At 45.6% G+C, this 115,343-nt stretch carries 73 protein-coding genes, 2 tRNA genes and 2 pseudogenes (2 of these 77 running past the window's edge); 21 read left to right on the top strand and 56 right to left on the bottom strand.

Going from position 1 to position 115,343, the window contains the following annotated elements:
- From rpsA to aroA, 3 genes are all read right to left on the bottom strand, one after another.
- Window positions 1-461 carry the start of a 30S ribosomal protein S1 gene (gene rpsA, locus SDEN_RS09140; protein ID WP_083759648.1) on the bottom strand. It extends 1,243 nt beyond the left edge of the window, so 461 of the gene's 1,704 nt are visible here — the first part of the coding sequence; its start codon is at window positions 459-461; its stop codon lies off the left edge, out of view.
- Between the two features lie 77 nt (window positions 462-538).
- Window positions 539-1,222, bottom strand: coding sequence for a (d)CMP kinase (gene cmk, locus SDEN_RS09135; RefSeq protein ID WP_011496193.1), 684 nt, complete (start codon window positions 1,220-1,222; stop codon window positions 539-541).
- Window positions 1,223-1,466: 244 nt separating this feature from the next.
- Window positions 1,467-2,753, bottom strand: a complete 1,287-nt coding sequence (gene aroA / locus SDEN_RS09130) for a 3-phosphoshikimate 1-carboxyvinyltransferase (protein WP_011496192.1) — start codon at window positions 2,751-2,753, stop codon at window positions 1,467-1,469.
- A gap of 380 nt (window positions 2,754-3,133) precedes the next feature.
- Between aroA and SDEN_RS09125 the strand changes: the two genes are divergently transcribed.
- Window positions 3,134-4,324: an amino acid aminotransferase gene (locus SDEN_RS09125; protein WP_011496191.1), complete on the top strand. Its 1,191-nt coding sequence runs from the start codon at window positions 3,134-3,136 to the stop codon at window positions 4,322-4,324.
- A gap of 142 nt (window positions 4,325-4,466) precedes the next feature.
- On the opposite strand, the gene SDEN_RS09120 is transcribed toward SDEN_RS09125, so the two are convergent.
- The 8 genes from SDEN_RS09120 to lrp form a co-directional block, all read right to left on the bottom strand.
- The gene (locus SDEN_RS09120) at window positions 4,467-5,051 is read right to left on the bottom strand and encodes a VF530 family DNA-binding protein (RefSeq protein ID WP_011496190.1); all 585 of its coding nucleotides are present in this window, start codon (window positions 5,049-5,051) and stop codon (window positions 4,467-4,469) included.
- A 133-nt stretch (window positions 5,052-5,184) separates the two neighbouring features.
- Window positions 5,185-6,114 (bottom strand): 23S rRNA pseudouridine(2604) synthase RluF, encoded by a 930-nt coding sequence (gene rluF, locus SDEN_RS09115; protein ID WP_011496189.1) that lies wholly within the window; start codon window positions 6,112-6,114, stop codon window positions 5,185-5,187.
- A gap of 686 nt (window positions 6,115-6,800) precedes the next feature.
- Complete coding sequence (gene serS / locus SDEN_RS09110; protein ID WP_011496188.1) at window positions 6,801-8,087, bottom strand: serine--tRNA ligase; 1,287 nt, start codon at window positions 8,085-8,087, stop codon at window positions 6,801-6,803.
- An 18-nt stretch (window positions 8,088-8,105) separates the two neighbouring features.
- Complete coding sequence (gene crcB / locus SDEN_RS09105; protein WP_011496187.1) at window positions 8,106-8,480, bottom strand: fluoride efflux transporter CrcB; 375 nt, start codon at window positions 8,478-8,480, stop codon at window positions 8,106-8,108.
- Window positions 8,473-9,750, bottom strand: a complete 1,278-nt coding sequence (locus SDEN_RS09100) for a replication-associated recombination protein A (RefSeq protein WP_408640239.1) — start codon at window positions 9,748-9,750, stop codon at window positions 8,473-8,475. The genes crcB and SDEN_RS09100 overlap by 8 nt, the downstream gene beginning before the upstream one ends.
- Window positions 9,751-9,831: 81 nt before the next feature.
- Entirely contained in the window at window positions 9,832-10,488 is a 657-nt protein-coding gene (lolA, locus tag SDEN_RS09095) for an outer membrane lipoprotein chaperone LolA (protein ID WP_011496185.1), read from the bottom strand.
- An 8-nt stretch (window positions 10,489-10,496) separates the two neighbouring features.
- Window positions 10,497-13,295, bottom strand: coding sequence for a DNA translocase FtsK (locus SDEN_RS09090; RefSeq protein ID WP_011496184.1), 2,799 nt, complete (start codon window positions 13,293-13,295; stop codon window positions 10,497-10,499).
- A 156-nt stretch (window positions 13,296-13,451) separates the two neighbouring features.
- Window positions 13,452-13,946, bottom strand: a complete 495-nt coding sequence (lrp, locus tag SDEN_RS09085; RefSeq protein ID WP_086022127.1) for a leucine-responsive transcriptional regulator Lrp — start codon at window positions 13,944-13,946, stop codon at window positions 13,452-13,454.
- Window positions 13,947-14,137: 191 nt separating this feature from the next.
- On the opposite strand from lrp, the gene ald reads away from it, so the two are divergent.
- On the top strand, window positions 14,138-15,253 hold the full coding sequence (gene ald, locus SDEN_RS09080) for an alanine dehydrogenase (RefSeq protein WP_011496182.1): 1,116 nt from the start codon (window positions 14,138-14,140) through the stop codon (window positions 15,251-15,253).
- Window positions 15,254-15,373: 120 nt separating this feature from the next.
- On the opposite strand, the gene SDEN_RS09075 is transcribed toward ald, so the two are convergent.
- The 6 genes from SDEN_RS09075 to dapA all read right to left on the bottom strand — a co-directional run bounded on the left by SDEN_RS09075 (window position 15,374) and on the right by dapA (window position 25,693).
- Window positions 15,374-17,632 (bottom strand): putative bifunctional diguanylate cyclase/phosphodiesterase, encoded by a 2,259-nt coding sequence (locus tag SDEN_RS09075; RefSeq protein ID WP_041406184.1) that lies wholly within the window; start codon window positions 17,630-17,632, stop codon window positions 15,374-15,376.
- A 241-nt stretch (window positions 17,633-17,873) separates the two neighbouring features.
- Complete coding sequence (locus SDEN_RS09070) at window positions 17,874-19,088, bottom strand: RsmB/NOP family class I SAM-dependent RNA methyltransferase (protein ID WP_011496180.1); 1,215 nt, start codon at window positions 19,086-19,088, stop codon at window positions 17,874-17,876.
- Window positions 19,089-19,296: 208 nt separating this feature from the next.
- Window positions 19,297-22,392, bottom strand: coding sequence for an efflux RND transporter permease subunit (locus SDEN_RS09065; RefSeq protein WP_011496179.1), 3,096 nt, complete (start codon window positions 22,390-22,392; stop codon window positions 19,297-19,299).
- Complete coding sequence (locus SDEN_RS09060; RefSeq protein WP_011496178.1) at window positions 22,389-23,471, bottom strand: efflux RND transporter periplasmic adaptor subunit; 1,083 nt, start codon at window positions 23,469-23,471, stop codon at window positions 22,389-22,391. Before SDEN_RS09060 ends, SDEN_RS09065 begins: the two co-directional genes overlap by 4 nt.
- A gap of 215 nt (window positions 23,472-23,686) precedes the next feature.
- Window positions 23,687-24,805, bottom strand: coding sequence for an outer membrane protein assembly factor BamC (gene bamC, locus SDEN_RS09055; protein ID WP_011496177.1), 1,119 nt, complete (start codon window positions 24,803-24,805; stop codon window positions 23,687-23,689).
- Between the two features lie 6 nt (window positions 24,806-24,811).
- On the bottom strand, window positions 24,812-25,693 hold the full coding sequence (gene dapA / locus SDEN_RS09050) for a 4-hydroxy-tetrahydrodipicolinate synthase (protein WP_011496176.1): 882 nt from the start codon (window positions 25,691-25,693) through the stop codon (window positions 24,812-24,814).
- Between the two features lie 158 nt (window positions 25,694-25,851).
- On the opposite strand from dapA, the gene SDEN_RS09045 reads away from it, so the two are divergent.
- Both SDEN_RS09045 and bcp read left to right on the top strand, forming a co-directional pair.
- Complete coding sequence (locus SDEN_RS09045; RefSeq protein WP_011496175.1) at window positions 25,852-26,388, top strand: glycine cleavage system protein R; 537 nt, start codon at window positions 25,852-25,854, stop codon at window positions 26,386-26,388.
- Window positions 26,389-26,396: 8 nt separating this feature from the next.
- Window positions 26,397-26,861 carry a thioredoxin-dependent thiol peroxidase gene (gene bcp / locus SDEN_RS09040; RefSeq protein ID WP_011496174.1) on the top strand — a complete coding sequence of 155 codons (465 nt, stop codon included), beginning with the start codon at window positions 26,397-26,399 and terminating at the stop codon, window positions 26,859-26,861.
- A 144-nt stretch (window positions 26,862-27,005) separates the two neighbouring features.
- Here bcp and SDEN_RS09035 read toward each other — a convergent pair whose 3' ends face one another.
- The 14 genes from SDEN_RS09035 to SDEN_RS08970 form a co-directional block, all read right to left on the bottom strand.
- Window positions 27,006-29,114, bottom strand: a complete 2,109-nt coding sequence (locus tag SDEN_RS09035; protein WP_011496173.1) for a sodium:proton antiporter — start codon at window positions 29,112-29,114, stop codon at window positions 27,006-27,008.
- A 684-nt stretch (window positions 29,115-29,798) separates the two neighbouring features.
- Window positions 29,799-30,332: a cell division protein ZapC gene (locus SDEN_RS09030; protein WP_011496172.1), complete on the bottom strand. Its 534-nt coding sequence runs from the start codon at window positions 30,330-30,332 to the stop codon at window positions 29,799-29,801.
- Between the two features lie 165 nt (window positions 30,333-30,497).
- Window positions 30,498-31,517, bottom strand: a complete 1,020-nt coding sequence (gene pyrD / locus SDEN_RS09025) for a quinone-dependent dihydroorotate dehydrogenase (protein ID WP_011496171.1) — start codon at window positions 31,515-31,517, stop codon at window positions 30,498-30,500.
- A 61-nt stretch (window positions 31,518-31,578) separates the two neighbouring features.
- On the bottom strand, window positions 31,579-36,423 hold the full coding sequence (locus SDEN_RS09020) for an NAD-glutamate dehydrogenase (RefSeq protein ID WP_011496170.1): 4,845 nt from the start codon (window positions 36,421-36,423) through the stop codon (window positions 31,579-31,581).
- Window positions 36,424-36,714: 291 nt separating this feature from the next.
- Window positions 36,715-39,024, bottom strand: coding sequence for an efflux RND transporter permease subunit (locus SDEN_RS09015; RefSeq protein WP_011496169.1), 2,310 nt, complete (start codon window positions 39,022-39,024; stop codon window positions 36,715-36,717).
- A gap of 48 nt (window positions 39,025-39,072) precedes the next feature.
- Window positions 39,073-40,080, bottom strand: coding sequence for a YCF48-related protein (locus SDEN_RS09010; protein WP_011496168.1), 1,008 nt, complete (start codon window positions 40,078-40,080; stop codon window positions 39,073-39,075).
- 57 nt (window positions 40,081-40,137) lie between these two features.
- On the bottom strand, window positions 40,138-41,502 hold the full coding sequence (locus SDEN_RS09005) for a DUF1329 domain-containing protein (protein ID WP_011496167.1): 1,365 nt from the start codon (window positions 41,500-41,502) through the stop codon (window positions 40,138-40,140).
- A gap of 11 nt (window positions 41,503-41,513) precedes the next feature.
- Entirely contained in the window at window positions 41,514-43,562 is a 2,049-nt protein-coding gene (locus tag SDEN_RS09000) for a DUF1302 domain-containing protein (RefSeq protein ID WP_011496166.1), read from the bottom strand.
- Window positions 43,563-43,892: 330 nt separating this feature from the next.
- On the bottom strand, window positions 43,893-44,108 hold the full coding sequence (locus tag SDEN_RS08995; RefSeq protein ID WP_011496165.1) for a DUF2835 domain-containing protein: 216 nt from the start codon (window positions 44,106-44,108) through the stop codon (window positions 43,893-43,895).
- A 164-nt stretch (window positions 44,109-44,272) separates the two neighbouring features.
- Window positions 44,273-46,831, bottom strand: coding sequence for an aminopeptidase N (pepN, locus tag SDEN_RS08990; RefSeq protein WP_011496164.1), 2,559 nt, complete (start codon window positions 46,829-46,831; stop codon window positions 44,273-44,275).
- A gap of 215 nt (window positions 46,832-47,046) precedes the next feature.
- Window positions 47,047-49,098 (bottom strand): carboxy terminal-processing peptidase, encoded by a 2,052-nt coding sequence (gene prc, locus SDEN_RS08985; protein ID WP_011496163.1) that lies wholly within the window; start codon window positions 49,096-49,098, stop codon window positions 47,047-47,049.
- A 24-nt stretch (window positions 49,099-49,122) separates the two neighbouring features.
- Window positions 49,123-49,749: an RNA chaperone ProQ gene (gene proQ / locus SDEN_RS08980; protein ID WP_041406182.1), complete on the bottom strand. Its 627-nt coding sequence runs from the start codon at window positions 49,747-49,749 to the stop codon at window positions 49,123-49,125.
- A gap of 265 nt (window positions 49,750-50,014) precedes the next feature.
- Window positions 50,015-50,473, bottom strand: a complete 459-nt coding sequence (locus SDEN_RS08975) for a GAF domain-containing protein (protein WP_011496161.1) — start codon at window positions 50,471-50,473, stop codon at window positions 50,015-50,017.
- Between the two features lie 39 nt (window positions 50,474-50,512).
- Window positions 50,513-50,812, bottom strand: coding sequence for a YebG family protein (locus SDEN_RS08970; RefSeq protein WP_011496160.1), 300 nt, complete (start codon window positions 50,810-50,812; stop codon window positions 50,513-50,515).
- Window positions 50,813-51,060: 248 nt separating this feature from the next.
- Here SDEN_RS08970 and SDEN_RS08965 point away from each other — a divergent pair, with 248 nt between their 5' ends.
- The 3 genes from SDEN_RS08965 to SDEN_RS08955 are packed head-to-tail and all read left to right on the top strand — an operon-like array spanning window position 51,061 to window position 54,959.
- Window positions 51,061-51,690 (top strand): paraquat-inducible protein A, encoded by a 630-nt coding sequence (locus tag SDEN_RS08965; protein WP_011496159.1) that lies wholly within the window; start codon window positions 51,061-51,063, stop codon window positions 51,688-51,690.
- Complete coding sequence (locus SDEN_RS08960; RefSeq protein WP_011496158.1) at window positions 51,680-52,321, top strand: paraquat-inducible protein A; 642 nt, start codon at window positions 51,680-51,682, stop codon at window positions 52,319-52,321. Before SDEN_RS08965 ends, SDEN_RS08960 begins: the two co-directional genes overlap by 11 nt.
- Complete coding sequence (locus SDEN_RS08955; protein WP_011496157.1) at window positions 52,308-54,959, top strand: MlaD family protein; 2,652 nt, start codon at window positions 52,308-52,310, stop codon at window positions 54,957-54,959. Before SDEN_RS08960 ends, SDEN_RS08955 begins: the two co-directional genes overlap by 14 nt.
- Window positions 54,960-55,041: 82 nt before the next feature.
- Here SDEN_RS08955 and SDEN_RS08950 read toward each other — a convergent pair whose 3' ends face one another.
- Window positions 55,042-56,211: an iron-containing alcohol dehydrogenase gene (locus SDEN_RS08950; RefSeq protein ID WP_011496156.1), complete on the bottom strand. Its 1,170-nt coding sequence runs from the start codon at window positions 56,209-56,211 to the stop codon at window positions 55,042-55,044.
- Window positions 56,212-56,442: 231 nt separating this feature from the next.
- Between SDEN_RS08950 and SDEN_RS08945 the strand changes: the two genes are divergently transcribed.
- A complete protein-coding gene (locus SDEN_RS08945; protein ID WP_011496155.1) occupies window positions 56,443-57,312 on the top strand; it encodes an AraC family transcriptional regulator in 870 nt (289 codons plus the stop codon).
- A 245-nt stretch (window positions 57,313-57,557) separates the two neighbouring features.
- On the top strand, window positions 57,558-58,511 hold the full coding sequence (gene trxB, locus SDEN_RS08940; RefSeq protein WP_011496154.1) for a thioredoxin-disulfide reductase: 954 nt from the start codon (window positions 57,558-57,560) through the stop codon (window positions 58,509-58,511).
- A 115-nt stretch (window positions 58,512-58,626) separates the two neighbouring features.
- Here trxB and SDEN_RS08935 read toward each other — a convergent pair whose 3' ends face one another.
- Window positions 58,627-59,190, bottom strand: coding sequence for a GNAT family N-acetyltransferase (locus tag SDEN_RS08935; RefSeq protein ID WP_011496153.1), 564 nt, complete (start codon window positions 59,188-59,190; stop codon window positions 58,627-58,629).
- 152 nt (window positions 59,191-59,342) lie between these two features.
- On the opposite strand from SDEN_RS08935, the gene SDEN_RS08930 reads away from it, so the two are divergent.
- Both SDEN_RS08930 and SDEN_RS08925 read left to right on the top strand, forming a co-directional pair.
- Complete coding sequence (locus SDEN_RS08930) at window positions 59,343-60,551, top strand: efflux RND transporter periplasmic adaptor subunit (RefSeq protein WP_011496152.1); 1,209 nt, start codon at window positions 59,343-59,345, stop codon at window positions 60,549-60,551.
- A gap of 2 nt (window positions 60,552-60,553) precedes the next feature.
- Window positions 60,554-63,736 carry an efflux RND transporter permease subunit gene (locus SDEN_RS08925; protein WP_011496151.1) on the top strand — a complete coding sequence of 1,061 codons (3,183 nt, stop codon included), beginning with the start codon at window positions 60,554-60,556 and terminating at the stop codon, window positions 63,734-63,736.
- A 156-nt stretch (window positions 63,737-63,892) separates the two neighbouring features.
- Here SDEN_RS08925 and SDEN_RS08920 read toward each other — a convergent pair whose 3' ends face one another.
- From SDEN_RS08920 to thrS, 5 genes are all read right to left on the bottom strand, one after another.
- The gene (locus SDEN_RS08920) at window positions 63,893-65,002 is read right to left on the bottom strand and encodes an NADH:flavin oxidoreductase/NADH oxidase (RefSeq protein ID WP_011496150.1); all 1,110 of its coding nucleotides are present in this window, start codon (window positions 65,000-65,002) and stop codon (window positions 63,893-63,895) included.
- 151 nt (window positions 65,003-65,153) lie between these two features.
- Complete coding sequence (gene rplT, locus SDEN_RS08915; protein WP_006081652.1) at window positions 65,154-65,510, bottom strand: 50S ribosomal protein L20; 357 nt, start codon at window positions 65,508-65,510, stop codon at window positions 65,154-65,156.
- Between the two features lie 18 nt (window positions 65,511-65,528).
- Window positions 65,529-65,723 carry a 50S ribosomal protein L35 gene (gene rpmI / locus SDEN_RS08910; protein ID WP_011496149.1) on the bottom strand — a complete coding sequence of 65 codons (195 nt, stop codon included), beginning with the start codon at window positions 65,721-65,723 and terminating at the stop codon, window positions 65,529-65,531.
- An 84-nt stretch (window positions 65,724-65,807) separates the two neighbouring features.
- Window positions 65,808-66,350 carry a translation initiation factor IF-3 gene (gene infC / locus SDEN_RS08905; RefSeq protein ID WP_041405741.1) on the bottom strand — a complete coding sequence of 181 codons (543 nt, stop codon included), beginning with the start codon at window positions 66,348-66,350 and terminating at the stop codon, window positions 65,808-65,810.
- A gap of 3 nt (window positions 66,351-66,353) precedes the next feature.
- Window positions 66,354-68,282: a threonine--tRNA ligase gene (thrS, locus tag SDEN_RS08900; RefSeq protein ID WP_011496147.1), complete on the bottom strand. Its 1,929-nt coding sequence runs from the start codon at window positions 68,280-68,282 to the stop codon at window positions 66,354-66,356.
- A gap of 308 nt (window positions 68,283-68,590) precedes the next feature.
- Here thrS and SDEN_RS08895 point away from each other — a divergent pair, with 308 nt between their 5' ends.
- Entirely contained in the window at window positions 68,591-68,791 is a 201-nt protein-coding gene (locus SDEN_RS08895) for a CPXCG motif-containing cysteine-rich protein (RefSeq protein WP_041405740.1), read from the top strand.
- Between the two features lie 79 nt (window positions 68,792-68,870).
- On the opposite strand, the gene SDEN_RS08890 is transcribed toward SDEN_RS08895, so the two are convergent.
- On the bottom strand, window positions 68,871-69,485 hold the full coding sequence (locus SDEN_RS08890; protein ID WP_011496145.1) for a riboflavin synthase: 615 nt from the start codon (window positions 69,483-69,485) through the stop codon (window positions 68,871-68,873).
- Between the two features lie 29 nt (window positions 69,486-69,514).
- Here SDEN_RS08890 and SDEN_RS08885 point away from each other — a divergent pair, with 29 nt between their 5' ends.
- The 6 genes from SDEN_RS08885 to SDEN_RS08860 all read left to right on the top strand — a co-directional run bounded on the left by SDEN_RS08885 (window position 69,515) and on the right by SDEN_RS08860 (window position 78,996).
- Window positions 69,515-70,876 (top strand): MATE family efflux transporter, encoded by a 1,362-nt coding sequence (locus SDEN_RS08885; protein ID WP_011496144.1) that lies wholly within the window; start codon window positions 69,515-69,517, stop codon window positions 70,874-70,876.
- Between the two features lie 436 nt (window positions 70,877-71,312).
- A tRNA-Val gene (locus tag SDEN_RS08880) sits at window positions 71,313-71,389 on the top strand.
- Window positions 71,390-71,760: 371 nt separating this feature from the next.
- Window positions 71,761-71,837: transfer RNA gene (locus SDEN_RS08875), tRNA-Val, on the top strand.
- Window positions 71,838-72,758: 921 nt separating this feature from the next.
- Window positions 72,759-74,396, top strand: a complete 1,638-nt coding sequence (locus tag SDEN_RS08870; protein ID WP_011496143.1) for a hypothetical protein — start codon at window positions 72,759-72,761, stop codon at window positions 74,394-74,396.
- Window positions 74,397-74,512: 116 nt separating this feature from the next.
- Complete coding sequence (locus SDEN_RS08865) at window positions 74,513-74,752, top strand: hypothetical protein (RefSeq protein ID WP_011496142.1); 240 nt, start codon at window positions 74,513-74,515, stop codon at window positions 74,750-74,752.
- Complete coding sequence (locus SDEN_RS08860; protein WP_041405739.1) at window positions 74,737-78,996, top strand: hybrid sensor histidine kinase/response regulator transcription factor; 4,260 nt, start codon at window positions 74,737-74,739, stop codon at window positions 78,994-78,996. Before SDEN_RS08865 ends, SDEN_RS08860 begins: the two co-directional genes overlap by 16 nt.
- A gap of 31 nt (window positions 78,997-79,027) precedes the next feature.
- On the opposite strand, the gene ftsZ is transcribed toward SDEN_RS08860, so the two are convergent.
- The 5 genes from ftsZ to SDEN_RS08835 all read right to left on the bottom strand — a co-directional run bounded on the left by ftsZ (window position 79,028) and on the right by SDEN_RS08835 (window position 84,812).
- A complete protein-coding gene (gene ftsZ, locus SDEN_RS08855; RefSeq protein ID WP_041406180.1) occupies window positions 79,028-80,347 on the bottom strand; it encodes a cell division protein FtsZ in 1,320 nt (439 codons plus the stop codon).
- 107 nt (window positions 80,348-80,454) lie between these two features.
- Entirely contained in the window at window positions 80,455-81,273 is an 819-nt protein-coding gene (locus SDEN_RS08850) for an N-acetylmuramoyl-L-alanine amidase (RefSeq protein WP_011496139.1), read from the bottom strand.
- Window positions 81,270-81,752 (bottom strand): 3TM-type holin, encoded by a 483-nt coding sequence (locus SDEN_RS08845; protein WP_011496138.1) that lies wholly within the window; start codon window positions 81,750-81,752, stop codon window positions 81,270-81,272. Before SDEN_RS08845 ends, SDEN_RS08850 begins: the two co-directional genes overlap by 4 nt.
- A gap of 149 nt (window positions 81,753-81,901) precedes the next feature.
- Window positions 81,902-83,098: a hypothetical protein gene (locus SDEN_RS08840; protein ID WP_011496137.1), complete on the bottom strand. Its 1,197-nt coding sequence runs from the start codon at window positions 83,096-83,098 to the stop codon at window positions 81,902-81,904.
- 160 nt (window positions 83,099-83,258) lie between these two features.
- The gene (locus SDEN_RS08835) at window positions 83,259-84,812 is read right to left on the bottom strand and encodes a hypothetical protein (protein ID WP_011496136.1); all 1,554 of its coding nucleotides are present in this window, start codon (window positions 84,810-84,812) and stop codon (window positions 83,259-83,261) included.
- A gap of 578 nt (window positions 84,813-85,390) precedes the next feature.
- Here SDEN_RS08835 and SDEN_RS21030 point away from each other — a divergent pair.
- A pseudogene (locus SDEN_RS21030) lies at window positions 85,391-85,474 on the top strand (transposase); the annotation flags it as partial.
- A pseudogene (locus SDEN_RS20830) lies at window positions 85,464-85,643 on the top strand (IS256 family transposase); the annotation flags it as partial. The pseudogenes SDEN_RS21030 and SDEN_RS20830, both read left to right, overlap by 11 nt.
- A gap of 9 nt (window positions 85,644-85,652) precedes the next feature.
- Here SDEN_RS20830 and SDEN_RS08830 read toward each other — a convergent pair.
- From SDEN_RS08830 to SDEN_RS08785, 10 genes are all read right to left on the bottom strand, one after another.
- A complete protein-coding gene (locus SDEN_RS08830) occupies window positions 85,653-87,395 on the bottom strand; it encodes a hypothetical protein (RefSeq protein ID WP_011496135.1) in 1,743 nt (580 codons plus the stop codon).
- The gene (locus SDEN_RS08825) at window positions 87,395-87,619 is read right to left on the bottom strand and encodes a hypothetical protein (RefSeq protein WP_041405738.1); all 225 of its coding nucleotides are present in this window, start codon (window positions 87,617-87,619) and stop codon (window positions 87,395-87,397) included. The genes SDEN_RS08830 and SDEN_RS08825 overlap by 1 nt, the downstream gene beginning before the upstream one ends.
- A 764-nt stretch (window positions 87,620-88,383) precedes the next feature.
- Window positions 88,384-90,048: a hypothetical protein gene (locus tag SDEN_RS08820; protein WP_011496134.1), complete on the bottom strand. Its 1,665-nt coding sequence runs from the start codon at window positions 90,046-90,048 to the stop codon at window positions 88,384-88,386.
- A 101-nt stretch (window positions 90,049-90,149) separates the two neighbouring features.
- Window positions 90,150-104,735 carry a hemopexin repeat-containing protein gene (locus tag SDEN_RS08815; protein ID WP_011496133.1) on the bottom strand — a complete coding sequence of 4,862 codons (14,586 nt, stop codon included), beginning with the start codon at window positions 104,733-104,735 and terminating at the stop codon, window positions 90,150-90,152.
- A gap of 153 nt (window positions 104,736-104,888) precedes the next feature.
- Window positions 104,889-105,329, bottom strand: coding sequence for a hypothetical protein (locus SDEN_RS08810; protein ID WP_011496132.1), 441 nt, complete (start codon window positions 105,327-105,329; stop codon window positions 104,889-104,891).
- Between the two features lie 179 nt (window positions 105,330-105,508).
- Window positions 105,509-106,009: a hypothetical protein gene (locus tag SDEN_RS08805; protein WP_011496131.1), complete on the bottom strand. Its 501-nt coding sequence runs from the start codon at window positions 106,007-106,009 to the stop codon at window positions 105,509-105,511.
- 198 nt (window positions 106,010-106,207) lie between these two features.
- On the bottom strand, window positions 106,208-106,762 hold the full coding sequence (locus SDEN_RS08800) for a hypothetical protein (protein WP_011496130.1): 555 nt from the start codon (window positions 106,760-106,762) through the stop codon (window positions 106,208-106,210).
- The gene (locus SDEN_RS08795) at window positions 106,759-107,139 is read right to left on the bottom strand and encodes a hypothetical protein (RefSeq protein ID WP_041405737.1); all 381 of its coding nucleotides are present in this window, start codon (window positions 107,137-107,139) and stop codon (window positions 106,759-106,761) included. Before SDEN_RS08795 ends, SDEN_RS08800 begins: the two co-directional genes overlap by 4 nt.
- Before the next feature lie 421 nt (window positions 107,140-107,560).
- Window positions 107,561-107,785: a helix-turn-helix domain-containing protein gene (locus SDEN_RS08790; RefSeq protein WP_011496129.1), complete on the bottom strand. Its 225-nt coding sequence runs from the start codon at window positions 107,783-107,785 to the stop codon at window positions 107,561-107,563.
- The gene (locus SDEN_RS08785; protein ID WP_011496128.1) at window positions 107,785-108,288 is read right to left on the bottom strand and encodes a DUF2975 domain-containing protein; all 504 of its coding nucleotides are present in this window, start codon (window positions 108,286-108,288) and stop codon (window positions 107,785-107,787) included. The genes SDEN_RS08790 and SDEN_RS08785 overlap by 1 nt, the downstream gene beginning before the upstream one ends.
- A gap of 146 nt (window positions 108,289-108,434) precedes the next feature.
- On the opposite strand from SDEN_RS08785, the gene SDEN_RS08780 reads away from it, so the two are divergent.
- Window positions 108,435-109,742, top strand: a complete 1,308-nt coding sequence (locus SDEN_RS08780) for an aspartyl protease family protein (RefSeq protein WP_011496127.1) — start codon at window positions 108,435-108,437, stop codon at window positions 109,740-109,742.
- A gap of 29 nt (window positions 109,743-109,771) precedes the next feature.
- On the opposite strand, the gene SDEN_RS08775 is transcribed toward SDEN_RS08780, so the two are convergent.
- Window positions 109,772-110,743, bottom strand: a complete 972-nt coding sequence (locus SDEN_RS08775; RefSeq protein ID WP_011496126.1) for a diguanylate cyclase — start codon at window positions 110,741-110,743, stop codon at window positions 109,772-109,774.
- Window positions 110,737-115,343 carry the 3' portion of a PAS domain S-box protein gene (locus tag SDEN_RS08770; RefSeq protein WP_011496125.1) on the bottom strand. The gene runs 373 nt beyond the window's last position, so the window shows 4,607 of its 4,980 coding nt (coding positions 374-4,980); its start codon lies beyond the right edge, outside the window; it ends in the stop codon at window positions 110,737-110,739. The genes SDEN_RS08775 and SDEN_RS08770 overlap by 7 nt, the downstream gene beginning before the upstream one ends.

The following is a 115,343-nucleotide window of genomic DNA, read 5'->3' as shown; positions in this document are numbered from 1 at the left end:
CGAACTGGGCGCACGTCAACTAGAGAACCTGGTAAGAAGGCACGGATACCGTTTAATTCAACAGTGAAACCGCCTTTAACTTTACCATTGATGATACCGATTACAGTTTCAGCATCTTCGTACGCTTTTTCTAGAACGATCCACGCTTCATGGCGCTTAGCTTTTTCGCGAGACAATTGAGTCTCACCGAAGCCATCTTCAACAGAGTCAAGCGCAACATCAACTTCATCACCAACTTGAATTTCTAAAACACCTTGAGCGTTTTTGAATTCGTCAGCAGAAATTGGGCTTTCTGACTTAAGACCAGCGTCAACAAGTACCATACCGTTTTCGATGGCAACAACAGTACCACGAACGATAGAACCTGGACGGAACTCCAGAGTTAGAAGGGATTGTTCAAATAGATCAGCAAAAGATTCAGTCATGTTTAGGTTACTTTCTTTTAATAAACCACCATCCATCCTAGATGTGGAGTCAGTAATTTGATTCATATCATCCTTAATATGAATGCCTATCCCGAGTGTTAACCATTAACACCCTAAGATATACTTGCCTTGACATGTTCAAGCACACGCTCAAACACTTCATTAATTCCGATCCCACTGGTGTCAATCACCAATGCATCATCTGCTGGCTTTAGTGGTGAGGCGGCGCGATTAGTATCACGTTCATCTCGCTCAATAATTTCAGCTAAAAGGCGGTCGATATTAACATCGAAGCCCTTGTCCTGCAACTGATTATAGCGTCTCTGGGCCCTTTCTTGGGCCGAAGCGATTAAAAAGATTTTAGCAGCTGCTTTGGGAAAAACCACTGTGCCCATATCACGGCCATCGGCAATTAAGCCTGGTGCGGTAGAAAATGCCCGTTGGCGACGCAATAATGCTTCTCGCACTCGCGGTAAAGCCGCCACTTTAGAGGCTGCATTTGAGCATTCTTGGCTGCGAATGCTGCTGGTAACATCTTCACCTTCAAGAATAACCTTAATGCCCTTGCCATCGGCGTCAGATAAAAACTGTACGTCTAAGTGCGCCGCTAACAAGGTGATGGCTTCTTCGTTTTCAAGCTCAACATCGTGATGAATCGCGGCCAAGGCCAACACACGGTAAATCGCGCCACTATCGAGTAAATGCCAACCTAAATGCTGAGCAAGTAATTGGCTGATTGTGCCTTTACCTACGCCGCTTGGGCCATCGATTGTAACTATTGGCGTCCGTTCAGACATAATTCCTCCGAAAATAACCTGCTTCCCTAATGGTTCTGGTCTTCATCAAAAATGAGCGGGCGGCATTATATAACAAATCTAAAATATAATCTGGAGTATTTTTTGTCGCGCCAATTGGTCACATTTTCACTGAGAACTTGGCCCCAGACGGCAGTGAATCAAAGGCAAAGAGATCCAAAAAACGCAATGGCTCTCAATGCCCATTTAGGGCGACAAACCTTAACTTCGAGATGTGTTCTACCAGTTAAGCCTCTTGAGTCAAGCGGGCGAACTCGGCGAAATAACTGGGAAAGGTTTTTGAGGTGCAGTCGGGATCATTAATTGTGATGCCGCAATCCGCAAACGCCAGTAGCGAAAAACACATGGCCATGCGATGGTCGTTATAGGTATCAATGGCAGCAGTATTCATCTTCACTGGCGGAGTAATGCGAATAAAGTCATGACCTTCTTCAACTACCGCACCTACTTTTCTAAGCTCTGTTGCCATGGCATGTAAGCGATCTGTTTCCTTGATACGCCAATTATAAATATTGCGAAGACAGGTCTCCCCCTCGGCAAATAATGCCGCAGTAGCGATAGTCATAGCCGCATCTGGGATATGGTTCATGTCCATATCAATGCCGGATAATTTAGCACTGCGGGCAATAATAAAATCATCACCCCATTCAATATCCGCGCCCATTTTCTCAAGGGCATCGGCAAATTTCACATCACCTTGAATGCTTAAACGGCCCACGCCTGTGACTTTGACACTACCACCTGCGATAGCGCCTGCCGCTAAAAAGTAAGAGGCCGATGAGGCATCCCCTTCCACCAATACTTTGCCCGGTGACAGGTATTGCTGCCCTGGGTTAATTTCAAAGCGAGCATAATCATGGTTTTGCACGTCAACGCCAAACTGCGCCATAAGGGCTAAGGTGATGTCGATATAAGGCTTTGACACTAGCTCACCTTTAATATTGATGTTCACTTTGCCCTTAGCTAGTGGCGCCACCATTAAGAGTGCAGTAAGAAACTGACTGGATAAGTCCCCCGCGATATCCACATCGCCGCCATTAAGACCCGTGGCATTAATGGTAAGTGGCGGGAAACCGTCATTTTTAAGGTAAGTCACGCTGGCGCCCAATTGGCGCAGCGCATCAACTAAATCGCCTATGGGACGCTCTTCCATTCTGGGCTCGCCAGTTAAGGTAAATTCCCCTTGGCCTAATGTTAATGCTGCACACAATGGCCGCATTGCCGTCCCTGCATTCCCTAAAAACAATGTTTGCGCAGTGGATGCTGAAACCGCGCCGCCCATGCCTTGCACTGTGCAGCGAGTTTTATCGTCGCTGAGTTCGAATTGAACCCCGAGTTGCTCAAGGGATGCCAGCATATAGCGGATATCGTCTGAGTCTAATAAATTGGTTAAGGTGGTGGTGCCTTTAGCTAAGGTTGCCAATAACAGCGCTCGATTGGAGATACTTTTCGAGCCAGGAATATTAATTTCGCCATCGATGCAGGCAATAGGTTCAAGATGCAGTTGCTTCATTTGCTTCTTCTTTTGCTAAAGAAATGGTTATCTTAATCTGGGTTAAGACACGAATTTTGTAATGGAGAGGCATTACAGCAGATTACGGCCACAGTGAACAGTATTTTTTCATTGTCAGCTTATCTTTCCAACTGAATTCTTCTCAAGATAAATATAAAGTGTCTAAAAATGAGTTTTTGTTTAAAAATCGCCTTAAAGCACGTTATTCTAAGGCGATACCAAGCTAAATAAATTGAAAAATTTCAAGTGGGTGGCATGAAGGCGTATTGATTTCACAATCTAAGCCCGACCTAATTAGGGTTTTCACATTGCTTGAGCATTAAAACCTAGCACACTCGCATTACTGTTAAATAATAGATCAAAAAATAAAGGTAAAAGCCATGTTCCATAGCCTAAGCGCCATGCCTGCAGATCCCATCTTGGGCCTGTTAACTCAATACCGTGCCGACTCGCACCCGAATAAAGTTGATTTGGGTGTCGGTGTCTATAAAGATCCCAGCGGTCACACCCCCATTTTGGATTGTGTGAAAATTGCTGAGAAACTGCGCTTTGAAACCGAAGACACCAAAGTCTACATAGGCCCAACAGGTTCTGCACCTTTTAACCAGTTGATGACAGAACTCGCGTTTGGTCATAGCCACCCAGCCCTGCTTGCTGACAGAATTAGAACCGTATCTACCCCAGGCGGTACTGGTGCGCTACGGGTCGCGGCAGATTTCATCAAACGCTGTAATCCTAATGCCGTCTTATGGGTGAGCGACCCAACCTGGGCTAATCACACGGGGTTATTCGAAGCGGCTGGCATTACCGTAAAAACCTATCCCTATTATGACTATGACAGCAAGACACTTAAATTTGATCAAATGATGGCTAAGCTTGCCACCATAGGCAAAGATGACGTGGTACTGCTGCATGCGTGCTGTCACAACCCAAGTGGCATGGATTTAACCCAAGCACAATGGGATGAAGTCATTGAAGTCACTGCTAAACAAGGCTTCACACCGCTTATCGACATGGCCTATCAAGGTTTTGGCGATGGTGTGGATGAAGATGCTTATGGCGTTCGTCAAATGGCCGCAAAAGTAGAAAACATGATCCTATGCAGTTCATGTTCTAAAAACTTTGGTCTATACCGTGAGCGCATTGGTGCCTGTACGTTAGTGGGCAAAGACAGTAACCAAGCCAATGTGGCAAATTCAGTCTTGTTATACGTGGTGCGCTGTATTTACTCTATGCCGCCCGCTCATGGCGCAGCGATTGTAGAAACTATCTTAGGTACCCCTGCCCTTAAGCAACAATGGCTTGATGAACTGAAAGTCATGCGCGATCGCATTAATGGTAACCGTGCCATGCTGGTTGAACAGCTAAAGATGAATGCTGTTGAGCGTGATTTCAGCTTTATCGCTCGTCAAAAAGGCATGTTCTCTTTCCTTGGGGTTAATCCCCAGCAAGTAGAGCGACTAAAGCAAGAGCACAGTATTTATATGGTGGGTTCGAGCCGTATAAGTATTGCGGGTATCAGCGAGGCTAATGTGGACTACTTGGCCAAGTCTATCGCTAAGGTACTGTAGCTTAAGCTGCTGTAAGCTTTATATAGTCCTCACGTAATGCCTCGAGGTAATAAGCGATGAGTCATACAGCATAAAAAAGGTCGTCAATTGACGACCTTTTTTATGCTGTATGACTCACCTAAGCTAACCCAAACTATTGAGCTTACTTACCCCAAGGATTATTGGGATCTGTGGATGGCTTAGGCTTGCTTGGATCTCTTTCGAAATCATCACGGCCACTGTCATACCTGTCTCTGGCTCTTGACTCACTGGTGCCATTATCAAAGCCAGAGTTTTTCCTGTTGCCTGAACCACTGCTTCTGGAGTTTGAATTTCTAGAGTCTGCACCTCTAGATTGATTAAATTTAGGTTTTGCGGCTCTGGCAGCCTCAAATTCCGCATGGGCCTGTTGTTGCATTTTCGCAATCGACTCAAAGGTCAGCACCATAGGCTTACGAGGCTGTATGCCTGCAGCAAATCCACGTTCTCTTGGTTTGAGTTCATATTGCTCGGCGTTAGCCTTAGGCATACGCTTAAAACGATACAGATAAAAGTTTTCTACTTTCTCTCTGGCCCATTCGGTTTTCTTGAGAAACTTCTGACAGCTTTCAATGGATGGATTAAGGTTTAAGCACTCAAGCTTAAGGGCGGCGTATAAAATCTTCCAGCCATAACAATCTACCAGCTCGGTAATCATAGTCTCAAGCTTAAGGCCATGTAATGGATTGTTTTGTTGCTCTTCTATCATATTGATCCTAACTAAATCTGCGGTCCTAAATGAACACGAATGGCTATGATAGCAATAATATGCCCAATTCAGGCTATTTATCTTATCAAATATACCTGCCTAATGAATGTATTCAGACGTCAACACAGGTTAACTAACGTGATGCTTTAGGTTTACGTCCGCCGCCGGGCTTGCCCTTACCTTGGCCTTTAGTTTGACCTTTAGGTTGGCCTTTGGCTTGCCCTTTATGTTTAGTGCTGCGGTTATGCTGCATAAAGTGCTCAGGTCCTTCAATTTTATCTCTAAGAGATGCAACTTTGGGCTTAGGTTTAGGCTTCTTTTTTGCTGCGGCATTTTTATCTTCTGAAGAGGAGTCTTTGATCATATCAAACAAGACATCCAACTCTTGCTTGTCTAAATCACGCCATTCCCCTATTGGCAGACCTTTAAGGCTGACATTCATAATTTGTTGGCGTTCAAGTTTGGTCACTTCAAAGCCAAAGTATTCACACATGCGGCGGATCTGACGGTTAAGCCCCTGCACTAGCACGATTTTAAACGCAAAGGGTGACACTTGTTCAACGACACACTTTTTGGTAACAACGCCAAGGATAGGCACGCCAGCTCCCATGCCTTTGATAAAGTCATCGGTAATGGGCTTATTCACAGTAACCACATATTCTTTATCGTGATTATTACCCGCACGAAGTATTTTGTTGACCAGATCGCCATTGTTGGTCAAAAAAATCAGCCCTTGAGAATCTTTATCTAAACGGCCAATGGGGAAGATACGACTTGAATGATTAACGAAATCCACAATGTTATCCCGCTCACTGCCTTCTGTGGTGCTGACGATGCCCACAGGCTTATTAAGCGCAATAAAAACTAGATTCTCAGCATCTCTGGGCTCAATATCTTGACCATTCACTTTGACTTTATCGCCGATAGAGACAAGATCGCCCACCTGAGCCCGCCTGCCGTTAATAAACACATTGCCTTGTTCAACATAACGATCGGCATCACGTCTTGAGCAAATGCCACTTTCACTGATGTATTTATTAAGACGAATAGCTGAGTCTGTCACGTTGGGATCCTTCAAAGAGAAATTTAACATCAAAAAATAAATCAAAAATATTCAACGAATTAACCCTAAGGCTCATTTTTGAGAGTTTATCAATTTTTACTGAATTGCATAAGCATCAGTGCATTCAATTCCAAAAAACCAGAATAGCTGATATACCTAACAACCAACATCGCTTCTAAGCGTTCTATTCTATCCAGAAGCGATGGGGACGACTAAAACTACCGAGTCTAAAAATGATATTGTCGTAATATCTATTCATAATTAAGTAAATTTGCATGCTTTTATTTCTAAAATAAAAACGGTGATACTGTATTTAACGCAGAACACAGCACTTTTTGGGATTATGATTTCACTTACTCTTGAGTTTTAGGGTACACAGAGCCGCTAAATATTTAGTTGTATATTTTCTATCACTATCCATATAGCTTGGCCTAGCATGCTAAGCAGTAAGCACATAAACGTGAAAATAACCGCACTTTTGGCCAACCAACGAAAATAACTCGAACTAGAACGCATGGCTTCCTTTCACTGTCGCTCAAATGGCGACTCAATTATATTATGATGAACACTATTTTTATTGCTTCTATGGTACTGATAAAACAGGAGTGCGGTAACCGTTAAACCTAATAGCAATTAAAAAAAGGCATTGAATGGGTATTCAATGCCTTACTCTCATGCCAGTATGATTAACCAATAAGGGTGGTGCCGCCCATGTATTTGTGTAGCACATCTGGCACTGTGATGCTGCCATCGGCATTTTGATAGTTTTCTAAAATTGCCACTAAGGTGCGACCCACAGCCAAGCCAGAACCGTTTAAGGTGTGTAGCAACGCAGGTTTATTGTCTTCCGGATTGCGATACCTTGCCTGCATACGACGGGCTTGGAAATCTTTCATGTTTGAACATGATGAAATTTCGCGGTAGGTATTTTGCGCCGGTAACCAGACTTCAAGATCATAAGTTTTGCTGGCGCCAAAGCCCATGTCACCGGTACAGAGCAACATGGTACGGTATGGCAGGCCCAATAGCTGCAGCACCTTTTCGGCGTGTAAGGTGAGTTCTTCTAGGGCTTGCATCGAATCTTCAGGTTTGACGATTTGCACAAGCTCTACTTTCTCAAACTGATGTTGACGAATAAGGCCACGGGTGTCACGGCCGTAAGAGCCCGCTTCACTTCTGAAACATGAGGTTTGCGCCGTGAACTTCAATGGCAAATCACTCACTTCAACGATAGTGTCGCGCACTAAGTTGGTTAATGGCACTTCCGCCGTCGGGATAAGGCTTAAGCCTTGGCCTTCTTCTGTGGCAGGCTTAGTGTGGAACAAGTCTTCGCCAAATTTTGGCAACTGACCTGTGCCTAGCAAGCTGTCTTCGTTAACCAATAAGGGCACATACGTTTCTGTGTAACCGTGCTCTTGGGTGTGTAAATCGAGCATGAATTGGCCTAGCGCACGGTTTAAACGTGCAAGCTGGCCTTTCATCACAATAAAACGTGAGCCAGTAATTTTAACCGCACTTTTAAAATCCAGCCCGCCTAAGGCTTCGCCAAGGTCTAAATGATCTTTAACCGGAAAATCAAAGCTTCTTGGTGTGCCCCAACGGCGCACTTCTAAGTTTTCGGTTTCATCTTTACCGCAAGGCACACTTTCATCTGGCAAGTTTGGCGTGCTCATGGCGATAAGGTTAATCGCGTGTAATAGCTCGGCAAGTTCCGCTTTCTTTGCATCTAACTTGCTGCCTAAGTCGCCCACTTGCGCCATGATGGCACTGACGTCTTCGCCGCGAGATTTGGCCTGACCTATGGATTTAGAAATCGCATTTCGGGATGCTTGCAATTCTTCTGTTTCCACTTGAAGTGACTTGCGGGTCTCTTCCAGTTGGCTCAAATGAGCGGTATCTAAGGCAAAACCACGGCTGGCTAAACGCTCAGCAGTGGCATCCAGTTCAGTACGCAAAAATTTAGGATCTAGCATGTTATATATTCTTTTAAGTTAAACGCGAGAAAAGACCAGTTGCTGACCCAGATACACCATAAAGATACACAGGGAGACATTCAACAACACATTTATCAGTGATTTAAACCAATAACCTTGTTGCATTAACAATAAGGTTTCATTGGAAAAGGTTGAAAAGGTGGTTAATGCGCCTAACAGACCAACGCCAACCAAGGCTTTCAACTCAGGGCTTACGTGACTCACTTGCCCTAGGGCATAAACGATACCCATAAAAAATGAACCTAGTACATTGACCAACAGTGTACCAAAAGGAAAACTGCTTCCAAATAGCTGGATCATAATAATTGACATAAGATAGCGCAAAACCGCGCCAATTGAACCGCCCAGGGCCACAAACAGTAAATTAGTCATAGCGTTTGACCCTGCTATGGCCATCAAGTTGATTTAACTGCGCAAGTTTCTCTTTAATGCGCTTCTCAAACCCCCGCTCCGTGGGTTGATAAAATTGCTGCCCTTCGAGTGATGGCGGTAAGTAGCATTCACCGGCGGCATAAGCGTTTGGCTCATCATGGGCGTAACGATAACCTTCACCCACGGCCAAGGTTTTCATTAATTTTGTCGGGGCATTGCGCAAATGGTTCGGTACCGCTTCATGACCTGTGGCGTGAGCAAGCTCCCTCGCAGCGCTAAAGGCGGTATACACAGCGTTGCTTTTGGGGGCACTGGCAAGATACAACACGGCTTGTGCGATGGCTCGCTCACCTTCTGCTGGACCCACTCGATGAAAACAATCCCAAGCATTTAAGGCCACCGTCATGGCCACAGGATCGGCGTTACCTATGTCCTCAGAGGCAATGGCCAGTAAGCGCCTGGCAACATACAAGGGATCGCCCCCGCCTTCTAAAATACGGCAAAACCAGTACAGGGCTGCATCGGGAGCCGAGCCGCGAATGGATTTATGCACCGCAGAAATTAAATCATAAAATTGATCGCCATTTTTATCATAACCCGCGGCCTTATGGCCCACCACTTGACTTAACATCTCAAGATTAACGGCATCACCATCGGCAACGAGATCGCTCATTAATTCGATTAAATTAAGCGCCTTTCTCGCGTCGCCATCGCTGACATGAGTAAGTTCTGCCATCACCTCAGGGGGAATGATCAGTTGCCGTTTACCTAGCCCCCGCTCTGTGTCTTCAAGGGCTTGAATGATAATTTCGGTTATTTCGGTTTCGGTTAACTTGTGAATTAAATACACACGCGCACGGGATAACAGGGCGTTATTAAGCTCAAATGAGGGGTTTTCAGTGGTTGCGCCCACAAAAATGACAGTGCCATCTTCGATATAAGGTAAGAAGGCATCTTGCTGGCTTTTATTGAAACGGTGGACTTCATCGACAAATAATAAGGTGCGTTGACCACGGCTTTGGGCCACGGCTTTGGCTTGCTCTATCGCGGCGCGAATGTCTTTTACCCCTGAGCTGACTGCTGAAATGCGCTCAACATGGGCATTAGCATAATGGGCAATCAGTTCAGCTAAGGTGGTCTTGCCGGTGCCGGGCGGCCCCCACAACAACATGGAATGGGCGCGATTGGCCTCTAGGGCGACTCGCAACGCCTTACCCTCACCTAACAGGTGCGACTGGCCTATGTATTCACTTAATACCCTTGGGCGCATTCTGGCGGCCAAGGGTCTGAAATCTGGCGAAAAATCGAAGCCTAGATTTGCCAAAATATCACCTTATTTACTTTAAGTACCTTAGTTACCTTGCTTAAGACGCTGATCGTCGATATCGACGTTCTCAGGTAAGGCAAACTTGAACAACTGGATTTCGTCAGACTTCACTTGCCGTTGAGCACTCAAGGCAAAACGGCTTAAATTACCTTGACTGTCGGTGAGATTAAAATCGGTTAATTGTTTACCCTTAAAGCAAACGGATACAGCAACGACATTGGCTTTTAACGTCTTAGGCAGAATGTTGAAACACGAGGTATCTCCTGTCGCGCTTGCCTGTTCGACATGATACAAAGACCAGGTTTCTTCATCCCGGTGCACCAACAAAGCAATGGGCGATGCCTCTACCGCTTGAGACACGTCCATAACCGTGACTTCTTCGGCAAAAGGATTGTAGACCCAAAGATCTGTGCCATCGGCAACGATAAGGGATTCATCGGGCTCGACTAAGTGCCAATAAAACTTACTGGGATAGGCCAAGGCGAAAACGCCCTGACCTTGCTGGATAAGCTTGTTGTTGATGTCTGTCACCTGCTGACTGAAGGCCGCATGCAGGGAGTCAACTTGCGCTAGTTTACCGCGAAGCTTTGCAGCATCATCGGCAACACATGCCGTTGAGGTTAACAGAGCGCTAGCGCCTAGGGCGGTTACGCACAGGGATGATAAAAAGCCTTTAAACATGAGTTATCCTAATCAAAAGAGTTTCTTGGTGGCGGCGGTGCTAGCACTTCACGGTTGCCATTGTGGCCCTGTGAGCTAACGATACCTTGGGACTCCATCATTTCGATGATCCGCGCCGCACGGTTATAACCAATTTTAAATTTACGTTGTACGCTAGAAATGGAGCCACGGCGTGTTTCGGTCACAAAGGCCACGGCTTCATCGTACAGAGCATCATGCTCGTCATCATTCTCGGCGGTTTCGCCCGGCAGCAATACTTGCTCGCCGTCACCGCCACCATTTAAAATTTCATCAATATATTGTGGCTTGCCACGAGCGTGCCAATCGGCGACCACGTTATGCACTTCATGATCGTCAATAAAGGCGCCATGGACACGAATAGGCACGCCAGTGCCTGGCGGTAAATACAACATATCCCCCATGCCAAGCAGGGTTTCCGCACCTTGTTGATCTAAGATGGTGCGAGAATCGATACGCGATGACACTTGGAACGCAATACGGGTTGGTATATTGGCTTTAATCAGACCCGTTATCACGTCCACAGACGGGCGCTGAGTGGCAAGAATTAAGTGAATACCCGCAGCACGCGCTTTCTGGGCGATACGGGCAATCAGCTCTTCCACTTTTTTGCCCACTATCATTATCATGTCGGCAAACTCATCCACCACAACCACGATGGAAGGCAGCTTTTCTAACGCTGGCGCTTGCTCATCCATGCTGTCAGAAGATTTCCACAAGGGATCTTGAATTGGGGCGCCGCGCTCTATAGCTTCTTTAATTTTAATGTTATAGCCTTTCAGGTTACGCACCCCGAGGGCTGACATCAATTTGTAACGCCGCTCCATCTCACCCACACACCAACGCAAGGCGTTCGCCGCCTCTTTCATATCGGTCACCACTTCACATAACAAGTGAGGTATGCCTTCATAGACGGACAATTCAAGCATCTTAGGGTCAATCATGATGAAGCGCACATCATCGGGCCCCGACTTGTACAAGAGACTGGTTATCATGGCGTTGACGCCCACTGATTTACCTGAACCTGTGGTGCCTGCCACCAACAAATGCGGCATCTTGCCCAAGTCAACCACTAGAGGGTCGCCAGCAATGTCTTGGCCTAACACCATAGAGAGGTTAGATTTGCTCTCGCTAAAGGCCGGGCAGTCGAGCACATCGCGCATGTAGACGGTTTCGCGAAATTTATTCGGTAATTCTAGCCCCACATAGGCTTTTCCAGGAATAACCTCCACCACACGAACACTTTCTGCCAGTAAGGATCGCGCCAAATCTTTTGATAAGTTGGTGATTTTAGAGGCTTTAACTCCTGGGGCTAACTCAAGTTCGAAGCGAGTGATCACAGGTCCTGGATACACACCCACCACGTTCGCTATGATATTAAAGTCTGCCAATTTAGTTTCCACCAAACGAGCCACTTGATCTAGCTCATCTTGGCTGATGGGATTCTTTTTGCGATCGGGCACATCAAGCAAGCTAATACTTGGCAGCGGCGTCATAGGTCTGGTTGGCTTTGGCTTATCTTCCCCAGGCAGTATCACTATGCCATCGACAATTTTGGCGGATTCAGTCTTGGTTTTAGTCGCAGCGATGGCTTGCTTGCGTTCAGCCGTTAATGCCCCTTGAGAATTTGTACGGTCAAAATCTATCTCGTTAGCATCAATATGACTCATAGTGTCACTTTCACTATCTATGTCATCATCGCTGTGATGATTAAAAATAATAACTTCGTCGTCATCTGCTTCAACTCTTGAACCGCTGACGCCAACATTGGGGTTATTATGATTTTGCGGCGCAGGCGCTAACTCATCATCTTGATTGGCGACCCAAGGGGCCATAGAGGCAAATGACTTAGGTTCAAGGCCTGACTCAAGCCCTGACTCTGCATCAAGATCCAGTACAGTACTCACCAGTGGCTCTTGCCTCTGCTTGCTTGGGCGCATTTTACGTTTTAGCTTGCCAAAGAATGAGTCATCTTCATCAACTAACGGCTGTTGCTCATCATTTTGGTCTGCTTCTGGTGTGATACTCAGGTCACGCTCTTGGGGTTTACCCGCTTGTTTTGCCGTATCTTTATCATCGGCGGCAAATTTAATCTCGTCGAACTCATGGGCCTCACGGCTTTGACGAAACTTTTCCACTAATGACATAAAGCCGCGGGTGTCTTCAGTCTCACTGCTGGGGGATAGGTAGCCTGGTAGGGTTTTTATCTTGTTATACAGCCAAATGGTGCCTAGGCCTGTCAGTTCAATCACGGTCAACATGCTCACACCGGTTGCTAAGGTGAAACCTGCAGCGATGAAGCACAATAATAATAAGGTGGTGCCTATGGTATTAAAATAAGGCAACATGGCTTGGCCAATCACATCCCCCGCCACGCCGCCGGCAGAAAACACATACATATCATCGGCATTCATGCTAACCAGCGCCGCCAATGACAATATCATCAACATAAAGCCGATGATCCTAAGTCCTACTGAAAAGAAGTCTATTTCCAGTAATTTATGAGCGCGATTAAAGATAAACCAGCCGGTGGCGGCGATAATCAATGGAATAAGGTAGGCGATAAAGCCAAAGAAATAATACAGCACGTCGGCAATCCATGCACCGACTGTGCCTGTGAGGTTGGCAACTTGGCCCTGGTATTGAGATTGACTCCAACCGGGATCGTTAGGATCAAAACTGCCCAGTGCCAACAGAATATAGGTGGCCATCATGCAAGATAAGATTAAGCCACCTTCCAATAGCCGTTGAATACCACTGAGTGTGGTTATATTTTTTCCCTGAGACACACGAATACATCCATAGCAAAGTGAAAGAGGTCAGTATAAAAGATGAAGTCCGACTGACCGAATGAAGTATGATTATGCCTTGAGTTTATCCCAAGCTCAATCTATTGTTGGCCGCGAGTCTTACTCTGAGATAAACAAGAATAAACTGGCTTAAAATCAATCCATTCCAAGATGATTTAGGCCAATGCGAGTACTTTGTTTAACCTCTTCCATCACCACGTAAGTGCGGGTATCTGACACTGAAGGTAACTTCATTAAGGTTTCCCCTAATAGGCGCCGATAGGCTGACATATCTGACACCCGTGTTTTAAGCAAATAATCAAAATCCCCTGACACCAAATAACACTCTTGGATATCATCGAGTAATTGCACCGCGCGGTTAAATCTGTCAAATAAATCAGGGACATCTCGATTAAGGGTTATTTCAACAAAAACCAGCAAGGATGCACCGAGAAAATTAGGGTTGACCAGCGCGGTATAACCCTTAATGAAGCCTTGTTTCTCTAAACGCTTAACCCGCTCTAGGCAAGGGGTTGGGCTTAGACCGACACGTTTTGATAGCTCAACATTAGACACCCTGCCGTCGAGCTGTAATTCATTGAGGATATTGCGATCGATACGGTCGAGATCTTTTTGCGGATTATTTTTCATACTCACAATATTTTTCACCACTTATAAATCTAAAAACAATATTATTTGCTGTTTCAACTGGAACTTCAGCAGCATAAACTGCTTGAGTGATACTATACTAGTTATACCTGAATGAACATCTCAGGCACCTTAATAATAACAATTTATGCCCACCTATTATGGTGGGTTTTATGTAAATCGAGGCTCAAAAAATGATTATTGGCGTTCCAAGTGAAATCAAAAATCACGAATATCGTGTAGGTATGGTCCCATCGAGTGTTCGTGAATTGACCATCAAGGGTCATCAAGTGTTTGTCCAGTCAGATGCGGGTGTAGGCATTGGCATGACAAACCAAGACTATATAGATGCAGGCGCCTCCATTTTAGATACGGCAGCAGAAGTGTTTGCTAAAGCCGATATGATAGTCAAAGTGAAGGAGCCACAGGCAATTGAACGCGCCATGCTCCGTGAAGACCAAATTCTATTCACTTACCTGCATTTAGCGCCAGATTTACCCCAGACACAAGAGTTAATTAAAAGCGGCGCTGTGTGTATCGCTTATGAAACTGTGACTGACGACCGCGGTGGTCTACCTTTGCTTGCCCCTATGTCAGAAGTCGCTGGTCGCATGTCAATTCAAGCCGGCGCACGCGCCCTTGAGAAATCCTTAGGTGGACGTGGCATGTTACTGGGCGGTGTCCCTGGTGTTGAACCTGCTAAAGTCGTTATTCTAGGCGGCGGTATGGTCGGCACAAACGCGGCGCAAATGGCTGTGGGCATGGGTGCTGACGTAGTAGTGTTAGATCGCAGCATAGATGCACTTCGCCGTTTGAACGTGCAATTTGGCTCATCAGTCAAAGCCATCTACTCCACTGCCGATGCTATTGAGCGTCACGTGTTAGAAGCCGATCTTGTGATTGGCGGCGTGTTAGTCCCAGGAGCTGCTGCACCTAAGCTCATCACTCGCAGCATGGTTTCTCGCATGAAGCCGGGTAGCGCCATCGTTGACGTCGCTATTGACCAAGGCGGCTGTGTTGAAACATCCCATGCAACCACTCACCAAGATCCGACTTACATCGTTGATGACGTAGTGCACTACTGCGTGGCCAACATGCCAGGTGCGGTTGCTCGCACTTCGACCTTCGCTCTAAACAATGCCACCTTGCCCTTTATTATTAGACTGGCAAACCTTGGCTACAAAGAGGCCCTGCTTCAAGATAAGCACTTACTCAATGGCTTAAATGTCATGCACGGTAAGCTTGTATGTAAAGAAGTGGCTGAAGCCTTAGCACTCGAATTCACTTGCCCTAAGAGCTTACTGGTTTAAGTCAGTGTTAACCCCCTAGTCAGTCAAGATAGGGTAAACAATAACAATGCCGTTCATCATGAACGGCATTTTTGTATGCAGCATTTCAGTAAATAGAGTCAACAGTAAGATGCGGTCAAACTAAAGTAAGCCATAACCTGCTTGTTCAAATAGCAAATTTAAAAACTCCCGCTTAGGCATAGGTCGATAAAAATAGTAACCTTGCACCATATCAATTTGATTACCACTGATAATCGCCAACTGTTCTTTGGTCTCCACCCCTTCGGCTGTGACGGTTAAATCCAAAGAGCGGCTCAGACTGGCAATGGCTTCAACGATGGCGATATGCCTGTGACCATCCGTGAGTTTTTGCACAAATGCCTTATCAATTTTAATCTGATCCACAGGGAAATTGACCAGATAGGAAAGCGAGGAATAACCGGTACCAAAATCATCCACAGACACTTTAATGCCACGTTTACGCAAAGTTTGCAGCAAGTTGGCTATATTTGTGTGCTGCTGCATCATCAATGACTCAGTGATCTCGAGTGTCAGCATATGGTAAGGAAAATAGTCTAAGCCTAATTCTCGTACCGTATCATCGAATGAAGCCAAAAATCTGGCTTGCAATTCAGGAGACCAGAATTCCATGGTGGACACATTGACAGATAAGTCCACAGACAGTTGATTCTGGCTAAATAAATCTATGGTTTTAAAGGCCTCTTTTCGCACCCATTCGCCAAGTTGCACGATAAATCCGGTTTGCTCGGCCACGGGAATAAATTCATCAGGAGAAATAAATTCCCCTTCATGGTGCCAACGCAATAATACTTCAGCCCTGTGAATAGTGGCGGTGCGGATATTCACTATGGGTTGATAATAAAGCTCAAATTCATTATTTTCGAGCCCCGCTTTTATGTGAGTGTGAATGTAAGCGGTGCGTTCTGCCTTGAGCTGCATTTGTTGATCGAAAAACTGGAAACCATTGCGGCCTTTTTCTTTGGCACTGTACATGGCTTGGCTAGCACAATTGAGTAGCGCGCTGACGCTGTTAGAATCTGCAGGGTAGCGAGCAATACCTATGCTTACCGTGGTATACAGCACTTGTTGATCAATAACGAAACGTTCGCTGATTAACTGATTGATACTCTGGGCTAACTCACTGAGTTCTTCGGCATTAAGCTTATTGGGCAGCAAGAGTGCAAATTCATCACCGTTTAACCGTGCTAACAAGGCCTTACTTGGACAGGCTTGAGATAGTCTATCAGCTACCGCGATTAACAACGCATCCCCATTATCATGGCCCAAGGTATCGTTTATCTGCTTAAAATTATCTAAATCTATCTGCAATAAACTAAAAGCTGGCAATGTCTGATTGTCTTCCTGCTTGCCATGGATATACTTTTTTATTTTTTCAAGTAGATGCTTGCGATTGCTCAGTCCTGTGAGTGCATCATTGTTAGCCTGATATTGAATAAGATGATTGGCTTTTTTACTGTCACTCACATCCATCATGATCCAGGCAAAACAGTTTTGCAGACCAAACACATCTCGGTATGGGGTTACCGATAGCGCCAGATAAATAAAACGGCCGTCTTCTCGCTCACAGCAGAGCTCGCCATCCCAAGCTAAGTTGTGACTCAAATTGTCCAATAAAGATTGCAATGTCACCGAGGGGGATGCGGCAAAAAACTTGTGAGGCTCAAAAACTCGGCTGGTGTCTTGCTCGACTAAATGCAATTTGGTTTGTGGATTCAGTTCTTCTCCCTCTATGATCCCATTAAACATTCTGTTTGAGAACAACATAGAGCCAGAGCCATTGGTGATCAATAGCGCCATCGGCAGATGATTAAAAATCATATGGGTGAGTTTTTGAAGATGGGTGCTCTTGTTGCGCTCGATGGCAAGACTTGCTAAACGGGCAGCTTGTTCGATTAACACAAGATCTTCAGCTCTTGGAGATTTGACCTCATCATAATACATGGCGAAGGTGCCCAGCACTTCCCCAAGGCTGTCAAAAATGGGTTCAGACCAGCAGGCTTTGAGTCCAAATCCCAGGGCAAGGTCCTTGTAATGAGCCCAATAGTGATGATGTTCAATATCATCAACAATCACACGCTCACGCAGGTAGGCCGCGGTGCCACAAGAACCTACCGCAGGGCCAATTTCCACACCATCAATGGCATCGTTGTACGCTTTGGGCAGATTAGGCGCCGCCCCTTTAAGCAGGCGTTTTCCATCATTGCTGAGTAATAACACCGAGGCTTTAGTGCCTGAGTTTTGCGCTTCAATTAATAATACTAATGCAGTGAGAACCTCGTGTAATGGAGCGCCAGCAAGCACCAGCGACAAAATATTGCTGTAGCCTTCTATATCGGGTTTACGACTTGAGCATTTCAATGCGGCTTCCTCTCCACTGCAATAACTGACCATTTTCAGTTGTTAAATAGACCTTTGTTAGTCTTGCTCACTGGCAACACTAACTGGTTTATCGTGACCCTCACTGGGTGTACAGAGCTCGTAACGCATTCAAGTATAATGCTTAATCCTCATAAATGGAGCTGTAGCGTTAAATATAGCCATATCACACTTAATCGCCACTCGCCTTTGAATGCAGACAAGTGGTTAACGCAAGGGATATTTATTCGCTCACTCGCTGCATTTTGGCTAAATAGAAGCCATCAAAGCCCGAATCGGCCACTGTGATGTTTTCATCCATTAACAGCACAAATTGTGGGTTTTCCGCTAGGAACGCGTCTACTTGTAAACGGTTTTCTGCCGGCATGATGGAACAAGTGGCATAAACCAATATGCCATCAACTTTTACCATCCGGCTGTAGCTTTGTAAAATCTGCTTCTGCAACGCCATTAAAATCGGCAAACGCTCTGGGGTATCACGCCATTTGGCATCCGGGTTTCGTTTGAGTACCCCAAGACCGGAACAAGGCACATCCAGCAGCACTCTGTCAGCGGTAAGTTTCATCCGCTTGATGGTCTTACTGCTGGCGATAATACGAGTTTCAACATTGTGGGCCCCAGCGCGGCGTGCCCGAATTTTTAGGTTATCCAGTTTCCACTGCTCGACATCCATAGCAAGTAAGCGCCCTTTTCCTTGCATTTGCGCCGCTATGTGTAAGGTTTTTCCGCCAGCGCCCGCACAGGCATCGACGACCCGCATACCAGGTTTGGCATCAAGGGCGGCTGCAACTAATTGTGAGCCCGCATCTTGCTGCTCAAACCAGCCTGCTTTGAAGGTTTCGGTTCTGAAAAGCGCCGAATCAGAGATAACTTCTAAGGCACTGTCGACGCCTTCAACCTCTATGGCTTCAACCGCCTCTTTCGCTAAGCGCTCAATCAGCTGCGCTTTAGTGCATTTAAGCTCATTGACCCGAATAAAGCGCTTAGGGGCTAGGGATAACGCGGCGCGCTCTAGAGGCCAAGCATCACCTAGCTGCTCGGAGCCCAATTCATCCAGCCATTGAGGGCAACCATCCCACAGTGGAGCCTGGGTTTTAGCGTGGGCCAGACGCGTTTCAAAATCTTCCAAATTCACTTGCAGGGCGTACTGCATGTTGGGTAATTCAAGGCCATGAAAGATATGCCAAGCATTGAGTAATTTAGAGCCTAAGCGCTCAAACTCTTCTGGCTGAATATCGGCTAAATAGCAGTACAGGTTTAATTTACGTAAAATATCGCCGACAACTTGGGTCACCCTTGCCTGCTCTGAAGGTGGCAGGGTTAGGCCGGAGAAATGCTGAGAATAGGCGCGATCCAGCGGCTTATGTTGGCTAAGCACCATGGAAAGAATATTGATAACAAGTTCGGATGAACTGCCAGATAGTGGGTAAGTCAGCATGGGGATACTCAATTAGGTTAAGTCAGAAAAAACGAAAGGATCATAGGAGGTAAGTATTGTCATAGCAAGTATTCATTTCCTATGCGTTGAGCTTATCCATTATCACAGGACAAGGCTCAGCCTCTGATGAAAAAGGCACATCTTTCGACATGCCTTTTTGTTATGCACATTGCTGTAGCGTTAATTCACGCTGCGATTCTTAATACGTCTAATCCTCAGACAGCTCTTTCTCTAGCTGTTTAGCCACAGTGTCGGGCGAATTAGTGTGACGGGCAAACAAGTTATAGGCCACAGGGATCACTACTAAGGTGAAGAATGTTGCCAACAGAATGCCGCTTATCACCACCACACCGATAACAAAACGTGTCTCTGCGCCCGCGCCACTGGCCATCACTAACGGAATAGCACCTGCCGCCGTGGTGATGCCCGTCATCAATATAGGTCTTAATCGCTGACTTGATGCTTGTAAAATAGCCTGTTGAAACTCAAGTCCACGGTCGCGCAATTGATTGGCAAATTCAACGATTAAAATGCCATTCTTTGCAGCAAGCCCCACTAACATTATGATGCCAATTTGACTGTAAATGTTAAGGCTTTGCCCTGTGAGCCACAGTCCCAACAATGCACCTAAGGTGGCCAAGGGCACAGTCAGCATGATGACCATAGGATGAATATAACTTTCAAACTGGGCCGCAAGCACCAAGAAAACGATCCCAAGTGCCAACACGAACACAAAATTCATCGAGCTACCTGAGCTTTGATAATCAAGGGAAGGCCCTTTATAGCTAATGACGGCCTCGGCTGGAAGATAAGCTGCGGCTATGCCATTAAGATAATCCAGTGCTTCCCCTAAGCTGTAGCCGTCCGCTAAGTTGGCTTCCAAGGTAATGGCTCGCATGCGGTTATAACGGTTTAATGAGCTCGCATCGGCAAACTCTTCCACTGTGACCAAATTCGATAATGGAATTAACACATCACTTCTGTCTGAGCGGACATGTATGTTACTCAGATCCCCTGCGGTATTGTGCTTATCGCGATCGCCTTCAATAACCACATCATACTCTTCACCATCACGCATGAAGGTGGTCACTAAGCGAGAACCTAACATGGACTCTAGCGTACGGCCAATGTGGGAAATGGAAACTCCAAGCGCTGCTGCCCTGTCCCTGTCTATGATGACCCTAAGCTGCGGTTTGGTTTCTTGATAATCATGATCTAGGCCCACCAAGTTTGGATTTTCCTTGGCTTTTTCAAGCATGGTGTCGCGCCACTGAGCAAGCTCTGGGTAACTTGGACCGCCCAATACAAATTGCACGGGTTTCCCTACCCCACGGCCAAAGGCTTGACGCATTATAGGGAAAGCACGAATGCCGGCTAAATCTTCTAAGCGGCTACGAATATCATTGATAATCACCCCAGCCGGCCTGCGACTACTCCAATCTTCAAGCACGATTATTGCCATGCCGTTGGAGAAGTCTGCGGCGCGGCCAAACCCACGCGGAGCACGAATAAGCAAACGCTTAATATCGCCACTGGCCACTAGTGGCATTAGGCGCCCTTCCACTTCATCCATGTATTTTTCTATGTATTCAAAGCTCGCGCCTTGAGGGCCATTCACCATTAAGAACATCGAACCTCTGTCTTCTTGAGGGGCAAATTCCTGCGGCACTTGTTTAAGCAAGAAGGCGCTCAACCCAAAGGCGGTGATAATGATCAGCGACACCAGAAACGGGCGTTTAAATGCCTGGGTTAAGGTACGCTCGTAAGCTTGACTTAAGCGCGTCATGCCCTTGTCCACTTGACGCACCAACCAAGGGTCTTCCCCAGCAGGCTTTAATAACTTAGAGCACATCATAGGGGTTAACGTCAGTGCCACTATGCTGGAAAACATCACTGCCGCACTCATGGTGACAGCAAATTCTTTAAATAATTTACCGATATCACCTTCAAGGAAGGTGATTGGCATAAATACAGCCACCAGCACTAAAGTCGTGGCAACCACGGCAAAGGCCACTTCTCTTGCGCCCAAGAACGCCGCTTTTAAAGGCGAATCTCCCTGTTCGATGCGGCGATGAATATTCTCCAGCATCACAATGGCATCATCCACCACCATGCCTATGGCTAAGATCATGGCCAATAGTGTCAACAAATTAATGGTGTAACCTAAGGCATACAGCACAATAAAAGTAGCAAGTAATGACACGGGTACGGTAATGGCGGGGATAAGCATGGCCCGCACGCTACCCAAAAACAGATAAATGACTATGATAACGAGAATTATTGCCAAGAATAGGGTTTGGTACACTTCATCGATAGAGGCTTCGATAAATACCGAGCTATCATAAGAGCGCTTGATTTCCATGCCCGCTGGCAATGTTGGGTTTATCTCATCAACAAGCTCATTCGCCGCTCTGGCAACATCTAAGGTATTCGCGGTAGATTGCTTGGTGATCCCTATCCCTATCATGGATTCTTTATTACCCCGAAAGATAATGCGCTCTTCTTCTGAGCCGATCTCTACCTTGGCCACATCCCCTAGGCGCACCAGGTAGCCGTCATCCCCATGGGCAATGACCAAGTTGGCAAAATCGGTTTCGGTTCTAAAGCTGCGCTCTACCCTTAAGGTAAAGTGACGCTCTTTTGATTCGATAGAGCCCGCTGGCAACTCGACGTTTTCTGAACGCAATGCGGCTTCCACGTCTGCAACGGTCAAATTACGTGAGGCTAAGGCTTCTCTGTCGACCCAAATGCGCATGGCGTATACTTTACCGCCGCCCACATGGATTTGCGCTACGCCATCGATAACCGAAAATCGGTCAACTAAGTAGCGGCTAGCGTAATCGGTAAGCTCTAAGGTGGACATCTGATCGGACACCAGATTAAGCCACATAATGACTTCGTCGCCGCCATTGGCCTTATAGATAGCAGGCGTGTCAGCCTCATCGGGCAATCTGTCTAATAACCCAGAGATTCGGTCGCGCACGTCGTTGGCTGCGGCTTCAATATCGCGGGTAATTTCAAATTCCAATGTCACAGAGGAGCGGCCATCGCTGCTGGATGAACTCACATGACGTATACCTTCTACGCCACTTAACCTGTCTTCGATAAGCTGGGTGATGCGGCTCTCGACCACTGAGGCACTGGCGCCGCGATAGCTGGTTTCTATGGACACTATGGGCGGATCGATATTGGGATACTCCCTTAACGGCAATTTATCGAATGCCACTAACCCAAGTACGATAAGTAAAATACTGATGACAGAGGCAAACACCGGCCGCTTTACAGATAAGTCGGTAAGGATCATAGCAGAGTATCCTCTGTGCTTTGGATGGCGAACTTAAATCTCTCTTGCAATTCTACCTGCACTTCATCCCCAGGGCGCACTTTTAAGATACCACGAATGATCACAGCTTGGTCGAGCTCGACTCCCTCGACAATCTCCACCCAACCTCGGGTGCGTGTTCCTAAGGTGACTTGTTGACGCACCACCTTGTTATCAGCATCTAAGGTGTAAATATAATGGGATGACTGGATAGGAATGATGGCTGATTCTGGCAATAATAAGGCTTCGCGGCTTTGTTTAATCAGTTTCACCTTCATTAACATACCAGGTAACAGGGCAAAATCCGTATTCGGAATGATAGCGCGAACCGTCAAGGCGCGCGTGGTGGGATTCACTCTGCTATCGATAGAGGTAACCTTGCCATTAAATAGTCTTCCGGGAAAAGCAACCGCCTTGGCTTCAACTTGTTTGCCCACTTGAATTTCATTGATAAAACGCTCAGGTACGGAAAAATCTAATTTGATTTGGCTCACATCATCTAAGGTGGTGATTTGCTGTCCTGGGGTTACAAGGCTACCAACACTGACTTGAATTAAGCCAAGGCGGCCTGAAAATGGCGCTGTGATTGCTCTGTCACCTAAGGCAGAACCCGCTTGAGCCAATTCGGCTTTAGTAGTGTCAATCAGGGTTTGCAATCTGTCTTGTTCATTTTCAGCAATGGTCTTATTGCTCACTAGGCTGCGGATCCTGGCAAACTCCCTCTGATGCTCCGCAAGCTTGACCTCGGCAACCCTGACTTTGGCCAACTGCTCAGTATTTTGCAATTGCACCAATAAGTCGCCCTTCTGTACATTCTGGCCGTCACGAATATTAACACTAGAAATCAACTCTGAGATTTTGGCTGTGATAGTCACAGAATCAAATGCCTTACTTGTGCCTATGGCTTCCACTTCATCACGCACGGTTTGCATGGCTGCTTTGGCCACCACCACATTGGCTAAAGGACGGGGTTTAGTGGCGGTAATTTCAGGACTTAGGCTGGCTTGATAACCAAACCAAGCCAATGCCAATAGGGCAATCAGGAGAAATATTTTTTTCATTATGACCTCGTACCCCAGCCATAAGCTGGATACACATCTACTGTAAGTTTACGCTAGTTTACTTAGCCAAACACTTGAGGCATAGGGGTTTTACTTTTACTTACAAAATAACAAATGCTTACATTTAATAAAAACGCCCAATAAAAAAGAGACCCTAAGATCTCTTCTGAAATAGCTGGCAATCAAATCACCCGCAGAACCTGCTGATTAAAGACTTAACGTACTTTACGATCCGTTTGCATCAGATCAGCAAAACTCTTGAATACTTGAGCCATGACTTCATCATCAACAGGCTCACCAGCCACGTCTTTCAGATAGATGTTAGTCTTATTAGTATCATCGCTGGCCGTTAACACCACTCGGTAGTTGCCTTTATCAAGCGCTAGGCTTTCATCGCCCCAGAGCGAGCTCCAGAAACCGCCACTTTCTTCTAGATTGACATAATACAGACCTTTGTTCATGTCCATATCCAGTACGTCAAACCCAAGCTCAGGTAACACGATACGCAATCTGTCCCACACTTGCTTAAACTTTCCATCGGCTAACCAGTACGCGCCTTCTTTACCCTGCGCAGCGATAAGCTGAAGGTCGATGCCGCGGCTTTGGCGTAAACGGTTTTCTTTGAGTAACTGCTCACGCTTAGCACTCATGTAAGCTACGCTGCTGTTCAGTCTGTCGATGGTGTAGCGGCGTTTATCTTCACCACTGAGCAACACGCCTTGGTTTTCACCGTTATAATGTTCTTCATGCTCAATCAGATTGATGGTGACATCAGCAGTGCGGCCATGGGGCTTAATGGCGATATCATAGCGATAACGCTGGCGTAACTGGTACACCTTATCGGCACTCCACCAATTAGACTCGATAACTTCTTCACTGGTTATCCAATCGGTTTCAATAAAGCCTTCATTGGTATTTTCAACCAAGACAGTAATGCCTGAGTCAATCAGTGAACCGCGAATGGTGTCAAAGATCTCTTGCTGCAGATCCATGCTGTTATCGATAGACTCAATAACCACGCGGATATTGTCACTATTCTCTTCAACTCGAGTGCCTTCTGCCATAGGCAAGACTTGCAGTGGCGCACGGATATCAAGTTTTTTACCCACAATAGCCGTATTTGCCTTAGTGCCTACAGGAGGGATTTCATACTCTTTAGTGTATGGCGGTGTAGTTAGGCTAGCTGGAATGTTAAGTCCAGGCGTCACTTCTGCATTAATGTATTCATCTGTGCCATTCACTTGACGGCGATCGATAGGTGAACTGCAGGCTGCTGAGACTGCCGCAACCAAAAGTATTGGGGTAATTTGTTTTAATTTTTCTTTTACTAACATGAATAATTAGACCTTAAGCTGTGCTTGCTTCATTGTTTCTAACAACAGACCATGAAACTGCTCTGAAAGTTCAGTTAAAGGCAAACGAATATAAGCATTAGTAATCAATCCTAGTTGATGACTCGCCCATTTTACAGGGATAGGATTGGCTTCACAAAAAAGAGAACCATACAGGCCTCTGAGGGTGTCGTCATGGATCTTGGCAAGCTCTGCATTACCACTTAAGGCAGCATCGCACATGACTTTAAATGCTTTGGGCACTATATTATTAGCGACAGAAATGACCCCATCACCACCCAGCAGTAAAAAGTCTTTGGCGCTGGCATCATCACCACTGTAAAGTAAAAAATCATCGCCGCATAATGCACGCAGTTTTGCCACGCGAGACACGTCACCGGTCGCCTCTTTTACCCCGATAATATTGCTGACCTTAGCAAGCTCAGCGATAACCTCTGGCTGCATATCAAGGCAAGTGCGACCCGGCACATTGTAAAGAATTTGCGCTATGTCTGTGCTATTAGCAATCGCAGTGTAATGAGCGATTATGCCTTTAGGCGATGGTTTATTGTAATAAGGGGTTACACCAAGCATGGCATCGACGCCCGTTTTGGCGAGCTTTTGAGTGAGCTCAACACCATGGGCCGTTGCATTAGCGCCATTGCCAGCAATAACAGCAATACGGCCTGCGGCAAAAGACACCACTTGTTCTACAACCGCTATGTGTTCTGACTGAGCCAGGGTCGACGATTCGCCAGTGGTGCCTACGGCAACAATGGCATCTGTGCCCTGATTTATATGAAACTCAACTAGCCTCTCAAGGCTAGCATTATCTACTGAGCCATCACGGTTCATTGGCGTGATTAAGGCTACGATACTTCCTTTTAACATCTGACTTCCCCAGAATTTCAGGATTCGCTATGTTACTTAGGCCTACCGCTAATGACAAGCCTTAACAGGGATCTCAAATTGAAATACTTATGTTAACATTAGCCTTATTGCGCAACACGCCCTTAAGTGATGCATTTTTAACCTAAAAAGGACACTGCATGACCCACTACTTGGTTGTAACCGCCATGGGCGCCGATCGCCCTGGACTCGTCAGCCGTTTAGCTCGCCTAGCAAGTGATTGTGAATGTGATATTGTCGATAGTCGCATGGCTATCTTTGGCAATGAATTCACCCTTATCATGATGATTTCAGGCGCCTGGAGTGCAATCACTAAGATTGAGAGTGTATTACCGAATCTCAGTGTAGAACTTGAGCTAATGACGATAATGAAGCGCACCTCTAAACACACACCTAAAAATTATGTTTCTCGTATTGAAGTGAGTTTCAATGGCGAAGATCAGCGCGGCACCATGCAAAAAATCACCGAGTTTTTGGCAGCACAATCACTGGATCTTGCCGCCGTCCGCTCTCACGCCGATGGCAGTGCCAACAGCCTGACTCAATCTGTGTACCTTGCGATTAACATCCCAGAACAAATTGATTTACAACAACTTGAACACAGCATTCATTCATTAGCTGCAAGCCTGTCACTAGAGTGCAGCATTAAGCGCATGCAAGGCATCGCAACCCCTTAGGAGAGCCAATGAACACATTACAAACCGGTCAATCTGCACCCGCATTCGAACTCAACAACCAAGATGGACAGCCAGTAGCATTAACGGCCTTATTAGCTCACGGGCCTGTTTTAGTGTACTTCTACCCTAAAGCCTCAACCCCAGGCTGCACGGTACAAGCACAAGGATTACGTGACAGTTTTGAAGCACTTGACGCCATGAAGGTCAGCGTGGTGGGAATAAGTCCAGATCCTGTTGCAAGGCTTAAAAAGTTTCATGATAAGCAAGAGCTTAACTTTGACTTACTCAGTGATGAAGATCACGCCATCGCCGATGCCTTTGGCGTATGGGGTGAAAAAAAATTTATGGGAAAAATTTATGATGGCATTCACAGATTAAGTTTTCTTATTGGCACAGATGGCAAAGTCGTTAAACTGTTCGATAAGTTTAAAACCAAAGATCATCATCAAGTGGTGCTCGATCATTTGTCGTAATTCAGTGAAGATACTGGATTAATTATTACCAATGCGCGCAAATAAAAAAGGCTTAACCTTAGGGTTAAGCCTTTTTTGTATTGATTGACTCTAGCGCCCCCTAAAGCTGATGCGCAAAAATCAAAGCGATACACTCATGCATGGTTAGGTTTTAGGTTTATCCGTCTCTTCAACTACAGCATCAATTGGCTCAGCTGCAGTTGTATCAATGATAGTGTCATCATTAGACGTTAGCGCCTCTGCTTCAGCTTGCTCAGCTATGGCTTGCTGCTGTTTATAGGCTTCTTCCTCTGCGAGTTGCTGGGCTTCGACGCGAGCTTGCTCTTTAGCAATTGCTCTTTGCTCAGCTTCTTCTGCTTCTTTTACTTTACGGGCTTCTGCAGCGGCTTTAGCCTCAATTTCAGCTTGCACTTTCGCCGCACGATCGGCTTCTTCCGCTAACGCTTTTTGCACTAGGGCTTGCTCTTGGGCATCGATAGGTAGCAGACTGATAAGTTCAATACCCACAGGGAAGTCAAAGGGTTCAGTACCTGAAACAATTTTCACCTTGGCATCTTTGGTTAGATACAAGAGCGGCATTGCCGTATCACCGTAGCGCTGACGGAAATGTTCGAAGGTGAAACTCTCTGTGATGTTAGTCACTTTCAGCACGGCGCCTTTGGCCATCAAACTGGCTATCTTGGCATAAGACACTGCCTCACCAAATAAGCACAAACGCTTTAAATAATTTTCCGATAATTGATGGCGAGCACTAACGCCTTCAGCATTGTTGAGGCCATAGACTTTCTCGGTACCAAATAAATCCTGGAAATGGAAACTCACCAAAGGATTTAATTGACGATATGGCGACATCACCAGCACACGGCCAATACCACTTAAGTCAAGATAGGTGGTGGCATGTTCTGATGCTGGATTACCAAAATACACAGGAATATTGTCCATACGCGCTTGGCGAATGTTATCCCAGTTATTATCGGCTAATACGACTTTTATTTGCTTAGTCTGCAGTAAACTTGCAAGCTCACGGGCAAACTTGGACGCACCAAAGATAAGTAAACCTTGAGATGAACCCGCCTTCACACCGAGAAATTTAGCCCAGCGTCCCGCAGTCAAACTCTGGATCACCACAGTGCCTATGATGATTAAGAACACCAGCGGCACGATAGTGCTGGCACCTTCAACCCCAAGGCTTTCAAGTTTAATCGCAAATAAAGATGAAATAGCTGCTGCAACAATACCGCGCGGAGCCATCCAACTTAAAAACCACTTGTCTGCCGAGGTTAATGAAGTCCCAAGGCCCGAAATCCATATACTCAATGGTCTGGCGATTACCATGACCACAACCAAGACGCCTAAGCCGCCCCAACCAAGATCTAACATGGCACTGGAATCTAGGCGCGCAGCAAGCAAAATAAAGAGCGCTGAAATGAGTAATACTGTTAGGGTTTCTTTAAACTCTAAGATTTCAGCTATGTCTACTCCGCGCATGTTGGCAAGCCAAATACCCATCACAGTCACAGTCAGTAAGCCTGATTCCTCCTGAATGATGTTTGAGCCGACAAATACCCCAAGCATAATGGTCAGCACAGCCGTGTTGCGCAAATAATGCGGGAACACGTTACTGCGAAGCGCCACACCGATAAAGTAACCCGCCAGCGCACCCAAGCCTAAACCGAGCAATAACGTCAGTCCCAGCGCATTAAGCACGTGGGTGGTAGGATCTGCGGTTACTGCGATATATTCATAGACCAATACCGCAAGTAACGCCCCTATGGGGTCAATCACTATGCCTTCCCAACGAAGAATACTGGACAAGTTAGACTTTGGCTGCACCGAGCGCAACATAGGCACGATCACAGTCGGACCTGTTACCACCACAAGAGCACCGAAAAGTAGTGCCAAAGACCACTCTAAACCCAATATGTAATGGGCTGCGGGAGCAATACAGGCCCAAGTGATTAGCGCACCTATGGTGACTAGGTTGGTCACCATACGGCCATGATCTTTAATTTCTTTAAAATTAAGTGTGAGTGCACCTTCAAAAAGAATGACGGCAACACCCAAAGAAATAATTGGGAAAAGCAAATCGCCGAAAATTTCATCGGGATCGAGAATACCTAGCCCAGGGCCAAGTAATAAACCACACAGTAACAAGGGCAAAATGGCAGGTAATCGTAATTTCCAACCAAGCCATTGACAGAGTAAAGACAGCACACCAATTCCAGCAAGCATGCCTGTGATGTGTTCAACCATAGGTAATTTCCTTTCTATAACGCTACAAGCCGTTAGGCTTAAGGTTGCTACAGCGCATGTTCAAAACGCCGTAATATGCCACGTTTAGCGTGGCGAATTTTTTGACCGTGTTTTTGTTATTTATCTTAATGAACCAGGTTTTTTCTCCCTCTTAAGCTGTTCGGCTTAGCTTGTCCATAAACACGGGACAGTCATATAAGTTCATTCGCTGTTTTTATGGCATAAGTCGGCCGTTTGTTTCTTTATTAACATGCCGTGTCCCCAATAAACTCAGGCTCATAAAATACTAAAATCCACTTAGGATCAAGCATTTTTTTGAGTAATATCACAGAAATCAATATAATCAAAACTCAAGCTAACACACTGTAATTGTTTACTTAAATTCTTTTATTAACTTGGATTGCTAGCAGAAGTCATTTTCTGTTTAGTCAAAAAACCATCAAAGCACTGAGCTAGTTTAGGCTATAGCGCGCAAGTATTATACCAATCACAATAATTATCTGAACAATGAGAGTCGCTCAAGCTTTTCAATTTTAGGCGTATTAATGCAATAAGGGGATTCCCTTTCAAAAACGCGACACAAGAGTGCAACCCAGAAGTGGATGGCGTGACTATTACCTATGGGGTATTAGCAAGATAGAATTAACTATGTGGAATTAGCTATCGGACAAATAAAACTCGCGCTTAGGCAGCGACGATTTGTTTGGCTCTGCTCAGAGGATGCAATCTATCGTGCATGACCTTAATAGTATCAAATTGGCCGAGGGACTTGTTATCTGACAATTGGCAGGCAGCAGATAAGTTCATTACTAATACTGATTGCAGACCCACTTCGACGACCAGAACAAGCATGGACTGCTGATTGTTTTTTAACTGGAAAACCTTACCCAAATCGAAATACACACATTCATCGCTCACATCAAAAAACCAAGATTTTGGCATCTGAGGCTTAAGTAGAAAATGCGCTGCGGTGGCATTAAGTGCTGTCTGTACTATCATCGCATCTGAAAGTGTTAATAATTGAGGTAAACGTTCGAGCATGCGAATATAAAACTTAGCGTGTTCAACACTAAATTTCATTCCTTTTAAAGCATCTGGGATCAGCATTTTTGTTTTATATGCAGTCAGAAATGACATTTGAGTATCTAAAGATAGCGCCAATTGGCCGTATTCTTCATTAAACTCCCAGCGCCAGTCCTTGGTTGGCATTAATAACATAGCCCGCACCTAAATAATAACAACACTTGAATATAATAGATGATATTTCGCGCAATATCAAAAAAAGATTAAATATTGTTATTTAGGATCAATCTCTTAGATAGATCGCGCGATCAAAATTTTGATCGCACTCATAAATAAGATCTAACGCTCATTCAAGATCACTTATTTCATCTTAACGGCATTGACAATTTCTTTAATTATTTTGGGCCCTTGATAGATAAAGCCTGAATATATCTGCACTAAATTAGCGCCAGCATCAAATTTATCTAGTGCATCTTGCGCGCTATTAATACCACCCACACCTATGATCGGGATCTTTTTATTTAAGAAACTGGCCAATTGCTTTATTACCATAGTGGAAGCTGCTGTTAACGGCGCACCACTTAAGCCACCCATTTCAGTGCCATGAGTCATTCCCTCTACGCCATCGCGGCTCAAAGTGGTATTCGTGGCTATGACGGCATCGAATTGATTGCTGATTAAGCTCATGGCTATGCTCTCAATTTCATCTGCCGTTAAATCTGGTGCAATTTTTAGCGCAACCGGCACATAGCGATGATATTTTTCAGCGAGTTCTGCCTGCTTAGCTTTAATTGATGCCAGCAATTCATCCAGTAATGCCCCATATTGCATAGTTCGAAGACCTGGGGTATTAGGCGATGAAATATTAACCGTGATATAGGCTGCATAAGGGTACACTTTGTCCATGCAAATTAAATAATCATCCTTACCCTGCTCTACCGGCGTGTCTTTATTTTTACCTATATTAACCCCGACCAAAATATCGGTTTTCTTAGCTTGTAAATTTCTAACCAGATTATCCACGCCTTTATTATTAAATCCCATTCGATTAATAATGGCTTTCGCCTTAGTTAACCGAAATAATCTAGGTTTATCATTTCCTGCCTGTGGCTTAGGCGTGACTGTACCCACTTCCACAAAACCAAAACCCATGGCGTGAAATGCATCTATCGCTTCACCGTCTTTATCTAGGCCCGCAGCCAAACCCACGGGATTGGGAAATGTAATTCCCATGCAGTTAACAGGGCTTGACTGTAGCGCCTGGCTGTAACCGCAAGCCAAGGGAGAATTGGCGGTAAATTTCAAACTTTTAATTGCAAGATCATGAGCTTGCTCTGCATCCATTTGAAACATAAATTTTTGTGCTAACGAGTACAACATCGAATTTCCTCAGGCTAAAAAAAGCCCCGGCATTGGCCAGGGCTTATATAGGATGATTAAACTACTTCACAGCTTCGCAATGAAGGATAAGCAGGTTAAGTTCTCGAAGTGCCACTGAGAACTTCGCAAACTCATGGCTTTGAGACACCTTGAAGTCTGCCAGCATGTGGAACCAGCGAGCCAATAATGGCTGGTTGGCCCCAATCCATTGCTTGATCACGCTATCGGCATCACAGGTATCGGTACAAGTCCGTAATACCACAGAGCTTAACGCTCGTTGCTGCCAATCTAGCTCTTCGCGGAACGCCGCTCGAGCCAGTGCTTGCCAATGGTTTGCCACAGGTTGAGCACTGATCTGTGCTAGGAACCAATGCAGCTCCACTTTCGCACCTAATTTAAAGTAAGTCTCAGACACAAGTTCTAACGGCTTATTTTCAAGCTGGGCGATTTGCGCGATATCTAAGGCTGAGAACAAGGTGCTCATTTTAGCAATCACTTGAGCGACAGGCTTAGGCACATTCTCTTTCGTTAACGAGTTGATTTCAGCAGAGATGGCTTTCACTTCCGCTTCAATCATGTACTTATCAACATCAAGCTTGAGCTGTTCAAACACAGGTCTAAAGAAGGCCACTGTCTGTTCAATGTTTTGCGAACGGTTACGATGACGAATAAACCAGCGACAAGCACGACGCATATTACGGCGTAACTGGTGCAACATCTCACCTTGAACCACAGCAGGGACAATGCCATTGAGATCTGTGATTGATTTAGTTAACTCAGCAAGACCAAAGACTTCACGGGCCATAGTGTAGCAAATCGCCGCTTCAGCAACCGTCGCGCCAGTTTCATCTTTCATGCGCTGCACGAAATTAAAGCCCATGTCGTTAACCAATTCATTGGCTAAAGAAGTCGCAATAATTTCACCGCGAAGTGGATGATGAGTCATCTTAGACGCATAACGCTTTTGCAATTTCTGCGGGAAATACGCCACAAGTAGCTTACTCAAGAAAGTGTCTTCAGTAATTTCTGGGGTCACTAACTGCTCTTTTAGCACCATCTTGGCATAAGCCACTAACACGGACAATTCAGGACGTGTTAATGGGCGGCCATTGGCTAAGCGTTCAGTTAAGTCTTCTTCTGTAGGCAAGAACTCCAGTGCTCTATCTAGCTTACCTTCTTTTTCAAGATGATGAATAAACTGAATATGCTCTTTGAGTTGTGATGCACCGTGAACTTGAGTTACCGAGATAGTACGGGTCTGATCTTTACAATCTTGCAGTACAATCTCACCGACTTCATCAGTCATTTCTTCAAGCAAGGTATTGCGCTGCTTAACCGTCAGTTCACCTTCGGCGACTAAGGTATTTAAGAAAATCTTAATGTTGACTTCGTTGTCCGAGCAATCCACACCACCTACGTTATCCACGAAGTCAGTATTCATGCGTCCGCCGTTAGCCGCGTATTCAATACGGCCTAACTGGGTACAACCTAAGTTACCGCCTTCACCAATAATCTTAGCCCTAAGCTCATTACCATTAACTCGCAGTGCATCGTTAGCGCGATCGCCCACTTCAGCATGAGTTTCACGAGTCGCTTTAACATAAGTACCAATACCGCCGTTCCAAATAAGATCCACTGGCATTTTCAGCAGGGCTTTCATCAGTTCAGTGGGGTTCATGGCTTCTTTGTCAGTTTCAAGCATCTGCTGCATTTCTGCAGTGAGCTTAATCGACTTAGCTGAACGCAAGAAAATGCCGCCGCCTTTAGAAATCAACTTGCTGTTGTAGTCTTCCCAGCTTGAGCGAGGTAATGCAAACAAGCGTTGACGTTCTGCAAAACTGGCTGGGACATCTGGCGTTGGGTCAATGAAGATGTGCATATGGTTAAAGGCAGCTACAAGCTTAATGTGTTCAGATAACAGCATACCGTTACCAAATACATCGCCCGCCATGTCACCTATGCCAACACAAGTAAAGTCTGTGGTTTGGCAATCTGTGCCGATTTCACGGAAGTGACGTTTAACTGACTCCCACGCACCTTTGGCTGTGATGCCCATCTTCTTATGATCGTAACCATTACTGCCACCTGAGGCGAACGCATCGCCTAACCAGAAGTTAAACTCGATGGCGATAGCGTTAGCGATATCAGAGAATGTCGCTGTGCCTTTATCGGCGGCAACCACTAGATAAGGGTCATCCTCATCGTGGCGAACCACATCTACTGGAGGCACCACTTGACCGTTAACGATATTGTCTGTGATATCCAATAAGGCGCGAATAAAGATACGGTAACAGTTTTGACCTTCAGCGAAGATGGCTTCGCGACTGCCATCAATTGGCATCTGCTTACAAACGAAACCGCCCTTGGCACCCACAGGTACGATTACGGTATTCTTAACTTGCTGCGCCTTAACCAGACCTAAGACTTCTGTACGGAAATCTTCGCGTCTGTCAGACCAACGTAAACCACCGCGGGCCACTTTACCGCCACGAAGATGCACACCTTCTACTCTTGGTGAGTAGACAAAAATCTCAAACTTAGGCAATGGCTTAGGCATTTCCGGAATAAGATGAGGTGAGAACTTAAACGAAATAGAGGCTTTAAAATCACCGGTTTCCGTAGTCTGATAGAAGTTGGTTCTTAAGGTCGCGTTAATCAGATCCAGATAGCGACGAATGATCCTGTCGTCATCTAAACTTGATACATCATCTAACTGCTTATTAATCTGCTCTAAAAACTTGCTTAAGGTGCGCGTTTTCAGCTTTGGATTAAATTTACGGATAAACATCTTCACCAATAGCTCGGCAAGCTTTGGATAGCGGCTAAAGGTTTCTTCTATGTATGACTGACTAAATGTCGCGTCGATTTGACGCATATATTTAGCATAGGCACGTAAGATGGAAACTTCACGGCCACTTAAGCCAGTAGACAAGACCATACGGTTAAAGCCGTCGTCTTCAAGCTTCTTTTGCCACACTTGGGATAAAGACGTTTGGAATCTGTCTTGGCTGTCTGAAATATTTTGCGTCGCCGCGCCTTGGACTGTCATTAAGAAGTCCAAAATCCAGAACGTGGCACCGTCAGTGGTTTTTACTTCATAAGGGCGTTCGTTAATTACCCGCAGGCCAAAGTTTTCCAGCATAGGTAACACATCAGACAGATGAATAGGCTCATCCTTGTGGAACAGTTTTAAACGCACCTTGTTGTCGTTTAATGCCGTTTCCTGCGGTTGATAAAACAACATGCCAAGCTTGTGTTCATCATCTAGCGCTTCAAGGTGTTCAAGATCCACAACCGCAGAGCTTGGCAGTACATCTTCCTTGTAGCTTGGAGAGAAAGAGTGAAGATAACGCTTAGTTAAGGCCGTGCCTTTTTGTTCACCTAAACGAGTATTTAACGAAGTATTGAGTTTATCTTCCCAAGAGCGGGCTGCTTCGAATAGATTTTTCTCGATTGAGGCCACATCGACATCCATATTGTTATTATCAACTTTGATAATGTAATGAGTACGAGCCAAGGTTGACTCGGAGAAATAGGTAGTAAATTCTACTTCTTCGATACTCTTAAAATGCTGCGCCAGGATACGTTGAGTATCTTGACGAAGCTTAGTGTTGTAACGCTCTTTGGAGACATACACTAAACAGGACAGGAAGCGGCCAAAGCCGTCTTTTCTGACAAACAATTTAAGTTTGTCTCTGTCTTGCATCTCTAATACGCCGTGGGCGATTTTTGCCAACTCTTTATCTTTTGCCTGAATTAACTCATCTCGGGGTAAGTTTTCCAAGATGTTCATTAAGGCTTTGTAATCGTGAGAGCGCGGTGCTAAACCTGAGCTGTCCAAGATACGCTGAACTTTTTCAGCCAACAATGGGATTTCACGTGGTGAACGGTTGTATAGATTGGATGCGTATAGACCGATAAATCTGTCTTCGCCGATCACATTGCCTTTTTTATCGAAACGCTTGATACCTATATAGTCCACATAGGCAGGGCGATGCACGCGGCTCTTAGCCGAGCTCTTAGTCAAGATCAATAAGGTTTCATCTAAGGCTTGCTTGCGGGCAGACTCAGAGAAGCTAGACAACATCAAGACTTTCTCAACCTGCGATGTTTTATTCTTATTCATCAAGCCTAGGCTAGTGCTTAAGTCAGGTACTAACTCAACATCACCTTCGACGCGATTAAGTTCATAATAGCGATAACCCAGTAAGGTAAAGTGATGATTATTAAGATACGTTAAGAAGCTCACCGCCTCATCCACTTCCGCTTTTTGACCCGGGAAAGGACGTTTGGGTAGCTGCTTTATGGTGTCAGTGAGCGTATCCGTCATTTTTTGCCAGTCATTCACTGAAGCTGCGACATCTGCCAACACTGAAGCCAGTTCTTTTTCGATGGCTTTGATGTCAGCATCACTGCTGCGTCTATCAATTTCGACCAGGAACACTGCGACTGTGTCGGCACCTTTGGGGGCATCATTGACGAAACCCACTTGAGTGACGGTATCTTTTTTCCTCACAACAGCCAGTGGCGTATGCAACATCACATGGGCTGTTACGCCCAAACGCTTCAGCGCCATAGTCACAGAATCGACAAGGAAAGGCATATCCGGCTGGATAATTTCGATAATACTGTGAGTAGATTGCCAACCGTGCTTGGCCTGGCTTGGGTTAAACACACGGATATGGGTATCATGTTCTGCCGTTTGGTTTAGGGCATTCCATAAACTCACCACAGCGCCATATAAATCGCTGTCATTACGCGCGTTTAAATCATCTTTGGACATGTGAGCGTAGAGGCAATTAGCGAACTGCTCCACTTGAGTTACTTGTGAATTAGGGATTTTGGTATGAATTAATTGCACTACATTTTCGAGTAGTACTGAAGGCATTGCATCTTTCAAGGCCATGTTGCAGATTCCTTAAGCGTCTATGGCAGCGCTTTTATCATTATTTGGATGCTTCGGCTTGTTGGCTCAGAAGGTTAAGTCTGAGAACTGTGGCAAAGTCTATTACTAATTTGGCGCCATTTCGAGGAAAATTTTAGTGGTACATCCTCTCTAAATCCAGTATTTAGCGCTTTTAAATGTCTAGGATGATAATAAACGCGTAAAAAGAGCCTAACTATGCAAAAAAAGAGGGAGCCTAAGCTCCCTTTTTGGTTTAGTCATTCCCAGTTGCAGCTTGGGTTACAAGCCGATTTATTTGGGATTTCGCCAGAAAATGGCAGAGAGTGCTGGCAGGATAATTATCGCGCCCAACATATTCACTAAAAACATAAATGTTAATAAAATTCCCATATCCATCTGGAACTTAAGCGCCGAGAAAAACCAAGTACTGACCCCTATCGCCAAAGTAAGCCCAGTGAAAATAACCGCGCTGCCCCGTTCAACTAAGGCTTCAAAATACGCCTGCTGCACCGCCATGCCATTACTGAGCTTATTAGACATGGTAGATAGAATATAAATACCGTAATCCACACCTATACCCACACCTAAGGCAATAACAGGTAAGGTACTGACAGCAAGGCCAATATCCAGCAATGTCATCAAGGCTTGGGCTAAGGTTGAGACCACATAAAGTGGAATTATCACAGCCACCGTCGCTTTTAAGGACTTAAAGCTGATTAAACATAAAATAAATACCGCGCCATAGACATAAATCATCATCGGCAGTTGTGCTTCACTGACCGCTTCATTGGTTGCTGCCATCACCCCAACAGGGCCAGAAGCTAACCTGAAACTAAGATCATCGTTATTAAGCTCTGCAGCCACAGCTTTAACTTTAGCCACCACAGTGTTGATTGTGTCTGCTTTGTGATCTTTAAGGAAAAGGTACACAGGCATCACAGAGCAATTACCGTTTAATAGGCCAGAGGTAGTCGGCACCTGTCCCACCGCTTGCACTAAACTTGCAGTGGTGCGCGGCAGTATTTGCCACTTTGGATTGCCTTCGTTAAAGCCTGCATTCACTTGCTTTGCAATTGACGCCAAACTCGCCGTAGACTCAACCCCTGGAGTGTTGGCCACCATCCATTCGAACTGATCGATTTGGTTAAGTAGCGAATGATAGGTACAAGCTTCAGGCTTAGCTTCGACAATGACAGTCATGACGTCTGTGGTGATAGAGAAATGATCGGTAATAAAGAAGGTATCTAAGTTGTAACGGGAGTCTTGATGCAGCGCCGGCGCTCCGCCTTGTAAATCACCGATTTGCATTTTAGTTGACTGCATATAACCCGCACCATACAAGAGCACTGTCACACTCAGCACGACAACGGCGTATTTAGGCGTAGCAAAACAAGAAAGTTTGCGCCAAAGCTGCTCAATTTTCTCACTGGTTTGCGGGTTATCTTTTACTAAGGTCAAATTGGTATAAGAAATCACCAAAGGCAGCAAAATAAGGTTGGTTAAAATGATCACCGCCACACCTAAGGAGGCTGAAATTGCCAGCTCACGAATGATGCCAATATCAATCGCCAATAGCGTTAAAAAACCCACAGTATCGGACAAGAGTGCCACGCCGCCAGGCACCAATAAACTTCTAAACGCGCTGGCACTGGCCGCTTTTGTGGTTTGGCCATCTAACACACGGCGACGAACCGCGTTGATCATCTGTACGCCGTGACTCACGCCAATGGCAAACACTAAAAACGGCACCAAAATGGACATGGGGTCAAGGCCAAAGCCCACGACAGTTAACAAGCCTAATTGCCAAATTACCGCTACGATACTGCAAACCAAAGGCAATACTGTGAGCATTAAGGATTTAGAAAACAGGTATACCATAACCGCTGTGATAGCGATTGCGATAAGGAAAAACACCAACACGCCTTTCGCGCCTTCGGCAACATCGCCTGCCATTTTGGCAAAACCTATGATGTGAACCTTGATGGTGTCAGTTTCAAACTTAACTCTGAGTTCTTGCTCTAATTGATTGGCAAACGCTATGGTATCCAGAGGTTTACCTGTATCTGGATCGAAATCCATCAACTGTGCCGACACCATAGCCGCCGAGTAATCATTGGCAATTAAGCGGCCAACAATACCCGCTTTCTCTATATTGTCTCGCACTAAATTTAGGCTGGCTTGAGAGTTATTGTAATCGGCAGGAATGACCGGGCCGCCGGCAAAACCGTCTTCCACGACTTCAGTGAAACGGGTCGAAGGCGAAAACAAAGATTTAACCTGTGAACGCTCAACACCCGGAATAAAAAATAACTGATCATGGACATTTTTCAGTGCATCGAAAAACACAGGGTTAAAAATATTACCACTGGTATCCTCTACTGCCACCATGATGCTATTGGCGCCACCAAAATCTTTCTGATGCTTTTGATACACCTTCATGTATTCATGATTGAGTGGAATATTTTTACTGAACGCCGCGTCCATTTTCAGTTGGCTGGCTTGGTAACCTAAAAAGAATGTCATTAAAATAAATGACACTATTACCCACATGCGGTTACGAAATAAGTGAGTTTCAAATCCATTGACCAGTTTTTCTAACATCGCTTAGGCCCTGTTATTGTTTTGTATTAAAATGTCTGCCTAAAAGCATTATTTAAGCTGAAAAAGACCGTTAGAACCGGCAAACCATAATTGTTTATCGGCGCTTTCTGCAACAGCGACAATATTTTCGCCTTGACGGCGTGCCACTATCTCAGCGTGACCTTTGCCATCTAAGCGCAGCACAACACCCGCATTACCGACTATGTAGAGCTCTCCTTTGTGTACTAAAGCGCCGTTAATAGAAGACTTGACGGGTAATTCAACTTGTTGCCAATCAGATAAACTCAAATCTGTTTTAAACACATGGCCGCGCAGGCCCATCACATAGATTTGCTCGCCCACTTGGATAGCATTAAACATAGAGCCATCATAATCAAAGTCTGTGCGAGTAAAATGCTTGCCATTATCCTTAGACTCAGCCACCAATCCTAGTTCACCAACCAATAATAGTCGTGAATCATTAAGACGAATAATACGATTGAAATGCGGTAAAAGTGCAGCTCGTTCAGACAAGTACAAGGCCTCGTCTTCCGCTTTTAACTCCGCAAGGTAAGAGACATCTTCTTCAAACAGTAATTCTTCATGGAACTCAGGCTCCCAAGTTTTCCCGCCATCCAGTGTGCGGTAAAACAAGCCATAAGCCCCTATGGCAATGCCTTCATTGGCATTAAAGAAACGAATATCGAGGAAAGGCTTTTCAATTTCGCGAGATTGCATCTGTAGCTGCCAAGTCTGGCCGCCATCTTGGGTGTGAATAATGCTGGCATCATGGCCTACGGCCCAGCCCAGTTTTGCATCCAAGAAAAATACCTTGGTTAGCTGACTCAGCACTGGGGTTGGCACTTGAATCCAGCTCTTGTCATAAACCAGCACATGGCCTCTTTGGCCAACCGCGATGAGTTGATCCCCCGCGTTAGCTAGGTCTAATAATAATTTGGATTGAGCTAAGGGTTGGATTTGAACGGTAAGCGGATTTAACTTGGCATTAACTTGTGGGCTAAACGCACAGCCAATAGAGCCTAACACCAATGCAGCACGAAGCATGCTAAACGACATACAAACTTCCTTACAAGATTAAGGGGGCAAATATTTTTGCCCCCTCAGGTTTGACTATTAACGAATACCTGCACGTCTTAGGGCATCTGGAGTAAAGTTAGATTCAGTCAAGTTCGCTTTGAAATTGTACATGCGACCTTCGTTATCTAGACCCATTGCCAAGTAACGGCGTGATTGCAAATCATGGAACACTTCTAAGGTAGTCCATAATGTCGGCACTTCATAATAGTTAATACTATGGGCGTTTGCCACACGGTAGAGTTCATCACGGTTATCGTACATATCCGTTAATGATACCTGCCATGAATCTTCGTCGATATAGAAAACGCGCGTCTTATAAATGTGACGCATGCCTGCTTTAAGGGTTGCTTTCACTTCCCAAACACGGTGTTTTTCCCAACGAACGAGATCTGGATTTATGTGACCAGGCTTTAAGATTTGATCGTACTTAAGGCTGTCACTGTGCAGTTTGTAATCATTGTACGGTATGTACATTTCTTTCTTGCCAACAAGTTCCCAATTGTAACGCACAGGGGATCCGTTAAACATATCGAAATCATCTGTGGTACGCAGACCATCGGCAACAGTACCTGGAGTATCGAAGGCAATGTTAGGCGCTTTACGTACGCGGCGCTGGCCCGTGTTATAGGTCCAAGCTTGACGAGGCAAGGCTTCTTGATCCATGGTTTCTTTAACCAATAATGCCGTACCCGCCAAACGCGCAGGCTGAGTTACAACTTGCTTAAAGAAGAACAAGGTATTGGTTTCTTTAAGCTTATCGAGAGTAATTTCTGGACGGCTATACTCGAAACGCAGCTCTTCCGCCGTTTCAACTAAGGTATATGAACCATCTGCAGTCGGTGATGCTTGACTGCGGTTAGTTTCAAGATCGACACCACGAAAACGCAATACATGGTTCCAAATCACTTCTAACCCATTAGCAGGTATTGGGAAAGGAACGCCGATCGTCGCGCCTGAAATACCGTTACCTTGAGCAATCAACTCAGCACGTGTGGCGTTTGCTTTAGTGGCATCGTACACATATTGAGGCACAGAGGCTGTGCGGCGAGTTTCATAGACATTCATCTTGTAGGTTTCAGGATAAAGTTCAAACAACTTCACCTGCCCTGGATTCAAAAAGTCTTTGTATTGTGCCTTGTTAGCGTTGGTAATGGTAAACAGTATCTTATCCGTAGGGAAAGGATCTGGATGATGCATACCTTGGCTATAACCAGCAACGGCTGTAGTTATACCGCCGTCCCATGCCGGGATAGAACCATCAGCATTACCCGCTTTCACTGCGCCTTGAGGCGTGAGCTCTGCGCCTAATTTAGCCGCTTCAGCTTCAGATACTTTCGCCATCGCAACAGGGGCACCGAGCGCCATTAACACTGCTGCCGATAATATCGTCATTTTCTTCATTATTGTTATCCTTATATCGAATACTTGACGTTGAAAGAAACGTAGTCTCTGTCTTCCATTGCGTTAGTGGTACCCACCCCGCCAAAGAAGCTATTATAGGAGACTTCTGCGCCCCAACGGCTTTGATAATCAAAGCTGAGTGACATCGCCATCGACTTACGTCCTTCTGTGAATAGGAACATAGGATCAGGTGTAATACCATTCACGTCATGGGCAAACGTGATTTTTGGCGACATGTTTATACCGGCAAACACGTTGTTGTAATCAGCCTTAACGACCACACGATACCCCCAAGCAAAATCTGTAGGGAACGGATTGGTTTCAGGACCGTTATGCAACGCCATGATAATGCCGGGCATATTTGGATTGCCGCCAGAACGTGCAGTACCAGGACCATTTAAGCGCAGTTCGTCAAACCCTGGCATATCATGGATCCATACACCGCCGATCTCAGTCGCCATGACCAAGTTATCTGTGCCAAAACGCGGGCCAAACAAATGACTGAAGGTCACCTGTGCTTGGGTGGTGTCTAACCGTACAAAACCATCGACACTAGCTCCAGGGGCCGCCCTCTTCATTTGGGATAAACCATCAAGTTCAGGTCTTAGGTTCGCATTAGCTAACTGCTGCGGCATTGCTTCAAACAAAAGTTCAACATCATCGATCTGCAGTGGTTCATCTTGACGATGGGCTATTTCACCCGCAACTGAAGTGTCACCCACTAAGGTATTGAAACTAAATCCATAAAGCTTAATATCTTCAGGGAAGACCAATTGAGCCTTAGTGAAAGTTTCCATGCTCAAGAGTAGTTCGCGGTTAATCTCACCACCACTAGCCGCTAAACGGCCATAATCACGACCAATTGCATCAGCATTAAAGTTTGATGCTGTACCGGCAATCAATGGGCGACGACTATGATAATTCATGAAGTACAAGCCAAATTCACTGTCATTGAGTTCAGGAGAGTAATAACCTAATTTCACGCCATATTGGCCACCGTCTTCGGCTGGAGCATCATTTTTGAGCAAAGCAACTCTGGCAGCATATGGCACCATCAAAGGAGCCGCCGCAGGTGAGAAACCCGTCCCTAGTGCAAATTTGTATAAACGCTGATACTCAGAGATTAAAAAATCAAGGTTGATATCTGGGTTGGCAGTAAAACCAAGCTGAGCGTTTTGCTCATAACCACCAAACCCAACAAAGTCATTAGAGGCTAAGTTAGAGCCTGGAGTTGGCGCCCAAAGCGACTGGAATTCATATTGGTAGAATGCAGCCACGGATAAGTTTTCAGCTAAGCCTAACGAAGCCCATAACATACCTTGCGGAATGAAGGCTTCTTTTAACTCAGAACCAGGCGCGTTAAGGATATTCAAGTCAACGGCGTTGATTTCAGAGATACCATGAGAGATAAGTGAACTTTCACCCCAAGAAATTACCTGGTCGCCAAGACGGACTGATAGTGGATTCGCACCACCATTTAAATCCCAATCGGCATAAACAAATGCATCTAACAAACGTATGTCTTTACATTGTGCTTCAGAGGCTCGTTTATCCTTACAAGGATCGAATTCTTTTCCGGTTAACGGGTCATTGAATCCAAAGTCTCCGTCACTGAGTTTGCGATCATAAAAGTACATGCCACGGACAAACAACCCGTAGTTTTGATATTTTAATGATAATTCATGTAAACCCTTTACAACTTCAGAAGTAGTATCCCCCTGAGAGTAAAGTAAGTTACTAATATCGTTATTACTCGAGTAAGAACCATCTTGGCTCCAAATCTGAGCTTTATCATATTTTAATGCACCAAATGTGCCTTCAAATGCCGAATATCCTGACCAATCAAACTGAGGGTGATTCACTTTACCTATCTGGCCATTGTAATTTCGCTCAGATACGCGCCAACTTGCGCCAGCCGACCAAGTGGAGTCGAATGTTCCTTGAACATCGCCCCAATCGAATGAAATCGCAGAAGCACTGCCACTCATCCCTAAATACAGTGCCGACACCACCCCCAAAGCAAGTGCCGACTTGTTAAAGCTTTTTTTAACAATTTTCATTTTTCCATCTCTCCGTAACCTGCTGGATCCGTTATTATAGGAATGTGAACCAACATCTTGTTAGCCTATAGGCAACACCATTGTTACAGCATTTACCCTAGTTGAGCAAGGCGTAAGCGGAGAAAATTTATTATAAAATTAAGGCGCTTGCGAAATTATATTCAATTAAATTAACCCCTATATTTGAATCTTGTCTAAGACAATTGAATAGATAGCAGTGAAAAAGTGAAAACTACAATAAAATCATTAACCTTTATATAGATATCGCCAATTCCCCCTCCGTGTTTAAATCAATCGAGTGTTTGGAGCTATTACTCTAAATTAGAAAATTTAAACTAGTTCTAATAAGACGAAATTTCCTTGGCCATCTAAGCTCAGCTTGAAATTTCCATTGACCCCTAAAGAATTGACAAAAGGTCTGAAATAACGCCCATTGATAAGCAGCTCCCTCCCCTGTGCATCTTTGACTAACACCTTGGAGACTGTGCCTTGATAATAGGGCAAGAAATCATCATAACTAACCCTAAGAGAGAAATAGAACTCCACACCGACTCCTGTTACTTAACTCATCGCCTTGAATAGGGAATTTGGGCAGCCCTAGGGCCAACTCAAATAATGTTTCAATGAAATGCATCACTCACTGTCATTTGTTTTAGGGTTTAAGCAATACCTAAGAAACTACTGGTATTGCTTAACACTCACAAAGAAGATTAAGCCAATGCCTTTGACACCTTCTCATACACATCTTTTGATAAATTGGGTAAGGCTAACAATTCGCTCAAACAAGCGCGAATGTGTGCCTGTCTTTGAACGTCAAATTTAGCAAATTGAATTAATGGCGTCACCATACGAGAAGCAAGTTGCGGGTTAATGTCATTCAACTTAATCAGTATTTGGGTTAAATACTGATACCCACTGCCATCTATTTTATTGAACTGATAAGTATTTCCCATGGCGAATGTGCCAATCAGAGAACGAACTCGATTGGGGTTATTGAAGCTAAAGCTCGAATGTTGGCTGAGTCTTTTTATGGTCTCAATCACTTCCGGGCTGTCATCCATGGCTTGCAGCGCAAACCATTTGTCCATCACCAAAGGAGTATGACGCCACTTGCGTTCAAAATCCGCCAGCAAGGCCTCTTTGTTAGAAAATTGGCCTTTTACTGCAGCATGAAGCGCCCCTAAGCTATCGGTCATATTCATCGCTGAGTCATACTGCTGCTGTACTGTTGCCTCATAGCTATCACTCACTTGGCAGAGTAATAGCAAACACGCATTCTTATAAGCGCGGCTTCCTGCATCATCTTTGGAAATTAAGCTTTGATAACGAGCGGCAAGTTCATCTTCACAGCTCACTGCGAGCTGGGCCAAGATAAACTCCCGTGCCTGAGCCAAGAAATCCAGCTCAACATGATCCACTTGCTCAATCAAGGCTGCGGCCGTTGGCAAGGTGAGCATCTCGGCGACCAATGCTGGATCTAAGTCTTCATGTAAAATAACACCTCTGAACGCATCAATAATTTCTGCTGATAGGGTCATTACTGTCTGAGATTGTCGCTGCTTAACGCAATGCCAAATTCCGTGACTAATTAAGGCAACACTCGCCTCCCAGCGAGCAACCTCACTGCTGGCAAAAGCCATTAAATGCACTAATTCTTCTATGCTGTATTGATAATCTAGCCTGACGGGTGCAGAGAAGTCTTGCAGCAATGACATAACTGGCGGCTGCATTATTCCATCAAAATGGAAAATTTGTGAGCTTGCGGTGAGTTCTAACACTTTATTCGCAAGACTATTACCGTCTCTATCCAGTAGTTCGATACTAAACGGAATATGCAGCGGTTCACCCAATTGACCATCAACGCCTTTCACTGATTGACTCAAAGTGAGGCTAAATCTGTTGAGTGCTTGATTAAAATCGGCGGCAACGGTAACCACAGGGGTGCCAGCTTGGGCGTACCAACGCCTAAATTGGCTAAGATCTTTACTGCTGGCATCTTCCATTGCGTTAACAAAATCATCGCAGGTGACAGCCTGGCCGTCATGACGCTCAACATAGGTTTTCATCCCCGCTTGGAATCCTTGCTCACCCAAGAGCGTGTGCAACATGCGAATGACTTCTGCGCCCTTATTGTAGACAGTCACTGTATAAAAGTTATTCATCTCAATCACAGATTCTGGGCGTATTGGATGCGCCATTGGGCCTGAATCTTCGGCGAACTGCTGATTTTTCATCACTTTAATGGCATGAATACGATTGACGGCGCGAGAGCCCAGATCTGAGCTAAACTCTTGATCCCTAAATACGGTTAAGCCTTCCTTTAAACTCAACTGGAACCAATCGCGGCAAGTGATGCGGTTACCAGTCCAGTTATGGAAATACTCATGCCCCACCACAGATTCAATGCCGTGATAATCATCATCAGTGGCGCTGGCCGTATCCGCCAGCACATACTTGGTATTGAAGATATTAAGGCCCTTGTTTTCCATGGCCCCCATATTGAAGAAGTCCACTGCCACTATCATATAAATATCAAGGTCATATTCTAAACCAAAGCGTTCTTCATCCCACTTCATGGATTTTTTAAGAGACGCCATGGCATGGGAAGCCTTATGCAGATTCCCCTTATCCACAAACACCTGTAATTTAACCGTGCGTTTGCTCATGGTGACAAATTGATCTTCGAGTAAATCGAAATCCCCCGCCACTAAGGCAAACAAATAGCTAGGCTTTGGGAAAGGATCTTCCCAGCACACAAAGTGACGGCCATTATCAGCCTCTCCTTGGTCAATCAAGTTGCCATTACTGAGTAAGAAGGGAAATGCACTTTTATCGGCTTCGATGCGCACTGTGTATTTTGCTAACACGTCGGGGCGATCTAGGAAGTAGCTAATACGTCTAAATCCTTCCGCTTCGCACTGGGTACAATAGGCACCATCTGACATGTACAAGCCCTCAAGGCTTGAATTCGCTTGTGGATCCAGTGCAGTGACTATTTCAAGTTCGAACGCTTGCGCTTGAGTCTCAATTCTTAGCTCACCCTCGGTTTCTTGATACTCAACCGGCTCACCATCTAAGGTGACGCTGAGCATCTTCAGCTGCTCGCCCACAAGCACCAGAGGCTCGCCCACTGGACCTAAACGCACCACTTTGCTCTTAGCCCTCACCTGAGTGCGGCTTTCATCTAAATGAAATGCCAAATCGACATGGGTAATGGTAAAGGCCGGGGTTTGATAATCTTTAAGGTATTTGGCTTCTGACTGAGACATATGAAATCCTTACTAGGTTGAATACTAAACTGGCCTTAACTTATTAGAAGCACAGTACTGTGCTCTTGATGCTCTGAAATTGATAACAGCTTAAGGCGCGTGTGTTTGCTTAAGATTGTAGTTTTTCTTTATCGTTAACCTAATGCGATGCTTAAGCCGCAATAGTGAGAAAATAAAAAACGCGCTAATTAGCGCGTTTTTATTGGCAGAATAGCTTATTTCACGTTGTTATTAGCGACTTTTGCTGAATCCACCATGTCTAACGTAATGTAGACAGTTTCATCTAAAAACGCATCTGGAGCGACTATGTCATCTTCGATGTCATCCATAGAGGCAACGGCTTTTTTACCTAACTTGACGCGACGTTCATTGGTTCTGTCTAACAAGCGTTTATCATCTTCGGCACGTGAAGCTAAACGCTCACTTTCAACCAAAGAAATGGTGGTGTCTTCATGATGTTTTTTATATTCAGCAATATCTTGATAAATATAACCAAACTCAACATTTTTACTGACACGGCCTTGATGTTTAGTATGCAGTACATTCACCAACTCTGAATTCACCTGATCTAACGTCGAGTACTTAGCGACCGGTACTTTATCCCAAGGTAAGGCATACTTCTGCTCAGACTCACCGTATTCACCGGCATTTAAGGCACTAGGGAAGGCGAGATCTGGCGTTACCCCTTTAAGCTGTGTACTGCCGCCATTGATGCGGTAAAACTTGGCTATGGTGTATTGCACGTGGCCTATTGGCTTGTCGTACATGTCATAAATACGGCCAAGACTCTTATGCTGCTGTACTGTGCCTTTACCGAAGGTAGACTCACCGACAACCAAGGCACGCTTGTAATCTTGTAATGCTGCGGCAAAAATCTCAGATGCTGAGGCACTGTATCTATCAACCATCACGGTCAGCGGACCATCGTAGACAGTCACGCCGTCGTTATCACCATTGGGATTAATACGCCCATTGGCATCACGAATTTGCACCACTGGACCTTGGTCGATAAACAAGCCGGTTAATAACGAGGCTTCGGTTAATGCACCGCCGCCATTGCCCCGTAAGTCGACGACTACACCTTCAACTTTAGCTTCGTTGAGCTTAGCCAATTCTTTGGTCACATCCTGAGACAGGTTCATGTAAAAACCTGGGATCTGAATAACACCCACTTTACGATTGGCGTATTCACCCTCAGTAGGTTCAATAATCTTAGAGGTTGCCGCCCTGTCTTCAAGGCGAATTTTGTCGCGGGTTATCATGACTTCAAAGGTTTTAGCGTTAGCGCCGCCTTTATTAGGCAAAATTTGCAGCACTACTTCGCTGCCCTTAGGGCCCTTGATGAGTTCCACCACGTCATCTAATCGCCAACCAATAACATCGACAATTTCTTTGCCTTTTTGGCCGACACCTATGATTTTATCTTCAGGTGACAGTTTTTCACTTAAGGCCGCAGGTCCGCCAGCCACCAAACTTTTAATGACGGTATAATCATCATCCATTTGCAATACTGCGCCTATGCCCTCAAGGCTTAGATTCATTTCCATTTGGAAGCGTTCTGCATTACGTGGCGATAAATAGCTAGTGTGTGGCTCAACGCTACGAGCGAAGGCATTCATTACCGCTTGAAATACATCTTCGCTATGAGTTTGACTTAAACGCTTGATAGCATTGTTATATCGTTTCTGCAATACGTCGACAATATCGGGCCATTCTTTACCGGTAAGTTTAAGGTTAAGCGCATCGTATTTCACCCGTTGCCGCCAAAGCTCATTTAACTCAGCGTCATTTTTAGCCCATGGCGCATCTTCACGATCAAATTGATATTTGTCGTCAGCCAAGGTGAAATCAAAAGGCTTGTCTTTATCTAGCAAACTCAATGCATAGGCAAAACGTTCATAGCGGCGTTTTTGCAACATATCGAACATCTTAAACGCTGGTGCTAGCTCGCCACTGGTCACCATGTCATCAAATTCATGTCGGTATTGGGAGAAACTGTCCACATCAGCTTGAGTCATCACATTGCGACGATAGTCGAGCTGCTCTATATACAAGTCAAAGATATGTTCAGAAAACGCATCATCGAGGGAAAATCTATGATAATGCGAACGAGTAAATAAGCCGGCTACGCGCTTGCTCGCCACTTTATGCTGTGGCTCCTGAGACAGGCTGGGTAACTCGCTGATTTGAATCGCTGGTTCAAATGCCCACGCTGGTAATCCAGCAAACAAAGCGGCAATCGACACGGCTAAGGTAAGTTTTCCCATCAACAAGTTACTCCTTTTAGAACATTATAATAATATGTGCTCAACACGTACCTTGACAGTTAAGCCAGTGTCTAGCTGAACATGCACATCTTCTTTATTAATATCAGTAATCACACCTGAAACTGGGTTTTGACCTAATTTTATATTAACGCGCTGCTTTTGCTTAAGTTCTTCAAGTTTAGCAGGAACCAGCTCAACCACTGGCGCCACTTTTGCGGGCGCTCGCTCTTTCTTAACCTGTGGTTTAGCGGCGGCTTTTTTAGCCGGTCTGGCAGGCTTTTTAGCTGGGTTTTTAGCAGCTACAGCTAAACGCTTTGCCTTGGCTTTTTCTTGGCTTTCTTTGAGTGTCGCTTGAGCATGATCTATATGCTCTTGCTCTAACTCACCACACTCAACACCATTTAAATCAATACGTTGAGCGCCAGGCTTAACGCCTTTAAGGTAACGCCAGCTGCTAGTATAACGACGCAGTGCAACCCTAAGTTGTGTCTTACTGACTTTAGAATCATCAGCCAACTTTTCAGCTAAGTCTTGAAACAAACCGATTTTTAATGGTTTAGTCTCGCCCTCTGCAATAAAGCATAAAGGAAATGTTTCGTATAAATACGCTAAAATTGCGTTGGTGTCGGTCAACTTGTCTGTTGATTCCATTTTTACTTCCACGTTAAATAAGGGGACCTTAGGCAAAACTTGCTGCCTGCAGTCGTTCATCTTCGCCAAGCTTGTGCTCAACGTACAAATTAGCACTTAGTGCGCGATAGCTAAAGTCTCTGAAACAAACCTTAACAAATTATCCTAAGTGACTCATTAGCTTATTCATAGCCAATCAAGAAATCCAGCTCAAATATCTATCGCGACATATTATAAGGTTCATGGCAGCGAAAGCGACCTAGATTTAGCCAATATTGCTCGCTTATTAAGCAAATAAGCAAGATTCTAAGCTTTTAACCAGCTTTTCGAGGCCAAGTTGATCTTCACTGTCAAATCGGTCGAACGAAGGGCTATCAATATCAAGTACGGCGATCACCTCATTTCCACGGCGAACTGGGATAACAATTTCCGAATTGCTAGCACTGTCACAGGCGATATGACCCTCAAATTGATGAACATCCGCCACCCTTAAGGTGATATTTTGCGCTGCGGCATTACCACAGACCCCTTTGCCTAATTGAATACGGGTGCAGGCCACTTTGCCTTGAAATGGCCCTAGCACTAGTTGGTCCTCACGTTTGATATAAAAGCCAACCCAATTTAAATCCTCAAGAGACTCATTGAGCAAGGCTGAAAAATTTGCCATCGCTGCAATAACATCGTCTTCTCCTGCTAATAACGCACTGGCTTGACGATCTAAGGTATCGTAAAAATCAGCTTTCATCGCTCGCTCTACTCCTAAACTGTGGCATTGACGCCAACATTATGATTCTTTATCGGCCACTTTTTTAGCGGGCTTTTTAGCGGTTACACTTTTACTCTGCGCCACCGCAGGACTTGCCCCTTTAAGTAGACCGGATAACGCGTCTTTTTGCTCCGCCATATAAAAGGCCAATTGTTCGCATTGGGCTTCATCTAGCGTTAATGGGGATTCTAACAGGAATGGGATCAGGTTATCAGCGATATCTAACATCTTATCGTAGGCATCAGCCTCCTTTTTCGATGTGAATGTCATCTTCTCTACCCCTTCTCTGACCACGACAAATTGTGTAACGACAGCCATGCCTCACCTCTTACTGTTTTTATATACAGTGCGTAGAGTGTCACATCCTTAAGTTAATATGCAAGTGTTTCATATATTCTGATATCATTTATCACCTATAAGTATTCTTTAGTAAAATCAGGCTGTAGGAAATAAATATCTTTATCGAGTTACGCGCGCTTTTAACCCATTACTGGTGAAAAGGCATTCATCTATGCTATCAGAGCTATCGTGCTCCGATATCAACTGCGGATAATTGATCAGTACTTATGCAAGAAACTCGTGAACCTAATGGTGTAGTCCTGTGCCGCTCTTGCGACTTAGCGGTTCGCAAGCGTGCATTACCCTCTAGCGTAAGGGCCCTGTGCCCTCGCTGTCATACCGTGCTGTATGATGCCCCCTATTGTTCACTCAATGGCATGCTAGCCCTTTGCATTACCGCGCTAGTTTTTTATATTCCTGCCAATTTATTGCCTGTACTTGAAATACAATTTTTAGGTAGTGTGCGCACAACGACTGTGCTGCAAGCCGCGCTTTCGGTTTGGGCGCAAGGTTATTGGGTGGTGGGTCTTGCGGTATTGGCCGCGGCAGTGGTGGCCCCTGGCCTGCTCATTTTATCCATATTAAGCCAAATTCTTATTATCAAGTTCAACTTTACAGGGCAATTTTGGCAAGGAGTCTACAAGCTACTATTAAGGCACCATGGCATGATTTCTCAGATGACCATGCTGGAGATTTATGTGATAAGTTTTTTAGTCTCTGCTTTTCAGCTGTCAGATTTTGCCGATATCTTTTTCGGTTTCGGCACCTTTTGCTTCACTATGCTGTTCTTGGTTGCCTTGTTTTTGCAACGTGAATACAGCCTAGAACATATGTGGAGTCTCACTCATGGACAATGATCTACCCGCGACAAAATCGACCTTAGGCTTGACCTTGGGCTTGTGTATTTGCACTGTGTGTAGAAAGCTTAACAAAACCAGTCAGACTCACTGCCCCCGCTGCGATAGTCCCATCGTTGCCCGCAATAAGGCTAGTTTGCAACAAAGTTGGGCACTGCTGATCACCGCCGCCATTTTATTGATCCCTGCCAATATTTACCCTATTACCACCTTAACCAATCAGGGTAAGGTGACCCACGACACTATTTTGAGCGGAATAACACATTTAGTGCACCTTGAGCTTTACCCCATAGCCGTCATCGTCTTTACCGCCAGTATTTTAGTGCCCTGGCTTAAAATTTTTGGCTTAGGCGCTTACCTTTGCGCCATTAGCTACAATATTCCCATTTCCAAACGCAAAATGATGGTGGGGTTCCACATTATCGAATGGATTGGTCGCTGGTCCATGCTAGATTTATTTGTAATTTCGCTCACGGTTGCTTTAGTCAATATGGGACAACTCTTGGATGCCAAGCCTGCCCCTGCTGCCACCGCCTTTGCACTGGTTATTTTACTCACGCAGCTTGCTGCAAAAGTGTTAGACACTCGTTTACTCTGGGATCGCTTGGAAACTCATAATGACACACATTGAATCACCCAAAGTTGTTAAGAAGAAACTGTTTTCGCCGATTTGGTTACTGCCTATCGTGGCCCTTATTCTCGGGGGCTGGCTTGGCGTTAAGAGCATTCGCGAGTCTGGGATTGAAATCCAAATTCATTTCCCTAGTGCCACTGGCATAGACGTAGGAAAAACCTTAGTAAAATATCAAGGTCTTACTGTGGGTAAAGTGAGTGACATCAGCATAGATGACGATCTCAAAGGGGTGAATGTCAAAGTGTTGATGGATTATCGCGCCGATCCCTTTCTGCGTAAAGACACCCTATTTTGGCTGGTGACACCCAAAGCCAGTATCACAGGGGTTGAAGGCCTAGATGCTCTGTTCTCTGGTAATTATATTGCCCTGCAACCAGGCAGTGGTCGCTCTGCCACTCAGTTTGAAGCCGAACGTGAAACCCCGAGCATTCTCCCCAGCAGTGAAGGTTTAGTGATTGAGTTAACCAGTAAGAAGCTTGGCTCTGTCGATGTGGGCTCCCAAGTGTTTTACCATCAAATTCCGGTTGGCAGTGTGGTGAGTTATCGCCTCGAGAACAGTCAGCTCATCGTTATCAGCGTGTTTATTCAGGAGCAATATGCACAGCTTGTCAAAAAGAACTCACGCTTTTGGAACGTCTCAGGGCTTTCTATCGACGCCTCCCTTTCTGGCATAAAAATCAACACTGAGAGCCTTGCCTCCCTGCTGGCAGGTGGAATAAGTTTTGACTCAGAAGAAGATCAAGATATAGCCGAGAATGGTGACAGTTTCTTGCTATTTGCCGATGAAGCCCAAGCATTAACCGGTCATAGATTCACTCTTACCGCCAAGGATGCGGAAAATGTTGGCAAAGGGGCCGCCATTATTTATCGCGGCATCACAGTCGGCACTGTAATAGATAAAAAACTCAGCGATACTGGGGTGATTTTAACCGCTGAACTCAATGCTGAGCATCAAGCCCTGCTTAGCAGTGATAGCCGTTTCTGGCTTTCTGGAGCTGAAATTTCTTTGTCAGGAGTTAAGCATGCGGCACGTTTAATCACAGGTAATGTGGTCAATATTCTCCCCGGCGCCTCACAAGACCGCACTAAAAACAGCTTCGCACTTGAAACCAATGCGCCTGATTTACTCTGGGCAAAAAAGCGTTTTATTACCGTGACAGCTAAAGAAAATAATGGCGTAAAAGCCGGCTCTCAAATTCGTTTTAGGCAGTTGCCCATAGGACAAGTCAACCAAGTGTCTCTGAGTAAAAACTTTGAGCAAGTCGAGTATCAAGTTGAAATTTTACCTGAATTTTCTTCATTGTTAACCCAAGGCAGTTATTTCATCCCCGAGTCAGCCGTTAAAATCAGTGCCTCTTTAGAGGGTATTGAAGTGCAAACCCGAGATTTAGCCACCTTAGTAGAAGGCGCCATCAGCCTTATTCCGGGGAAAAGCAAACAGCTAACAAAACAGAGTCAATTTCACTTGTTTGCATCCCAAGCTGCGGCGCAGCAAGAACAAGATAAAGCCAATAAAGTCCACCTAACCCTCTTAAGTCACGATGGCGCTGACTTAAGTGCTGGCGCGCCCGTTTACTATAAGAAAATGGCCATAGGCGAAGTGGAAAGCATCACTTGGCAAGCCGCCAGCGACACCTTTGCGGTAAAACTGGCTATCGACAAACAATTTAATGCCTTACTTAAACCCAATCGGGTATTTTGGCGCAATCAAGCCGTGTCTGTGGATGCAAGCCTTGCGGGAGTTGAGTTTGATATTGCGCCACTGGCTGGCGCCATCAAGGGCAGCATTAGTTTAGGCTTTGTGGCTAATCAAGAGGCTCTACCTCAGGCCGAAATAGCCCAAGCTGAAATCTTATATGAAGACCGCCATCTGGCATTAGTGCAAGCCAAAGCCATCAGCCTAACCTTGTCCGCCACGGCTAACATCAATGCTAAAGCCGCCATTCGCTTTCAAGGACATCAAATCGGTCAAGTGCAGAGTGTTAAACTCAGTCCAAGTCTCAATGAGTTAACGGCTAAGGCCTATTTATACGGTGAATACGCGCAACATTTTAGTCGCAGCGACAGCGAGTACTATATTGTCGATGCGCAAATTTCCTTAGTGGGGATCAAGGCACCACAAACCCTCATTACCGGGGCCTACCTTGCCGTATCACCCGGTATTAACACAGATGAAGCCCAACACTTCAAGGTGCACAATCAAGCCAGTCACTATGCAAATCTTGCCGAGGATGCGCTGACCTTCACCTTAGAAGACACTAAATTAGGTTCGTTAAAGGCGGGGACTCAAATTTTCTATCGCGGCATCCCTATTGGTCAAATAGATGGTTATCAGCTCAATGAAACCGGTAATAAGGTACAACTGTTTGCTCACATTCAGGGGCAGTACGCACACCTTGTCAATCAAACGAGTCTGTTTTGGAATACCTCTGGTATTAAGATAGACGTGGGTTTATTTTCAGGCGCGCAAATTGAAACGGGATCATTAGAGTCCATACTGGCTGGGGGGATAGGCGTCGTGACTCAAGAAGTGACTCAGGAAAGCAATACCCTTATCTCGGGCAGCACCCTGCCAATTCAACAAGATTTCGATCCACAATGGCTCACTTGGGAGCCGGCGCAACAAGCCCGTTAATCTCCCATCGCCCCCAATTTGACGCAACAAAAAGCCGCATTATGCTATTGCACAATGCGGCTTTTTTAGAACTTGGACATGATTACCACGCCATCTCTAAAATTTGACGGCTAGCGGCTAAGTCTACCTTGCCGGTTTCAGACAAGGCTGTCATGCCATGGGCTGCTAATGCATCAATCACAGCATCAATTTGCGCTACCGTCACTCCATGATCACGAAGGCGTGTAGGCAAGCCAACTTGCTGGAAGAAAGCTTCTGTTTTCGCTATGGCCTGCTCAACACGATAGGCTTCATCTCCCTCATCGGCAGTAATGTCCCACACACGCTCAGCGAATTGCAGCAATTTAGCCTGCTTTTGCGTGGCTAACACTCGCCATACCGAGGGCAACACAGCGGCTAAGGTTTGAGCATGATCAATATTAAATAAGGCCGTCAGCTCGTGTCCTATCATGTGAGTGGTCCAATCCATGGGCACGCCTGTGCCTATCATGCCGTTTAGGGCCGATGTCGCGCTCCACATTAAGTTTGCGCGGGCATCATAGTTGGTTGGTTCTGCAACCGTGATGGGACCAATTTCGATAAGGGTACGCATAATGCCTTCGGCCATGCGATCTTGCACCCGAGCATCCACAGGATAAGTGGCATACTGCTCGAGCACATGGACAAACGCATCCACAACCCCATTGGCCACTTGAATTTTTGGCAAGCTAAAGGTTAACTCAGGGTCAAGCATAGCAAATGTTGGGTACACATTGGGGTGATTCATGGGGTACTTACCCCCTTGATAGCTCACTACCGCAAAGGCATTCATTTCTGATCCTGTTGCCGGCAGCGTGGCGATAACCCCAAGTGGAATAACCTTATCATTGGCCACTGGCACTGGATTGAATCCATGGTGTAATAGGCTTGCTGTGTCACCGGTAAACGTTATTGCCAAGGCGATAAATTTAGTCCCATCCATCACAGAGCCGCCGCCTACTGCCAATAAAAAGTCTATTTTTTCAGCCCGTGCGACTTCAACGGCTTTCATCAAAGTATCGTATTTAGGATTAGCTTCAATACCGCCAAATTCAAATACGGTTCGATTACCTAATGCAGCTTTGACTTTATCTAAGGTGCCAAAACGTTGCACACTGCCGCCGCCGTAGGTGATTAATACCCTCGCATTTTCAGGCACTAATTGATCGAGTTCTGCCATTCGGTCTTTACCGAAAACAACATGGGTAGGATTGCGATAATTAAAATTAAGCATAAATAGCGGCCTTCTTAGCTAAGATTCAAAAAGTGTGCAGGTTTCCATAAGGGCCTGCAATAGTTCATGGCACTATCATAGCCTTTTGCTGCAAAACCAACAGACACATAACTATTGCAAGCATGCCTATTCCTACCTATTTTGTCTATTTTGATAAATTAATAAGCATAATTAGTGCACTTTACTGCTTTATGGATACAATGGTATCAAATAAAGCATCTAGGCGAAGGTATGAGTGAAATAGCACGGTTAATGGCTCAATTAGCGCCCCATGAAGGCGTGAATAAAACCCACTTAGCAGGAGTGAATATCTTTAAAAGCGCTAAATATGGCTCCCGTGGACCCATGTGTTATTCACAGGGAGTATTGTTTGTGGGTCAAGGCAAGAAGCGCGTTTATCTTGATAATCAAAGCTTTGATTATGACAGGCAGCATTCATTGGTGATGACAGTGCCCCTGCCCGTCGAGTGTGAAACCTTTGCCAGTGAAGCTGAGCCGGTATTGGTCTTGATGCTGGATATTGATTTAGTGCAACTCAATTACATTATACGTTTAATGGATGAGCACAATAAAATCCCCAAAGATATCAATGAGTCACGCCAGAGCGGCTTTTTTGTGGCTGAAAACACAGCAGACATGGATTGCAGCCTGTTAAGGCTGTTACAAGCTCTGCAATCCCCACTGGAAGCCAGTATTATGGGCAGCGCCCTAGTACTTGAACTCTTGTATCGATTGTTAGATGCCCCCAATGCGAGTCCTTTATATGCCCTTTCATTAAGCCATACCCGACTTTCACGAGTTGAAAAGGCACTGAGCTACATACATAAACATTATGGTGAGTCCGTTGAAGTCGACACCCTAGCAGGACTTGTGAACATGAGCCCATCAGCCTTTCATCGCTGCTTTAAAGAAGTCACCGCATCATCGCCAATACAATATTTAAAAAAAATTCGCCTAAACAAAGCCAAAGAATTACTGCAATTGCAACAACTGAAAGTGAAACAGGTTTCAACTCAAGTCGGCTATGAAAGCACAGCCCAATTTAGCCGAGAGTTTAAGCGCTATTTCAACCAAAGCCCAGGCGAATGTGCACGCCAATAAATTGAAAATGACATATTCGCTATTGCATAATTAATGTCCTTATTGACATTGTTATGCTCAATGTATTTCAAATATACGTTAAGACGCAACTAGCCATATTCTATAAAAGACGACCTTTGGTGTGCTTAATTGACAGTTCAGATTATTTCAATCGTTTTTGTTATCTGTGCTGGTCTTTACCCAAGGCGGTAAATTCCCTACAATCCCATGCAAATTGCTTAAGGCATGCCCATGGAGAATAAAAAATGAGTGAAGCTCGTCATAGTAACCTTCTAATCTTAGGTTCAGGCCCTGCTGGTTACACCGCTGCGGTTTACGCTGCACGCGCAAATTTAAAGCCTGTGATGATCACAGGGATGCAGCAAGGTGGTCAATTGACAACCACCACCGAAGTCGAAAACTGGCCAGGTGATGCCGATGACTTAACAGGTCCTGCATTAATGGAGCGCATGCAAAAGCACGCCGAAAAATTTGATACCGAAATCCTGTTCGATCACATCAATGAAGTCACACTGACTGAGCGCCCGTTTCGCCTAAAAGGTGACAACGGTGAATACACTTGTGATGCTTTAATCATTGCAACGGGGGCATCTGCTAAATACCTAGGCTTGCCTTCGGAAGAAGCCTTCATGGGCCGCGGTGTTTCAGCTTGTGCAACCTGTGATGGTTTTTTCTATCGCAACCAGAAGGTTGCTGTAGTAGGCGGTGGCAACACTGCCGTTGAAGAAGCCTTGTATTTGAGCAATATCGCTTCAGAAGTGCATTTAATTCACCGCCGCGACAGCTTTCGCTCTGAAAAAATATTAATCGACCGCTTAATGGATAAAGTGGCGAACGGTAATATTATTCTTCATTTAGACAGTACTCTAGAAGAAGTGACTGGTGATGCCATGGGCGTTACAGGTCTTAGAAAGAAAAGCACTAAAGATGGCGTAGTCACAGACTTAGCGGTTGCCGGTGTATTCATTGCTATCGGTCACAGTCCAAATACAGGCATATTTGCAGGCCAGCTAGAGATGAAGCACGGTTACTTACAAGTCAACAGCGGTCTTCAAGGCAATGCCACTCAAACCAGCATAGAAGGTGTTTACGCTTGTGGTGACGTGATGGATCAACATTATCGTCAAGCCATCACTTCTGCAGGTACAGGCTGCATGGCCGCATTAGATGCTGAGCGTTATTTGGACGCTAAAAAGTAGCCCTAAGTTCATACATCTGCTGTATAAACGATAAAATCACAATAAAGCCAGTCGTAATTGACTGGCTTTTTTATTACTGCAAGAGGGGGTTATATTTCCCAGAACACTGGGAGTATCAAAGCGCACGTTGATAAAACACCACTTCAGTATCTGTGTGTCCTTCAGGTTCTGGGGCTTTTTTCACGAAAGTCATACCTAACTTTTTCATCACCTTGATGGAACCTAGGTTTTCTTCCACCGCAATAGCAGAAACAGAGTTAACCTGATCCTGAGTCGTTAAATAGTTTACCACGGCACTGGCTGCTTCTGTGGCCACGCCCTTGCCCCATGATACTTGCTTAAAGCGCCAACCCAGCTCTATATCATCAAAACGCGGACTGTCGGTGAAAAATCCCATCGGCCGCACTAAAATCCAGCCTAGAAACACTCCGGCTAAACTATTACCTTGATTCTCTATGCAGTCTTTTCCTACTACCTTCCACAGGCCCCAGCCTTTATCGGGGTTTATGTAGCATGCGAGCCGTGGAATAAACTTTTCTTCTATATCCACCATAGACGTTGGCTTACCACCATTAATGAATTCCATCACGGCGGGGTCTTGATCTAATTCAAACAACAGGGCTTTCTCTTCCAGGGTCATTAATGTCAATTCGAATCGAGTTGTAGATAATTTACGCATCTTGATGTTTTTCTCCCTAAATAGGACATACACATTTACATATTGGCAGCACACAATAACAAAATTTCCTTTATCATACTGACATTACGCTGGTCTACATGGCTTTGCAGAACTAACAACAAAAACACATAAGCTTAACAAGAGGACGTGTTGTGGCGACTAAAAAACAAATTATATTGCCTATTGCAGTGATAGCTGTAGGCATCGCAGGACTTATCGGGATTTCAGCATTAAAAGAACCTCCTGCGGAAAAACCTAAAGTGGACAATACGCCGTTAGTGTCGATTGAAGCCATAGACTACCAATCCATGACATTCTCCGTCAGTTCTTATGGTGTGGTCAGCGCTAAATATCAAACCGAATTAATTTCTCAAGTCACGGGTGAAATCCTTTATCTATCAGAGAGCTTTGTGAAAGGTGGCTTCGTTAAGAAGGGGGATATTTTAGCGAAAATCGATCCCAGTGATTATGAATCAAATTTATTGGATGCAGAGGCAACTTTAGCATCCAGTAAAGCCGCACTAGTGCAAGAAAAAGCCAACGCTAAAGTCGCTGAGAAAGAATGGGCACTGATCACCAACGGTACCCCTACCGCGTTAAGTCTACGTAAACCTCAACTTGCTCAAGAAATAGCTCGCCAAAAAAGTGCCGAAGCGGGTCTTAATCGCGCTCAACGCAACCTTGAGCGGACCGTTATTCGTGCCCCCTATGATGCCTTGATAGCTAGCCGTGAAATTGGTTTAGGCTCATACGTGAGTACAGGTTCATTAATTGGCTCCATTCTGAGTACAGATAAAGCCGAGGTACGCTTACCATTAGCAGATAAAGAGCTGCAATATCTTCAAAATAAAGGCTTAAACGCTAGAGTCACTCTCTCGGGTAACTTAGCCGGCAGTGCCCAATTATGGCAAGGCAAGATAGTGCGAAGCGAAGGGGTTGTTGACAGTAAGAGCCGTATGACTTACTTAATCGCAGAAATTGTCGACCCCTATGGTTTACAGGGAAAGACTCAATCCCAGCACAACAATGAACTCAGATATGGCACCTATGTCACCGCACAAATCGAAGGCAGCCAAGCGGGTAATGTTGCCGTAGTACCCCGCCACCTTGTCGTAAATGGCCAAATCGCCACCTTAGATGCAGAACAAACCTTACGCTATAAACCCGTTAACATTATCCGCCAACAAGGCGCCAATGTTGTCATCGCTGAGGGCATTGAAGATGGCGCGAGCCTTATTACCTCGGCGCTGGATTATCCGGTAGAAGGCATGAAGCTTGCTATCCCTGCTGATAAGATACTGCAAAAAGAGCCTGTTACAGAGGCTAGCGCCACAGATTTAGCCATGAGCCACGAGGAGTAAACATGGAAGACACTCACAAAGGGCTCATTGCCTGGTTTGCTCGCAATCCAGTGGCTGCCAATTTATTGATGTTTATCATCTTAGTCGGCGGTTTATTAACCGCCAATACCATACGTAAGCAGTTTTTCCCCGCCGTTGAAATCAACTGGATAGAATTTAGCGCAGGCTACCCAGGTACGGCGCCACAAGAAGTGGAAGAAGGCATCACCATTAAGATAGAGCAGGCCCTAGAAAGCGTGCAAGGCCTTAAGCGAATAATAAGCTATTCAGACCGCAATATGGCCAGTGGCTATTTTCAGATAGAAGACTCATACGATCCGCAAGAAGTGTTAGAAGAAGTTAAGTCTGAAATCAATGCTATCTCCACCTTCCCTGCCACCATGGAAAGTCCAAAAATAGAACGCATTAAAATAAGACAAGAAGTCATGTACTTAAGTCTTTATGGTGATTTATCTCAACGACAGCTTAAGGAGTTGGGCGAGCGAGTGCACGATGAAATAATGCAACTGCCTGGGGTCAATATCTCAGATTTTTATGGCGGCTTGGGTTATGAGATTTCCATCGAGGTCAGTAAAGACAAGTTACGTGAATATGGCCTGACCTTTAATGATGTGGCAGAAGCTGTGCGCGGTTATTCACGCAATATGTCAGCCGGGCAAATCAAGGCTGAAAATGGCTACATTAACTTGCGCGTTCAGAACCAAGCTTATGTTGGCTATGAGTTTGAAGACTTACCATTAGTAACCTTAGAGGATGGGACTAACGTACTCTTAGGTGATGTTGCCAAGGTCAATGATGGCTTTGAAGACGGCATTCAGTATTCTAAATTTAATGGTAAAAATTCGGTCACTTTCTTCATCGGCGCCGCGAAAAATCAAAGCATCACCACAGTGGCGGCCACCATACGCGACTATGTCGCTGAGAAACAAAAAGTGCTTCCGCAAGGGGTTAAGTTTGAGCCTTGGGTCGACATGACTTACTACCTCGATGGTCGCTTAGAATTAATGCTCGACAGCATGAAAACGGGTGCCGTATTAGTGTTTTTAATGCTGGCGTTATTCTTGCGAGTACGCTTGGCGTTCTGGGTAATGATGGGTTTACCTGTGTGTTTCCTTGGCACCTTATTGTTTATGCCGATGGGATTTATCGACGTCACCATTAACGTCATTAGCTTGTTTGCCTTTATTCTGGTGCTGGGTATCGTGGTGGATGATGCCATCGTCATGGGGGAAAGTGCCCATACCGAGTGTGAAGAGAATGGCCAGAATATCGACTCTGTAATAAGAGGTGTAAAACGGGTTGCCATGCCAGCGACGTTTGGCGTACTGACCACCATCGCCGCCTTCTTACCTATCACCTTGGATGATGGACCTTCCTCCGCTTTCGGCCAAGCCATTGGCTTTGTGGTTGTATTGTGTCTGCTTTTTTCACTTGTGGAATCTAAGCTGATTTTGCCAGCTCACTTGGCTCACATGAAAAAACCAAAAATCGTTAAACCTGGCTCTAAAAATCCACTGGATTGGCTCAGAAACGGGGTTAACTTTGTTCAAAGTAAAATTGAAGTTAACTTAAGCCACTTTATCACCCATGTATATCGTCCGAGCTTAGTCAAAGCAGTGCATTACCGTTACACGGTTATCATGGTGTTTATCAGCTTAATTTTAATCTGTGCCGGCTTGTATACCGGTGGTCTAGTGCGCTTTATCGGTCAACCTAAGATCCCCCACGATTTCCCGCGGGTGAAACTTGAAATGAATGTCGATGCATCGGAAAAATCAACCCTTGCCGCGGCGCTTACCATCGAAAGTGCCTTGTATAAGGTCGATGAAGATCTTAAGCAGCAATACGGTCAAAGCATGATTTCAGATATGCAAATTGATCTCCGTGGACGCACCAGCGCTGAAGTCATGACTAAACTGGTTGATCCCGAACTTAGACCACTTAATACCTTTGAAGTAGCTGAGCTTTGGCGTCAAGCCATACCCAAAATACCTGGTGTTAAATCATTCACCATTCAAGACAGTCTCTTTGGTGGTGGCCGTGAAGACGGTGACATTAGCTTTAGATTGGAAGGCAAAGATGAGGGTCAACTCGTTGCCGCTTCATTGGCGTTAAAAGAAAAGCTCAACTCGCTCAAAGGGGTGAGCGATGTTAATGACAGTCGTCAATCCAGCGCAAAAGAAGTGCAGTTTAAGCTAAAACCCTTAGCCAGCAGCCTAGGGCTTACCTTAGCCAATGTCGCAGGCCAAGTCGGTGACAGTTTCTACGGCCTTGAAGCCCAGCGTATCTTACGTAACGGCGAAGAAGTCAAAGTCATGCTGCGCTACCCTGAAGAGCAAAGAAACTCCATCGCCTTAGTGCAAGAAGTGCGCATTCGCACCTCTCAGGGGGCCGAGTTACCTTTATCTGAAGTAGCAGAAATCGCTGTGGTTCAGGGCGTTAACAGCATTCGCCGTGAAAATGGCAATCGCACTATTAATGTTTGGGCCTCGGTAGATGCTGATCAGGCAGAGCCCTTTAAGCTTGCCAAAGACATACGCGATAACTTTATGCCTGAGCTGTTAGCTAAGTATCCTAGGGTACACACAGAGGTATCTGGCAGCATACAAGAGCAGCTCGACAGTGCCGATACTCAGATGCGAGACTTTATTATCTCCCTACTGGTGATCTACAGCTTGCTGGCTATTCCGCTCAAGTCTTATCTACAACCTGTGATGATAATGGCAGTGATCCCGTTTGGCGTGATAGGCTCGGTCTTGGGTCATATCATACTGGGCATAGATTTGAGTGCACTGTCTGTGTTTGGGATAATAGCGGCCGCAGGTGTGGTGGTTAATGACTCCTTGGTGATGGTGGATTATGTCAATCACTCTCGCCGAGCTGGCGTACCACTCAAACAAGCGGTTATCGATGCGGGGTGTCGTCGTTTTAGGGCCATTATGCTCACCTCTTTGACCACTTTCATTGGACTCGTGCCCATCATGGCGGAAACCAGCATGCAAGCGCAGATGGTGATCCCCATGGCGGTATCTTTAGCCTTTGGGGTGTTATTTGCAACCGTCGTGACCTTATGTTTGATCCCGTGTTTGTACATAGCTATCGAAGACAGCAAGGCCATGATGCGTAAACTTATTGGGATTTATTCACCAGAAGCTGAAACGTCAGCCAATACCCAGAATAACTAATCGATTAGACCTTTATTCAATACGCGAATAAAGGCTACTTGATTAGCCGACACTGGGTTAATAGTCACAGAGTTAATAGTCACAGAGTTAATAGTCACCCAATAAAAATGCCAGCATCAGCTGGCATTTTTTATCGCTTTTTAAGACTCATACTACTCAGTCGACATTCATAGGAATGAACTGCGCCTGACTGCCATGGGGGGCTGAACGCAAATATTGCGCCGGCACATTCACTGTCGCTTTCAATTGCTCCGCCGCATGCCATACCCAATGAGGGTTATAGAGAATACCTCTTGCAAGGGCTACCGCATCTGCGGCATGAGTATTAATGATAGCTTCTGCTTGTGTTGCCTCAGTAATAAGCCCCACAGCAATGACAGGCATGCTGACCTGTGCCTTGATGGCTTCAGAAAAAGACACTTGATAACCGGCTTCAATTGGAATGACTTGCTGTGAAGATAAGCCGCCACTGCTCACATGTAAAAAATCGCAACCAAGCTGTTGCAGCGCCTTGGCAAGCACGATACTTTGCTCAAGAGTCCAGCCGCCTTCTACCCAATCTGTCGCCGATATTCTCACCCCAAGAGCCATAGTGGCCGGCACTACAGCGCGCATGGCACTAAAGACTTCAAGCATCAAACGCATTCTATTTTCTAAACTGCCACCGTAACTGTCATCACGGTGATTCGAGAGTGGTGACAGGAATTGATGCAATAAATAGCCATGGGCCCCATGCAACTCTATGGCATCTAACCCTAAGCTTACCGCCCGCTTAGCTGAAGCGACAAAGTCTGCAATGATAGTTTGAATATCTTCAAGGGTCGCCGCTAACGGCATAGGCCGAGACTCATCAAAGGTGATGGCACTGGGTGCTATGGTTTGCCATCCATTTGGATTATCGGCTGTTAACGCCCCTCCGCCATGCCAAGGCTTGTCACCAGAGGCTTTTCGGCCAGCATGTGCCAATTGAATAGCCAATAAGGTGTTTGTATAAGGCCTGATAGTCGCCAGTGTCTGGGCTAATGCCGCTTGGGTGTTATCATCCCAAAGGCCTAAATCCGCATAACTTATTCGGCCCTGAGGCGTCACTGCGGTGGCTTCAAGAATCACTAATGCAGCACCCGACAGTGCCAGCCGACCTAAGTGTAAACTGTGCCAAGGGGTGGCTTGCCCATCGATGGCCGAATACTGACACATGGGAGCTATGACAATCCGGTTAGCAAGTTTAAGCGGCCCAAACATTATTGGACTAAACAATTGACTCATCGAGGTTTCCTTAAATTTTTGGGCGTAAACATGTGCTAGATTTTACCCTTTAAGATACATAAATAACGACATACTGTGAAGCTTGATACCATCAAATTTCAGGCATTAAAAAAGGAACCCTGAGGTTCCTTTTTTGAGCTTAACTAATAAATTAGTTTAATGCTTCTTTTGCTTTTTCAACTAACGTTGCAAATACAACTTTGTCGAAAACAGCGATGTCAGCCAAAATCTTACGATCGATTTCGATAGACGCTTTCTTCAGACCGTTGATGAAACGGCTGTAAGACAGACCATTTTGACGAGCCGCTGCATTGATACGTGCAATCCACAGTTGACGGAATTGACGTTTCTTCTGACGACGGTCACGGTAAGCATATTGACCAGCTTTAGTTACTGCTTGAACAGCAACACGGTAAGTACGGCTACGTGCGCCATAATAACCTTTAGCTAGTTTAAGTACTTTCTTGTGACGAGCACGAGCGGTTACACCACGCTTAACTCTAGGCATTGTTCATCTCTCCTTTAATTAAGCGTATGGTAGTTGACGTGCAATTGCTGGCACATCAGACTTAGCAACTAAACATTTAGCACGTAAGTGACGCTTACGCTTAGTGCTCTTCTTGGTCAAAATGTGACGTAAGTGTGCTTGTTTACGTTTGAAACCATTAGCGGTTTTCTTAAAACGCTTCGCTACACCCTTGTCTGTTTTCATTTTAGGCATTTCTAAAACTCCGCATTGGGATATTAATAAACGTAAGGCGAGCAAAAGCCTCAAGAGACTTTTGCTACTTTAAAGGTTGCCCTACTATTTCTTTTTAGGTGCTAGCACCATAATTGCTTGTCTACCTTCCATTTTTGGGAAAGATTCAACAACCGCATATACTTCCAAGTCAGCCTTGATACGGTTCAAAAGATCCATACCTAGGTTTTGGTGTGCCATTTCGCGACCACGGAAACGCAGCGTAATTTTCGCTTTGTCCCCATCTTCCAGAAAACGAATCAGGTTGCGTAGTTTTACCTGATAGTCGTTTTCATCAGTGCCAGGACGGAATTTTATTTCCTTAACCTGGACCTGTTTTTGCTTCTTCTTCTGTTCTTTCTGGGCTTTCGCCTTATCAAAAAGGAACTTACCGTAGTCCATTATGCGACAAACAGGCGGCTCAGCATTTGGGCTGATTTCAACAAGGTCCACCCCTGCTTCATCTGCAAAATTCTGTGCTTCCTTGATGCTTACTACACCAATTGGCTCGCCCTCAATGTCTGACAGACGTACTTCTGCTACACCTGTGATTTCGTCATTGATTCTATTTGGGGCTGGTTGTCGCCCTGTTGCTCTTTTGATCTTTATGACCTATTCCTCCAACAATTTTAGACTACGGCTCGAAATATCTTTGTGGATCTTTTTAGCAAAATCTTCAATGCTCATTTTGCCTAAATCGATGCCATCACGAGTACGAACCGCCACTTCCTTATTTTCCATTTCTTGATCACCAACGACCAATAAATAAGGTACACGTCTGAGTGTGTGTTCCCGTATTTTAAAGCCTATTTTCTCATTCCTCAAGTCAAAAGATGCACGAATGCCTTGTTCTTTGAAGATTTTTACAACATCTTGAACATAATCAGCCTGTTTGTCGGTAATATTCATTACAACAACTTGCATTGGAGCGAGCCAAGTTGGGAATTTACCTGCGTATTCTTCGATTAATATCCCTAAGAAACGCTCTAACGAGCCTAAAATCGCTCTATGGATCATCACAGGCGTCTGACGGGTATTGTCTTCGGCCACATAAGTTGCCCCTAAACGGCTTGGCAATGCATAGTCTAATTGCACTGTGCCGCACTGCCATGCTCTGTCTAAACAGTCATGTAGGGTGAACTCAATTTTAGGGCCATAGAAGGCACCTTCGCCGGGTAATATTTCAAATTCAATCTCATTAGCAATAAGTGCTTGCTTCAAGGCTTCTTCGGCTCTGTCCCACATGTCATCATCACCGATACGTTTTTCAGGACGGGTCGATAACTTAACCACTATGTTTTCAAAACCGAACGTCGCATAGGTGTCATACACCATTTGAATACAATCGCTGACTTCTTTTTGAACTTGGTCATCGGTACAGAAAATATGCGCATCATCTTGGGTAAAGCCGCGCACGCGCATCAGACCATGCAATGAACCCGATGGCTCATTACGATGACAACAACCAAACTCGGCCATACGTAGCGGTAAGTCACGGTATGATTTAAGGCCTTGGTTGAATATCTGCACATGGCCTGGACAGTTCATTGGTTTAATGGCGTATTCGCGATTTTCACTATTTGTAGTGAACATGGCATCTGAGTATTTATCCCAGTGGCCAGAACGTTCCCACAAAGCGCGGTCCATCATCAATGGGCCTTTCACTTCTTGGTAAGTGTACTGACCTAACTTTTGGCGGATAAACTTTTCAAGCTCCAGGAACAAGCTCCAACCATCGTTATGCCAGAACACCATGCCAGGCGCTTCTTCTTGCATATGGTAAAGGTCCAGCTGCTTGCCAATTTTACGGTGATCGCGCTTTGCCGCTTCTTCAAGACGGGTTAAATGCGTCTTTAACGCTTTTTTATCAGCCCAAGCTGTGCCGTAAACACGTTGCAGCATCTTGTTGTCTGAATTACCACGCCAGTAAGCGCCGGCGACACTCATCAACTTAAAATTCTGACAAAAACGCATATTAGGCACGTGAGGGCCACGGCACATGTCTGTGTATTCTTCATGATGATAAAGTGCTGGAGTCGCATCTTTACTGATATTTTCATCAAGAATAGCAATTTTGTAAACTTCACCGCGCTCACTAAAGGCATCGCGAGCTTCATGCCAAGATACGACGCGCTTTACTACGTCATAGTTGGTCTTAGCTAAATCCATCATGCGCTTCTCCAGCGCTTCTATGTCTTCTGCTGTCAGCTTGTGGTCTAAATCGATATCGTAGTAGAAACCATTATCGATAACAGGACCAATAGCCATCTTGGCTTCTGGCCACATTTGCTTAACGGCGTGACCTAGCAGATGCGCGCAAGAGTGACGAAGGATTTCAACACCTTCTTGATCTTTTGCCGTGATGATAGATAAATCCGAATCTGTGCTGATAAGGTCGCAAGCATCTTTAAGCTCGCCATTTACGCGACCGGCTATACAAGCTTTGGCAAGACCTGGGCCAATATCGGCAGCGACATCTAAGGTAGAAACTGGATTTACAAACTCGCGTTTGCTGCCATCAGGCAAGGTAATAATAGGCATGAAGTGTCCCTTTCCAGTGGTGACCCACACGTAGGGCCACTTGGTTTATGTAAAGTTAATATGAAATTTGATTATCTTGAGTGTGCTGACTGTGTTCTAGCCTCACTCATGGATATTTGCCCCATTGAAATCAAGACAGTACAAGAGTCTTAGTTACCCAATTAGGCCTCCAATAAAGGAGGAAGTTATTCTAGTAGATTTGTCACACCACAAGCAAGGGCGTAACTTGGCTAAAACTGCGCGGCTTTAGTATTTGTTCCACTATAATTACTCCACGAACCTAAGTTGGTTTGTTAGGAGTTGGGTTGATGAAACTATTAAGCCGTGCCATTAGCTGCCCTCACTGCGGCCATAATCAACATGTTGATATAGACCCCAGTAGTGGCGACCAAGACTATTACCATGACTGCCGCATTTGCTGTAATCCTATACACATGAGGCTGCATTTAGATGAATCGCGTAAATGCGTTCAGCTGTATATCGATGCTGATGATGAACAATACTATTGATTTTGCAGCCATGGGGTGACGTTGAACACAGGATTAAAGATGGATAACCGCCAGTAAGCGTCCTCAGTATTCTTAGGGTTTAGCTTATGCCTCGCTGGGCTAGCACTCGCTCAACCGTGTCGACAATGACTTGTGTCTGACTGTCTATTTCTATATTGACGAAGTCGCCTACCGCTAGCTCACTTAAATTGGTTAACGCCAAGGTTTCCGGAATAAGGTGCAAAATAAAACCCGTTTTATTCACTTTACCCACAGTTAAACTGCAGCCATTGACTCCCACAAAGCCCTTATAGAAAATGTAATTCATCCATTGGGGTGCGAGTTCGACTTCTATATTGTAATGACTGTCAGTGCGGCTAATTGCGCTCACTCTAGCCTGGCAATGCACATGCCCAGATAAAATGTGACCGCCAATTTCACTGCCAAAGGTTAATGAACGTTCAATGTTGATGCTATCACTGAGGCTTAAGTTGGCTAAATTGGTTAAGGCTAATGTTTCTTCCATTACATCAAAGAACACCTTATCATTTAACACCTTGGTGACTGTCAGGCACACGCCATTATTGGCAACACTCGCCCCAGGAATTAATCCTTTCACTAGCGTCTGGGTCATGGCGACTTCAAAGGTTTTGAGTCCTGGGCTTTCCTCTATGTTAAGCAGCTCACATTTGGCCTGCACTATACCGGTAAACATAGTTTCTCCACGGGTTAAGGTTATTTTCGATGAATGATACAGGTTTTCAGGTTAAACGCTTAATTCAATTAGCCCTGCCGGTGCTTATCGCACAAGTGACTCAAACCATGATGGGCTTTATCGATACCGTCATGGCAGGCCGTGTCGGTGCTGTGGATATGGCGGCCGTAGCAGTGGCGACTAGCCTGTGGTTACCCGCTATTTTATTTGTTCAAGGGCTGTTGATGGCCTTTACCCCCGTGTTCTCTCAGCATCATGGTGCTGATAATCAGCAAGCCATACCTAAATTAATGTTTCAAGCGGGTTACATAGGCCTGATTGGCGCTGTGGGGGTGATGGTATTTCTCGCCTTTTCTGGTTATCTGTTACATTTTATGAAATTAGAGCCTAACTTACATGACCTTACTGTCGGTTACTTAGATGCAATCCTCTGGGGCGCCCCGGCATTTATCTTGTATCAAGTCCTAAGAGGCTGCAGCGAAGGTATTTCCTATACCATGCCTACCATGGTGATAGGTTTTATTGGACTCGGGGTTAACATTCCTGCCAATTATATCTTCATCTACGGTAAGTTAGGTATGCCAGCCATGGGCGGGGCCGGTTGCGGTGTCGCTACCGCGCTGGTTTTTTGGGCCATGTTTATAGCCATGGTGATTTACATGCTAATTGATAAAAAATTCATTCAACTTGCTCCCTTTAAAAGATTTTATGGCCCTAAATTAAGCAGCATGTGGTCAATGACTAAACTGGGTTTTCCTATTGCCATGGCGCTGTTCTTTGAAGTCAGCTTATTTGCCATCATTGCCCTATTGTTGGCCCCCCTTGGTGCCAATGTGGTGGCAAGCCATCAAATCGCGCTTAATTTCTCATCTATCGTGTTTATGCTGCCTTTATCCATAGGCATTGCCGTGTCAATTCGTATCGGCTATTACCTTGGCCGAGAGCAGACTGACATCGCCGCCTTGGTCGCCAAAGTAGGTCTAGTGTTAGCCTTGGGATTATCCTTTGTGACAGCTTTTCTTACCGTCAGTTTCAGGCAAGAAATCGCCCTCCTGTATAACGACAATCCAGAAGTGGTCGCCTTAGCAGGCAGTTTGATGTTCCTCGCCGCCGTCTATCAGGTGTCTGATTCTATTCAGGTGGTCGCAGCAGGCGCGCTTCGAGGCTATAAAGACACTCGCAGTGCATTTTATATCACCTTGTTCTCTTACTGGTTTATCGGTATGGCCCTAGGGTATGCGCTGGCCTACACAGACTTAATAGTACCCTCCATGGGGGCTCACGGGTTCTGGATAGGGTTAATCGCCGGACTCACTGTGGCAGCAATACTGTTTGCGATACGCTTAAGGTACATTCAAAAGAAAGGCATCATCTTTGTTGAAATAGACTGATGCTAATTCACATGAGCAATATCAGTCACAATAATCATCTTACCTTAGTAAGCATAAAGGTGAATAACGTTCGCATTTTAGATAAGAGAGATCGATTAAAATGACTTTTCTATCAAAGAGAAAGATAAAAGAGAAATGTCATATTTGCTCATCCTTAATGCGATTTGCGCACCAAATCGCCATTTAGTCATAAAAAGCATTTTTTTACTTGCAACAGGCAGGCTATCGCCCTTACTATAGCGACCGCTTTGAAGCAAACTTAGTTTATTAAAAACAATACACCCGTAGCTCAGCTGCTAAATTAGTAAGTAATAAAGAGTAGCACTACCTACTCATTTGAAAGCTGGCGATAGCGGTCGGTATTCTCTAAACAAAGAGAAGTCCACTCGGGTGTACCACTCTTCTCAAAGAGTCTAAATATTGAAACGTTAACAATACACCCGTAGCTCAGTTGGTTAGAGCACTACCTTGACATGGTAGGGGTCGGTGGTTCGAGTCCACTCGGGTGTACCACTCTTTCACTGAGTATAAAAAGTGAAGTTTTAATAGAGATAACTGTATACACCCGTAGCTCAGCTGCATTTCACAAGAGCAAAAGAGTAGCACTACCTACTCATTTGAAAGCTGGCGGTAGGGGTCGGTATTCTCTAAACAAAGAGAAGTCCACTCGGGTTTACCACTCTTCTCAAAGAGTCTAAATATTGAAACGTTAACAATACACCCGTAGCTCAGTTGCTGATTTTGTAAGTAATAAAGAGTGGCACTACCTACTCATTTGTAAGCTGGCGATAGAGGTCGGTATTCTCTAACAAAGAGAAGTCCACTCGGGTGTACCACTCTTTCACTGAGTATAAAAAGTGAAGTTTTAATAGAGATAACTGTATACACCCGTAGCTCAGTTGGTTAGAGCACTACCTTGACATGGTAGGGGTCGGTGGTTCGAGTCCACTCGGGTGTACCATTTCTATTGAGATATATAATCTGAAAGAACATAGGCCAGCATAAGCTGGTTTTTTTGTGCCTGAAATTTACAGTTGCGTATCGTTAAGAAAATAAAGCTGAGCACTACCCTCTCTTTATTCACGGCGGCGGTAGGGGCCGAAGGCTCGAGTCCACTCGGGTGTACCATTTCTATTGAGATATATAATCTGAAAGAACATAGGCCAGCATAAGCTGGTTTTTTTGTGCCTGAAATTTACAGTTGCGTATCGTTAAGAAAATAAAGCTGAGCACTACCCTCTCTTTATTCACGGCGGCGGTAGGGGTCTGAGGTTCGAGTCCACTCGGGTGTACCATTTCTCTATAGATATATGATGTGAAGAATTACTGGCCAACGAAAGTTGGTTTTTTTGTACCTACAATTCACTGATGCCTAAAGTTAAAAGAATAAAGCAGAGCACTACCCTCTCTTTATTCACGGCGGCGGTAGGGGTCAAAGGCTCGAGTCCACTCGGGTGTACCATTTCTATTGAGATATATAATCTGAAAGAACATAGGCCAGCATAAGCTGGTTTTTTTTGTGCCTGAAATTTACAGTTGCGTATCGTTAAGAAAATAAAGCAGAGCACTACCCTCTCTTCGTTAACGGCGGCGGTAGAGTTCGAAGGTTCGAGTCCACTCGGGTGTACCATTTCTCATGCTAGTAAATGATTGAATGACTAATTGAGGCCAACTAAAGTTGGTTTTTTTGTAAATGTTATCCCGCCACAGCATTAATGAGAATTATTAACATTTAAGATGTTGCATTATTGTTTCTTAACAGTTAGTGTAGCAAGCCATTTAATTATCTTATAATTGAATGGGTTATTGCCATAGATTATAACCATAAGGTATTAGCCTAGGTTTGCCCTTTATCACCCTGAGTAGAAGTTGACGATCCAGTATGAACATTTCCTCCCTTTTTTGGCCTGCCCTTGTCCTTGGGCTGGTATTCAATCCCGCTCATTCGGCCACCACAGCGTTTATCTATAGTCAGAATGAGCATTGTCCAGCTGGCTTTCGCCTTGGCACGCTGCCAAGCCAAGCTATTCAACGCCAAGCCATGTGCGATCAAATGTCACCCTGGGATATCGCCAAGTTGGCCCATCAAGGCTCTATTAGTGGCTCAGGTTATGGGTGCACGGTAAAGCAGCACGATACTCGAAGCTTAGGCCATGCCATTTGCACCCCGGTCGATATCATAATCTCTCAAGATGACACTTGCCCTGTGAACTACAACCTTATCACCCCTGCTGAGGTGGCGGATAATACCAGCAAGTATTGTGACATGTTGGCCCCTACCTCGGCGGTGCGCCTTGGGGACAATACCAGTTTAAGTGGTATTGCAGGGCATTGTGAGATGCACGACCTTACGATAAATGCCGATGAAACTCATGAACTTGGCGCCTCTTTGTGTGGTTTAGCAAGCCGGATTAAAACCTGGTCCGATTGCCCCAATGGCACTGAGCTTTTACAAGGCAGCAACACCCCTAATTACTGTATCCCCCTTGACGCGGTAGCCAGCAATAGCCGCTGGGATCATCTAGGCACAGACATGTGCCAAAATGCGGGCAAAGGCGACTTTGTTGAACTAAGGCGGGTGTTTACTGACCGCCAGCAAAGGATTAACCCGCAAGTGCTTGATAAAAATGCTCAGCCTGTGACCTTAGCTGCAGGTATCCCCACACTTATCTGTGATGAAAAACCCTTGCCAACCTATTCCTCAAGCGGGCACATCGCCGCTTGCCCATTAGGTACAGAGCTGGTTAAAGGCCAAAGCGCACCTGAACACTGTGCCTATATTTGGGGCGAAGCTGGCTTAGACAATCTCGACAATGAAGTTTGCGCAGCCTTTGGTGGTTTTGATACTTACATTTACCGTGTGCCCAGAGCGCCTAAACCACTTGCGTATCAGGTTTATAGCAATCCTCTTATCGCCGAAGGTGAAGTTGGACATACCGCAACAGTCTATCCCGACGGGCAACGGCTCGCGCTGTGCCAGCAAGAAACACCGCCCGAAACCGATGCAAACGGCACTGTTATCAAATGCCCTAGCTATAGCGAGTTAATCTTAAGTGCCAGCGCAGGTAACCACTGTGCCTTGCTCGGTGGCGATCCCGGTTACGACATCAATAACGACCAAGACGTTTGCCGAAAAGCCGGTAAAGGTGACTTTGTTCGTTACCTGACTAACACTCAGGGGCAAAAAATTCTGGTCTGTGAAAATGAAACACAAGCCATTGCCGAGGCAATCAAGCTAGTGCAAACCCTGAACTGCCCCACAGGAGAAGAGTTTATTAAATCTTCCAGCATTCAGCCCAATGTTTATGACCATTGCGCCATAATAGGCGAAGATGCAGGCTTAGACAGTCAAGGTAAAGATGTCTGCCTAGCCTCAGGTATGGCGGGCTTCAAAGATTATGGCTACCCCGGCGGGGTGAAAACCTTGTATTGTCAGTGCCCCGCCGATAACTCCGGCTGTAATGACAGTGGTGATGCAACTCGTGCAACCAGTTCCGGGGGGGATGTGAGTATTCATTAAGCACCAGATAATGATGCACAAGCAACGACAAGCTAAAACGCAGGCCTAACCGCTGGACTAACCACTGGCTTCACATGGCCCCTTAACAGGCTTTTAAACAAATAAGGCAATATATAATGACAATTCATCGACAAACCCTGCCCCTTAAGCGCCTCATGGGCCTGCTGCTTATCAGCCAGCTCGCCATGCTGCCTCACACTGCCAACGCCGGCTTTGATGTCAGCGCCTGGCTTGATGAGATAATAGTGGAGGCATTGGGTGGGGGGCCCCGGGCACAGGGAGGGGGGGGAATGTCAGTATTCATTAAGCACCAGATAATGATGCACAAGCGACTCCAACCTTGCCTTGGCTGCTAACACTGGCTGTTAGTCTGGCCTTTGCGTTAGCCCCCCTGGCGGCGCTAGCGCAAATGGCGCCTAACCAAGGCCTTAGACTGCAAGCACACTTTAGTCATTTAAGGGTTAGTGATGGCCTGTCACAAAACACCATCACCGCCATAGTGCAAGATAAGCAAGGTTACCTCTGGCTGGGCACTGAGGATGGCCTAAACCGCTTCGATGGCTATGAAGTCAAACGCTTGGCGCAGCATGGCGCTCAGGGTGTCAGCGACAGCAGCGTTAACGTTAACGCTTCGTCCCCTGCTGTAAATCATTCATTAGCCAATAACGCCATTCGCAGCTTGTTTGTCGATAGCGATGATTGGCTGTGGATAGGCACTAAGGGCGGCTTACATCGCTATGATCCCGTCAGCGAACAACTGAGCTTGATAGCCAACAGCGCGGATTTAAATATTATTTCCATCATGGCCCTAGATACCCACACCTTAGTGATTGGCAGTCGCAATCACGGGTTATTTTATTTACAGCCTAATTCAACCCGCTTATCCCCCGTGCCCTTATTAGGCAGCGCCGCCGCTGCCTTTCAGCAAACCACACTTCGCGTGGTTAAAGCGGCGCCAGACGGCCGCCTATGGCTTGGCACCAACGAGGGGCTGTTTACACTCGATACTCACCATAACCTGACTGAGATTAGCTGGCCTACATCAGCGGGTTCAGACTCATCAAAAATCAATGATATCTTATTGCTGGAGCCGCATTCATCCCGCAGTCATCTCCCTAGCCGTGATATCCCTAGTCGTGACACGGCGGCGTTAATCGCCACAAGCCATGGCTTGTATCACGTGACGAGCACAGGACAGATTTTACGGCACTGGCGACAAGATAACCTTGACCCTAAGGCCCTGCCCCATAATATCGTCAATCGGCTTATTCGCGACAGCCGCGGGCACATTTGGCTTGCCAGCCAAGGGGGGCTGAGCCGCTTTGATATTGCCCGCAGCCAGTTCGAAACCTTCAGGCAGCAGGCGGATTATAATACTAGCCTAGGCGCCAATGATGTACTCAGCCTGTATGAGGACAATCAGGCCAACCTTTGGATCGGCACGGTAACCTCAGGGGTCGACAGAGTGCATTTGTCCAGCCTGAACTTTGGTTTGTATTATGCCACTAAGGATAATGCCCAATGCCTAAGTAACAATAACCTATACGATGTATTAATGTCATCTAACGGGGAGTTATGGCTTTCGGCATACGGCAAAGGGCTGCATAAAATAACCTGGCCTGATGGGCCGTGTAGCTGGTATCAGGCGGACACTAACAACCAAAACCGCATCAGCAGTAATAACATTTCGGGCAACTCTCTGTTTGAGGATAACCAAAGTCAGATTTGGTTTGGTAGTAATCGCAGTGCGCTAAACCAAATCACGCCAACCAGCCAAACCATAAAACACTTTTACCCAGGACAAAGCCCTGCTGGCTTGAGTTCGAGCTCGGTTCGAAAAATAGTTGCCGAAGCTAATGGTGACCTATGGATGGCAACCGATGGCGGTGGTTTGAATCAGTATCGGTCAGATAGCCAAACATTTAGCCAGTTAAGTCATGATAAATATAAAAATCAGACACTTAGCAGTCATTATCTGTATGATTTAGTTTTAGATAGTCGGTATTTGTGGATAGCCACCGAAACCGCTGGGCTGGACCGACTGGATTTAAAGACAAAAACCGTTCAAAACTTTGGCCGAGCAACCCGAGGCGAAATTGGCACCCCGAAAAAAATATACAGCCTAATAGATGATAACGACGGACATTTATGGCTAGGCACGTTAGGTGAAGGCCTGGTTAAGTTTAACAAAGAGGATTTTACCAGCGAGTATTACACCACTGAGCATGGGCTTGCCAATAATACCATTTACGCCCTTGAGCAAGACAGTGCCGGCATGCTGTGGCTTGCCAGTAACCGCGGCATCAGTAAATTTAACCCCAAAACAAAAGCCATTGAAAATTACCGCGCCGCAGATGGGCTACAAGGGGATGAATTTAATGTGGGCAGCCACTATAGCAAGGGGCTTGATTTACTGTTTTTTGTTGGCTCCAATGGCTTTAATGCCTTTACCCCCGGCGATATTAAGCCCGATGCTAAGGCGCCTCAGGTGGTACTCAATGATTTTTTATTGTTTAACCGCCCAGCGCCGCACCTCTTTGATCGCAGCAGCGCCCATGTGAGCTTAACCCAAGCGCAAAACCTGATAAGTTTCGAGTTTGCTGGGATCCATTTTGTGGATCCCAGCCGCCATCAATACCAATATCAGCTTGAAGGTTTTGATAGCCAATGGCGCACCACCAGTAATCAACGTCGCTTTGCCACTTATACCAATTTGGATGCGGGGGAATATACCTTTAAGGTCAAGGCCAGTAATCACCATGGGGTGTGGAGCGAGCCGACCGCCATCACTGTCACAGTATTGCCGCCGCTGTGGTTAACCTGGTGGGCTAAACTTGGCTATCTGCTGGCAAGCTTGCTGCTTGCCATGGGGCTTTATCAATACCGCACCGCAAGCTTACGGGTTCGCAATCTGCAGCTGGAGCGCGGCGTTGCCCAAAGAACCTTGGAAATCATTGATCAAAAACAAAAAATTGAACAGCTGCTGGCCAGCAAAACCCGCGAGTTTGACAATATCTCCCACGAGTTTAGAACCCCACTGGCGGTCATTTTAGGCCGAGTTGAACAGCGCTTAGGCCAAAACCAGACCCTCACTAATCAACGCGCCTTTGAGGCCATTGACACTGTGGCTAAACGCTTGGCTATCATGGTGGATGATGTGATTGAAATGGGCCGCACCTTTGACAGTGCTCAAGCCAGTGAAAAGAGCCGTTTATGCTTGTCTCATTTATGTGTGGAGGTGGGCACACATATGCACGAATACGCCGCACTGAAAAAGCAGCGGTTGCACACAGACATCACCGCTGGGCTTTATGTCGACGGTTTATCCAAAGCCATAGAGAAAATGCTCAATAACTTAGTCGCCAATGCCATTAAATACACCCAAGAAGAAGGTGACATCCACCTCAGCCTGCGACCATTACAGAGCCACTATGTGGAACTCATTGTGAAGGACAATGGCCCAGGGATAGCCCTTGAGTATCAGCAAAGAGTATTTGAGCGTTTTTATCGCATTGCTGAAAGTGCAGATCAGCCTGGCTCTGGGATTGGCCTTGCCTTAGTGCAAGAGGTGGTCAAGGCCCACAGGGGCCAAATAAGCCTTGAGAGTGCCCCCAAGCAAGGGTGCCGTTTTCGAGTCTTGCTGCCTTTATCGGCAGGCTTTGATGGGGACACTGATGCTGCCACTAATATGGACACTGGATCAGCCACAGCAAGGCAAACTGCGCCACACACAAAAGGGACAAGATCCCCTGAAACGGTACAAGAGACTCACCAACAACACAGTCAGTACCCGCCGCTTGAGCACATCGAAGCACCAATGCTCAGCCGCGAGCCAACACTGAGCACTGAGAAAGCCTGTATTTTAGTGGTGGAAGATAATCCTGAACTTAGCGCGCTGCTCATTGATCAATTATCACTGCATTACCAGGTTGTCGCCGCGAAAAATGGCCGCCAAGGCTTGCAGCTGGCGGAAATGCAAGTGCCGAGTTTAATCCTGTCTGATATTAATATGCCCTACATGAATGGCTATCAATTGGTGAGTCACGTTAAGCAGCTGAGTGCCACCAGCCATATTCCTGTGGTATTGCTGACGGCGAAGAATGATGTCAGCTCACGAATTCAAGGTTATGAGCACCAGGCCGACAGCTACCTTGGCAAGCCTTACTTGCTGGCAGAATTACTTGCCGTGATTGAGGCGCAGCTTAATAACCGCAAACGCTTACAGCAGTATTATAAACACAGCGATCCCACCGCCCTGTTGCCCCCCCCAAGTGGCATGGACTCCCACTCGATTAAAGCCATAGACAAGTGCAAAACCTTAGTGATGCAAGCCTATCAAGACCCCAATCTTAGTGTGCAAGATCTCGTGGCAGCAGCGCACTTAAGCGAGCGACAATTAGCCCGTAAATTTCAGGCGATTTTAGGCATAACCCCGCTTGATTTTATTACTCAATACCGACTGGCCAAGGCAAAAACCATGTTACAACAAGGCCATAGAATAAGCCAAGTCTCCCTGGATGTGGGGTTTAGCTCGGCCAATTATTTTTCGCGCCAATACAAGAAAAAATACGGAGTTTCCCCTTCGCAGGACAAGCCTTAGCTCAAGCTCGCCTCTATTAACTCGCGATCGATTAATCCTCTAAGAGCTCTGTATTGCGGCGCAAGAAAGTCGGTACCTCAAAGTCACAGGGGTCGAGGTAGCTTGGCCCTGAAGGGCGAGTCGTTGCCGCAACGTCGCTCGTTTGATGTGCCAATGCTGCAGGCGCTGGGGCTGCTGACTCTTGCGCTCCTGGTGCTGATACTAACTGCGCGGGATCTGCTGCCTTCTGTGAATACACCGGCTGCTGTGGCACTCGCTCAAACTGCGCTAGCTGTGACTGAAGTGGCTGTGACTGTACAAAATGTGACTGAAGGGGGTGGTTCTGCATCAGGCCCGGCCCCTGTGGGGCGGGACTTGTTGACTGCAGCTTCGAGGCTGGTGCAAAAAAGGGCGGCTGCTGATTAACCCCTGTCGCCACTAATGTGACGCTTATCTCATCGGATAATGCGGGATCTATCACAGTGCCGACCACTATCATGGCGCTGTCGGCGGCAAATTGCTCTACCGCTTCGCCAACGGCAATAAATTCACCTAAGCTGAAATCAAGCCCAGCAGTGATATTAACCAAGATGCTTTTAGCGCCCTGTAAATCACTGTCTTGCATTAAGGGGCTGCGAATGGCGCGCTCGGTCGCCTCATAAGCGCGATTATCGCCCTTAGCACGGGCACTGCCCATGATTGCAGCGCCGCGATTAGCCATGACGGCGCGCACATCGGCAAAGTCGACATTGATGATCCCAGGGCAAGTGATTAAGTCGGCTATGCCTTTCACCGCGCTGAGTAGTACGTCATTGGCAGCATTGAACGCATCCAGCAGGCGGGTGTTTTTCCCCAATACTGCGAGTAACTTATCATTGGGGATGACAATTAATGAGTCCACCTGTTGCCCCAAGGCTTGCACGCCTTTGTCGGCGATGCTTAAGCGCTTTTTGCCCTCAAAGGGAAACGGTTTAGTCACCACAGCAACCGTAAGTATGCCCATTTCCCGCGCTAAGGCGGCAATAATGGGCGAGGCCCCAGTCCCTGTGCCGCCGCCCATGCCTGCCATGATAAACACCAGATCTGTGCCCGTTAATATATCCATAAGGCGCTGCTTATCCTCGAGGGCGGCTTGACGGCCAACATCGGGGTTAGCCCCCGCCCCTAAGCCCCGAGTCAACTGCCCCCCCAATTGCAACCTAGACTCGGTCTTAACATTGGCTAATGCCTGGGCATCGGTATTTATCGCGATAAATTCAATGCCCTCAAGCTGGCTGGTTAGCATGTGATCCACGGCATTGCCGCCACAGCCCCCGACTCCCAACACCTTGATAACCGCTGTGTCTGTAAACCTGTTAGCAAAATCACCCATGTTACTTTTACCTTTTTCATCGACCCTAGGGGATGGCAGCGCCATTCACCCTAGGAGTCAGTGCAACTGAACTTGATGTTGAGACTGCTTCGGGATGACCGCCCAATTTAAGCCTCAAACTCTTTGAGAATAACGAATTCTTTTTTGACCCAACCTATGTCCTGCAACGCCACCTTGTACCAACCGGCGCGCTCTTCGAGCACAGTAAGTCGTTGACCTTGCACTAGGGGTGCACCCTTTAACGCCCCCTCAATACTGGTGCGAAAATTCAATCGTGTAGCGACAACCTCACCAGTCATTTGCGGCATGCTTTGCTGTTCAAGACAGTGGCTGTGCCTGTCGATATCGAGCACAGTACGCCTTAGGGGCGCCATCGGAAATGCAGGCCCAGGATCGCGCTTTCGCCCAGGTGAAATCTCATCATGGCCCACCAATAAATTAATCGGATAATACTCTTTAAGCATCAGTAACAAACGTTTGACCGCAATGATTTGCGCTTGGGTATAAGCACACCACACCGCCTCTTGAATGCTATCTTTTTGGGGGATTTTCACTACCCGCTCTTGGGGATAAGGATCGCCAAACCAGGCGCAGTGCTGCTGACCCACTAAGGTCAATTGCCCAGGATTGACCAGTTCTATGCCGATGGAGAAACGATTAAAATTACTGCGACCTTGATAATGGCTCTTACCCGCATGCCAGGCCACCTGATTAAACGGCACCAACTGCACGATATCACCCGCCTCACCTATCACCACATGGGCCGAAGCCTTGGCTTGGGGATTTATGAGCCACTCCACTGCCCCGGCGAGTGTGCTGCCACCTGTGTAGTGGATAACCACAGCCGATGGCGGGGCGATCATCACCTCACCGACATTGGGTGATGCATAAAAAGGAATATCTTTAAGTTTATGCCCTTCTATCATCCCACCACCTCGGTGGCTTTTTTGCCTGTCACTAAGCGGGTGACCCTATTAGTGCCGACAATCTTCTCGGCGGAGCGACCGATGCACCATGTCGCCACTATGCCAGACCAGCCGGCCCAAAATTCCATGGGCAGATCCGGTAACGGGCTAGTATCCACAGAGAAAAAACGCGATAAAATCGGGAAAAACATATAGTTGGTCGCTATCATCAGTAAACCGAAATACACCAACATAGGCCTTGCCCGCTTGGTAAACTTGTCATCTTGATTTAACTCGGCGCTCAATATCGCCTGTTTGGCTCTCTGCTCGGAGCGAATGGTCAACTCAATTTCTGATTCACGTTGTTGAACCAAACTGGCCATTTGCATTTTGAAGGTATTGCGCTCTTCATCCGTGGTAATAAACTGATCCGCCACTTGGGCTAGACTTGTGATGAGATTGCCTGTGCCGGTCGCGAAGATATCGGTCAATAAGCCCATAATGAGCCTCCTTAATAACAGTGTTTGCAATGAGCTTTGTGAATGGAATTAGCTCTATACTTGGAATTTACCCTGCGCTGGGAATTAGCGTCATGCTTGGACTTAGCCCAGTGAGAGGAATGAGTCTTTGGGGACAATAACGGTGAATTTCACTGGGATAACATGGCGCTCAGCCATTGGCTAACTAGCGCCATTTGGCCCATGATGGCGGCGCCGTTAGCATACAACACAGCCGCTGTCGCTAGGCTTAGCAGTACGGCAGACACTGGCTGACTGAATACCTTTAATTTTGCCCCCCAAGGGAAGCGGCCTTGTTTATTGGCGTAGGCTTCATAGGCCAGATAAAAGTCGGTTTGTTTTTGCTGCTGCGCCTGCGAGCACGTCCCCGATACACTGAACACAGGCACTCTGGCCACCTCTTGGCAGTAACACTGCCACAGGTATGCTTGATCTGTGCGGCTAACATGATGGTGGCCGAGCAAGGCAATTAATTCTCTAAATACTGGTAAATCAATTACTTGCTCTAACTTAAACCACTTTCTCCAGTGGCTTGTCAAAAAACCTACATGCAAGCGGCGACGGTCAAGCTGGGTTTTGTTTGGCTGTTGCCATTGCACTAACAAGGTATCGGCGCCGTCAACGCTGAGACGGTTGCGAATAAGCGCCTGGCCTAGTAATTGCCAATAGGGGGCCACATGGGTGCCGATTTGATACGCCACTTGGCTGGCAATCTTGGCAGGGGACGCCTGCTGGATCATCTCATTGCTGAGTGAAACCCTGATCTTAAGCCGTTTAGGCCAGCCAGAGAGCAGTAAGCTTTGCATCTGCGCACTATCATCGGCCTTACCAAGCGTTAGCCACTGTGGCGTGACATTGCACACATCAGCACTTAGCAGCACTTGCACCTCACTCAAGGTTTGTGACGGCGTGTCAGCAGGCACTGGCGTAAGCTCAATAACTGGATAGGGTAAGTCGCTCATCCAGCCCAAGCGGCGGCTATTACGAAGTGCAGCAGTGAACTTGTGCAACACCCCTTGGATTTTTTCGCCATCGACCTGTTGGTAATAGGCCGCCAACTGCAGCGTTAACTGAGTGTGGGTCTCGGCCTTTGGTTGTGGCTCAGGCGGCTGTTGGCCAGTATCTACGCGCGCCTTGGCATCTTGCTGTTTCCTGCCCTCTTGCACCTGTTCAGCGTTGAGCTTTACTGGGGTTTGCGGCTTTAAAGACGCAGCCACACCGCCAGGCTGCATGACCAGATCCAAGTCGTTAGGGACAGTCCAGTTCCCCAGCGCTGTCATGGACAGCAGATCCGGTGGCGGAGTCGTGGATACATGATTTTTTTTCATAATTTCACCTTGGTTGCCAGCTACATTTCTCCCACGGCAAAGCCTAAGCATATGGTGCTGAGCCTATTTGCCTATGACAGAAACGCTGTTTGTGTGCTGAGTGTGTTGTTAGCGTGAGTTGTGCGGGTTTTCTACATGGATTGTGAATGACGTTAGCATGTCACTGAATACAGCAACGCTTGTGTTTCTTTTTTACCTGACTTTGACGACTATCGCCAAATGCCTGCCTTGGTGCAGGCGGATTTGTTACAGAAGCGCCTTGTTGACTAGCCTGTGTATTGCTCACTGCACTCATATACTGTTGACGTAAAGAGGCTACTTCTGGCGTGTTTCTCTTAGACTCCCATCTGCTCCTATCGTTTCTATACAGTGGCAGATTAAAGCCTTGTAGGAAGTTGTTTTCCATCTTGTCGTTGAGTTGTCGTATCTCAACCAGAAAACCATTGCTTAAAGGTACATGGGTATCGGGCCTTAGCATAAAAGGAGCTTTGGTATAATCCATAAATGAACTTGTCTCAACCATTAAGGCAGGGAATCTTTCTTGTGGGCCGATATTCATTTGAGCAGCTTGAGTAGACGCATCCTTTAGCTTAGCGAGTATTTCAGTTTGCATCTGCCAAAATCTGTCTAGCTGCAAACTAGAGTCCACTGCCGACAGACCTGTGAAGAAGAAATCCCATTGCTGTTTAAGATATTTTCCTAATGCAGTAGTCTGATTGTTCAGAACTAATTGTAAACCTGCGACAATGTTAGCAAGTTCATCATCTTGCTTGATGAAATCATTTAACCCCGCTTTAATCCATACACCTAACGCATCTTTGGTACCGGAAAGCACGGGATCAAGCAAAAAACCATTGGAGCGTAAGCGAAACCCCTGAATACTCCTCACCTCCCCCAGAGTGACAAAATCATCCCGGGTCATAGCTGGGTTACGCTTTCGCACTTCATGCATAATATTTTGCAGTGCCATTAGCGGTATTTGGCTTAAATAGTGGCTTAACAATGGTTTGTATTGTTCAGGAATCTTAGTGTCTTTTTTAAGTACATCCTTCATGTGTTCCCGGACCGTTAAAAAAAGATCATCTTTACTCGATGCCTTCGTGTTGTCTGCCGCCAAAAGCGCATTGACTTGAATAATATCCATGCTCAGGTTGATATCTGCATCTGAACGATTTCGGTCCACGCTGCCATTTCTATAAATTTGAATTGCATCATCGCCTTGCAGTACAGATGAATGCTTTAAAACTAGAGTTAGCCCAAAATCAGATGTAATTTGCGTTAGCACTTCTGATAGCATTTTTACGCCATATGTATTCCCACCAACCCTAGGAAAGATACCTCTGAGCTGCTCCTCCATAGCATGGGTAAGTATCATGACTCTTTTCTGAACGTCCAGGTAATCAGCCTCTTTTAACGCAACCACAAAAGGTGGCAGCGATGCTTCCAACTTGCCCTTATCTGTGACCAATTTAAACGATATACCATTTATTTTATCTTGAGATTCGGCAACGACTAGATGGCTGTCTAGCACATAACCCAAACGCTTAGCATAATCAGCAAATTCAACTTCCAGACCGGCGCTAATATAATGTGGTGAAATATCTCCATTTTTATGCTGTGAAATAGTCTTTTGTAATGTTATAAAGCGGTGTAAATCGAATGGAGCACTTGTAAATAGTGCATCTAATTGCTGCTCAATATCGGCATCTGTCATGATGTTTTCCTTAATAAGCTAAAATGGCAAAGCTTACGCTAGCCTTGGCTAGAACTATGGTTTCATTATTGATTTAGCACAAACAAGACGTTTGGCTATACCAGTAAGGTGAGACTCATAGTGATGCAGTGAATAACGTAAATTAAGCCCTTTAAGGGCTTAGAATAATTAACTCGGACGGTTAATTAAGTGTCAAATCTTAACCAATAGCTGCTTTCGCCTCCTCTCCTCTGGCCTCCTTGCGTTCATTTGGCTGGTTTGGCGAACGAGAAGCTGGTCGTTCTGGCTGTGGTGCAGGTGGCGTTACCGCAGGCACTTCCGGCTTAACATCGTTGCCAGAGTCCGCAGCACTTTCTTCAGGCTGGTCTAAACCCACAAGGGGTCAAGTTCATTGTGACAAGCATGGTCTAGTTCATTGAACAACAATCATTTTCTCGAGCTGATCTAGTCTTTTCGAAAAATTCCAGCAGTTTAATTTTAATACTTCCGTTTCATCTACACCTGGCATGTTTTAAAGAAAGTAGGTTTTGACTATTGATCAAGAAACTTGCCCCCTTTTTTTTTCATGACCCCCTTTTTTTTCAAAAACGCAAATTCAGCTCTGTATCGTGCACATGGTGCGAAACTCGATGAAATTTGTGCCCTACAAGGATTATAAGGAAGGCTATCAAGAACCGTAAGCTGTTTCCCAATGATGACTCAGCGAAAAAAGTGGTCTACTTGGCGATTATGCAAGCTTCAAAGACATGGACAATGCCGATTAGAAACTGGAAACCGGCACTGAACCGCTTTATTATTGAATTTGAAGATCGGATTTCAGATTATCTATAAATTAGGTAGTTACACAGAATCTGATACAGGGTCAGGTGTTCGCCTGCGCCTAACAGACTGGTTTTGTTCTTCACTCAGCTCCTGTCTGCGTACTTGCACCACTACGGTGTCCGGAGCACGTTGTCTGGCCTCTCTTTCACCCACGGTTTCTAAAACAGAGCCTCCCAAATAAGCCATACTGTAATTGTGTAGCAGCCTTAGCCCATAAGTTGTTTTCGCTCGTTCTTCTTCTGGATCCAAGATTACATATTTTTTTCGAACTTGGGCACTAACACCAACATTAGATCTAGGGTCAGAGATTGCTGTAGATATTTTTTCTTGGAATCTAGCTCTTGGATCACTTTCCCCAGCTTGTGCCACCAATTCGGCTTGTTCCAACTCCTCTTGAATGCCTTCATCTGCAAGCACTTTAGAACGAATTTTTAGCTGTTCTCTGCGGCCTTCATCCACATCAAACGTAGGTTTAAACGCAGCAGCCCCAATACCTAATGCTCCTTGCCCAAAGCTTGTAACTAGCCCCAAATCGACAATATATTTATAGATAGCTAAGGGACCTTCAGCCTCCCACAACTTGTCTTCTACAATACCTACTGCAAACATAGCTTTAGCAGCAAAGATTTTATAGATCAAAAGTGCTGAAGCAGCTGTCACTTTTCCTACTGACCACCTAAAGTTAGAGGTCGCATCTGTTTGTCTAGCTTTCAAATCTAAAATAATATCTCTTGTTAATTCATCGATAACATTATTCTTTGCAAGCTCAGTGACAGCCTCCGGGAGTAGATCTCTTAACCTTGGATCGATTAACTCCTCTGCTTTATAATATTCATTCCAACTTTCCCTTATTCCATTAAACTGCTCAGCGATAGTACTAGCTGTCGCCAACACACTAGCAATCCCCGTCACACTCTGAAGCGTTTCATTCACAATAAACTCTTGCAAGACATCTAATGCGCCTGCAGCTAACCTTACAAAGGCGCTTATAGAGCCTAAAACTTTAGAAGCCCCTATAGAGTCACCGCTGCTCACTCGACTATAAAGATCGTACCCCCCAGCAACAGCTTCTATCAAGCCTAGAACCACAAGACCACCTTGCCTAAAGTGTCCATCGGATTGCAACTTTTTAACGACATCTCTAATGGTAGATATCGCTGAAGGGGTCATAGATGCGGAGTTTCCGGCAAATTGCTCTCTTAAAACCGTAAGCCTTTCTTTTGCTTGCCGATCAACTTCAGTAAGGTCCTCTTCAATTTCAGCAACCCTAAGTTGTTCTAACATTTCATTAATGCTCTTAATTACATCAGTAACAAAAGCATTCTTGTTAAGAGCACCGCCAGTTTCATCTACACCTATTGCTCCTGGATAATATTGTTCCAAAAGAGATGCAGCCTCTTGCGCAGCTTTCGTTATTTTGAACTCTAGCTCAGGTTGTCCTACAACATGCGCATCGAGCGTGCCGGCTGGATCTCTTAGTAGCGCCTGAATTTGGTTTATTTTTTCTACTTTACTTTTTACAGGATCAGTTGCATCACGTTCACGATAGTCCGCAGTAAGAACCTCCTCTAGTGAACTTCCTTGCGGAATAGCAAGATCGTTGATAAGACCTACGCGCTCTTCAAGCAGAGTCCTCCTAACCGTTTCGTGACTTGCCTCAACTTTATTTGATTGAAAGGCTAGAGTATTATTACCACTAACACCCACTTCAGAAGCAATTCTTGCCTTGACGGCTCTACGTCTTAACTCACTCAAAGGCATTAACCTTCCTCCTGGTTTAAGGCTTGCAGATTAGACAGTGCAACCACTTTAGCCACTCGATTTAGTATTTTTTCCTCTTTGCTAGTGTCAACCGTGTCTTCAGTTCCTCCTAACTCACTCAAACTTTGGTGAGAATTAGAATTTTTTTGTAGACGCTCATATTCGCCATCAAGCTTAGCAATTTCATTACTGAAATCTGTTTCAAATTTACTCTTTAACTGCATAATGATTTACCTTTTAAAATGTCGATTGTGTGAATAAAAAACCAGATACTTATTTGCTTAATTTGATAAATTAAAACAAAGGTTTCCGGACATAAAAACTGCTGTTAAGCAGTGTTAATTTATAGCTTTAATAAGTACCAGCCCCCAAGCTTGCACTCTGGGTTTTCTGAGAGCGGTTGCTCCGGCTTTTTCTATGGTCCTACGAGTCAGATTGGCATTGCTATCCTCGTCCTCCGTTAGCTCTACTGGCAATGTAAAAGATAAGGGGTCAGGTCAATTGATCAACAAACACATATCACCCACTCACATTTGTTTTTTGAAAACTCATAAACATAAGCTTTCAAATCCCCTTACTCCGTATCAAAAACTTCCCCAAAAAAAATCAAATAAAACGCCTTGTATACAGGCACCTTATCAATCAATTCTTCCAGGGCTTGTTGTACGTCTATTTCCACCCCACTGCGCAGCCATTGCAACCACTGTTGCAACTATTTATCAGTAACGCCAATGCTAATTTTTAGTGCATTTTGCTCATAAAGCTGACGAAGGAGTTTATGTTTTTTACAGTGTTGACCTATTTACAGAAAATGCCTAAGGACTCATCCGACACCTCCAAATACAAAGCGCCCAATAAGGGCGATAGTGGGTTAGTTTTATTTATGCGAACAATGACGGCTTTAAGCTCTGCATTGACATCATCTAAGTTGTTGAGCATGCGGTAGAAGAGCTGCCGTGTGTTTTACATAAAACCTTGTTATTGATATTTAGCCCTCAAGCGAATTAACCCTGGCTTTTCTTTCTGCCCTTCTGGCAGCAGTTTGCCCGTTGTTAACTCTGCCGCTACGCGCTTGATTGCTGTTATCCTCACCTGCCGCTTGTTCCGGGGGATTGCTTTGCTCCGGGTTGTCGGCTGTAGCGGGATCGGCATTTGCTGCTACCGGTTGCTGTTCTTGAGCTTGTGCTTGCTCAGAAGGGGAAGCCGGGGCTTGGTCATTGTTGGTTAACGGCGCCGGATTGCTATTGGCTTCGCTATTGCTACCGCCAATGCCTTGTTCATCACTCGCTTGTTCGTTCGCCGCTTGTGTTTCGGTATTATCTTGTTCATTCGACGCTATAGTGTCGCTGGCTGATGTTGCTATCGGGGTAACAATCACTTCATCATCGCTTTCTTCCTCTTCAACAGGGGTAGTCGCTTCAGTATCGCTATTTTCACCGTCTTGCCCCTGCTGATTGGCTTTATCCAGCGCTGCTTTACCTTCTTTTTCGGCTTTTTCTATGGCTTCCTGGTTTTCTTTATCAACTTTTTCTTTTAACTTTTTAGCTTCTTCATCCAGCCTTTCTTTTTCTTTTGCAACTTCTTCATCCAGCCTCGCCTTTTCTTCGGCAAGGTCCTTATCGATATCTTCTTTTTCTTTTTTAGCTTTTTCATTGGCCTTCTGTTTTTTTATCGCCGTTTCCGCCACCGCCTTGGTTTGGTCATAGCTAAATAAACCTGTAACGGCACCATCGGGGACAAACTTGCCTTGTTTGCGCTCCTCAGGCGTTGCTTTGGAAAATTTAGGCAAGGGGTCTTGCGCTTTGCCGTCAATATCCTCTACTGGATACAGGTAACGTTCGTTTTCAACGTCGTAGGCTATGTCCTTGCGATTATGAGGTTTGTTCGGGCTTTTGCCCGCCTCACTCTGGCGAAAGGCTTTAACTTCATCCAAGTCCATCGGCTTATGGCCTTTGGCGCCGGGATCATTGGGGTCGAACTCCCCTTCGATAAACATGCCCGAGTCCAGTGCTTGTTTGTCTTCCGGATTCGACGGGTCCAGATCGGCTTTGTCGGGCAGGTAGACTAAATGGCCGTTCACCTGGGCCGGGGTCACCACCTTGCTTTTGCCAAACACCTGCAAACGCACCATTTGTCCCGGTTTCAAGCCCTTGACTATATCCGGGGTCATGGCACTTTTGATCTTAGCCAGCAGGCCTTTGTTCTTTTTTTCGGGAGGTTTTACAGATGCCGGTGCACTTGCCGAGGCCGCCCCGCCTAAGGCTGGATCAGCCGCGAGCTCAGCACCATTGTCTGCATCAGCGCCTTCGTTTTCGCCGGCACCCGGTTTTGTTTCCGGCGCCGCCTCTTCAGGCTTACTGCCCGATGCCTCTGCTCCCGCAGGAGCCGCTGGTTTGTTGTCTGTGGCTGTCGGCTGGTTACCTGCTGGTGTTGCGGTTTCCTGGGCTTGGCTGGTACTTGCCTGACCTTGAGACGGTGTAATGCCCTGCGTTTTGTTCGGCTTTGCCGCCTCCGTATTGGCGGTTGTTTTGTTTTGCGAAGACGAAGCGCTATTATCGGTTTTGTTTGTCTGGCTGTTGTGAGTTGTTGATGCTGAGGAGCCACTTGACCCCGATGATCGACTCATTTGACTGTGACTGCGTTTTCGCGTCATATGAATTCCAACCTTGTGTGATTAACATAAAAATGAAGCGGATATAAAAAAGCCCTAAGCATGGCTTAGGGCTTGATTGCCTGAATGCAAAACGTTCTTGCCTACATTTTGGCGGTGTAGAGCAAGATCATTTCCACATTCTTGAGCTGCTTTTTATCGCCTTGTACGGTGAAGGTCCACTGACTGCCGTCCCGGGCTATATTGAGATTGCTTAGATCCATATAGCGATCGTTCGCCAGCTTATGCTCATCGTTTAACATCAGGCTCGCCCCTTGTTGGCCCTCAAATTCATAACGGGTGTAGATACCGTCCAACTGCCCGCCACTGATGTTGGGGAACAAACTGCGCGGCACGGTGACCGTTAGGGATTTTTCATCACCTGCCATAAAGTTCTGCCAAGCTTGCGGGAAGTTATAAGCCAGGTCCAAAAAGGCGGTGGCTTTATAAGGCTTCATCGCGCCGCGCACCGCTGAGGCGAAGGCTTCGCCGCCCTGCTCTGCGGTGTAGCGCAGCTTAATGGTGACATCCAAAAGCTCGTTCGGGTTAAAGCTGCCGGCCTTGCCGTTAATCTGCAAACGCCACAAGGACACGGCACCTGTGCCTTCAAACGGTAGGTAACGCTCATCGTCATACCTAAGTTCAAACAGGCCGTTGTTTTCCGTGTACTGATCAACATGGGACAGTGCCACTTGCTGATTGGCACGCCAGTCAGAGCGAATGCTCATCGGCGGCACACCTTTAGCATCGAGCAAGTGCTTCACCCCCTTAATGTCCGGCGCCATCAGCACCCGGTTATTAAGCTGGGTTAAGGTAGCATTGATAAATTTACCTTCGCCGATATCAAAGGCCAGTGAGATGGTTTTGACTTGACGGTTGAAGTGCCCCGGGAAATCATGGTTAAACATTTCTTCACTCAAACGTAAGGTACATTGGCCTTTGGTTTTAAGCGCCATGTAGGCCAAGGGATCATGCTCAAGCAAGGAGATGTTTTTGGTGATCTCCAGTGCCCGGGTGTCCTGCTCCATATAGGCCTTTTCCATCACTGCTAGATCATGGCCCAACCGCTCGCCCGACATCAGGCCTTTACGGCGGCTATCCCAGTAGCTGCCGCCGACATAATTAACCTCTTTTTCCGACGTTGCGGTTTCAAACTGAAACGCCTTTTGTGCCTGCATGGCAATATCGTGGGCCATTTTATAGCTTTGGTAATACAGCCCGGACAGCTGCCCCGTCATCCATTGATGCAATTTCTCATTGCTGAATTTATTTTTCATAAAGGTGGCAATTGAACGGTTGTTTTTAACCTCCTGATCGTGAATTTGCTGTTCACGTTGGGCAATCGCCCGTTGCAATTTAGCAGAGAGCAGCTGTTGCTCAATTTGCTTAGCCTCAGATTCAGCCATTTCTTTTTGCAACCCCCAATCATCACGACTGCGTTCATGTTGTCCGAAGATAGCCGCTATTTCACCACCGGTACTTAAGGCATCGCCTGTGGTTTCCAGTGCATCTGAGGTTTTTTCCAGGAACTCACCAAAGTTTCTACCGCCTGAGGTAGCACCAACAATAAAGGGACCAATATGACCTTCGGGTAAGGCATAGGCAATGCCTGCGCCTATTTTTAACAGCCCGCCGACCCCCATTAACGCGGTACTGGCAATATTAAGATCAATCTGGGTTTGTTCATGACTGTTAAACCCTTCTTCACGCCATTGTTCGTACTGCTTTGCTTGCGCATTGGCGCTTTTCAGACTTTCTTCAAGGTTGTGGATATTAGCTTCCGCATCCTTGATTTGGTCTTCCTTGATTTGACTGTTGAGGCCAAGAATGGTCGCTTCTTGCTGGTTGTGGAGCATTTCCAGCTCTTCGGCTTCTTTTTTCTCAATCGCCCCTAAAAGATCTGCGCCAAATTGCGAGAGTTTATCGGTATAGGCTTTGGCTTTGTCCAGCATATAGCTGAATCTGTAGTGTGGCACTTGGGTGTAAAGCAAACCTAGGGCTTCGCCTATGCTGCCGCCCGCGGCAACGGCATTGACCAGTGCCATCGGGTCTATCGGCGGCTGGAACAGCGGCAGCGGCTGCTTTTTACCGTCCATGTTCAGGCTGTGGCGTATCTTATGTAACCTGTCTTCCACCCGGGTCCAGTAATCGCTAAACACCCTGTTTTCCGGGATATGGAAATAGGGGTTAGTGATAGAATCATGTACCGTGCCGTCGGCGTCTAAGCTGTCGTAACGCAGGCTGGGCGCTTGCTGGTTTTCCAAGTCAAATAAGAAGTCGTAATCCTGCTCATTGGCATTGGTGTAATGCTTGAGTGAGTCATAACTTTGGTCATCACTGAGCGTTAACTTGCCGAGGTTTTCCGGCTTCTTGCCCAGTAGATCATAGGCTAGCACATAGAGCATACGGGCTTCATTTATGCTCTCGCGGCTATATTGGCGGAACAAGAGATCACCCCAATCCAGCAGGTTGTCAATATACCCCATCACTATGGCTTTTTTGTACGCCAGCGGTCTCAGGCCCGCAATAGCATGTGGGTCAAAGGGATCATGCAGGTATTTATCCAGTTGCTGTTCGCTAGTTTGTTGCAGATCGGCACTGTCCAAGTGACTTTCAAGGGCGGCCAATGAGGTCAGTACCGGCGAGATATCAACAGAAATCTCCTTGCCGCTGGCATAATTGCCTGCGACTAAAGGATTAAGGTGATCCAATATCGTTCTGGCAGCAGTAAAATGCTTATTGATTTCCTCTTGATTATCTTTAAATAAGTTGAAGTTGGTGATCTTATCCGAGTAAATAAGCTTGAACGCCACTTTTTGTGGTTCAGGCAGCAGGTGCTGGAATTTTTCCGCCGATTTCATCAACTGATCTGGCTTGTATATCCATTTAACCAGCTGGAACAAGTTCATAAACTGTTCAGCCTTGTCATGAGTTAACTCGTCAACGGCCAGCTCCAGCTTCACCAAATCATCGCCATTGAGATCCACACTCGGCGACTTGCCTTCATATTTTTCCGTGATATAGGTACAAAGATCCTTAAATGCGGCTTGTTGTGCGCCATTGATAGATGCCTTAAAGCCCTCAAAGCAATCTTTCATGGTTTGCAGCAAGTGAGTGTTAACGTCTTTACCTTGCTGTTTTAACAACAGCTCTAAAAATAACGACCACAGTTCCCAGTGGGGTTTAGGTTCCATCAGCACTTCTGCTTGCTGGGTTTTAACCTGTGCCTTGCTGTTCGCCGCATCCACCAATGCACTGAGCTTTTTATACCTTAAGTGGTTTACCACCACTAAGAAGTCATTACGGCTATTGCTTAAGTTGGCCGCCTGACTTTCAGCGTTTGCAAGCTCGTCAAGGGAGGCGACAATGAAAGGATGATCTTGGTTATCGGTCAGTTTTTGCTTAATAGCCGTAAACAAGGTTTTCAACGTCGAATTTGAGGTCATCTCAATAAGCACACGGTCGATACGCTGCTCGATTTCATCAGCTTTGGCGGTCGCCGACATGTACTCCCGGGACAAGAGTGCAAGCTGGTTTTTAAATGCGCCCATTTGCCCGTCGAATAAGTCGTTCAGTTGACCGGAGCCTGCAATTGCATCTTCCACTGCCTGCGCCAGCGCCTGACTGTCGGCGCCTTTGAATAACAGGAACTTCCAGTATTTATTGCCTAAACTGGGGTCGTAAATGTGCTGGTACCAACTCTTGGCCTGTTCAAACTTTTGCTCGCTGTTTAATCGCTGAGCAATCAGATAGGGCGCATGGAAAAAGATTTCCCAATAATACATGCCGTTGGCACTGCTAAAGTCCAAATGACTGCTTTCCGGCAATACCTTAATGCCCTGGTTCACCTGGATATTAGTGGCTTCTGACGCCCCTCGACTAAAGGTTGGCGTCTCAGCCGTGTTTGCCTGGGTTTTTAGTTGCAACAAGCCCTCAACACCTTCTGAAAACAACTTTTGGTTCAAGGTTTTGGCGGTGGAGCTGGTCAAACGGACGATTTCGTAGTCTGTATCTTGGGTCAGGTAGGGCATCGCCGTATCTGAGCTGTAGCGGATATACTGATCCTCTGCTCGGTTAAGCCCCTGTTTAAACAAATAGAGCACGTCTTTGCCGTTTTCTTCCCTGTTTAGCGCCGCTGTGACTCCGGTTCTGTACGCTTTGGGGATATTACTTACATTCCCCTTAATATCTTTAGCTTGTACGCTCAAGTAGGGCGACTGACCGCTGGCATAGCGGTAGAACAGCCCGCTGTTAAATATATAGGTCGCTTTATTACCTGACGAGCCGGTGAGCTGAAAGGCGGCATCGACCCGATTGTTTTGCAATTCGGGCGCCAACGATCTGGGGTAACCAAGTTCTGGTATATCGGCAATCTCATTACCCGTTATTTTAAAACACTGTACCTGGTTGGCATTGAGCAAATACACAAGACTGCCATCGACATAGGCTGCGTTGATCTTGCTGGTATCAAAGCTGCTTTGTGCTTTTTGCTTGAGCCAAAAGCTCTTAATGGGTTTAGGCTCGCTCCAATTATTGATGGCTGTGACCAAGTAATCTATTGTGATATTAGTTTTAGGCAGCGTGATATATTCATTACCGCTAAAGATGTAGACATTGGTATCTGTCTCTACCCCACTGAAAGCTGCAGTGACAACTCGCCCTAACGATTCTAAATGATTATTGAGCAAGCTATCACGGTGGTATACTAAAGTGTCGTGAAAACCAAATACCAAAGTTTCGCCATTTTTCTTAAGGGTAAGACCTGCTCCCCACTCAGCAGCATCAAAACCATTCGGTCCTAGATTTCTCCATGGCCAATTGAAAAAGCCCTGAGTGATATTTCCTGTTGGGCTGACGATAACGTTAACCTTTTCACTCGTTGATGACAGAGACAAATAAATATCATCGTCCTTGTTATATGCCGCCGCAACAGAATAGTCGGCCGGATTAATGACCTTAGCTGTTGCCGTATCTATCTCAACTGTATTACCGGAAAAGCCCATTGCTTCCAATACTGCTTTAAAATTATTTGCTATCGGAAAGTTGCTACTGACCACAGGAGAAGCAGAAGTATAGTTTTCATAACGCAAACACTCATTATCATCTAACAGATACAGCTTATCCTCGAAAAAGAATGCGGCATCCGCCGATTCAAAATAGGTATCCAGACCCGCTTTGTTCCATTGCGCATTGCTATCCTTCAAATCAGTTAAATCATCACTGGTAATATATTTATTTCCCGAAAAGTAATAACTCTTATCTTCCAGGCTAAACGCCGCATCGATAACCTTATTCGCAGGCAGACTATCGCTGTTGCCAAGTAGCGTTTTAGGCGCGTTGGCATCGGTTAACGCCTGGGAGCGCGGTTTACATAGAAAACCACCGCCTTTATGGTCATAACATAACCAGGGCGCATCGGTGGAGTCGGCACTGGTGTTAAGGGATACCGTGTTTTGCTCTTCAATTGGGCCTTCATCAAATAGATGTAAGAAAGTGCTCTTAGCCGTCTCGCTGGAGATAGGATCAGGGACTATCTTAGTTTCCAGAGCACTATACAGCTCGGGGGTCAGACCAAAAACCTTTCGCACGATCCGCTTATCTTGATTCTCCTCTTGGTACTGGCAGGTCACACGAATGTTTTCATGGGGCAGTCCGTTTAACTCAGACGAAAGCTCAGCCGATAGCCTAGCATTGGAAATGCCGTATTTAGACTGTAACTCATCAACAATGGCACCACCCCACTGATCTTTTTCAAACACCGTTTTTAACTTCTGCGGCTGAATCCACTCTTTATTAAGGTTGTAGTAGGAGAAGTAAATACTGACGTTATAACTGGCGTTATTCCCCTCGTTCTCAAAGGTGGTGGTATCGCCGTCTTTGGTCTCATGAAAAGTCGCCTGATTGCTGTCAGGCGGCACAATATCGACCTTAGCCCAGAACACAAACACCCGGTTAAAGGCAAAGACAGGATAGACCCGCTCGCCCTCAATCGGAATATTAACCGGCAGCCAAGGTTCCCAGCTGTCGTTTTGGGTTTGCCCCCCCAGAAAATTACCAAAACGATAATAGTAACGCAGTGGATCTGACTTAGTACGACCAAACAGCACCAGTTTTTTATTGACCGCTACTGCATCATCTTTGGCATCTTCATCATAGAGATAGCCGCCGGCAATTTTTAAACGCGAGACTTCGGTGTATTCATCCAGGTACTTTTTAAACACCTTTTGCATATTGTCATCATTGATTTCACCCTGGTTCAAATCCTGCTCTAAGGTTTCAAATGGCGGGGTTTTGCTGTCTCTAAGCTCAGGGCGAATGTAGTTTTCCGGGTAAAGGAATACCTTACGGTTGGCTTCCCACACCCGATAGTTTTGCATCCATTGCCATTTGTCTTTTAACGAGGCAATCAAGTCCTCCTCGTTATCGCTGGTTTTACCGTTAAGCTCAGCCTGTTCGAGACTTAAGAAGTAACGATGAAAGAACAGCTGCAAGGCCATAGTCGCCTCTTTTAACGTTGAGGTATTGGCTTCATTCTCCATCTGCACATCAATCAATAGCTCCTCGTAAAGCTCCCTAACATCTCCAATATTGACCATATTGGCGATGGCATAAGGCACCAAGGCGTCACGTTTTAAGGTATTAAGCTCACGCGCTAGCTGATCTTTTAAGGTGACAAAGTTTTGATCGCAGCTTTGACCAAATAAGCGCTTTCCGACTTCATCGGACGCATGATGGCGCGCGTAATACTCGAGGTTACTCGCTGCCAGCTCCTGCAGTGCAAGCTGTTTGCTATGCGTCAGTTTTTCCCGCTCGCTGGCAGTATTTGGCAGCGGCTGCTTCATCTCATCCAAGGTTTTGTCAAATACCGGCGTCCAGCTTGCATCATAAAGCGGACGCCAAACATCTTGATAGAAGTTACTGGCCCTGACATTAATACCTTGCAGTGTCGACAGCACATCATGCAATCGGACGATAAGTTCGATATTAAAACGGCGTTCGACATCATTGGTTGAAGCTGACAAAAAGGCATTTTTTTCCTTGAACCAACGAATGTCTTGCTTTTCAAAACCAAAGATTTCACTTAAGGCCCAATACGGCTCATCACCTTGTACATTGCGCGATAACAACTCGGTTAAGCTGGTATTGGCGCCGCTAAATTGATTATTAAGCTGCTTAAATTGACTCAGCAGGTAAATATCTCTGAGTAGATAATCCGAGGCCTTTGCAAAACGGCTGCTAAACAGCATGGGTTCACGCACAGCCATACAGACATCACTGCCGCTGTGGTAGCTGATATATTTATCCCCTTTGCTAAAGAAAATTCGGTTCTCAAAACGAAATACACCGCTTAATTCGCCTATGGTTTGCGATGAGGCTGGCTGATAGAGCTCATAGGGCACATGTGCTGGGTGCTCAGTTAAGGCCATAGGATATCCGTCATCCATATAGCGCAGGGCGTCTTCATCATCACTGAATAGGGATTGACTATCGCTATAGCGCGTGTACTGATCGTGTTTGAAGACATATAAGTGGCCAAGATCGTCGGTGTAAGCGCCGTCGATACTTTTATCTCCTACAGCAAAAGCCTCTTTTAAGCGGTTCTTTACCTGGCCCCATTGCCTATCTTTTACCCCGGTATTGGCATTCCAGGTGATACCATTTTTGTAAAAGCATATTTGTTTGTTGTGAACAAAAGCGGCATCTATGCCCAAGTGAAAGTCTTGGGGCATATCTTGATTGTTGGCGTTTTCGGCAACAGTAAACTCGCTGATGCCCTTAGGATAACCAGCGTCAATATAATCATAATGTCCCTGACTATAACGCACATATTGATCACCAGAAAACAGCCAGGTTTTCACACTGCTGTTATTCGGATCGTTGAAACACACGGCCGCATCAACCACGCCTTCATAAGTAAAGTTATTGTCGATAAAACCAATTTCCTGGGTCAACAACTCATGGGTAAGGGAGTTTGCCCCGACAAATAACTGATTATCGATAAAGACATAAGTATTACGCGCATTGGTGTGTACCCCGCGAATATGTACCCCTGAGCCCGCTAGTGGCAATTTATCCAAAGCGTATTGGAAATCAGCCCCCATGGCTTTAAACGGCATTTCTTTGACCAAATCGACATGAGTTAATTTGGGATAGCCATCATCCACTCGTCGGTAGTCTGCGCTGGAGTAGCGTACATAATGTTTACCGAAAAATAGGTAAGTGATCCCTTGATGTACTAAAGTGGCATCGACACCATTGGCCAAGGGATTATCGAGTAAGCCCCAGTGTTTATTCACCTGGTAAATGTCCGTTACCCCGGTATCGGTCCATTTCACATAACAGGCATGGGAGTAGAAGTAGACTTCATCATTGGGCCCTTTAAAGGCATTGCTGATCCCTTTAAAAGTGGTTTTGTTAAACGCTAGTCCTGAAAATAACAGGCTAAGATCTTTTGGGTAAGACCAGTTTTCGTCCGGGATATTATAACGGATAAACTGCTGATCTTTGATGAAGATAGCATTATCACCGTGGACAAACATGCAGTCATAATGGTTAAAACCCAACTGATATTGGGCTTGGCCCATTTTCCACAAATTGGGGTACTGACTGTGCTCTAGTTTAGGGGTTTCATGGCGATAATCATCGCTTGAAAATACCAGATAGCGCGCCCGTCCCGATACGTCTGCTTGTTCAAACAGGTAGGTCTTTTCTTTCCAGACGAAAGCGGATACCACGTTACGCAGCGGCCCCCAAAGCTCAGCAATTGATTCTGGCGGCTTGTCCAGTTTTACATTGCCCGAAGTAATATCATTCAAGTTGGTATAGCTGTAGCAGAGATCATCGGCAAACACATAAGTGATGCCATCACGACCGACAAAGCCGGTATTTATGTGGCCTTGCTCCGCGATGGTATTGCGTGAACGGCCCCACTCCTTCTCGATATCATACTTGACCTGCAACTGGTGGTTATAGCATTGATTGCCGGCAAAGAAGTAGCTGTTGCCGTCATTGTCTTGTAGCGTTGCACTGATACTGGCATGTAAGCTATTCGGTACCTGTTCTAGCAACTCAGGCATTGAGGCCTGACTAGCGATAAATTCACCTTCAATGGCACTGAGGCTTTGCCAGTTATTACCACGACGGGTGAAAACACGACCCATTTCCGTCACTGAGGCATCAATGCCTTCAAACTCAGCCTTATTGTAATGCTGGTGTTCTTCTTCAGAGACGATATGGCATTGTTTGCCTTTAAACAAATAAACATTGCGCTCATCTGAGAAAACCGCATCTATGCCCAGCTCCATTCCCGGCTTTAAGTGCTCAAACCGAGGCTCTTGGGAGAGCTTGGACAGAGGTAAAGGATAACCCGCCTCTACCTGGCTATAATTGCTGCCCTGATAACGGTAGAACTGATCGCCGGCAAACAGGTAGGTGTGCCGGGTAGTGACTTTGGGCGCATCAACGGAGGCATCCTCATCCATTTCACGGGAAGTGACCACAAACGCTGCATCAACGGCAGCCCCTGCTGCAATATTGTTCTTAGCATTTTTCCAAAGGTCGGTAACATTACCCGGTACAGTGTCCTGCAGATGGCAAAGCTCAGGATCCCGAAAACACAGGTATTTACCGCCAGAAAATAGATAGGTTTTACCATCCTTACCGGCAAAGGCAGCGTCAATCTTAGTAAATGCCATTTCAGGCCAGGTTTCTAATAATGTTTTTGGCTCTGACCACCAACGGGACATCTGGTGTTGGTCAAATTCAACATACCTGTCGCCACTAAAGAGCAATGTTTTACCCGCGAGGGTATTTAGGACGGCGTCAACTTGACTGAAACCTTGCTCAATTAAGCTGTCCGGTAGACTCCAGAAAAGATCATCTTGTTGGCGCGGAAATTCATCTACCTCAACCACATCATAGATGTTGCCTAGTGGTTTGATATAGCTTTCATCGTCCTCATCTACTTGGTCTATCTTGGTATAATCTGAGGTGGAATAACGCAGGTAAACCGCTTCATTACTGCCTTCTTTCTTGCCAAAAAGATAGGTTTTACCGTCAAGCACAAATGCCGCATCTATGCTTTTCAAGCCCTGCCAGTCTTCGCGGATCAGACGGGGGTAGCTGTCATCTGGCTTGGTATAATCACCTTTTGAGTAGCGATAGTAGTGATCACCTGAGAAGACATAAGTGGCCCCGTCGAGCGCGGTTAACGCGGCGCTAATGCCGTCAGCGCCCTGAACACCTTGAACTTGCTTACCCCAGGACTGGGTCACTCTGTTTAGTGCAATACTGGTGTCTGTGGCGGTAAAAGCCACCGAATACTCACCCTTGAACAGGTGATACTTGCCATCCTCTCCTTTGAAGGCGGCATCGACCCCTTGGCTAAATTCCGCCGGCAGGTGCGGGAAATGCTCGTTAATCGTTTTGGGGTAACCCTCTGCCATGCGAATACCTTGATGTTCGATACCATCAAGATATTTGTGCACCAAGTCATTGACAAATAAATACAGGGCCCCTTGTTCTGTATAGGCTGCATCTATGTTGTCGCTGCGGCCTAAATCATGTTTTACCCGCCCCCAATGACGCGCGATATCTTTAACAACCTTGTCCTTACTGCTAATAAAGGTGTTATCTTTGAAGAAATAAGCATGGTGATCCTGACCATGAAAAGCAGCATCCAGACGATCGCCAAAGCGTTGCGGCCAGTTTATCTCAACCTCTTCATCTGCCCAGTGCTCTAGGATAGATTTCGGGTATTGCTTGTCGACATATAGCTCATCATTGCTATTAAGATCTGTTGAGGAGTAGCGTACATATCGCCCCTGAGAGAACAGGAACAAACGGCCTTTTTCATCGGTATAAGCGGCATCAATCGCTGGCAAATCGTCAAATTCATGCCCTGTATGCCCAAAGGCGTTTTCACGCTTAAGCCAATTATCCGCATCCGGCTTCAAGAGATAATAATAGTCGCCACTGACAATGTAATAATTGCCGATATTATCGCTAAAGGCGGCATCAACAAGCAGGTTATCATGGGCTTTGAACAGTTCACGCACCGGGTCTAACCTTAGTTGTTCACGCAGGTCATCATCATTCTCTTGATGTTTTAGTACATCTTGCTGCTCACTGGCATCCGCAAAAGCACTGCCATCAACCATGACATAATCAGGATACCGATAAATCCAATACTCTCCTCCCTGGAACAGGTACAAAAAATCAGGGGTTTCCAGTACAGCATCAATGCGCGTGACGCTTGTTGGCAGTACTAGGTTTTCTGGAAATTTAGCCACCAGATCTTGATCGTAAAACGCAATGTCTACCTCCTCGCCGGTCAATTGTAGCTTGTCCGCCAACAGGGCAAACTGACGAATACGCCTAAGGGCAGTGACAAAGGCTGGGTCACTTGGGATCTTGTCTATTTTATCCAGGGCATTAGCGGCCTTAAACAACGGCAGCATCCAGGCCTGCATGACCGCTTGCTGGTCACTAAACATCGCCCGAGTGATGGCGGTCATGCTCGCTTGTTCCAAGCCAAACATGCCACGTAAATGATTAAACAATAGCTGTTGCTGCTGTTCCGCCACGGCGGTTTCTGTGGAAACAATTTGCGATATTGCTGTTTTAGTGCGTTTTGCGATCCCTTGAAGCAGGAAGAAGATTTCTTTGTTGAAGTCTTCAAAGCCGTCAAGGCTAAAGCTAAGGACATTGTTAGCATCGAGCAGGTAATCCAAGCGCTCTGTCTGAATATGACGACTGCGGGTCAAGACCCCCATATCAATCAGACGCGCAACCAATTGCTCGATTTCTTCAGGATAGAACTTCATTTCTGCCAGTGGAATATCCGTTAATTGATACGCCTGTGCCTGCTTGATAATTTGTTGCATGCGCTTAAACACCGCACGACTGGTCTGTTGCTCAAAATAATAACCCAATACCAGCTTGTCTTGGTTTGATACTTCACCAAAGAAGTCCACGGCTCGGGTGGTCAGATACTGGCCGTCCAAATATTGATGTTGCAGATCTTCGTATGCCCAAAAAGAGATAGCTTTGTCCGCCAACTTGGCCAGCTCGGCACTGTTTATCGCCAGGTACTGATCTTGATGGCTCAGCGCTTTATCGGTAAGGATAGCGTGGATTGTTTGCTGATACGGGAAAAAGGGTAACGCCAATTTAAAGTCTTCGGCCGTTTGTTCAAGCAGTAGCGTTTTGCCCACCAGGCGATTATGTTCATCCAGGTAGCCGTTAAAATGCAGGTTCTGCATCAATTCCGCTAAATCTTCTTCTGTAAATGTTAATGCGGTAAAGGCACTTGGCGTTAGATACAAGTCAGCTTGCTCAAATTCCATCAGCTGATGTTGCAATAATTGGTAGACGTCTTGGCTTAGCGTGTTGATATGGGTATAGGTATCAAAGTCCTGATGATTACCAGCTTGGCTGAAGAAAGCATTGTACTTCACCGCCCCCTCTTCATCTATGTAGTGGTTGAAGACAAGGTTGTCATAAAGCTCTTGTGACTCATTGTGTGGCAATTGACGACCTAGCACTTCCAGTCTGCTTAAATCTGACGGATAAAGGTGAAATTGCACCTCTTCACCGGCTGGGGTTTTCGCCGCCGCCTTTTGATAAAGGTCATGCATCAGTTGAAACAAAGCAGTACGGTAACCGCTAAAGTCAGTTTCAAGCATAAAGTCTTGCTCATCATCAGGTAGGTGCTTACCCTTGATAACACCGACTTTATCAACGTAGCCACGGTAAAACAGGTTACGGCGAATTTTATCCACCAGACTTTGTTCTATGCCTAAGCCAGTGAAGTCCAGTTTATCCACCCGGCTCATACTCTGGATGGCCAGCTCGGCTAGAGTAATGGTTTGATTGGGCTCAATAGCGGCTTGTTCAGAACCCGCATCTGCTAGGTATAACTGGTGCTCACCCTCGACATTGCGTACCTGAGTCAGGCTGCGATAGATAACACCTGCTGCGCGTGCATCAAACTCGCCTTTTTGAAAGCTTTTCTGACTTAATCGCAATGGTTTAAAAGCTTGATGTAAGCTGTCAAGTTGACTCATCAACTGCTTGTTTTGTTGCTGCTGCGCCTGCTTATCCGGCAACTGACCGGTAGCAATTTGCCAAAGCTGCTCGGCGTTAAAGTCATGGGCCTGCATCCAAGTATTGAGCGCGGTTAAACTTTGCAGCAACCAAAGCCGGTCTTCGAGTGTGCCCTTTAAGAAAATATCATAGCTGTCCTGGGTCGATGGCGTGATCTCAATAAAACTATTGTGCTGGTTAAACGCTTTTAAGCTGTAGTCTTGTTTAAGCAAATCAAACAGAGTGAACAACGCATTATGGCTAACATCCAATGCACTGGCCAATCGGGTAAAACGATACAGGAAGTTAAGCAAGTCGATTTTTTGCGCTTTGCTTTTCCACAGGCTCTCGTGCTGATCTTTTTCTTTTAATTTTTGGATAATGGCTTCAAGGCCATTTTTCGGTAATTTAAGCGAATGGATAACTCGCTTGCGAAAATCCTCATTTTCATCGGCGAAGATATCATCTGAATAGCTCAACTCTTGGTATTGGGCATTGGTAAATTGATGTGCTGGCCCGCCACTGCCTTTGATATAACGGCTTTCCTGCTTAACGCAGTGGTTGTTATAGACCCGATTGAACAGATCTTGCGGCAGATCTTCGTTGCCGTGGCCAATTTGATTGATACTCGTCATCAACGCCATCAGCTCTTGCATTGTGATATCAAGCTTTTGCTTTAGATCTTTGGCAATAGCAAGTAACCGAAGTGAAGCTTTTGCCGTTTGTTGCTGGGTGGATGAATTTAGCGCTTGCTCATGCCGCAACACGGTATCTAGCTCGGTAAAGCCGAAATGAGTTTTTTCGGCAAGGCGAATAAAACGATTCACCCGTCCAAACCAGGTACCAGAAGGAGTGGCGGAGCTAGGGTTACTATTTTTTAACCACTCTTCATTCTCATCGAGCAAGACATATTCCCCGGGACTGACCGAGTTTATATTAATATGCGCATGTTTTTGTTTGCCGTCACTAATTTCAGCGTCACTCAGGTTCTGAAACAGTAGATCCTTGAATTGTTTGGCCTTAAGCCCCGTCTTCTTAAGGAAGTGTGATACCTGACTAAGGGCGCTTTTCGCTGGAGCAATATTAGAGGCGTCCTCGTCGTAATAGGCTAAGACGACATCATCTGAATTATCTGACAATTGCACGGCCCAGTCCTGCGCCGACAGCCCAAGCGACTCTCGCACTAAGGTATCTTCATCAAGCTCCCTGGCAAACAACTTATATAAGGTCTCGGATGAAATGCCCAAATACGTTAAGTGCAACTTCAACTCTTCCTCAGACAAACTAAAAGGCGCATTAAACGGATACTTGGCATTAAGCAGCTTATCAGTATAGACATCTGAACCTAACTTCCCTTCCAGTACCTCATTAACAATTGAAAGGTAAGGTACTAAAGTATAAGTATTTTCTTCGTCTAGAAGCCGATTTCTGATATCGTCGCGTCGGCTATTCAGATCGGCGCCGTCTTTAAACTCATCTTCCATTAACTGCAACAGGTCCGCCAAGTAAGCAGCAGGTGAATAAACAGTTCGGGATTCATCTCCCTGTTTAAAATCCAGATCACCAAAAATATCTTGGTAATCAGATAAATTATCATTACGCATAAAATTATTCTCTATAGATTGTTTTTAGAAAAAGTCGCCCAGGGTCAAGACCAGTAATATGAATACTGCTGAAATACAGGGGGGAATTATTGAAAAGTTAACTCACGCTGAGTCGATAACCCTACAATTAAGGTGTTCACTAAATATTTGGGATTATGCTTGCAGAGATTTCATTGTATTACTGTGCGGTTCACTAGTTTGAATACGTTGCATATAGCTCAGTAGAATTTGACTGCGAATGGCCTTTGCTTTTTTAAATATCTTTTCAACAAAGCCTTTTTCTTGTTCAAAAAACAGCGTTGAATATTCAGTAAAGAAGTGCTGTTTAGGCATAGCTGCAATTTGGATAGCAGAATGCAAGTTATTCTCTAGCATTGAAAAAATCAACTCTGACTTATTTTCTCCGACTAACCTAAATAGCCGCTGATAGGCTTTAACTTCTTTTATTAAACTATCTTCAACCAAGCCACCCCAATTCAAAACATCAACTTGCGACGGGCTATTAAGATTGATACCCTGCCATTTAACTTCAGGGTTAGCCGCAATAAATACCCTTAGCGCATCAATATAGACGCTTATATTTTCAGATTTCACTTGACCACCTAAATATCACAAATAGTTAACCCACTTTTATGAGGAATAGTAAAAGCAAGTTTTTAAAAACAGGAACGGCCAATTTGTTAATGGTAATTCTTAAACACCACGTTAATATAAAAATTGCTAGATTAACCCAGTGTTGAAGTTAAATTGACCAAGGTAAGAATAAGTACTTTCTATCCCCTTCCATCCGAAAACTCTTTCAGATAATTTTCATTAGCTGTCAACCTACCCAGTACTTCTTCGGCCAGCGGCCTGCCAATGGTCTCTGGGTTATCAGCTAGCGTTTGTCCACCGCGATGTTCTTCCATCAATGCTGGACTCCTTTTATGGCTTGTCTCAATTACACAGTTCCGTGCATCGACAATAGTCTCTTTTTGTTCAACCTCTTCCATTTGAGTATTAGATGCCTTCAGTTTTATCTGGTCGTTAATTTTCCCTACCAGTTGATAGACTTCGCGGAAGGGTCTGTCTAATACTATATTCAGTGTTTTCTGAGCTTGATCTAATGTGAGAGAAACTAACAATATATTGTCAGAGAAAGTATTTTCTAATTGTCGCTTAAGCTGTTCTATTGGGCTGTGGACGTCTTTATACTTACATTCTTCCATGGCATTAATAATAAACCCGGCTTCGCTTTGGCTTACTTCTATTTCCAACACGGTATCTCTAGACATTTTATTACCCTTATCATTTTGTGTTTAAGTGTTTTATTTAGACTTCTATGAGCTTGGGTATATTTAATATTAAAATGTCCCAGCTTCCAAAGGATTCTGGAAAAAGTATTAAAATATTTTAAAAAGAATGATTCATAAAAATACACCCAAGACGACAGGGATATTTTGTCGCGACTATAGGTGCATTTGAGGGAAGCTTTAACGATGAAATTGGTATTTTAAATGTCGATGTAATTGTTCTTCAAGTTCATAGGCGCACACTAATAAAGAATTTAATCTTAATTTCCAGTGTCTATCCCAGCTACTGGAGGATATATTGGCAATCCCTGCTCTGCGCCGCTCACTGAGAGCACCTAGCCCAGTACCATGACATTTTTCACAGTCCTTGGAAATGCCGCGGCCACCCTTGCAATGTACTGCGATCCCCCTGCCCTTGCATTTATTACAGTGAACCCCGTACACACCTTCAAGCATCATCAATTGGGCAAGGCCTTCAGTGCTCTTTAAGCCTTGCGTCCATTGCTCTGTTTTAACTTGTTTTTTAATTATATCGTTAAAAAACGCCATCAATTCATTAGCCGCCAGCTTGCTCGCGCAGTATTTAGCTAGTCCATAATTACACGCGGCTGGTGATAGATTGCCAAAGCCTAACGCTGCAGCAACATCACTTGAAGTGATCTCTGTCTTGCCACCACTCACAGAATCTAACGCCACACTTTGGGGGACCAATTTATTTAATAACCCAATGCTCATACTGCCCCCACAATTTTTCTAACCATCTCGGGAAGAATATAGAATTGTTCAGCGATCATTTTATGATTCATCCCGCGCAAATTATTCAATCGCTTGATTTCAACAATGTCATTTTCATCTAAATGGTGTACGTTCTTATTCACAAACACTTTCACATAAAGCCCACGGCTCGGGAGCTGCTCGTCATAGTCAGTGGTAACCACTAGCTCTCCATATTCGACATAGTGCAAAAACCTATGGCAAGCCAACCGCTCTTGTTTACAACGTCGTTCTTGTTCGCAAAAATCACACGGACTCTCACCTAAGTTAAATGCTGATGCCATCCAGTCAAAGCGTCTAACAATGTGTTGAGTTGTAACCTTGTTAAGAATATCCATTCAATGCTCCATTTAAGTAAACAATTTAAATCTGTCATCTAGACCCTTGTCACTACTGACGACTTAAAACTTACTCTGGTTATATTCTTTTAAAACAATCTGTTACCTAATATGTCTTTTATGTGCTAAAGAATGTCTTTATTGTACTAATCCATTGAAAATACCGACTATGGGTCAACGCCATACAGTAAATTGAAGGGATCATGCCGCGTTTTATGAATGATGACTGTTTAGCTGAATAAGCAAAGATGACGCTTGGTATCTAGATTGGGAGATTGGGAGTTCAATCAGCAAGATAATAATGAAGACTGAAATAAAGGCTCAGCTTGCACCTGTATGCCTGTATTTCTTTTGGGGGAGGTTTTAAGCGCAGTTATGCGCAACAACTAACACTTCCTGGGTACACGTTCACGCTAAAAAATTATTCATTCGGGTAGCTCTCAGCGGATTCGAAGGCTAGCAAATCACCAGGTTGGCATTGTAAATAGTCGCAGATGGCCGCTAACGTCGCAAAACGGATCCCCTTCACTTTGCCACGTTTTAACAAGGATAAATTGGCCTCAGTTATGCCTATGTGTTGTGCCAACGCCTTGGAACTGATTTTTCGCTGGGCCATGACCACATCAAGATTGACGATGATCCTCATCAGATGATCTCCTTGTTTTCCTTGTCTAACTCATGCGCGGCACTAAAAAAGTGCGCCAACACCGGCAAGCACAGCACTGAAATCAAGCTCAGTGGGGCGATATTAATTTCTGTACTGGGAACCGCTAACACTTGGCTCGCAAGTATTGGCCAAACAATACCGTATAGCTCTGAAAATACCGTCATCCATGCCAGCCAGTGGATGTGTTTCAAGCTGCTGTTGGAAAAGAAATGACCTTGGCTAAATTCGTGCAATAAGGCTAATAACCAATAGAGTGAGAGTAATTTAGCCAAAACAATGGGCAGACTCACTATGACTAATGAGGAATGTGCTTGGGGATATTGATGCCATAAGCTTTCAAACGAGCCATCCCCTAAGCTTATCCACCACACACCATGGGCCATAAAGCCATAGCTGGCAATGCCAATTACACACACCAATACCCCCATGACCAAAAGACGCACTATGTGGCTGGTTCGCCTTAATTCTTGCTGTTTAATCATTTTAATCCCCTGCTCTCGTCACTATCGTAAAACTGTCCCTCAAGTGTATCAAACAATAACAAATTATTACAAGTCAAAAATTAATTATTGTCTTGCGATAATTAATTGTTGTTATACTCGATAAAACACACATTTAAGGATGCAAGATGATGACACTAAGAAAGCTTATGCGTTTTAACAAGCTAAACAGCTTACTACGCGCTTTATGTACAATCACCTTAATCGTAGGACTCAGTGGTTGCCAGCTATATCAAATGGCGAGTTTACGCTGGCACAATGCCAATACTGATGTCGTATGGCAGGGGGAGAACAATACCTCATCATTATCTTTTACCATGATGAACAACCATATTTTAGTGCCAGTGCGAGTCAATGGCGGCGAGCCAATGATGTTTGTGTTGGACTCAGGTGCCGCAGCCAGCGTGTTGACACAAACCCGAGCGACCAAGGCCCTGAAACTGCCTCTGAATAACCCGATACAGATCTCAGGCACAGGCGATGGACCCGCGCCAACCGCTTATATTGTTCATGATCAGCACATTACATTAGGTAGTCTTTCTGTGGAGGGCTTATCCATGGTCTACGCGCCAGCCGATGCCATGCCATTTCAAAATGAAGAGGAGACCTATTTTGATGGCGTACTGGGCGCTGATTTTTTCAATTGCTGCCTGGTTGAAATCGATCACGATAAACAGCAATTACATTTCCATCGGCCCACTGGCGACAAAAAAATCCAATATGAGAACCTAAATTGGCAACGATTAACTATGGAGGTTGAAAATAATACGCCCTACCTTAGGACAAGTATTGATAGTCAGTCGAGAAAAGCCCAAGTCAAAGTCATGTTAGATACGGGTTCAACAGGCACTCTGAGTCTAAAAGTGGGTATTAACCCAAATATTCAGTTGCCAGAGAAAACTTTTCAGTCCCGCTCTATCGGTATTAAGGGATATGCCACCCAGTTGAATGGATTATTGGATACGATTCGTTTGGGGGATTACAAGATAACTGACTTTAACGCTTCGTTTAAGATGATAAATGACGATCCTGAGGATGATAGCGATGGTATTCTTGGAAACCAGATAATGAAACGCTTCAATATGGTGTTCGACTTCAACAATGAAACGCTTTGGCTGCGCCCCAGCAAGCTTTACCAGAACCCAGTGCCAAAGAACAGCAGCGGTCTCTTGCTCCTACCTCACACCCAAGGCGCCGTGGTGCGAGATATCACGCCCAATAATAGTTCGATCCACGCTCTGGGCATTAAAGAGAACAGCATCATCACCCATATCCATGGCCAGGCTGTGACGGCTAAGAATTTCGATATATTAACTGGCTTACTTCAATCACCAGACACCAACCAAGTGCCCCTTTGCTGGACATGGCAAGATGAAAACCATTGCGATGTGTTGCGACTTCAAGATAGCCCCAAAACAGCGTCACACATTCTTTAACAGGTGAGATTAACAATCAATAATGAAATCTAACCCTCTATACGCTCAGGCGCTGCAGCCATTGCATTGATATTGATTGCCTCTACCCTATTCCTGCCTTGGCTTTTCGCTCGATACAGCTGTTTATCTGCAGATTCAATCAGGGCCTGAAGCTCCATGTTTTGACTGGGAATGACGCTGGCAAGCCCTGCACTGATGGTGACAAACTTCATCACATCTGAACCTTCGTGGGGTATTTTAAGGGCGATAATGCTGTCCACAATTTGCTGAGTAACGAACAAGGCGCCATCAAAATCCGTATTGGGCATGACACAAATAAACTCCTCACCCCCAAAACGGGCCACCAGATCGTAAGGCCGCCGTGCCCTGCTATTGATAGTTTGGGCTACTTTCCTTAGGCATTCATCCCCTTTGCTGTGACCATAGCAATCATTAAAACGCTTAAAAAAGTCGATATCCAACATAACGATGGAGATCGGTAACTTATCTCTTAAGCAGTGCTGCCAAGTTGTCGGTGTGTGCTGTTCGAATTTACGTCGGTTGGCAACCCCAGTTAAGCCATCAAGCAGGGCTATGGAGCGTAATAAATCAGACTGACGCTTCAACTTGAACTGATTTTTAATTCTGGCTTGAGTGATCACTGGGTTGATGGGTTTGTGAATAAAGTCCACCGCCCCCAGCTGGAAACCCTGCACCTCTTTTTCTAAATCGAAATGGCCTGTGACAAAGATAACCGCAATACTACGGGTTTCTGCCCGCTGTTTTAATTTAGCGCACACATCAAAACCGTTTAAATTGGGCATTTCAATGTCGAGCAATATAATATCCGGCTGGATTTTTTCACAAATTTCTATGGCTTTCAAGCCATCGGTGGCCATATGGATATCATAATCCTGATGCAGAAGTTGGTGTAAAATTTTAATATTGACGACTTGGTCATCCACCAGCAAAATCTTGCCGCGTTCTGGTTTATCGGTTGATATATACTCTTCTATTAACACGTTTCTGCCCCTTTCAAAATGGCTTCAGCCGTTACTAGCGCATCGTTAAACTGTAAGTTATTCACTTGGGTCTCTAAGGTAAGCCAATGCCCCTCTGAGACTAGGTTCTCGAGTATGTGGCTTAGTTTATCGAACGCATCCAAGTTTTGTTCTTCTAACAAGAGTATTAATTCTTTAAGCATTTTTCTATCGAATTGATCATTGTGTTCGCCATTAATCAAAGGCCTCTTTTTCTCTTCAACCTGCTCATCACTCGTCGTAGATAAAAATAGCTTATCCAAGTGTAAGGCACTATCAGTTATACTTTGCTCTATGGTCAACAGCCATTGCTTGGCGGCTAATGGTTCAAGCCCTTGTTTACACTCAAGCTCTAACTGTGCGCCGAAGGCTGCTAACCGCTTAGCCCCTAAGTTGCTTGCCGTGCCTTTAATGGTATGGGCGACTATGCTGGCGGTCTGTAAATCGGCTTGTTCAAATGCTGTCGTTAACAAGCCAAGCTGTAACATCATTTCAGACACAAAGCTTTGTTTCACGTCGATGAAAAACGACATCTCACCACCAAATCTACGCAAAATAGAACTGGTATCTTCCAGTATGGCCACATCCTGTGGCATGACTCTTTCAGTGGAAATACTCTCAGTAGCTAGCCTGTCTTGCTCTGCACTGATATTAGCAGAGTTGTTATTAGCTGGATTGTTATCGGCAGAGTGGGAATTAGCAAGGCTGTTATTGCCTGAGATTGAGTATTCATCTCGAGTGAGTGTTAATATGCGCGGCACAAGTTCACTCATGTCCACGGGTTTACCAATATGATCATTCATTCCAGCCCTGAGACAGTTTTCTCTGTCGATGGCCGATGCATTGGCCGTCATGGCAAGAATGGGCAAGTGTTCAAAGCGGCCATCGGCGCGGATTAACCGTGTGGCTTCTAAGCCGTCGATGTCAGGCATTTGCATGTCCATGATCACAATATCAAAATCCATTCCTTGATCAGTGACTTGCTTAACCCCTTCAATTCCACCCTCAGCTAGGGTGACTATCGCACCTTGTAATTTAAGTAGCTCATCGATAACCTGGCGATTTAATGCATTGTCTTCCACCACTAAGATAGACAAGCCCTGCAAGTTGTCCTGAGCCCATTTTTTGGTTGAACCTCTTTCAACTTTACCCATGATGGCGTTATCTAAGGTTTCAAGAATAAGGTTCGCTGTGGTGGGTTTAGTGAGTAAGCTGACAAAAGGTAAGCTCGAGTAAGCTTTACTTTCTAGCATCAAATCTTCAGCGTAAGCGGTAAGCATGATAACTGCGGGTCTTGGCTTGTGACCACACAATTCATGGATGCGCTCAGCCGCTTCTAAGCCATTAAGTTCTGGCATGCGCCAATCCATCACTACCGCATCAAAGGCTTTTTCTTCCTCAAGACTCTGTTCAATCAGAGTTAATGCCTCCAAGCCCCCACTGGCTTCAACCACCTCGGCGCCATGAGTGACTAATGTGTTGGCCACAATTTTTCGGCTCATTGCGCTGTCATCAACCAAGAGCACCCGGCGATTGTTTAAGGTTAATGTCGACTTAGTGATAGGAGTCTCGACTAATTCAAATTCTATATCGAACCAGAAACGGCTGCCCTGTCCCTCTTGGCTTTCAACTTCAAGCTCAGCCCCCATTAACTCCACCAAGCGCTTAGTAATCGCAAGGCCGAGGCCTGTGCCGCCAAAACGCCGTGAGGTGGACGATTCCGCCTGCATAAAACCTTGAAATATCTTATCAAGCTGACTCACATTGATGCCTATGCCAGTGTCAGCCACACTTATCCTTAACCGCACCTTATGGCTACTGAGCTTCAAATTGAACACTTGTAGTATGACATGTCCTTGAGCAGTGAATTTAATCGCATTGCCCGCAAGATTGAGCAACACTTGTTGTAATCTTTGTTTATCCGCCAACACGAGTTCTGGAATACTGGGATCTAAATCGAATAACACTTCAATGTGTTTTCTGCGCATATTGGCAGCCAAGAGCACCGCAAGCTCTCGCATAATTTCTTCCAGGGAGCAGGGATGGAGATCCACATTCAGTTTGCCAGCATCTATTTTAGAAAAATCTAAAATATCATTTAAGAGGCCCAATAAGGATTGCGCCGCCACTTCGGTTTTTGACACATAGTCTTGTTGCTGTGGCGTCATGTCAGTGTGCTGCACTAGCTGCAACATGCCCAGAATGGCATTCATAGGGGTTCGAATTTCGTGACTCATATTGGCCAAGAAGGCAGACTTAGCGGCACTGGTGGCATCGGCCTCTTCTTTAGCCCTTCTTAGGGTGTGTTCTAATTCCCGCTGTTCAGTAATATCACGGTTTATCCCAAGCAACTTCAGTGCCTTACCAAACCTATCTCGAATAACATGGGCGCCACCTTGAACATAACGTACTTCATCTGAAGGCCGTATCACTCTGAATATGGGATCATATTCTCCCGTGCCTTCAATGGCAGCCTTGAGTTTCTCTTGGGCCATATCTACATCATCGGGATGCAATCTATCGAGCCAGTGTTGGTAAGATAAACCGTTATGATTAAGCGAACTCGGATAATCATAGATAGCAAACATACGTTCATTCCAATCTAAAATATTGGTTTCTATCTCCCAGGTCCAAATACCAAGTTCTGCAACTTCTGCCGCTTGTGTCAGTTGAGTACTGGTAGAGACCAGCTCCTCTTGCTGTTTGAGCATCAAGTCAATATTGGTGGCAACCCCAAGATAGCCTAAAAGATTGCCTTGTGTATCTCGCATGGCTGACACGGACAAGGACACTTGGCATTCACTGCCATCTTTTCGCACATACGTCCAGCGACGGGTTTCGGGTCCCTTGTGTTTAGCATGATAAATGAAGGCCTCAAAACCACGAATTTCGATGCCGTGTTCTGCACTTAATTCATCGCCCCTTAACATTACCTCTTGGGTTAAATGAAATATCGCTGGGCTAATTTTACCCACCAACTCATCTCTGTGGTAGCCCAGTAGCCGCTCGGCGCCGCGATTAAATATGCTGATAATCCCTGTTTCATCCGTGGCAATTATTGCAACTTCAGAGGCGGCAAAAAGCACATTGGATAATAAGGCACCCACTTTGTTTTTCTCTAATTGAGCGTTCTTGCGTTCGGTAATGTCTGTGGCTAATGACACAAAGCGCTCGATATTTTTTTGTTTATCAAAAATCGGCGCTATCACGGTATCAAACCACTTAGGCTCCCCCTTGCTGTCTAAGGTACAAATTTCACCGTGCCAAGGCTTGCCAGATTTAATCTTGTTCCACAAACGTTGCCAAAATAACTTATCGTGTTCACCTGAGCTGACCTGTAAATGGCTCAGGCCCACCAGCTGCTCACGGCTATAGCCGCTAGCCTCGCAAAAATTATCATTCACTGCCAAAATAATGCCTTGTAAGTCGATTTCTGAATACAAGAGCTGTTGGTCTATGGTGTCAAATAAGGTTTTGTTTTCGGCGACCACATGCTCTAAGGCTTGGGTTCTTAGGTGGACTTTACGTTCGAGACTGGCATTGAGTTCATGAATTTGCCGCTCGGCATCTTGCGCGGCGGTGATATCCCTTATGGTTTGGCTCACGCCGACAATCACCCCGACGTGGTTATAAATGGGCAGTGCTGTCATAGAGGTCGATAATTTGTTTTGCTCTTTATCGTGATGAACACCGACGGCATTTTGAATCGCCTCACCAGATAACACTTGCTTGAACTGCGTCCATTCAATTTCTTTGTTTGCGGCGGGTACTATCAAACCCAGGTTTGCCCCTTGCATCACTTCGTCTTTGGTATAGCCAAAAATGTGTTCAGCCCCTTGATTCCAGCCAGTGATTAGCCCTTCGCTGTCATAACTTATGATGGCATCTAAAGAATGTTCGAGTATATTGGCACGCCTGGCATTTTCAGCATCCAGCAGACGCTTTTGTTGCTTGTTACGGCTATAAAATGCCATTAACACTGCAAAGAGCAAGCTCATCAATAAACCATAGGCCAGCACTAAACTTGGACGAGTTAAGTGTAAACTTTCAATGAATACGGGGTAAGCGGAAACTGAAATGGTCCATTGGCGGCCAAAAATATTTGTCGAAAGCGTGGTGCTATATCGAGATAACTTAGCAGTATCGAAAGCGTGAGTTTGATAGAAAAGCACAGGGTTGCTGTTGTCGGTAACATCTTTAAGCTCAAGCTTAGTGGTCTCTTGGGTTAAATTAAGATCTTCAAGCACTTCATCAATCACAAGTGGCGCATAACTCCAGCCAAACCCTTCAGCCTTCCTTAACTTGACAGTCTCAGGAATATTTCCCGTCCTGTATATGGGCAATAAAATTAAAAAAGATTGCTGTGGATTTCCTGTGGCTTGCACTAAGGTAATGGGACCACTCAGGTGCACTTTGCCGGATAATAATGCTTGATAAGCAGCCTGATAACGATTGGTCTCAGAGGCGATATCCAAACCTATGGCAGCCATATTTCGCTCTACTGGCTCAACCAATTCAATCACGAAACGTTCATTATCGTGGGGGGTCAATTGACGGATAGAAAAATCAGGCCAGCCGGCGT

Origin of the sequence: Shewanella denitrificans OS217 (assembly GCF_000013765.1) — a bacterium.
Lineage (GTDB): Bacteria > Pseudomonadota > Gammaproteobacteria > Enterobacterales > Shewanellaceae > Shewanella > Shewanella denitrificans.
The sequence above is the reverse complement of the archived record's forward strand: the minus strand, read 5'-3'. Positions and strand labels throughout refer to the sequence as shown.

Coding starts and splice junctions, on each gene's coding strand:
- cmk (WP_011496193.1), bottom strand. CDS start 1,222: ATGTCTGAACGGACGCCAATAGTTACAATCGATGGCCCAAGCGGCGTA.
- aroA (WP_011496192.1), bottom strand. CDS start 2,753: ATGAAGCAACTGCATCTTGAACCTATTGCCTGCATCGATGGCGAAATT.
- SDEN_RS09125 (WP_011496191.1), top strand. CDS start 3,134: ATGTTCCATAGCCTAAGCGCCATGCCTGCAGATCCCATCTTGGGCCTG.
- SDEN_RS09120 (WP_011496190.1), bottom strand. CDS start 5,051: ATGATAGAAGAGCAACAAAACAATCCATTACATGGCCTTAAGCTTGAG.
- serS (WP_011496188.1), bottom strand. CDS start 8,087: ATGCTAGATCCTAAATTTTTGCGTACTGAACTGGATGCCACTGCTGAG.
- crcB (WP_011496187.1), bottom strand. CDS start 8,480: ATGACTAATTTACTGTTTGTGGCCCTGGGCGGTTCAATTGGCGCGGTT.
- SDEN_RS09100 (WP_408640239.1), bottom strand. CDS start 9,750: ATGCGCCCAAGGGTATTAAGTGAATACATAGGCCAGTCGCACCTGTTA.
- lolA (WP_011496185.1), bottom strand. CDS start 10,488: ATGTTTAAAGGCTTTTTATCATCCCTGTGCGTAACCGCCCTAGGCGCT.
- lrp (WP_086022127.1), bottom strand. CDS start 13,946: ATGAAAAATAATCCGCAAAAAGATCTCGACCGTATCGATCGCAATATC.
- ald (WP_011496182.1), top strand. CDS start 14,138: ATGATTATTGGCGTTCCAAGTGAAATCAAAAATCACGAATATCGTGTA.
- SDEN_RS09070 (WP_011496180.1), bottom strand. CDS start 19,088: ATGCTGACTTACCCACTATCTGGCAGTTCATCCGAACTTGTTATCAAT.
- SDEN_RS09065 (WP_011496179.1), bottom strand. CDS start 22,392: ATGATCCTTACCGACTTATCTGTAAAGCGGCCGGTGTTTGCCTCTGTC.
- SDEN_RS09060 (WP_011496178.1), bottom strand. CDS start 23,471: ATGAAAAAAATATTTCTCCTGATTGCCCTATTGGCATTGGCTTGGTTT.
- bamC (WP_011496177.1), bottom strand. CDS start 24,805: ATGTTAGTAAAAGAAAAATTAAAACAAATTACCCCAATACTTTTGGTT.
- dapA (WP_011496176.1), bottom strand. CDS start 25,693: ATGTTAAAAGGAAGTATCGTAGCCTTAATCACGCCAATGAACCGTGAT.
- SDEN_RS09045 (WP_011496175.1), top strand. CDS start 25,852: ATGACCCACTACTTGGTTGTAACCGCCATGGGCGCCGATCGCCCTGGA.
- bcp (WP_011496174.1), top strand. CDS start 26,397: ATGAACACATTACAAACCGGTCAATCTGCACCCGCATTCGAACTCAAC.
- SDEN_RS09035 (WP_011496173.1), bottom strand. CDS start 29,114: ATGGTTGAACACATCACAGGCATGCTTGCTGGAATTGGTGTGCTGTCT.
- SDEN_RS09030 (WP_011496172.1), bottom strand. CDS start 30,332: ATGTTATTAATGCCAACCAAGGACTGGCGCTGGGAGTTTAATGAAGAA.
- pyrD (WP_011496171.1), bottom strand. CDS start 31,517: ATGTTGTACTCGTTAGCACAAAAATTTATGTTTCAAATGGATGCAGAG.
- SDEN_RS09020 (WP_011496170.1), bottom strand. CDS start 36,423: ATGGCCTTGAAAGATGCAATGCCTTCAGTACTACTCGAAAATGTAGTG.
- SDEN_RS09015 (WP_011496169.1), bottom strand. CDS start 39,024: ATGTTAGAAAAACTGGTCAATGGATTTGAAACTCACTTATTTCGTAAC.
- SDEN_RS09010 (WP_011496168.1), bottom strand. CDS start 40,080: ATGTCGTTTAGCATGCTTCGTGCTGCATTGGTGTTAGGCTCTATTGGC.
- SDEN_RS09005 (WP_011496167.1), bottom strand. CDS start 41,502: ATGAAGAAAATGACGATATTATCGGCAGCAGTGTTAATGGCGCTCGGT.
- SDEN_RS09000 (WP_011496166.1), bottom strand. CDS start 43,562: ATGAAAATTGTTAAAAAAAGCTTTAACAAGTCGGCACTTGCTTTGGGG.
- pepN (WP_011496164.1), bottom strand. CDS start 46,831: ATGTCTCAGTCAGAAGCCAAATACCTTAAAGATTATCAAACCCCGGCC.
- prc (WP_011496163.1), bottom strand. CDS start 49,098: ATGGGAAAACTTACCTTAGCCGTGTCGATTGCCGCTTTGTTTGCTGGA.
- proQ (WP_041406182.1), bottom strand. CDS start 49,749: ATGGAATCAACAGACAAGTTGACCGACACCAACGCAATTTTAGCGTAT.
- SDEN_RS08975 (WP_011496161.1), bottom strand. CDS start 50,473: ATGAAAGCTGATTTTTACGATACCTTAGATCGTCAAGCCAGTGCGTTA.
- SDEN_RS08970 (WP_011496160.1), bottom strand. CDS start 50,812: ATGGCTGTCGTTACACAATTTGTCGTGGTCAGAGAAGGGGTAGAGAAG.
- SDEN_RS08965 (WP_011496159.1), top strand. CDS start 51,061: ATGCAAGAAACTCGTGAACCTAATGGTGTAGTCCTGTGCCGCTCTTGC.
- SDEN_RS08960 (WP_011496158.1), top strand. CDS start 51,680: ATGGACAATGATCTACCCGCGACAAAATCGACCTTAGGCTTGACCTTG.
- SDEN_RS08955 (WP_011496157.1), top strand. CDS start 52,308: ATGACACACATTGAATCACCCAAAGTTGTTAAGAAGAAACTGTTTTCG.
- SDEN_RS08950 (WP_011496156.1), bottom strand. CDS start 56,211: ATGCTTAATTTTAATTATCGCAATCCTACCCATGTTGTTTTCGGTAAA.
- SDEN_RS08945 (WP_011496155.1), top strand. CDS start 56,443: ATGAGTGAAATAGCACGGTTAATGGCTCAATTAGCGCCCCATGAAGGC.
- trxB (WP_011496154.1), top strand. CDS start 57,558: ATGAGTGAAGCTCGTCATAGTAACCTTCTAATCTTAGGTTCAGGCCCT.
- SDEN_RS08935 (WP_011496153.1), bottom strand. CDS start 59,190: ATGCGTAAATTATCTACAACTCGATTCGAATTGACATTAATGACCCTG.
- SDEN_RS08925 (WP_011496151.1), top strand. CDS start 60,554: ATGGAAGACACTCACAAAGGGCTCATTGCCTGGTTTGCTCGCAATCCA.
- SDEN_RS08920 (WP_011496150.1), bottom strand. CDS start 65,002: ATGAGTCAATTGTTTAGTCCAATAATGTTTGGGCCGCTTAAACTTGCT.
- rplT (WP_006081652.1), bottom strand. CDS start 65,510: ATGCCTAGAGTTAAGCGTGGTGTAACCGCTCGTGCTCGTCACAAGAAA.
- rpmI (WP_011496149.1), bottom strand. CDS start 65,723: ATGCCTAAAATGAAAACAGACAAGGGTGTAGCGAAGCGTTTTAAGAAA.
- thrS (WP_011496147.1), bottom strand. CDS start 68,282: ATGCCTATTATTACCTTGCCTGATGGCAGCAAACGCGAGTTTGTAAAT.
- SDEN_RS08895 (WP_041405740.1), top strand. CDS start 68,591: ATGAAACTATTAAGCCGTGCCATTAGCTGCCCTCACTGCGGCCATAAT.
- SDEN_RS08890 (WP_011496145.1), bottom strand. CDS start 69,485: ATGTTTACCGGTATAGTGCAGGCCAAATGTGAGCTGCTTAACATAGAG.
- SDEN_RS08885 (WP_011496144.1), top strand. CDS start 69,515: ATGAATGATACAGGTTTTCAGGTTAAACGCTTAATTCAATTAGCCCTG.
- SDEN_RS08870 (WP_011496143.1), top strand. CDS start 72,759: ATGAACATTTCCTCCCTTTTTTGGCCTGCCCTTGTCCTTGGGCTGGTA.
- SDEN_RS08865 (WP_011496142.1), top strand. CDS start 74,513: ATGACAATTCATCGACAAACCCTGCCCCTTAAGCGCCTCATGGGCCTG.
- ftsZ (WP_041406180.1), bottom strand. CDS start 80,347: ATGGGTGATTTTGCTAACAGGTTTACAGACACAGCGGTTATCAAGGTG.
- SDEN_RS08850 (WP_011496139.1), bottom strand. CDS start 81,273: ATGATAGAAGGGCATAAACTTAAAGATATTCCTTTTTATGCATCACCC.
- SDEN_RS08845 (WP_011496138.1), bottom strand. CDS start 81,752: ATGGGCTTATTGACCGATATCTTCGCGACCGGCACAGGCAATCTCATC.
- SDEN_RS08840 (WP_011496137.1), bottom strand. CDS start 83,098: ATGAAAAAAAATCATGTATCCACGACTCCGCCACCGGATCTGCTGTCC.
- SDEN_RS08835 (WP_011496136.1), bottom strand. CDS start 84,812: ATGACAGATGCCGATATTGAGCAGCAATTAGATGCACTATTTACAAGT.
- SDEN_RS08830 (WP_011496135.1), bottom strand. CDS start 87,395: ATGCCTTTGAGTGAGTTAAGACGTAGAGCCGTCAAGGCAAGAATTGCT.
- SDEN_RS08825 (WP_041405738.1), bottom strand. CDS start 87,619: ATGCAGTTAAAGAGTAAATTTGAAACAGATTTCAGTAATGAAATTGCT.
- SDEN_RS08820 (WP_011496134.1), bottom strand. CDS start 90,048: ATGACGCGAAAACGCAGTCACAGTCAAATGAGTCGATCATCGGGGTCA.
- SDEN_RS08815 (WP_011496133.1), bottom strand. CDS start 104,735: ATGCGTAATGATAATTTATCTGATTACCAAGATATTTTTGGTGATCTG.
- SDEN_RS08805 (WP_011496131.1), bottom strand. CDS start 106,009: ATGTCTAGAGATACCGTGTTGGAAATAGAAGTAAGCCAAAGCGAAGCC.
- SDEN_RS08800 (WP_011496130.1), bottom strand. CDS start 106,762: ATGAGCATTGGGTTATTAAATAAATTGGTCCCCCAAAGTGTGGCGTTA.
- SDEN_RS08795 (WP_041405737.1), bottom strand. CDS start 107,139: ATGGATATTCTTAACAAGGTTACAACTCAACACATTGTTAGACGCTTT.
- SDEN_RS08790 (WP_011496129.1), bottom strand. CDS start 107,785: ATGAGGATCATCGTCAATCTTGATGTGGTCATGGCCCAGCGAAAAATC.
- SDEN_RS08785 (WP_011496128.1), bottom strand. CDS start 108,288: ATGATTAAACAGCAAGAATTAAGGCGAACCAGCCACATAGTGCGTCTT.
- SDEN_RS08780 (WP_011496127.1), top strand. CDS start 108,435: ATGATGACACTAAGAAAGCTTATGCGTTTTAACAAGCTAAACAGCTTA.